Annotated in this window: 113 protein-coding genes, 2 tRNA genes and 1 other RNA gene (2 of these 116 only partly in view); 59 read left to right on the top strand and 57 right to left on the bottom strand. The window is 55.7% G+C overall.

Annotated features, from left to right (window positions below):
- On the top strand, positions 1 to 855 hold the 3' end of the coding sequence (locus tag AB8818_RS12185) for an NADPH-dependent 2,4-dienoyl-CoA reductase (protein ID WP_192983894.1). 1167 nt of this gene lie to the left of the window's left edge; the window shows 855 of its 2022 coding nt (coding positions 1168-2022); its start codon lies off the left edge, out of view; the stop codon is at positions 853 to 855.
- Here the strand turns inward: AB8818_RS12185 and rlmG are convergent.
- A complete protein-coding gene (gene rlmG, locus AB8818_RS12190; RefSeq protein WP_163329724.1) occupies positions 852 to 1988 on the bottom strand; it encodes a 23S rRNA (guanine(1835)-N(2))-methyltransferase RlmG in 1137 nt (378 codons plus the stop codon). The two genes, AB8818_RS12185 and rlmG, sit on opposite strands and share 4 nt — an antisense overlap.
- Before the next feature lie 83 nt (positions 1989 to 2071).
- On the opposite strand from rlmG, the gene AB8818_RS12195 reads away from it, so the two are divergent.
- From AB8818_RS12195 to sstT, 4 genes are all read left to right on the top strand, one after another.
- On the top strand, positions 2072 to 2575 hold the full coding sequence (locus tag AB8818_RS12195; protein WP_163329725.1) for a YgjP-like metallopeptidase domain-containing protein: 504 nt from the start codon (positions 2072 to 2074) through the stop codon (positions 2573 to 2575).
- Between the two features lie 70 nt (positions 2576 to 2645).
- Positions 2646 to 3644, top strand: a complete 999-nt coding sequence (locus tag AB8818_RS12200; RefSeq protein ID WP_192983892.1) for a Gfo/Idh/MocA family protein — start codon at positions 2646 to 2648, stop codon at positions 3642 to 3644.
- 251 nt (positions 3645 to 3895) lie between these two features.
- The gene (locus AB8818_RS12205) at positions 3896 to 4864 is read left to right on the top strand and encodes a TerC family protein (protein ID WP_116342180.1); all 969 of its coding nucleotides are present in this window, start codon (positions 3896 to 3898) and stop codon (positions 4862 to 4864) included.
- Between the two features lie 238 nt (positions 4865 to 5102).
- Positions 5103 to 6344: a serine/threonine transporter SstT gene (gene sstT, locus AB8818_RS12210; protein WP_116342182.1), complete on the top strand. Its 1242-nt coding sequence runs from the start codon at positions 5103 to 5105 to the stop codon at positions 6342 to 6344.
- A gap of 80 nt (positions 6345 to 6424) precedes the next feature.
- Here the strand turns inward: sstT and AB8818_RS12215 are convergent, their stop codons facing one another.
- Complete coding sequence (locus AB8818_RS12215) at positions 6425 to 7912, bottom strand: UxaA family hydrolase (protein WP_192983890.1); 1488 nt, start codon at positions 7910 to 7912, stop codon at positions 6425 to 6427.
- A 17-nt stretch (positions 7913 to 7929) separates the two neighbouring features.
- A complete protein-coding gene (gene uxaC / locus AB8818_RS12220) occupies positions 7930 to 9342 on the bottom strand; it encodes a glucuronate isomerase (protein WP_166712412.1) in 1413 nt (470 codons plus the stop codon).
- 476 nt (positions 9343 to 9818) lie between these two features.
- On the opposite strand from uxaC, the gene AB8818_RS12225 reads away from it, so the two are divergent.
- The 11 genes from AB8818_RS12225 (at position 9819) to AB8818_RS12275 (ending at position 17114) form a co-directional block, all read left to right on the top strand.
- Positions 9819 to 11117 carry an MFS transporter gene (locus AB8818_RS12225; protein ID WP_116342188.1) on the top strand — a complete coding sequence of 433 codons (1299 nt, stop codon included), beginning with the start codon at positions 9819 to 9821 and terminating at the stop codon, positions 11115 to 11117.
- A gap of 115 nt (positions 11118 to 11232) precedes the next feature.
- Positions 11233 to 12009: a transcriptional regulator ExuR gene (gene exuR / locus AB8818_RS12230; protein ID WP_028014506.1), complete on the top strand. Its 777-nt coding sequence runs from the start codon at positions 11233 to 11235 to the stop codon at positions 12007 to 12009.
- 343 nt (positions 12010 to 12352) lie between these two features.
- Entirely contained in the window at positions 12353 to 13015 is a 663-nt protein-coding gene (yqjA, locus tag AB8818_RS12235) for a DedA family general envelope maintenance protein YqjA (protein WP_008503144.1), read from the top strand.
- A gap of 2 nt (positions 13016 to 13017) precedes the next feature.
- Positions 13018 to 13401 carry an EnvZ/OmpR regulon moderator MzrA gene (gene mzrA / locus AB8818_RS12240; protein ID WP_116342191.1) on the top strand — a complete coding sequence of 128 codons (384 nt, stop codon included), beginning with the start codon at positions 13018 to 13020 and terminating at the stop codon, positions 13399 to 13401.
- A 143-nt stretch (positions 13402 to 13544) separates the two neighbouring features.
- Positions 13545 to 13913, top strand: coding sequence for a DUF1090 domain-containing protein (locus tag AB8818_RS12245; RefSeq protein WP_116342194.1), 369 nt, complete (start codon positions 13545 to 13547; stop codon positions 13911 to 13913).
- Between the two features lie 29 nt (positions 13914 to 13942).
- Positions 13943 to 14248 carry a YqjD family protein gene (locus AB8818_RS12250; RefSeq protein ID WP_008503141.1) on the top strand — a complete coding sequence of 102 codons (306 nt, stop codon included), beginning with the start codon at positions 13943 to 13945 and terminating at the stop codon, positions 14246 to 14248.
- Position 14249: 1 nt separating this feature from the next.
- On the top strand, positions 14250 to 14648 hold the full coding sequence (locus tag AB8818_RS12255) for a phage holin family protein (protein ID WP_014885329.1): 399 nt from the start codon (positions 14250 to 14252) through the stop codon (positions 14646 to 14648).
- On the top strand, positions 14645 to 14941 hold the full coding sequence (locus AB8818_RS12260) for a YqjK-like family protein (protein WP_014885330.1): 297 nt from the start codon (positions 14645 to 14647) through the stop codon (positions 14939 to 14941). The genes AB8818_RS12255 and AB8818_RS12260 overlap by 4 nt, the downstream gene beginning before the upstream one ends.
- A gap of 248 nt (positions 14942 to 15189) precedes the next feature.
- Entirely contained in the window at positions 15190 to 15582 is a 393-nt protein-coding gene (locus AB8818_RS12265) for a DoxX family protein (RefSeq protein WP_116342196.1), read from the top strand.
- 71 nt (positions 15583 to 15653) lie between these two features.
- Positions 15654 to 16640 (top strand): glutathione S-transferase family protein, encoded by a 987-nt coding sequence (locus tag AB8818_RS12270; RefSeq protein ID WP_116342199.1) that lies wholly within the window; start codon positions 15654 to 15656, stop codon positions 16638 to 16640.
- Positions 16641 to 16748: 108 nt separating this feature from the next.
- On the top strand, positions 16749 to 17114 hold the full coding sequence (locus AB8818_RS12275; RefSeq protein ID WP_061096989.1) for a DUF805 domain-containing protein: 366 nt from the start codon (positions 16749 to 16751) through the stop codon (positions 17112 to 17114).
- Between the two features lie 41 nt (positions 17115 to 17155).
- Here the strand turns inward: AB8818_RS12275 and yhaJ are convergent, their stop codons facing one another.
- Positions 17156 to 18058, bottom strand: a complete 903-nt coding sequence (yhaJ, locus tag AB8818_RS12280; protein ID WP_003862655.1) for a DNA-binding transcriptional regulator YhaJ — start codon at positions 18056 to 18058, stop codon at positions 17156 to 17158.
- A 104-nt stretch (positions 18059 to 18162) separates the two neighbouring features.
- On the opposite strand from yhaJ, the gene AB8818_RS12285 reads away from it, so the two are divergent.
- Entirely contained in the window at positions 18163 to 18864 is a 702-nt protein-coding gene (locus AB8818_RS12285; RefSeq protein ID WP_006812078.1) for a pirin family protein, read from the top strand.
- 61 nt (positions 18865 to 18925) lie between these two features.
- Here the strand turns inward: AB8818_RS12285 and AB8818_RS12290 are convergent, their stop codons facing one another.
- The 10 genes from AB8818_RS12290 to garL form a co-directional block, all read right to left on the bottom strand.
- The gene (locus AB8818_RS12290; RefSeq protein ID WP_192983887.1) at positions 18926 to 20227 is read right to left on the bottom strand and encodes a serine dehydratase subunit alpha family protein; all 1302 of its coding nucleotides are present in this window, start codon (positions 20225 to 20227) and stop codon (positions 18926 to 18928) included.
- A gap of 20 nt (positions 20228 to 20247) precedes the next feature.
- Complete coding sequence (locus tag AB8818_RS12295) at positions 20248 to 21579, bottom strand: amino acid permease (protein ID WP_192983884.1); 1332 nt, start codon at positions 21577 to 21579, stop codon at positions 20248 to 20250.
- Positions 21580 to 21852: 273 nt separating this feature from the next.
- Positions 21853 to 24147, bottom strand: coding sequence for a formate C-acetyltransferase (gene pflB, locus AB8818_RS12300; RefSeq protein ID WP_192983882.1), 2295 nt, complete (start codon positions 24145 to 24147; stop codon positions 21853 to 21855).
- 15 nt (positions 24148 to 24162) lie between these two features.
- Positions 24163 to 25371 (bottom strand): propionate kinase, encoded by a 1209-nt coding sequence (tdcD, locus tag AB8818_RS12305; RefSeq protein WP_192983910.1) that lies wholly within the window; start codon positions 25369 to 25371, stop codon positions 24163 to 24165.
- A 30-nt stretch (positions 25372 to 25401) separates the two neighbouring features.
- A complete protein-coding gene (tdcC, locus tag AB8818_RS12310) occupies positions 25402 to 26733 on the bottom strand; it encodes a threonine/serine transporter TdcC (RefSeq protein ID WP_116342210.1) in 1332 nt (443 codons plus the stop codon).
- A 9-nt stretch (positions 26734 to 26742) separates the two neighbouring features.
- Positions 26743 to 27732 carry a bifunctional threonine ammonia-lyase/L-serine ammonia-lyase TdcB gene (gene tdcB, locus AB8818_RS12315; protein WP_096217841.1) on the bottom strand — a complete coding sequence of 330 codons (990 nt, stop codon included), beginning with the start codon at positions 27730 to 27732 and terminating at the stop codon, positions 26743 to 26745.
- Positions 27733 to 27828: 96 nt separating this feature from the next.
- A complete protein-coding gene (gene tdcA, locus AB8818_RS12320) occupies positions 27829 to 28749 on the bottom strand; it encodes a transcriptional regulator TdcA (protein ID WP_163329732.1) in 921 nt (306 codons plus the stop codon).
- A 686-nt stretch (positions 28750 to 29435) separates the two neighbouring features.
- Positions 29436 to 29812, bottom strand: an RNA gene (rnpB, locus tag AB8818_RS12325) — RNase P RNA component class A.
- Positions 29813 to 29871: 59 nt separating this feature from the next.
- Entirely contained in the window at positions 29872 to 30762 is an 891-nt protein-coding gene (gene garR, locus AB8818_RS12330) for a 2-hydroxy-3-oxopropionate reductase (RefSeq protein ID WP_116342215.1), read from the bottom strand.
- Positions 30763 to 30783: 21 nt separating this feature from the next.
- Positions 30784 to 31554, bottom strand: a complete 771-nt coding sequence (gene garL / locus AB8818_RS12335; protein ID WP_116342217.1) for a 2-dehydro-3-deoxyglucarate aldolase — start codon at positions 31552 to 31554, stop codon at positions 30784 to 30786.
- 358 nt (positions 31555 to 31912) lie between these two features.
- Here garL and garD point away from each other — a divergent pair, with 358 nt between their 5' ends.
- The 8 genes from garD to AB8818_RS12375 all read left to right on the top strand — a co-directional run bounded on the left by garD (position 31913) and on the right by AB8818_RS12375 (position 39946).
- Positions 31913 to 33484, top strand: coding sequence for a galactarate dehydratase (garD, locus tag AB8818_RS12340; protein ID WP_163329734.1), 1572 nt, complete (start codon positions 31913 to 31915; stop codon positions 33482 to 33484).
- A gap of 175 nt (positions 33485 to 33659) precedes the next feature.
- Complete coding sequence (locus AB8818_RS12345; RefSeq protein WP_116342223.1) at positions 33660 to 34514, top strand: tagatose bisphosphate family class II aldolase; 855 nt, start codon at positions 33660 to 33662, stop codon at positions 34512 to 34514.
- 20 nt (positions 34515 to 34534) lie between these two features.
- On the top strand, positions 34535 to 35806 hold the full coding sequence (gene gatZ / locus AB8818_RS12350; protein WP_116342226.1) for a tagatose-bisphosphate aldolase subunit GatZ: 1272 nt from the start codon (positions 34535 to 34537) through the stop codon (positions 35804 to 35806).
- A 13-nt stretch (positions 35807 to 35819) separates the two neighbouring features.
- Complete coding sequence (gene gatA / locus AB8818_RS12355) at positions 35820 to 36287, top strand: PTS galactitol transporter subunit IIA (RefSeq protein ID WP_192983879.1); 468 nt, start codon at positions 35820 to 35822, stop codon at positions 36285 to 36287.
- A gap of 27 nt (positions 36288 to 36314) precedes the next feature.
- Positions 36315 to 36599 (top strand): PTS galactitol transporter subunit IIB, encoded by a 285-nt coding sequence (gene gatB / locus AB8818_RS12360; protein WP_163329737.1) that lies wholly within the window; start codon positions 36315 to 36317, stop codon positions 36597 to 36599.
- Between the two features lie 4 nt (positions 36600 to 36603).
- Complete coding sequence (locus AB8818_RS12365; protein ID WP_163329738.1) at positions 36604 to 37977, top strand: galactitol-specific PTS transporter subunit IIC; 1374 nt, start codon at positions 36604 to 36606, stop codon at positions 37975 to 37977.
- 41 nt (positions 37978 to 38018) lie between these two features.
- A complete protein-coding gene (gene gatD, locus AB8818_RS12370) occupies positions 38019 to 39062 on the top strand; it encodes a galactitol-1-phosphate 5-dehydrogenase (protein WP_163329739.1) in 1044 nt (347 codons plus the stop codon).
- Between the two features lie 110 nt (positions 39063 to 39172).
- Positions 39173 to 39946 (top strand): DeoR/GlpR family DNA-binding transcription regulator, encoded by a 774-nt coding sequence (locus AB8818_RS12375; RefSeq protein ID WP_163329740.1) that lies wholly within the window; start codon positions 39173 to 39175, stop codon positions 39944 to 39946.
- A gap of 132 nt (positions 39947 to 40078) precedes the next feature.
- Here AB8818_RS12375 and rsmI read toward each other — a convergent pair whose 3' ends face one another.
- Positions 40079 to 40942, bottom strand: a complete 864-nt coding sequence (gene rsmI / locus AB8818_RS12380) for a 16S rRNA (cytidine(1402)-2'-O)-methyltransferase (RefSeq protein ID WP_116342238.1) — start codon at positions 40940 to 40942, stop codon at positions 40079 to 40081.
- A 62-nt stretch (positions 40943 to 41004) separates the two neighbouring features.
- Between rsmI and AB8818_RS12385 the strand changes: the two genes are divergently transcribed.
- The 4 genes from AB8818_RS12385 to dolP are packed head-to-tail and all read left to right on the top strand — an operon-like array spanning position 41005 to position 44708.
- A complete protein-coding gene (locus AB8818_RS12385) occupies positions 41005 to 43158 on the top strand; it encodes a penicillin-binding protein activator (RefSeq protein WP_192983877.1) in 2154 nt (717 codons plus the stop codon).
- Positions 43116 to 43511, top strand: a complete 396-nt coding sequence (locus AB8818_RS12390; protein WP_028014533.1) for a YraN family protein — start codon at positions 43116 to 43118, stop codon at positions 43509 to 43511. Before AB8818_RS12385 ends, AB8818_RS12390 begins: the two co-directional genes overlap by 43 nt.
- Before the next feature lie 21 nt (positions 43512 to 43532).
- A complete protein-coding gene (gene diaA / locus AB8818_RS12395) occupies positions 43533 to 44123 on the top strand; it encodes a DnaA initiator-associating protein DiaA (protein ID WP_003861754.1) in 591 nt (196 codons plus the stop codon).
- Between the two features lie 9 nt (positions 44124 to 44132).
- On the top strand, positions 44133 to 44708 hold the full coding sequence (gene dolP / locus AB8818_RS12400) for a division/outer membrane stress-associated lipid-binding lipoprotein (protein WP_028014534.1): 576 nt from the start codon (positions 44133 to 44135) through the stop codon (positions 44706 to 44708).
- Between the two features lie 48 nt (positions 44709 to 44756).
- Here the strand turns inward: dolP and AB8818_RS12405 are convergent, their stop codons facing one another.
- Both AB8818_RS12405 and AB8818_RS12410 read right to left on the bottom strand, forming a co-directional pair.
- Positions 44757 to 45794 carry a permease gene (locus AB8818_RS12405; protein WP_192983874.1) on the bottom strand — a complete coding sequence of 346 codons (1038 nt, stop codon included), beginning with the start codon at positions 45792 to 45794 and terminating at the stop codon, positions 44757 to 44759.
- A 40-nt stretch (positions 45795 to 45834) separates the two neighbouring features.
- Entirely contained in the window at positions 45835 to 46479 is a 645-nt protein-coding gene (locus tag AB8818_RS12410) for an NAD(P)H-binding protein (protein ID WP_166712437.1), read from the bottom strand.
- Between the two features lie 128 nt (positions 46480 to 46607).
- On the opposite strand from AB8818_RS12410, the gene AB8818_RS12415 reads away from it, so the two are divergent.
- The gene (locus tag AB8818_RS12415; protein WP_116342248.1) at positions 46608 to 47126 is read left to right on the top strand and encodes a type 1 glutamine amidotransferase domain-containing protein; all 519 of its coding nucleotides are present in this window, start codon (positions 46608 to 46610) and stop codon (positions 47124 to 47126) included.
- Here the strand turns inward: AB8818_RS12415 and AB8818_RS12420 are convergent.
- Complete coding sequence (locus tag AB8818_RS12420; RefSeq protein ID WP_163329745.1) at positions 47106 to 47540, bottom strand: YhbP family protein; 435 nt, start codon at positions 47538 to 47540, stop codon at positions 47106 to 47108. The two genes, AB8818_RS12415 and AB8818_RS12420, sit on opposite strands and share 21 nt — an antisense overlap.
- A 14-nt stretch (positions 47541 to 47554) precedes the next feature.
- Between AB8818_RS12420 and AB8818_RS12425 the strand changes: the two genes are divergently transcribed.
- Positions 47555 to 47884 carry a GIY-YIG nuclease family protein gene (locus tag AB8818_RS12425; RefSeq protein WP_045260079.1) on the top strand — a complete coding sequence of 110 codons (330 nt, stop codon included), beginning with the start codon at positions 47555 to 47557 and terminating at the stop codon, positions 47882 to 47884.
- Here AB8818_RS12425 and AB8818_RS12430 read toward each other — a convergent pair.
- Positions 47871 to 48374, bottom strand: a complete 504-nt coding sequence (locus tag AB8818_RS12430; protein ID WP_028014540.1) for a GNAT family N-acetyltransferase — start codon at positions 48372 to 48374, stop codon at positions 47871 to 47873. The two genes, AB8818_RS12425 and AB8818_RS12430, sit on opposite strands and share 14 nt — an antisense overlap.
- Entirely contained in the window at positions 48368 to 48892 is a 525-nt protein-coding gene (locus AB8818_RS12435) for an SCP2 domain-containing protein (RefSeq protein WP_028014541.1), read from the bottom strand. Before AB8818_RS12435 ends, AB8818_RS12430 begins: the two co-directional genes overlap by 7 nt.
- A 211-nt stretch (positions 48893 to 49103) precedes the next feature.
- Here AB8818_RS12435 and AB8818_RS12440 point away from each other — a divergent pair, with 211 nt between their 5' ends.
- The 3 genes from AB8818_RS12440 (at position 49104) to AB8818_RS12450 (ending at position 52071) form a co-directional block, all read left to right on the top strand.
- Positions 49104 to 50099 (top strand): peptidase U32 family protein, encoded by a 996-nt coding sequence (locus AB8818_RS12440; protein ID WP_042715087.1) that lies wholly within the window; start codon positions 49104 to 49106, stop codon positions 50097 to 50099.
- A gap of 7 nt (positions 50100 to 50106) precedes the next feature.
- The gene (locus tag AB8818_RS12445; RefSeq protein WP_116342253.1) at positions 50107 to 50985 is read left to right on the top strand and encodes a U32 family peptidase; all 879 of its coding nucleotides are present in this window, start codon (positions 50107 to 50109) and stop codon (positions 50983 to 50985) included.
- Between the two features lie 78 nt (positions 50986 to 51063).
- Entirely contained in the window at positions 51064 to 52071 is a 1008-nt protein-coding gene (locus AB8818_RS12450) for a luciferase-like monooxygenase (RefSeq protein ID WP_116342255.1), read from the top strand.
- Positions 52072 to 52166: 95 nt separating this feature from the next.
- Here AB8818_RS12450 and mtr read toward each other — a convergent pair whose 3' ends face one another.
- The 12 genes from mtr to AB8818_RS12510 form a co-directional block, all read right to left on the bottom strand.
- On the bottom strand, positions 52167 to 53411 hold the full coding sequence (gene mtr, locus AB8818_RS12455; RefSeq protein ID WP_116342257.1) for a tryptophan permease: 1245 nt from the start codon (positions 53409 to 53411) through the stop codon (positions 52167 to 52169).
- Between the two features lie 141 nt (positions 53412 to 53552).
- Entirely contained in the window at positions 53553 to 55448 is a 1896-nt protein-coding gene (locus tag AB8818_RS12460; RefSeq protein ID WP_116342259.1) for a DEAD/DEAH family ATP-dependent RNA helicase, read from the bottom strand.
- A complete protein-coding gene (yrbN, locus tag AB8818_RS12465) occupies positions 55441 to 55521 on the bottom strand; it encodes a protein YrbN (protein WP_100122156.1) in 81 nt (26 codons plus the stop codon). The genes AB8818_RS12460 and yrbN overlap by 8 nt, the downstream gene beginning before the upstream one ends.
- Before the next feature lie 107 nt (positions 55522 to 55628).
- A complete protein-coding gene (gene nlpI, locus AB8818_RS12470; protein WP_061096959.1) occupies positions 55629 to 56513 on the bottom strand; it encodes a lipoprotein NlpI in 885 nt (294 codons plus the stop codon).
- 108 nt (positions 56514 to 56621) lie between these two features.
- On the bottom strand, positions 56622 to 58760 hold the full coding sequence (gene pnp / locus AB8818_RS12475) for a polyribonucleotide nucleotidyltransferase (RefSeq protein WP_116342261.1): 2139 nt from the start codon (positions 58758 to 58760) through the stop codon (positions 56622 to 56624).
- Positions 58761 to 59002: 242 nt separating this feature from the next.
- Positions 59003 to 59272 (bottom strand): 30S ribosomal protein S15, encoded by a 270-nt coding sequence (gene rpsO, locus AB8818_RS12480; protein ID WP_003861789.1) that lies wholly within the window; start codon positions 59270 to 59272, stop codon positions 59003 to 59005.
- 154 nt (positions 59273 to 59426) lie between these two features.
- The gene (gene truB, locus AB8818_RS12485) at positions 59427 to 60377 is read right to left on the bottom strand and encodes a tRNA pseudouridine(55) synthase TruB (RefSeq protein WP_116342263.1); all 951 of its coding nucleotides are present in this window, start codon (positions 60375 to 60377) and stop codon (positions 59427 to 59429) included.
- Entirely contained in the window at positions 60377 to 60781 is a 405-nt protein-coding gene (gene rbfA / locus AB8818_RS12490) for a 30S ribosome-binding factor RbfA (RefSeq protein ID WP_041907887.1), read from the bottom strand. The genes truB and rbfA overlap by 1 nt, the downstream gene beginning before the upstream one ends.
- Positions 60782 to 60883: 102 nt before the next feature.
- Complete coding sequence (gene infB, locus AB8818_RS12495) at positions 60884 to 63571, bottom strand: translation initiation factor IF-2 (protein ID WP_116342265.1); 2688 nt, start codon at positions 63569 to 63571, stop codon at positions 60884 to 60886.
- 24 nt (positions 63572 to 63595) lie between these two features.
- Positions 63596 to 65098: a transcription termination factor NusA gene (gene nusA, locus AB8818_RS12500; protein ID WP_014885374.1), complete on the bottom strand. Its 1503-nt coding sequence runs from the start codon at positions 65096 to 65098 to the stop codon at positions 63596 to 63598.
- 28 nt (positions 65099 to 65126) lie between these two features.
- Positions 65127 to 65579, bottom strand: coding sequence for a ribosome maturation factor RimP (gene rimP, locus AB8818_RS12505; protein ID WP_014833432.1), 453 nt, complete (start codon positions 65577 to 65579; stop codon positions 65127 to 65129).
- A gap of 207 nt (positions 65580 to 65786) precedes the next feature.
- Positions 65787 to 65863: transfer RNA gene (locus AB8818_RS12510), tRNA-Met, on the bottom strand.
- 287 nt (positions 65864 to 66150) lie between these two features.
- On the opposite strand from AB8818_RS12510, the gene argG reads away from it, so the two are divergent.
- The gene (gene argG, locus AB8818_RS12515) at positions 66151 to 67497 is read left to right on the top strand and encodes an argininosuccinate synthase (protein ID WP_023294661.1); all 1347 of its coding nucleotides are present in this window, start codon (positions 66151 to 66153) and stop codon (positions 67495 to 67497) included.
- Between the two features lie 179 nt (positions 67498 to 67676).
- Here argG and AB8818_RS12520 read toward each other — a convergent pair.
- The 6 genes from AB8818_RS12520 to rlmE all read right to left on the bottom strand — a co-directional run bounded on the left by AB8818_RS12520 (position 67677) and on the right by rlmE (position 73269).
- A tRNA-Leu gene (locus tag AB8818_RS12520) sits at positions 67677 to 67763 on the bottom strand.
- Positions 67764 to 67772: 9 nt separating this feature from the next.
- A complete protein-coding gene (gene secG, locus AB8818_RS12525) occupies positions 67773 to 68105 on the bottom strand; it encodes a preprotein translocase subunit SecG (protein WP_021242256.1) in 333 nt (110 codons plus the stop codon).
- A gap of 223 nt (positions 68106 to 68328) precedes the next feature.
- Complete coding sequence (glmM, locus tag AB8818_RS12530) at positions 68329 to 69666, bottom strand: phosphoglucosamine mutase (protein WP_116343504.1); 1338 nt, start codon at positions 69664 to 69666, stop codon at positions 68329 to 68331.
- Positions 69659 to 70507 (bottom strand): dihydropteroate synthase, encoded by an 849-nt coding sequence (gene folP / locus AB8818_RS12535; RefSeq protein ID WP_192983867.1) that lies wholly within the window; start codon positions 70505 to 70507, stop codon positions 69659 to 69661. Before folP ends, glmM begins: the two co-directional genes overlap by 8 nt.
- Before the next feature lie 98 nt (positions 70508 to 70605).
- Positions 70606 to 72540: an ATP-dependent zinc metalloprotease FtsH gene (gene ftsH / locus AB8818_RS12540; RefSeq protein WP_013098921.1), complete on the bottom strand. Its 1935-nt coding sequence runs from the start codon at positions 72538 to 72540 to the stop codon at positions 70606 to 70608.
- A 102-nt stretch (positions 72541 to 72642) separates the two neighbouring features.
- The gene (gene rlmE / locus AB8818_RS12545) at positions 72643 to 73269 is read right to left on the bottom strand and encodes a 23S rRNA (uridine(2552)-2'-O)-methyltransferase RlmE (RefSeq protein WP_003861812.1); all 627 of its coding nucleotides are present in this window, start codon (positions 73267 to 73269) and stop codon (positions 72643 to 72645) included.
- Between the two features lie 127 nt (positions 73270 to 73396).
- Between rlmE and yhbY the strand changes: the two genes are divergently transcribed.
- The gene (yhbY, locus tag AB8818_RS12550) at positions 73397 to 73690 is read left to right on the top strand and encodes a ribosome assembly RNA-binding protein YhbY (protein ID WP_003861814.1); all 294 of its coding nucleotides are present in this window, start codon (positions 73397 to 73399) and stop codon (positions 73688 to 73690) included.
- A 151-nt stretch (positions 73691 to 73841) separates the two neighbouring features.
- Here yhbY and greA read toward each other — a convergent pair whose 3' ends face one another.
- A complete protein-coding gene (gene greA, locus AB8818_RS12555) occupies positions 73842 to 74318 on the bottom strand; it encodes a transcription elongation factor GreA (RefSeq protein WP_006812122.1) in 477 nt (158 codons plus the stop codon).
- 228 nt (positions 74319 to 74546) lie between these two features.
- Between greA and dacB the strand changes: the two genes are divergently transcribed.
- The 3 genes from dacB to pmrB are packed head-to-tail and all read left to right on the top strand — an operon-like array spanning position 74547 to position 77685.
- Positions 74547 to 75980, top strand: coding sequence for a serine-type D-Ala-D-Ala carboxypeptidase (gene dacB / locus AB8818_RS12560; RefSeq protein ID WP_192983864.1), 1434 nt, complete (start codon positions 74547 to 74549; stop codon positions 75978 to 75980).
- Positions 75981 to 75982: 2 nt separating this feature from the next.
- Complete coding sequence (pmrA, locus tag AB8818_RS12565) at positions 75983 to 76645, top strand: two-component system response regulator PmrA (RefSeq protein WP_028014555.1); 663 nt, start codon at positions 75983 to 75985, stop codon at positions 76643 to 76645.
- Positions 76642 to 77685 (top strand): two-component system sensor histidine kinase PmrB, encoded by a 1044-nt coding sequence (gene pmrB, locus AB8818_RS12570; RefSeq protein ID WP_116343507.1) that lies wholly within the window; start codon positions 76642 to 76644, stop codon positions 77683 to 77685. The genes pmrA and pmrB overlap by 4 nt, the downstream gene beginning before the upstream one ends.
- A gap of 35 nt (positions 77686 to 77720) precedes the next feature.
- Here the strand turns inward: pmrB and cgtA are convergent, their stop codons facing one another.
- The 4 genes from cgtA to rplU all read right to left on the bottom strand — a co-directional run bounded on the left by cgtA (position 77721) and on the right by rplU (position 80558).
- Complete coding sequence (gene cgtA / locus AB8818_RS12575; protein ID WP_014885381.1) at positions 77721 to 78893, bottom strand: Obg family GTPase CgtA; 1173 nt, start codon at positions 78891 to 78893, stop codon at positions 77721 to 77723.
- Positions 78894 to 78908: 15 nt separating this feature from the next.
- Positions 78909 to 79874: a DMT family transporter gene (locus AB8818_RS12580; protein ID WP_116343508.1), complete on the bottom strand. Its 966-nt coding sequence runs from the start codon at positions 79872 to 79874 to the stop codon at positions 78909 to 78911.
- A gap of 95 nt (positions 79875 to 79969) precedes the next feature.
- Entirely contained in the window at positions 79970 to 80227 is a 258-nt protein-coding gene (gene rpmA, locus AB8818_RS12585; RefSeq protein WP_004385076.1) for a 50S ribosomal protein L27, read from the bottom strand.
- A 19-nt stretch (positions 80228 to 80246) separates the two neighbouring features.
- Positions 80247 to 80558, bottom strand: a complete 312-nt coding sequence (gene rplU / locus AB8818_RS12590; RefSeq protein ID WP_003025032.1) for a 50S ribosomal protein L21 — start codon at positions 80556 to 80558, stop codon at positions 80247 to 80249.
- A gap of 257 nt (positions 80559 to 80815) precedes the next feature.
- On the opposite strand from rplU, the gene ispB reads away from it, so the two are divergent.
- Together ispB and sfsB are read left to right on the top strand one after the other, a co-directional pair.
- Positions 80816 to 81787, top strand: a complete 972-nt coding sequence (gene ispB, locus AB8818_RS12595) for an octaprenyl diphosphate synthase (RefSeq protein WP_028014558.1) — start codon at positions 80816 to 80818, stop codon at positions 81785 to 81787.
- A gap of 229 nt (positions 81788 to 82016) precedes the next feature.
- A complete protein-coding gene (gene sfsB / locus AB8818_RS12600; RefSeq protein WP_061096952.1) occupies positions 82017 to 82304 on the top strand; it encodes a DNA-binding transcriptional regulator SfsB in 288 nt (95 codons plus the stop codon).
- 61 nt (positions 82305 to 82365) lie between these two features.
- Here sfsB and murA read toward each other — a convergent pair whose 3' ends face one another.
- The 7 genes from murA to mlaF form a co-directional block, all read right to left on the bottom strand.
- Positions 82366 to 83625: a UDP-N-acetylglucosamine 1-carboxyvinyltransferase gene (murA, locus tag AB8818_RS12605; RefSeq protein WP_028014560.1), complete on the bottom strand. Its 1260-nt coding sequence runs from the start codon at positions 83623 to 83625 to the stop codon at positions 82366 to 82368.
- A 50-nt stretch (positions 83626 to 83675) separates the two neighbouring features.
- The gene (gene ibaG / locus AB8818_RS12610) at positions 83676 to 83930 is read right to left on the bottom strand and encodes a BolA family iron metabolism protein IbaG (RefSeq protein WP_008501458.1); all 255 of its coding nucleotides are present in this window, start codon (positions 83928 to 83930) and stop codon (positions 83676 to 83678) included.
- Positions 83931 to 84056: 126 nt separating this feature from the next.
- Entirely contained in the window at positions 84057 to 84350 is a 294-nt protein-coding gene (mlaB, locus tag AB8818_RS12615) for a lipid asymmetry maintenance protein MlaB (RefSeq protein WP_116343510.1), read from the bottom strand.
- On the bottom strand, positions 84350 to 84985 hold the full coding sequence (gene mlaC / locus AB8818_RS12620; protein WP_061096951.1) for a phospholipid-binding protein MlaC: 636 nt from the start codon (positions 84983 to 84985) through the stop codon (positions 84350 to 84352). The genes mlaB and mlaC overlap by 1 nt, the downstream gene beginning before the upstream one ends.
- Before the next feature lie 17 nt (positions 84986 to 85002).
- A complete protein-coding gene (mlaD, locus tag AB8818_RS12625; protein ID WP_041911946.1) occupies positions 85003 to 85551 on the bottom strand; it encodes an outer membrane lipid asymmetry maintenance protein MlaD in 549 nt (182 codons plus the stop codon).
- Positions 85552 to 85555: 4 nt separating this feature from the next.
- Positions 85556 to 86338 carry a lipid asymmetry maintenance ABC transporter permease subunit MlaE gene (mlaE, locus tag AB8818_RS12630; protein WP_028014564.1) on the bottom strand — a complete coding sequence of 261 codons (783 nt, stop codon included), beginning with the start codon at positions 86336 to 86338 and terminating at the stop codon, positions 85556 to 85558.
- A 7-nt stretch (positions 86339 to 86345) separates the two neighbouring features.
- Entirely contained in the window at positions 86346 to 87158 is an 813-nt protein-coding gene (gene mlaF, locus AB8818_RS12635; protein ID WP_116343511.1) for a phospholipid ABC transporter ATP-binding protein MlaF, read from the bottom strand.
- Between the two features lie 227 nt (positions 87159 to 87385).
- On the opposite strand from mlaF, the gene AB8818_RS12640 reads away from it, so the two are divergent.
- From AB8818_RS12640 to npr, 11 genes are all read left to right on the top strand, one after another.
- On the top strand, positions 87386 to 88363 hold the full coding sequence (locus AB8818_RS12640; protein ID WP_192983862.1) for a calcium/sodium antiporter: 978 nt from the start codon (positions 87386 to 87388) through the stop codon (positions 88361 to 88363).
- A gap of 13 nt (positions 88364 to 88376) precedes the next feature.
- Positions 88377 to 89363, top strand: coding sequence for an arabinose-5-phosphate isomerase KdsD (kdsD, locus tag AB8818_RS12645; protein ID WP_014885391.1), 987 nt, complete (start codon positions 88377 to 88379; stop codon positions 89361 to 89363).
- A gap of 14 nt (positions 89364 to 89377) precedes the next feature.
- Positions 89378 to 89944 (top strand): 3-deoxy-manno-octulosonate-8-phosphatase KdsC, encoded by a 567-nt coding sequence (gene kdsC, locus AB8818_RS12650; RefSeq protein ID WP_116343514.1) that lies wholly within the window; start codon positions 89378 to 89380, stop codon positions 89942 to 89944.
- Complete coding sequence (lptC, locus tag AB8818_RS12655; RefSeq protein WP_028014568.1) at positions 89941 to 90516, top strand: LPS export ABC transporter periplasmic protein LptC; 576 nt, start codon at positions 89941 to 89943, stop codon at positions 90514 to 90516. Before kdsC ends, lptC begins: the two co-directional genes overlap by 4 nt.
- The gene (gene lptA, locus AB8818_RS12660) at positions 90485 to 91039 is read left to right on the top strand and encodes a lipopolysaccharide ABC transporter substrate-binding protein LptA (RefSeq protein ID WP_028014569.1); all 555 of its coding nucleotides are present in this window, start codon (positions 90485 to 90487) and stop codon (positions 91037 to 91039) included. The genes lptC and lptA overlap by 32 nt, the downstream gene beginning before the upstream one ends.
- A 6-nt stretch (positions 91040 to 91045) precedes the next feature.
- A complete protein-coding gene (lptB, locus tag AB8818_RS12665) occupies positions 91046 to 91771 on the top strand; it encodes an LPS export ABC transporter ATP-binding protein (protein WP_028014570.1) in 726 nt (241 codons plus the stop codon).
- 47 nt (positions 91772 to 91818) lie between these two features.
- On the top strand, positions 91819 to 93252 hold the full coding sequence (rpoN, locus tag AB8818_RS12670; protein ID WP_028014571.1) for an RNA polymerase factor sigma-54: 1434 nt from the start codon (positions 91819 to 91821) through the stop codon (positions 93250 to 93252).
- Positions 93253 to 93274: 22 nt separating this feature from the next.
- On the top strand, positions 93275 to 93562 hold the full coding sequence (gene hpf / locus AB8818_RS12675) for a ribosome hibernation promoting factor (RefSeq protein WP_014171818.1): 288 nt from the start codon (positions 93275 to 93277) through the stop codon (positions 93560 to 93562).
- 82 nt (positions 93563 to 93644) lie between these two features.
- Entirely contained in the window at positions 93645 to 94136 is a 492-nt protein-coding gene (gene ptsN, locus AB8818_RS12680) for a PTS IIA-like nitrogen regulatory protein PtsN (RefSeq protein ID WP_116343515.1), read from the top strand.
- Positions 94137 to 94181: 45 nt separating this feature from the next.
- Positions 94182 to 95036, top strand: a complete 855-nt coding sequence (rapZ, locus tag AB8818_RS12685) for an RNase adapter RapZ (RefSeq protein WP_014885397.1) — start codon at positions 94182 to 94184, stop codon at positions 95034 to 95036.
- Positions 95033 to 95305, top strand: a complete 273-nt coding sequence (gene npr, locus AB8818_RS12690; protein ID WP_003861872.1) for a PTS phosphocarrier protein NPr — start codon at positions 95033 to 95035, stop codon at positions 95303 to 95305. Before rapZ ends, npr begins: the two co-directional genes overlap by 4 nt.
- A 38-nt stretch (positions 95306 to 95343) precedes the next feature.
- Here npr and mtgA read toward each other — a convergent pair whose 3' ends face one another.
- The 5 genes from mtgA to lptF all read right to left on the bottom strand — a co-directional run bounded on the left by mtgA (position 95344) and on the right by lptF (position 101603).
- Positions 95344 to 96069 carry a monofunctional biosynthetic peptidoglycan transglycosylase gene (gene mtgA, locus AB8818_RS12695; RefSeq protein WP_192983859.1) on the bottom strand — a complete coding sequence of 242 codons (726 nt, stop codon included), beginning with the start codon at positions 96067 to 96069 and terminating at the stop codon, positions 95344 to 95346.
- Positions 96066 to 96719: an isoprenoid biosynthesis glyoxalase ElbB gene (elbB, locus tag AB8818_RS12700; RefSeq protein ID WP_116343517.1), complete on the bottom strand. Its 654-nt coding sequence runs from the start codon at positions 96717 to 96719 to the stop codon at positions 96066 to 96068. The genes mtgA and elbB overlap by 4 nt, the downstream gene beginning before the upstream one ends.
- 232 nt (positions 96720 to 96951) lie before the next feature.
- Positions 96952 to 99285: an aerobic respiration two-component sensor histidine kinase ArcB gene (gene arcB, locus AB8818_RS12705; protein ID WP_192983856.1), complete on the bottom strand. Its 2334-nt coding sequence runs from the start codon at positions 99283 to 99285 to the stop codon at positions 96952 to 96954.
- A 135-nt stretch (positions 99286 to 99420) separates the two neighbouring features.
- Entirely contained in the window at positions 99421 to 100503 is a 1083-nt protein-coding gene (gene lptG, locus AB8818_RS12710) for an LPS export ABC transporter permease LptG (RefSeq protein WP_116343519.1), read from the bottom strand.
- Positions 100503 to 101603 carry an LPS export ABC transporter permease LptF gene (lptF, locus tag AB8818_RS12715; RefSeq protein ID WP_024906345.1) on the bottom strand — a complete coding sequence of 367 codons (1101 nt, stop codon included), beginning with the start codon at positions 101601 to 101603 and terminating at the stop codon, positions 100503 to 100505. The genes lptG and lptF overlap by 1 nt, the downstream gene beginning before the upstream one ends.
- Positions 101604 to 101869: 266 nt before the next feature.
- Here lptF and pepA point away from each other — a divergent pair, with 266 nt between their 5' ends.
- The 5 genes from pepA to AB8818_RS12740 all read left to right on the top strand — a co-directional run bounded on the left by pepA (position 101870) and on the right by AB8818_RS12740 (position 108495).
- Complete coding sequence (gene pepA / locus AB8818_RS12720; RefSeq protein ID WP_116343520.1) at positions 101870 to 103381, top strand: leucyl aminopeptidase; 1512 nt, start codon at positions 101870 to 101872, stop codon at positions 103379 to 103381.
- Between the two features lie 86 nt (positions 103382 to 103467).
- Positions 103468 to 103911 carry a DNA polymerase III subunit chi gene (gene holC, locus AB8818_RS12725; RefSeq protein WP_003861884.1) on the top strand — a complete coding sequence of 148 codons (444 nt, stop codon included), beginning with the start codon at positions 103468 to 103470 and terminating at the stop codon, positions 103909 to 103911.
- Positions 103911 to 106766, top strand: a complete 2856-nt coding sequence (locus AB8818_RS12730; RefSeq protein WP_116343522.1) for a valine--tRNA ligase — start codon at positions 103911 to 103913, stop codon at positions 106764 to 106766. Before holC ends, AB8818_RS12730 begins: the two co-directional genes overlap by 1 nt.
- Before the next feature lie 122 nt (positions 106767 to 106888).
- Positions 106889 to 107392 (top strand): GNAT family N-acetyltransferase, encoded by a 504-nt coding sequence (locus AB8818_RS12735; RefSeq protein ID WP_116343523.1) that lies wholly within the window; start codon positions 106889 to 106891, stop codon positions 107390 to 107392.
- 83 nt (positions 107393 to 107475) lie between these two features.
- A complete protein-coding gene (locus AB8818_RS12740; RefSeq protein ID WP_371199897.1) occupies positions 107476 to 108495 on the top strand; it encodes an NAD(P)-dependent alcohol dehydrogenase in 1020 nt (339 codons plus the stop codon).
- A 92-nt stretch (positions 108496 to 108587) separates the two neighbouring features.
- Here the strand turns inward: AB8818_RS12740 and AB8818_RS12745 are convergent, their stop codons facing one another.
- Positions 108588 to 110234: a dihydroxyacetone kinase subunit DhaK gene (locus tag AB8818_RS12745; protein ID WP_316387454.1), complete on the bottom strand. Its 1647-nt coding sequence runs from the start codon at positions 110232 to 110234 to the stop codon at positions 108588 to 108590.
- Between the two features lie 137 nt (positions 110235 to 110371).
- Here AB8818_RS12745 and AB8818_RS12750 point away from each other — a divergent pair, with 137 nt between their 5' ends.
- The gene (locus AB8818_RS12750) at positions 110372 to 111874 is read left to right on the top strand and encodes a helicase HerA-like C-terminal domain-containing protein (protein WP_371199898.1); all 1503 of its coding nucleotides are present in this window, start codon (positions 110372 to 110374) and stop codon (positions 111872 to 111874) included.
- On the opposite strand, the gene AB8818_RS12755 is transcribed toward AB8818_RS12750, so the two are convergent.
- Positions 111854 to 112795, bottom strand: a complete 942-nt coding sequence (locus tag AB8818_RS12755; RefSeq protein WP_163329785.1) for a TIGR01212 family radical SAM protein — start codon at positions 112793 to 112795, stop codon at positions 111854 to 111856. The genes AB8818_RS12750 and AB8818_RS12755 overlap by 21 nt on opposite strands.
- Before the next feature lie 687 nt (positions 112796 to 113482).
- Here AB8818_RS12755 and gltB point away from each other — a divergent pair.
- Positions 113483 to 113848, top strand: the 5' portion of a protein-coding gene (gltB, locus tag AB8818_RS12760; protein ID WP_163329761.1) for a glutamate synthase large subunit. Its footprint extends 4095 nt past the window's final position; only the first 366 of its 4461 coding nucleotides appear in the window; the start codon lies at positions 113483 to 113485; its stop codon lies off the right edge, out of view.

Below are 113848 nucleotides of genomic sequence, written 5' to 3' on the forward strand. Positions count from 1 at the left end.
TTTGCGGTGAACGCCGCCTCGCGCGGGCACAGCGTGACGCTGTTTGATGCGCTGGCGGAGATTGGCGGTCAGTTTAATATCGCCAAACAGATCCCCGGCAAAGAAGAGTTCTATGAAACGCTGCGCTACTACCGCCGGATGATTGAGCTGACAGGCGTCGAGCTGCGGCTTAACCAGTTTGTAAATGCGGCGGATCTGATCGGTTTCGATGAGGTGATCCTGGCGAGCGGGATCGTGCCGCGAACGCCTGCGATCGAAGGTATCGATCATCCGAAGGTGTTGAGCTATCTGGATGTATTGCGAGACAAAACGCCGGTTGGCGAGAAGGTGGCGATTATCGGCTGCGGCGGGATCGGCTTTGATACCGCCATGTATTTAAGCCAGCCGGGCGAGGCCACCAGCCAGAACATTGCCGAGTTTTGCGTAGAATGGGGCATTGATACCAGCCTGAGCCAGTCCGGCGGATTACGCCCGGAAGGGCCGCAGCTGCCGAAAAGCCCGCGCCAGATCGTGATGCTCCAGCGTAAGGCCAGCAAGCCGGGCGAAGGGCTGGGCAAAACCACGGGCTGGATCCACCGCGCCACCCTGCTCTCGCGCGGGGTGAAAATGATCCCGGCGGTGAGCTACCAGAAGATCGACGACAAGGGTCTGCACGTCACGATCGGCGGCGAGCCGCAGCTGCTGCGCGTGGATCATGTCATTTTGTGCGCCGGGCAGGAGCCAAAGCGGGATCTGGCCGATCCGCTGCGCGAGGCGGGTAAAACGGTGCATTTGATCGGCGGGTGCGACGTGGCGATGGAGCTGGATGCGCGGCGGGCAATTGCGCAGGGCACCCAGCTTGCGCTGGTTATTTAGCGACGACGTCCCAGCTTCACCGACTTCAGCACCACGAATTTGTTATTGGTGGCAATGGTGACGCAGTTGCCGAAAATCTTCTTCAGCTTGTGGAAGTAGTCCAGGTGGCGGTTCGCCACGATGTACAGCTCGCCGTTGATTTTCAGGCAGCGGCGCGCGTGGTGGAACATCTCCCAGGCGACGTTATCCGTCAGGGCGTGCTTCTGGTGGAACGGCGGGTTGCAGAACACCGCATTAAAGCGGAAAGGCTCTACGCCGGAGAGCGCGTTGTTGATCATAAACTCGCAGCGATCCACCGCTTCCGGCATGTTGGTTTCCACGTTCAGACGGCTGGAGGCCACCGCCATCGGCGACTCGTCGCTGAACACCACGCTGGCTTCCGGGTTTTTCGCCAGCAGCGTCAGGCCAATTACGCCGTTGCCGCAGCCCAGATCGACGATCTCCCCTTCCAGGTTTTCTGGCAGGTGCTCCATAAAGAAACGCGCCCCGATATCCAGACCGGTGCGGGAGAAAACGTTCGCAAGGTTGTGGATGGTCCAGTCGGTCCCTTCCAGCTTCCAGCTCAGGGTCTCCGGCGCGTCGGCCAGCTCCGGCGCGCTGAACGTGCAGTTGATCAGGCGCGCTTTTTTCCAGGCCAGCGTCGTGGTGGTCGGGCCAAGGACCTTCTCGAACAGCTCCAGCGTCGAGGTGTGAATATCGCGCGCTTTGGCACCCGCGATGATGCGGGTTTCCGGCGTCACGACCTTACGCAGCGCGCGCAGCTGCTGCTCCAGCAGCGCCATGGTTTTTGGCACTTTAATCAGAACCACGCCCGGTGCCTGCGGGTAGTCCGCGGTGCTGTCGAGGAACTTCACGCTGGACTCGTCGAGGTCGTTATGGCGCAGGTTTTCACGCGTCGCCAGCTCGCTTAAGTAGGAATCGCCGATGCTGTAAGGCGTGTGCTCCGCAAGGGCGCAGCCGAGCGCGCCAAACGCGTCATTCAGGATCAAAACCGGGCCGCGGATTTCAGTCTCATCCAACTGCTGCAGCAGATATTCATCCGCCGCTTCCCACGCCTGAAGCGGGTTAACGTCGTCCGTTTCCGGGAAACGTTTAAGGTTGAGTGAACGGAAACCGTTGTCTAAGTGGCTCATCGGCCCTCCTGAATGGTAAAATTTGGCGTATCCCTGAAAAGGGTGCGTGAGTATACCCGTTTTATTGTCGATTTGGGGCGTTGATGAACCAACTAACTTATCTCCAGGGCTACCCGGAGCATTTACTTTCTCAGGTTCTCACCCTGATTGCCGAGCAAAAGCTCGGCGCGGTACTGGAAAAACGCTATCCCGGCACGCACGATTTCGCGACCGATAAGGCCCTCTGGCAGTATACGCAGGATCTGAAAAACCGGTATCTGAAGAGCGCGCCGCCGATTAACAAGGTGATGTACGACAATAAGATCCACGTGCTGAAAAACGCGCTCGGCCTGCACACTGCGATTTCCCGCGTGCAGGGCGGCAAGCTGAAGGCGAAGGCCGAAATCCGCGTCGCGACGGTTTTCCGTAACGCGCCGGAAGCCTTTCTGCGGATGATCGTGGTCCATGAGCTGGCGCATCTGAAAGAGAAAGAGCACGACAAAGCGTTCTATTCCCTGTGCTGCCACATGGAGCCGCAGTACCATCAGCTGGAGTTTGACACCCGTTTGTGGCTTACGCATTTATCGTTAAATGGTAATGCGGAATAGCGCACTGGTTTTGCAATAATCCCGTGCTAAAGTGGCTTAAGGTTCCCCGCTACGGAGTACGTAAACGTTTATGATACGTTTCGCTGTCATTGGTACGAACTGGATCACGCGCCAGTTCGTCGACGCCGCCCACGAAACCGGCAAACTTAAACTCACCGCAGTTTACTCCCGCAGCCTGGAGCAGGCGCAGAGTTTTGCTAACGACTACCTCGTCGAACATCTCTTTACCTCCCTTGATGAGATGGCGCAAAGCGACGCCATTGACGCGATCTATATCGCCAGCCCGAACTCCCTGCACTTCCCGCAAACGGCGCTGTTTCTCAGCCATAAAAAGCATGTGATCTGCGAGAAGCCGCTGGCCTCGAATATTGAGGAAGTGGAAGCGGCCATTGCGCTTGCCCGCGAAAATCAGGTGGTGCTGTTCGAAGCATTCAAAACCGCAAGCCTGCCGAATTTCCTGCTGCTGCAGCAGTCCCTGCCGAAAATTGGCAAAGTGCGCAAAGCCTTTATCAACTACTGCCAGTATTCGTCGCGCTATCAGCGCTATCTCGACGGCGAAAACCCGAATACCTTTAATCCGGCCTTCTCAAACGGCTCCATCATGGACATTGGTTTTTACTGCCTGGCCTCTGCGGTCGCGCTGTGGGGCGAGCCGCACGGCGTCACGGCCACCGCCAGCCTGCTGGAGAGCGGCGTGGATGCGCACGGTTTAGTGGTGCTGGACTACGGCGATTTTAGCGTCACGCTGCAGCACTCCAAGGTGAGCGATTCCGTGCTGCCGAGCGAAATTCAGGGCGAAACCGGGTCGCTGGTCATCGAGAAAATCTCCGAATGCCAGAAGGTGAGCTTTGTGCCGCGCGGCGGGAAAGCGCAGGAGCTGACGCAGCCTCAGCATATTAACACTATGCTCTATGAGGCAGAGGTCTTCGCCCGTCTGGTGGAAGACAACGAAGTGAATCACCCTGGCCTCGCGGTTAGCCGCACCACGGCGAAGCTGCAAACGGAGATCCGCCGCCAGACCGGCGTAGTTTTCCCGGCAGACGGCGTGAGCGCGGAAGCTATCGCGTAAAGGTGTGTAATGAAACGGCGCAGACCATTGACGAAACCAATGGTCTGACATATTTTGTTACCTGCAAAGGGGAGTAACTTCTTCGCCGGTGGATCGTCATTACGATGCGTGCAAAACCGCATCCGGTCGCCGGGCAACCTTCGTGGTTGTAAGTGAGACCTTGCCGGGAGGCGAGGTCTATGCATAAAAAGCTAACGGCTATCGTCTTCTGACCATAGCCGTTTTTGTTTTTTATGTGTAAGGAAAATAGTATGCATTCTGTCGGCACTCCAATGCTGTGGGGCGGATTCGCGGTTGTCGTGCTCATCATGCTGGCGATCGACCTCTTTTTGCAGGGTCGTCGCGGCGAGCACGGCATGAGCGTCAAGCAGGCCGCCGTCTGGTCGCTGGTGTGGGTTAGCCTCTCACTCCTTTTCTGCGCCGCCTTCTGGTGGTATCTGGCCTCGACCGAAGGCCGTGCGGTGGCCGATCCTCAGGCGCTCGCCTTCCTCACCGGCTATCTGATTGAAAAAGCCCTGGCGGTTGATAACGTCTTCGTCTGGCTGATGCTGTTCAGCTACTTTGCCGTGCCTGCGGCCCTGCAGCGCCGCGTGCTGGTATACGGCGTGCTGGGTGCCATTGTCCTGCGTACCATCATGATCTTCGCCGGCAGCTGGCTGATTACCCAGTTCGAATGGCTGCTGTACGTGTTCGGCGCGTTCCTGCTGTTCACCGGAGTCAAAATGGCGCTGGCGAAAGAAGACGATACCGGTATCGGCGATAAGCCGCTGGTGAAGTGGATCCGCGGCCATCTGCGCATGACCGACAAGATCGAGAGCGAGCACTTCTTCGTGCGTAAGAACGGCCTGCTGTTTGCTACCCCGCTGCTGCTGGTGCTGATTCTGGTCGAGCTGAGCGACGTGATTTTCGCCGTAGACAGCATCCCGGCAATCTTCGCGGTGACCACCGACCCGTTCATCGTGCTGACCTCTAACCTGTTTGCGATCCTCGGTCTGCGTGCCATGTACTTCCTGCTGGCAGGCGCGGCGGAGCGCTTCTCGATGCTGAAGTACGGCCTGTCGGTGATCCTGGTGTTTATCGGTATCAAGATGCTGATCGTCGATTTCTACCACATCCCAATCGCTATCTCGCTTGGCGTGGTGTTCGGCATTCTGCTGGTGACGCTGCTTATCAATACCTGGGTTAACCGCCAGCACGATAAGAAGCAGCAGGTGGAGTAAAACGTTCGGTGCGGGCTGATGCCCTCACCCCGCCCCTCTCCCACAGGGAGAGGGTGAACACACTTTTGTAACTCAACAGTTAAAAAATATGATGCAACACGTAAAATCCAGCATTTTACGCTTCCGCCTTTCGCTCCTTTCCCTGATACTCAACCAGGCAAACAAATACTTACATCCGGACACAAATGTGACTTAGAGCACATCCAGGATGGAACGCAATTTCACTCAGGAATAACGTATGAGCACACAATCACGCGGTCTGTTCGCGCGCCTGGCGCAGGGCAGCCTTGTAAAACAAATTCTGGTCGGGTTGGTACTGGGTATTCTGCTGGCGATGGTGTCAAAACCTGCCGCGGAAGCCACGGGGCTTCTCGGCACCCTTTTCGTTGGCGCGCTGAAGGCCGTCGCACCGGTACTGGTGCTGATGCTGGTGATGGCGTCGATTGCCAACCACCAGCACGGACAAAAAACCAACATTCGCCCAATTCTGTTCCTGTATCTTCTGGGAACCTTCTCTGCGGCCTTAACGGCCGTTGTGTTTAGCTTCCTGTTCCCGTCCACACTGCACCTGACCAGCGCGGCCGGTGATATCACGCCGCCGTCCGGCATTGTCGAAGTCCTTCGCGGCCTGCTGATGAGCATGGTTTCTAACCCCATCACCGCGCTGATGAGCGGAAACTACATTGGTATTCTGGTCTGGGCGATTGGACTGGGCTTCGCGCTGCGTCACGGCAACGAGACCACGAAAAACCTGGTGAATGATATGTCGAACGCCGTCACCTTTATGGTGAAACTGGTGATTCGCTTTGCGCCAGTCGGTATTTTCGGGCTGGTCTCTTCCACGCTGGCGACCACCGGTTTCGACGCGCTGTGGGGCTACGCGCAGCTGCTGGTTGTTCTGGTCGGCTGTATGCTGCTGGTGGCGCTGGTGATCAACCCGCTGCTGGTGTTCTGGCAGATCCGCCGTAACCCGTATCCGCTGGTGCTGACCTGCCTGCGCGAGAGCGGCGTGTATGCCTTCTTCACCCGCAGCTCTGCGGCGAACATTCCCGTGAACATGGCGCTGGCGGAGAAGCTGAACCTGGACCGCGATACCTACTCCGTGTCGATCCCGCTGGGCGCAACCGTGAACATGGCGGGAGCGGCGATCACCATCACCGTGCTGACGCTGGCGGCGGTGCATACGCTGGGTATTCCTGTTGATCTGCCAACGGCGCTGCTGTTGAGCGTGGTGGCGTCGCTGTGTGCCTGCGGCGCATCCGGCGTGGCGGGCGGTTCGCTGCTGCTGATCCCGCTGGCGTGCAATATGTTTGGCATCCCGAACGAGATTGCGATGCAGGTTGTTGCCGTCGGCTTTATCATCGGCGTGCTGCAGGACTCCTGTGAAACCGCGCTGAACTCCTCTACCGACGTGCTGTTCACCGCAGCGGCCTGTCAGGCGGAAGACGCGCGTTTAGCGAAGAATGCCCTGCGAGGTTAATAGCAAAACGGCAACCCTGAGGTTGCCGTTTTTAGTGTTTGTACCCTCTCCCCGTGGGAGAGGGCATCAGCCCGCACCGATTAAAGCGTCACACCACTCTTAAAGATCGCCAGCTCGCGGAAGTCGTTCTTCTCATTGCAGGTCTGCCTGCCGTTAGCAAACTCCACGATAGTGTCCACGAACTCCGTCAGCAGCTGCGGCATCGCTTTGCCGCGGATCAGCTGGCCCGCATCAAAGTCGATCCAGTGTTTTTTCTTCGCCGCCAGCTCGCTGTTGGTGGCGATTTTGACCGTCGGCACAAAACCGCCGTATGGCGTACCGCGACCGGTGCTGAACAGCACCATATGACAGCCCGCCCCTGCCAGCGCGCTGGTGGCGACCGCATCGTTACCCGGTGCGCTCAGCAGGTTCAGACCGTGGGTTTTCAGGCGTTCGCCGTAGCGCAGAACATCCACCACCTGGCTGGCGCCCGCTTTCTGGGTGCAGCCGAGGGATTTCTCCTCCAGCGTGGTGATCCCACCCGCCTTATTACCCGGCGACGGGTTTTCATAAATCGGCTGATTGTGGGCGATGAAGTACTGTTTGAAGTCATTCACCATGGTAACGGTCTTCTCAAACGTCTCTTCGTCGCGGCAGTGGCTCATCAGAATGCGCTCCGCGCCGAACATTTCCGGCACTTCGGTCAGCACCGTCGTACCGCCGTTGGCGATCACGTAATCCGAGAAGCGGCCCAGCATCGGGTTGGCGGTGATCCCGGAAAGGCCGTCAGACCCACCGCACTCCAGCCCAAACTTCAGCTCGCTCAGCCTGCCCGGCTCGCGCCTGTCGTGGCGCATCACCTCATAAAGCTGGTGCAGCAGCTCAACGCCCGCCTCCACTTCGTCGTCCTGATGCTGGCACACCATGAAGTGCACGCGCTCAGGAGCGAATTCGCCCAGCGTGTCGCGGAAGGCATCCACCTGGTTGTTTTCGCAGCCGAGGCCGATCACCAGCACCGCGCCCGCGTTCGGGTGGCGCACCATGTTTTGCAGCATGGTGCGGGTGTTGATGTGGTCATCGCCCAGCTGCGAGCAGCCGTAGGTGTGGCTGAACAGATGCACGCCGTCGGTGCCTTCGGCATTGTTGGTCTCTTTCAGGAAACGCGTCTGAATTTGACGCGCAATCCCGTTCACGCAGCCGACGGTCGGCAGGATCCACAGCTCGTTGCGGATCCCCACCTCACCGTTAGCGCGGCGGTAGATCTGCACTTCACGATCCGCCGCCTGCACATTTTCTTCGGGTAAATCAGGTTGATAGCTGTACTCGTCCAGATCGCTCAGATTCGTGCGCGCGTTGTGGGAATGAATATATTCACCCGGCGCAATATCCGCCAGCGCATGTCCGATGGGCAAACCGTACTTCACCACGTTCTCCCCCTTTGCAATGGGGAACAAGGCAAACTTGTGTCCACGTCCAATGGCCTGGCGTAACGTGACCAACTGGTTGTCAAAGGTCACTTCCGTGCCTTCGGTTAAATCAGCCAGCGCGACGGCCACGTTATCCAGCGAATGGATTTTGATGTATTGCATATCAACCTCAGAAGGCCTTAGTTCAGTTCAATGGCGAAGTAGTCACGCGCATTGTTAAAGCAGATGTTTCTCACCATGTCGCCCAGCAGCTGGAGATCCGCTGGCGCTTCACCCGCATGCACCCAGCGGCCAATCATCTGGCACAGAATGCGGCGGAAGTATTCGTGGCGCGTGTAAGAGAGGAAGCTGCGGCTGTCGGTCAGCATGCCGACAAAGCGGCTCAGCAGGCCCAGCTGCGCCAGTTGCGTCATCTGCCGCTCCATGCCGTCTTTCTGATCGTTGAACCACCAGCCGGAGCCGAACTGCATCTTGCCCGGCATCCCTTCGCCCTGGAAGTTGCCGACCATGGTGCCCAGCACTTCGTTATCGCGCGGGTTCAGGCAGTACAGAATGGTTTTCGGCAGCAGGTTCTGTTCGTTCTGTTTGCTCAGCAGTCTGGACAGCTCTTCCGCCAGCGGACGGTCGTTGATGGAGTCGAAGCCCACGTCCGCGCCCAGCAGTTTGAACTGGCGCTGGTTGTTATTGCGCAGCGCGCCGATGTGGTACTGCTGTACCCAGCCGCGACGCGCGTATTCCGCACCGAGGAATACCAGCACCGCCGTTTTGAACTGCGCCACTTCATGCTCGCTTAAGCCTTCGCCGGAGAGACGACGCGCCAGGATGCTGTCCAGTTCGGCTTCGTTTGATTCCGCAAAGAGCACCACGTCCAGCGCGTGGTCAGACACTTTACAGCCGTGCGCCGCGAAGTGATCCAGGCGTTTAGTCAGCGCGGTTTGCAGGTCAGCGAAACGACGAATATCGGTATCGGACACTTCCGCCAGCTTCGCCATGTAGTCGTTGAAGGTGGCCTGTTCGATGTTGAAGGCTTTGTCCGGGCGCCAGCTTGGCAGCACTTTGATGTCAAAAGAGGTGTCTTTGGCGACAACGGCATGATGTTCCAGGGAGTCAATCGGATCGTCGGTGGTGCCCACCATCTTCACGTTCATCTGCTTCATGATGCCGCGCGCGGAGAAGTTATCCTGCGCCAGCAGCGCATTGCACTGGTCCCAGATCTCATCCGCCGTCGCGGGAGAAAGCAGCTTGCCGGTGATGCCAAACGGACGGCGCAGTTCGAGGTGCGTCCAGTGGTAAAGCGGGTTACCGATGGTGTGCGGAACGGTCGCTGCCCAGGCATCAAACTTCTCGCGATCGGTCGCGTCGCCGGTACACAGGCGCTCAGCCACACCGTTGGTACGCATCGCACGCCATTTATAGTGGTCACCCTTCAGCCAGATGTCATACAGGTTTTTGAAACGGTAATTTTCGGCAACCTGCTGCGGCGGTAAGTGGCAGTGGTAGTCGAAAATCGGCTGGTCTTTTGCGTAGTCGTGGTACAGGCGGCGAGCAAATTCGGTATCTAAGAGAAAATCTTCGGTCATAAACGGCGTCATTATCGTCTTCCTCATTACGGGAGCGTCAGAAAGCGTATGTTCATATGCTGCAAAGTTATCACACCAATTTCCACCCGCCGACGTTTTTTTCGTGAGTGAGATCAATAAACGTCGACAAATAAATTACCCAAATTGGGGTAAATCACTCTACAGGCCGCGTCGATACTGGCTTCACCCGCAACGAATAATGACCCTACAAAGGATCATACATTTGTGATGTCACTCACCTTTTAAAGTTGTATGACAAGTTATCTTTTCGCCGTCGCAAACATTCAGCCGACGGAATGCATTACCGGTGTGAGAAACATCGGGTTTAACGGTACGGATACCAACTTATGCACGCTTACTTATGGCAAGGTTCGGGCCGTTCCGGGACATTCTCCCGGTTATGCCCCTCCCGTTACACAGCTGCTCCCGGAAACGGTTGAGAGGTTGCCGTGCTCTGGCGCGGAAATAACATAACGATGAGGTTTTAGATGCGTAAAATTAAAGGGTTACGTTGGTATATGATCGCGCTGGTGACGCTGGGCACCGTGCTGGGCTACCTGACGCGTAACACCGTGGCAGCCGCGGCGCCGACGTTGATGGAAGAGCTGCATATCTCCACGCAGCAATACTCTTACATCATTGCCGCCTATTCCGCGGCATACACCATCATGCAGCCAGTCGCTGGCTATGTTCTGGATATTCTCGGTACCAAAATCGGCTATGCCTTCTTCGCCATCGCCTGGGCGGTGTTCTGCGGCGCAACCGCGCTGGCAGGCAGCTGGGGCGGTCTGGCGCTGGCCCGTGGCGCGGTAGGGGCAGCGGAAGCGGCGATGATCCCGGCGGGGCTGAAAGCCAGCTCCGAGTGGTTCCCGGCAAAAGAGCGTTCTATTGCGGTCGGCTACTTCAACGTAGGCTCGTCCATCGGCGCGATGATTGCGCCGCCGCTGGTGGTGTGGGCTATCGTGATGCACAGCTGGCAGATGGCGTTCATCATCTCTGGCGTGCTGAGCTTTGCGTGGGCAATGGCGTGGCTGGTTTTCTATAAACACCCGCGCGATCAGAAAAAGCTCTCCGAAGAAGAACGCGAATACATCATTGGTGGTCAGGAAGCGCAGCATCAGACCAACAATGGTAAGAAGATGTCCGTCTGGCAGATCCTGGGCACCCGTCAGTTCTGGGGTATCGCCCTGCCGCGCTTCCTGGCTGAACCGGCCTGGGGGACCTTCAACGCCTGGATCCCGCTGTTCATGTTCAAGGTCTATGGCTTTAACCTGAAAGAGATCGCGATGTTCGCCTGGATGCCGATGCTGTTCGCTGACCTGGGCTGTATCGTGGGCGGCTACCTGCCGCCGCTGTTCCAGCGCTGGTTTGGGGTGAACCTGATTGTTTCCCGTAAGATGGTGGTGACCATGGGTGCACTGCTGATGATTGGCCCGGGCATGATTGGCCTGTTCACCAGCCCCTACGTCGCTATCGCGCTGCTGTGCATCGGTGGTTTTGCGCACCAGTCGCTGTCCGGCGCGCTGATTACGCTCTCCTCTGACGTCTTTGGTCGTAACGAAGTGGCAACCGCCAACGGCCTGACCGGGATGGCCGCGTGGACCGCAAGTACCATGTTCGCGCTGGTCGTCGGCGCGCTGGCGGATACCATCGGCTTCAGCCCACTGTTCGCGGTGCTGGCAATCTTTGACCTGATGGGTGCGGTGGTTATCTGGACGGTGCTGAAAAGTAAATCCGCAGAGGAGCTGGCGAAAGAGTCCCTCGGGAAACCGGCTACGCAGAGTTAGCGAAAATACGTTTCACCGAAGCCGCCCGCGGGCGGCTTTTTTAATGGCAAAATCTGGAGAGTATTCCGTGAAAGTGGTATAACAAATCATCTGCCGTACCCTGCCTGGAGCGCATATGGAAATCACCGAACCACGTCGTTTATATCAACAACTTGCTGCTGAGCTGAAAGATCGCATCGAGCAAGGGGTCTATCTTGTCGGTGATAAACTTCCCGCCGAGCGCTTTATCGCGGATGAAAAAAGCGTGAGCCGCACCGTAGTGCGCGAAGCGATTATCATGCTGGAAGTGGAAGGCTACGTCGAGGTACGCAAAGGTTCCGGCATTCACGTTATTTCTAATCAGCCTAAGCACTCTCCGGTGGCGGATGAAAGTCTGGAATTCGCCAGCTACGGTCCGTTTGAGCTGCTCCAGGCTCGCCAGCTGATCGAAAGCAATATTGCCGAATTTGCCGCCACGCAGGTGACCAAGCAGGACATCATGAAGCTGATGGAGATTCAGGAAAACGCCCGCAAGGAAAAATGTTTCCGTGATTCCGAGTGGGACCTGCAGTTTCACGTTCAGGTTGCCCTGGCCACCCAGAATACGGCGCTGGCGGCAATCGTTGAGAAAATGTGGACTCAGCGCGTTCACAACCCCTACTGGAAAAAACTGCACGATCACATCGATTCCCGCACGGTCGACAACTGGTGTGACGATCACGACCAGATCCTTAAGGCGCTGATTCGTAAAGATCCCCATGCAGCGAAACTGGCCATGTGGCAGCACCTGGAAAACACCAAGCAGATGCTGTTCAATGAAACCAGCGACGACTTCGAATTTAACGCCGACCGCTATCTTTTTGCTGATAATCCTGTCGTTCACCTCGATACGGCCCCGAGCGGCGCAAAATAGGTGACCTTTCTGCCGGCAGGCGCTTCGCTGCGCCTTCCCGCCTGAGTGGGTAAGCAAAACATATATAGTGTCAGCCTTTGTAAAATCCCTCGCTCACTTTCAGGGCTTACGCCAAAATCACCTCACCCTGCAAATTCTGTGACGCAGAACGTCGGGCTTTGTTACAATTGGATTCACTTCGTTATTTTGAAAGTTAGTGCTTGCTAACCAGCCAATTAACAGGGAACAGTGTTGGCCACAACTCAATGTGTCCGCGAGCGACCATAATGAAATCACAACAATGTCGCCGTGCTGTTTGTCCCGGATAACAGGCGAGACGTTAACCGATTTCCAGGAACACTGAATGGAACTTTTGACCCAACTGCTGCATGCCCTTTGGGCGCAGGATTTTGAAACGCTGGCCAACCCTTCCATGATTGGCATGCTCTATTTTGTCTTGTTTATGATCCTGTTCCTTGAGAATGGTTTGCTGCCTGCGGCCTTCTTACCGGGTGACAGTTTGCTGGTGCTTGTCGGCGTGCTGTGTGCCAAAGGCGCAATGGCGTTCCCGCAGACCATCTTATTACTGACCGTCGCGGCCAGCCTTGGCTGCTGGGTGAGTTATATCCAGGGAAGATGGCTGGGCAATACCCGAATAGTACAGAACTGGCTTTCCCATCTGCCTGCGCACTATCACCAGCGGGCACACCACCTGTTTCATAAGCATGGGCTTTCCGCGCTGCTGATTGGCCGCTTTATCGCCTTTGTACGCACCCTGCTGCCCACCATTGCCGGGCTGTCCGGGTTGAGCAGCGCACGCTTCCAGTTCTTCAACTGGATGAGCGGCCTGTTATGGGTTCTGATCCTGACGACGCTGGGCTATGCGCTGGGTAAAACGCCGGTCTTCATGAAATATGAAGATCAGCTGATGTCCTGCCTGATGCTGCTGCCTGTTGTTCTGCTGGTCTTCGGCCTGATTGGCTCGCTGGTTGTCCTGTGGAAGAAAAAATACGGAGCGCGAGGTTAACGATGGTTATCTCACCGCTCGCCATGCGCCGCTTTGCCTGCGCCTTTATTGCACTGGTGATGCTCAGCGCTATACTGCTGGCCTGGAACACGCTTTCACATCAGGACGCTACGCTGGCCATTCGTCCGGTAAACCAGGGGGGCGGTGTGCCTGACGGTTTTTCTGTCTGGCATCATCTGGATGCAAACGGCATCCGTTTTAAAAGCATCACCCCGCAGGACGATGTTTTACTGATTAAGTTTGATTCCCGTGCGCAGAGCGCCGCCGCGAAAGCCGTTCTTGACCGTACGCTGCCGCACGGATATATCATTGCCCAGCAGGAAGACGACAACTCGCCGGCCGCATGGCTGTCGTTGATTCGCGATACGTCGCATCGGTTCGGATAACTTCCAGGATTCCGAATCTTTTCACTCACTTTGGTGAATCCCCCGTTTACTTACTATGCTTAAGTACGCGGAGCACCCCTCGAATGTACTCCGCATAATTTTGGATAGCGGCTAACCCCGCAACACAATGGAAGGTTTCGATAATGAAATTCCGCATTACCCTGGCTCTGGCCCTTTTATCTTTAAGCACAGCGACCTTCGCAAACTCTCTCTGTCAGGAGAAAGAACAGGATATTCAGCGTGAGATCGGTTATGCCGAAAAGCATAACAATCAGCACCGTGTTGATGGTCTTAAAAAAGCGCTGAGCGAAGTGAAAGCGAACTGTTCAGACAGCAAGCTGCGTGCCGATCACCAGAAGAAAATCGCTGAACAAAAGGACGAGATAGCCGAGCGCCGTCAAGACCTGCAGGAAGCGAAAGAGAAAGGGGATGCGGAAAAAATTGCTAAGCGCGAGAAGAAGTTGAAAGAGGCGCAGGACGACCTGAAAGCGCTGGAAGCTCGCGATTATTGAGTTAACGGAAATCTCAACAGGAGAGAATCATGTCAAAAGATACGACGTCTGAACATCTGCGCGCTGAACTGAAATCCCTGGCCGATACCCTTGAAGAGGTGCTGAACTCCTCTGCCGATAAGTCGAAAGAAGAAGTGAGCAAGCTGCGCAGCAAAGCGGAGCAGGCGCTGAAAGAGAGCCGCTACCGCCTGGGTGAAACCGGGGATGCGCTGGCGAAGCAGACCCGCGAAGCGGCTGCGCGTGCGGACGAATATGTACGTGATAATCCATGGACGGGTGTTGGAATTGGTGCCGCAGTAGGTGTGGTACTGGGTGTCCTGCTGACGCGTCGTTGATATGGAAGATCCTCGTCACGCACAAGGGCCTGCTAATAACGTCCTCGGCATCGGCCAGCGTATTTTAACGACGCTGGTCGGGATTGCCGAAACGCGCGTCCGGCTGGCAGTGGTCGAACTGGAAGAGGAGAAAGCGAACCTCTTCCAGATGCTGCTGATGCTCGGACTGACCATGCTCTTCGCCGCGTTTGGTCTGATGAGCCTGATGGTGTTAATCATCTGGGCCATTGACCCGCAGTATCGACTCAACGCGATGATTGCCACGACCGTCGTTCTGCTGGTCGCGGCGTTGATTGGCGGCATATGGACACTGCGTAAAGCACGCAAGTCCACTTTCCTGCGCCACACGCGCCAGGAGCTGGCTAACGATCGCGCCCTGCTGGAGGATGACAAGCCGTGAGCGATAAAGCGGAACGTCAGAAGCGAAAAGCGTACCTGTTAAGTCAGATCCAGCAGCAACGGCTGGATCTGTCTGCCAGCCGCCGTGACTGGATCGACGCGACGCGACGGTTTGACCGTGGCTGGAATACCTTCCTGAGCCTGCGTTCATGGGCGCTGGTCGGCAGCAGCGTGATGGCTATCTGGACGGTTCGTCATCCGAATATGCTCATCCGCTGGGCCCGACGCGGTTTTGGTGCCTGGAGCGCCTGGCGTCTGGTGAAAGCGACGTTGCGACAACAGCAGCTGCGGTGATAAACGCAAAACGGTAACCCTGGTTACCGTTTTTTTTCGCCCTCTCCCCGTGGAAGAGGGTTGGGGTGAGGGAACCAGCGCGCACCTGGCCTTACTCAATATCTTTGAAGAAGATTGACAGTTTTCCTTGCTAACAATTGCCACCCGCCCCGTTTATTATCCTCTCCATCGACAGCAGAGCCGCGGTATCTACCCGGAATTGCAGACAAATAATGTTCAGCCGCTGATGTGGTTTCCTGGAGAGTAAAATGAAAAAATTAGAAGATGTTGGTGTACTGGTCGCACGTATTCTGATGCCAATTCTGTTCATCGTGGCAGGCTGGGGCAAAATCACCGGATATGCGGGTACTCAGCAATATATGGAATCCATGGGCGTTCCGGGGTTCCTGTTGCCACTGACTATTCTGCTTGAGTTCGGCGGCGGCCTGGCGGTTCTGTTCGGCTTCCTGACTCGCACCACTGCGCTGTTTACCGCAGGCTTTACCCTGCTGACCGCGTTCCTGTTCCACAGCAACTTTGCGGAAGGCGTGAACTCACTGATGTTCATGAAAAACCTGACCATCGCGGGTGGCTTCCTGCTGCTGGCTATCACAGGTCCAGGCGCATACAGCATCGACCGCCTTCTGAATAAGAAGTGGTAAGCACGCTATACTGATTGAATCCAAAGCGAGGAGATATCTCCTCGCTTTTGCTATCTGACGGAGGAGAAAAAATGGGACAACTCGTAGACGGCGTCTGGCAGGATGTCTGGTATGACACTAAATCCACCGGAGGACGCTTTAAGCGCTCTGTTTCGGCCTTCCGTAACTGGCTGACCGCCGACGGCGCGCCTGGCCCAAGCGGCGAAGGCGGCTTCGCGGCGGAGAAAGATCGTTATCATCTGTACGTTTCTCTCGCCTGCCCGTGGGCACACCGCACGCTGATTGTGCGCAAGCTTAAAGGGCTCGAATCTTTGATTCCGGTTTCGGTGGTCAACCCGCTGATGCTGGAAAACGGCTGGACGTTCGACAGCGATTTCCCCGCCGCGACCGGTGATGACCTGTATCACCACGATTTCCTTTACCAGCTCTACCTGCGCGCCGATCCGCACTACACCGGACGCGTTACGGTGCCGGTGCTCTGGGACAAGAAAAACCAGACGATCGTCAGCAATGAGTCCGCGGAAATCATCCGCATGTTTAACACCGCGTTTGACGCGCACGGTGCCCGCGCCGGAGATTATTACCCGGTCGAGCTGCGGGATAAAATTGACGAGCTGAACGGCTGGATTTATGACAACGTTAACAACGGCGTCTACAAGGCCGGTTTCGCCACCAGCCAGGAAGCCTACGACGAAGCGGTCGGGAAAGTCTTTGAATCCCTGGAACGGCTGGAGCAGATCCTCGGCCAGCACCGCTATTTAACGGGCGATCGCCTGACGGAAGCGGATATCCGCCTGTGGACCACGCTTATCCGCTTCGATCCGGTTTACGTCACCCACTTCAAGTGCGATAAACACCGCATCAGCGATTACATGAACCTGCACGGTTTCCTGCGCGACATCTACCAGATGCCAGGGATCGCGGAGACGGTCGATTTTGACCATATTCGCACCCACTACTTCCGCAGCCACAAAACCATCAACCCAACGGGCATTATTTCCGTTGGCCCGTGGCAGGACCTGGATGAACCGCACGGGCGCGACGTTCGTTTTGGATAAATACGGAGGGCATCAACAGATGCCCTTTTTTAATTCACAATCTCCATCTATCCTTATCTCGATCGCTTAAAAAACAAGTGATTGACCGATTATTGAGGCAAGGAAAAAATGGACTGGTATTTAAAAGTACTGCGCAACTACATTGGATTTGGTGGCCGCGCCCGCCGCAAAGAGTACTGGATGTTTGTTCTGGTGAACTTCGTCCTGATTATGGTGCTGGGCATCGTGGATAAAATTCTCGGATGGGAGCGCGCCGGCGGTGAAGGCGTACTCACCACGATCTATGGTTTATTGGTTCTGCTGCCTTCATGGGCCGTGCTGTTTCGTCGTCTCCACGACACCGACCGTTCGGCATGGTGGCTGCTGTTGCTGTTGATCCCGCTTGTCGGCTGGATCGTGATTTTGATTTTCAACTGTCAGAGCGGGACGCCGGGCGAAAACCGCTTTGGTCCGGATCCTAAGATCGGCGCGTAAATTCCTGCCCGGTGGCGCTTACGCTTACCGGGCCTGTACGCTTATTTGTTGTGATGCGCAAAGAGCTTAGGTATTTCTCGCAAACACCACGATTTGGCTTCGCCCATGCTGTCGCGGCGCCACGCCATAATAATGTCCACTTCGCTGGTATACTCCGGGCTCACAACCCGCAGTCGCCCTTCCGCAATATCTTTCTCCACAAACGGATACGGCATCGTCGCCACGCCCAAACCGGCCAGCAGCGCCTGCCTTTTGTCTTCCAGTGACGTGACCGTCAGACGAGGCTGTTTATCCAGCAGCTGAACCGTCAGCACCGGACGCTCACGCGCGGTATCCGCCACCGCCACGCCGCGATACTTCACGCGCGTGACCTCAGAAAGCGGTTCCGGCTCCTGATGAATCGGGTGATCCGGCGCGGCAACGTAGACGTTCATGACGCTGTAAAGCTTGCGGGAGTTGATTTCCGAGGATGAGCGGAAGTGCATATCTGGCGCAATGACGATATCCGCCCTGCCCGTCTCCAGACGCTCCCACGCCCCGGCCAGCACCTCGGTGATGATCGACAGTTGCGTGTTGGCCTTCGCCGCCAGGCGGTCCACCAGTGGGAACAGCGCTTCAGTGGGCACCAGCGCTTCGGTGACTAACGTCAGATGGGTTTCCCAGCCGCGCGCCAGCGCTTCGGCGTCCGTGGTGAGCTTGTCTGCTGCTTCCAGCAGCACGCGGCCGCGCTCCAGCAGCATTCGGCCCACGTTGGTGAATTTTGTTCGATGACCGGAGCGATCAAAGAGCACGACGTCCAGCTCTTCCTCCAGTTTTTGCATGGTGTAGCTCAGCGCAGACGGAACGCGCCCCAGTTCATCTGCCGCCGCGGCAAAACTGCCCCGCCGGTCAATCGCGTCCATGACGCGCAGCGCCTCAAGCGTCAATGCTCTCTCTTTAGCCATCTCGTTCTCATTCAGGAAATTTGAACATACCGGGCAGAATATCTGGCTAACAATGCAGCGTCCATACCTTTACCATTGTTTTAGTGTAAAGAGAGGTCAAGTTTATGATTACGACAAGAACAGCTAAACAGTGCGGACAAGCCGATTTTGGCTGGCTGCAGGCCCGCTACACCTTTTCCTTTGGACACTATTTTGACCCGAAACTCCTCGGTTACGCTTCACTGCGCGTATTGAATCAGGAAGTGCTCGCCCCGGGCGCGTCCTTCCAGCCGCGTACGTACCCGAAAGTCGATATCCTGAACCTGATCCTGGAAGGCGAGGCAGAATACCGCGACAGCGAGGGCAATCATGTCCAGGCAAAGGCTGGCGAAGCATTGTTGATTTCCACGCAGCCGGGCATCAGCTACAGCGAGCATAACCTCAGCAAAGACAAAACGCTGACCCGCATGCAGCTGTGGCTGGACGCCTGCCCTGAGCGGGAAAACCCGCTTGTGCAGAAAATAGATCTGAAGGGCGATAAACAGCAGCTGATTGCGTCACCTGACGGCAGCAAAGGCAGTTTACAGCTACGTCAGCAGGTGTGGCTGCACCATATCGAGCTGAAAAAAGGTGAACAGGCGAGCTTCCAGCTGCACGGTCCGCGCGCCTATTTGCAGTCCATTCACGGTACGGTGCACGCGGTGACGCACACGGAAGAGAAAGAAGCGCTGACCTGCGGCGACGGGGCGTTTATTCGTGATGAAGCGAATATTACCCTGGTGGCGGATACGCCGCTGCGCGCGCTACTGATTGATTTGCCGGTTTAAAGAACGCCCTCACCCTAACCCTCTCCCACAGGGAGAGGGAACCGATAGAGCCCTGAACTCGCTACACCTTACTCGCCATAATCTCAATAATCTGCCGGTCCGTGGCCTGCATTGCGCGGCACGCCAGCGCGCACAGGTTGGCGATCGACTGCTCCACGTCGTGCGCCACAATGCCCTCGTTGCCCGTCACGGCAGTATCATCCAGTGCCATCATCACGGCTTTCCAGGCGCTGCTGACGCTGGTTGAAACCTTCATGGCGCAGCTGTTAGACGCCCCATCGCAGATCGTCCCGCTGACGTCACCGATCATACTGCCGATCGCCATAGAAATGGTCTGGTAAGAACCGCCCATCAGCCACGCCATCCCCGCCGCAGCGCCCATCGCTGCCGTTGTCGCCGCACAGAGTGCGGACAGGCGCGGAAGCTGATAATGAATATAGATCGCCGACAGATGCGAGAGCATCAGCGCCCGCGCCAGCCGTTCATCACCAGCCTGAACGTGCTCAGCGACTACCACAACCGGCATGGTGGCGGCGATCCCCTGATTCCCTGAGCCAGAATTGCTCATCGCTGGCAGCGTCGCGCCCCCCATACGGGCGTCCGAGGCCGCGCTGGTGCGGATAACAATGTCTGAACCCAGATCCTGCCCCATCCATCCGCGTGAGCGCTGTTTACTGAGCGTCGCGCCAATGTGCAGACCCCAGCTGCCGCTTAAACCTTCACGGGAGAGCGCATCGTTCAGACGCCCCGCATCGAGAATGAAGCGGATCGCCTCGAATGGCACCTGCTCCACAAACTCAAGGATCTGCGAGAGCGTGGTATTTGACAGAACAGCCAGCGGATCGTTACTTACCTCGGCCTGCCGATCGTCAAGCCTGAAGCGCGTTTCGCCCTGACAGACCACCTCCACCACGCGGGTATGCCCACCCGCGATGGTCACCATGGCCGAAGCCTCTCCGGCGTAAACGCAGGCACGCGAGTAGAGGATCTCCTCGCACGGCTCCTGCAATTTCACCTGCACCAGACCAGCGTTAAGCATTGCTTTGGCGCGCGCCAGCGCATCGGCGGTGACATCTTTCAGCACCTCCAGCCCCGCCTGCGCATTGCCCCCCATCGCGCCCAGCGCAGCTGCAATGGGCAACCCGACCATGCCGGTGCCCGGCACCGTTACGCCAAGCCCGTTCTTCATCAGATTCGGCGATACCCACGCCTCAATCTTCGTGACGTCGCCAGGCAGTTGCTCTGCGGCAATCGCACAGGCCAGCGCCAGAGAAACGGGCTCGGTGCACCCCAGCGCAGGCTTAACTTCTTCCTGCACTACGCGAATAAATTGATTCCATAAAGGATGAGTTTGCTTAGACATCGTTACGACCTTAATTACCCTCAGGAGAATGCGAGGAAAGGAGAAACACAAAGCAGCAGTCCGGTGATGACGATTATCACCAGCGATACGCCTTTATACTTATGCAGGGCCGGGACCTTGTAGACCAGCCATGCAGGGATCAGGCAGCCCACCATGCCAAAGATAGGGCTACAGATGGAGGTGAAGCTCAGCACCGGCGCGTTTAACACGATCGCGCTCCAGGCCAGCAGGATAGCGAACAGCATAATCCCGCGCTGGACGGCATTTTCATTGATTTTCTCTGCCGGCATTTTGCGGCGCAGGATGTTCATGACGATCCCCTGCGTGGCCTCGCGGAAGCCGAGGTAGACGCCGAAAAACGCGGTCATCACAGCAAAAATATTGAGGATCACGCTGACGATTTTGACCCAGCCCGCGCCGTCACCGCTGATAAACTGCGCCGCAATCGCCAGAGCCGAAATGTTCTGCTCGTAGGCTTTGACCGCCTCGTCATGCCCCATCGCTAGCGTAAAGGAGACGGCGTAGAAAAAGACCGTCACAAACAGCACGCCAAAGGCAATATTCATCGCCCGCAGCGCTTTATGGCGCGCCACCTCAACGGACTTTTCCCGTGAACGATACGAAATCACCATCGGGCTTAAGGTCTGAATAAACAGAATGGAAGTTAAGGTAAACGGCAGCGTGATGATGGCGTTTTTAATCAGCAGCCCCATCGGCGGCAGCATGCCCACGTTGGCTAAATGCCAGAGTCCAATCATCGTAAGACCCAGCGCGGCAACCACGAATAATTTGGTCAGCACCATCAGGCTGGAAACTTTAAACAGCAGCTTTTCACCGCGCGACGAAATAGCGACCAGAATGCAGATCAGGAATAAGCCGTAAAACGGGTTTTCCGAGAGCAAACCGTCGGTCACGCCGAAGGTATGCAAATACGAGGCGCTGTCGTTGGTGATAGCCGTGGAATAGACGAACATCCAGATCACCAGCATCACGAAATAGAGCGCGCCTAATAAGATGCCCCAGTTTTTACCTAAATAACCGCTAATCACGCTCGGGTAGTCTTTACATTCCGGGGATTCCGCCAGCGTATTAATAAATAATCGCTGGAAGAGGTACATGGCCGGATAACCAATAATCGACGAAAGTAAAAAGACCCACAGCCCCATTAATCCCACCTGAACCGGGAGAAAAACAATCCCCGCGCCGATAGCCATCCCGATACTCATGATGACCCAGCCCGTGTCGGTGCTGTCGAATTTAATCGCCTCTCGCCACTCGCTTTCGCTCATTCCCGCCCGCCTTGCCGCAGGGGAATCACTCACAATCACACTGCTGTTTGTTGCCATATTCATGGGGCACTCGCTTATTTTGTAGGGTAAACAGTTGTTTTTATTAGGTTCCGATCGCCAGCGATTGCGATTCAGAGAGCAGCAGGTGTTTATATTTGGTGTGAGAAAATCATAGCCGGAGCGAGGGAGAAAAAAGTCACAACTTTAATATGGATTTTCTGACGCTGGAGGAAAAGTTGCTACCTGAGGATTAAAAGAGAAGGGTATTTTCTAAATGTGACGACATTCACGAAATTAAAAGCCTCCCCAAAGGAGGAGGCACAATGGCAATCTGAATTACATAGCCTGCGTAAACGTTCGCGAAATCACATCCTGCTGCTGCTCCCGCGTCAGGGCGTTAAACCGCACCGCATACCCTGAAACGCGGATCGTCAGGTTCGGGTAATTCTCAGGATGCGCAATGGCATCGAGGAGCATTTCCCGGTTCATGACGTTGACGTTCAGATGCTGCCCGCCCTCAATGGACGCTTCGTGATGGAAATACCCGTCCAGCAGCCCGACCAGGTTGGTTTTACGCACCAGCTCATCCTTGCCCAGCGCCTGCGGCACGATGGAGAAGGTGTAGGAGATCCCATCTTTTGCATAGGTGAACGGCAGTTTGGCCACCGACGTTAGCGAGGCCACCGCCCCTTTTCTGTCGCGACCGTGCATCGGGTTCGCGCCAGGCGCAAACGGCGTGCCGCCGCGGCGTCCGTCCGGCGTGTTGCCGGTCTTCTGGCCGTAGACCACGTTGGAGGTGATGGTCAGGATCGACTGGGTCGGCACCGCGTTACGGTAGGTTGGCAGCGTCTGAATTTTCTTCATAAAGCGCTCCACCAGGTCGCAGGCGATGCTGTCCACGCGATCGTCGTTGTTGCCATACTGCGGATAGTCCCCTTCTATCACGAAATCGACCGCCAGACCGGTGTGGTCGCGCACCGGCTTCACCGTGGCGTATTTAATGGCCGAGAGAGAATCCGCCGCCACCGACAGCCCGGCAATGCCGCAGGCCATGGTGCGATAGACGTCCCGGTCGTGCAGCGCCATCAGCGAGGCTTCGTAACTGTACTTGTCGTGCATGTAGTGAATGAGATTCAGGGCGCTGATGTACTGCACCGCCAGCCAGTCCATAAAGTGATCGAGGCTCGCCATCACGGTGTCGTAATCCAGCACGTCGTCCAGCAGCGGCTCGGTTTTCGGGCCGACCTGAATCTTCAGTTTTTCGTCCACCCCACCGTTGATCGCGTAAAGCAGCGTTTTGGCGAGGTTGGCGCGCGCGCCAAAGAACTGCATCTGCTTGCCGATCACCATCGGGCTGACGCAGCAGGCAATGGCGTAGTCGTCGCTGTTGAAGTCCGCACGCATCAGATCGTCGTTCTCGTACTGCAGCGAAGAGGTGACGATCGACACCTGCGCGGCGTATTTCTTGAACGCGATCGGCAGCTGTTCTGACCAGAGGATCGTCAGGTTCGGCTCCGGCGCAGGCCCCATGGTGTGGAGCGTGTGCAGGTAGCGGAAGCTGTTTTTGGTCACCAGCGTGCGTCCGTCCAACCCCATGCCGCCGATCACTTCCGTCGCCCAGATCGGATCGCCGGAGAAGAGCGTGTCGAACTCCGGCGTGCGCAGGAAGCGCACCATGCGGATCTTCATGATGAAGTGGTCGATAAGCTCCTGGGCCTGGACTTCATTCAGCCGCCCTGCCTGCATATCGCGTTCGATGTAGATATCGAGGAACGAGGCCGTGCGCCCCAGCGACATCGCCCCACCGTTCTGGGATTTTACTGCGGCAAGGTAGGCAAAATAGACCCACTGCACCGCTTCCTGGGCGTTCATCGCCGGACGTGAGATATCAAAGCCGTAGTTCGCCGCCATCTGCTGGATCTGCAGCAGCGCGCGCTTGTGCTCCGCCAGCTCTTCACGCAGGCGGATCGTCGCCTCCAGATCTTCACCGCGCTCCAGCCTGCCCTGCAGATCGGCAAACTGCAGCTCACGCTCGCGCACCAGATAAGCGATCCCGTACAGCGCCACGCGACGATAGTCGCCGATGATGCGTCCGCGCCCGTAGCCGTCCGGCAGACCGGTCAGCACGCCGGATTTACGGCAGCGCATCATCTCCGGCGAATAGACGTCAAATACGCCCTGGTTGTGGGTTTTGCGCAGGTCGGTAAACAGGTACTCGAACTGCGGATCCATCTCCCGACCGTAGGCTTCGAACGAGCTGCGGATCATATTGATCCCACCGTAAGGGTGCAGCGCACGCTTAAGCGGCTTATCGGTTTGCAGGCCGACGATCGTCTCCAGATCCTGGTCGATATAGCCAGGCCCGTGGGCCGTAATGGTGGTGGCAATGTTGGTGTCAAAATCCACCGGGGCATGGGTGGCGTTCTCCTGGCGAATGCCGACCATTACCTTCTGCCACAGCGCCGTCGTTGCTGGCGTCGCCTGCGCGAGAAAAGCTTCATCGCCTTCATAAGGGGTGTAGTTATGCTGAATAAAATCGCGGACGTTAACGGCGTTTTTCCATTCTTCACCGCGAAACCCGGCCCATGCGTCGCTGTAGGGCGCGACGCCCGTATCGATAGTTACTTTCATGTGATTCTCGCTTTATCAGGCGTAAGCCGCGGCCGGAGTAACCTTCCCAAGACGGAGGGCGTCCAGCGCGATCATTTTTTCTTCGTTGGTAGGGACAACCGCGCAGACCACGCGGGAGGTATCGGTGCTGATGATGCGCTCACCCGCGCTGCCCGGCAGGGCGTTTTTGGCGTCGTCGAGGTGGATGCCGAACACTTTCAAATGTTCCGCCACCAGCTCACGGACGAGCGTCGAGTTTTCGCCAATGCCGCCGGTAAAGATCAACCCATCCAGACGGTGCAGCGACGCGGCGTGACCGGCAATATGCCGCGCAATGCGGTGAACAAAGGTGTTTATTGCCAGCTTCGCCCGCTCATTGCCTTCGTGCCAGGCTTTCTCCAGTGCGCGTAGATCAGAGGAGATGCCGGATATACCCAGCAATCCGGACTCTTTGTTGACCACGCGCTCCAGGTCCTCTAAGGACTGGCCGGTCTGCTGGGCAATCCACGCCATCGCGCCGAAGTCAACGTCGCCGCAGCGCGTACCCATCACCAGCCCTTCCAGCGGCGTCATACCCATTGAGGTATCGACGCTTTCGCCGTTGCGCACCGCGCAGATAGACGCCCCGTTGCCGAGATGGGCGATCACCAGGCCGCTGTCATCGGGGGACAGCCCGAGAAGCGTATGCGCCTGCGCGGCCACGTAGCGGTGAGAGGTGCCGTGAAAGCCGTAACGGCGCACGCCCAGCTCTTCAAAATAGCGGTACGGCAATCCGTACAGATACGCCTGCGGCGGCAGCGTCTGGTGGAAGCTGGTGTCAAACACTGCCACCTGCTGCACGCCGGGGAACAGGCGCTCTGCGGCTTCCACGCCGCTCAGGTTGGCGTAGTTATGCAGTGGCGCCAGCGGGGAGACCTGGCGGATCTGCGCGACCACCTCTTCCGTGATCAGGGTCGACTCGCTGAAGAGGTCACCGCCGTGGGCAATGCGGTGGCCAATCAAGGCCACGCTGCTCATCAGGTCGCGTTTCTCCAGCTCCAGGGCGATGGCAGCCAGCGCCCCTTCGTAGTCCTGGTGAGCCAGTCTGGCCGGCTCCCCCCCGTTCACGGAAATAAAGGCCTTCCCGGTGTTGATCCCATCTGCAATGCCCGTCATCAGGGCATCGCAGCTTGCTGCATCCAGCACCGAAAACTTAACAGAGGACGATCCGCAGTTAATAACCAGTACTACCGGAAACTCAATCATCATATGACTCCGCTCTTCCTGAGCTTTGGGTTAGAACAGTTTGTAAACGATATTCAGAATGGTCAGCAGGCCCACAACCGTGACGAAGATGTTCTCGGGTTTGCCCTTATATTTCGCCATGGCTGGCGCTTTGCGGATGGCGTACATCGGCAGCAGGCACAACAGAGAGGCGATGATTGGCGCCCCCATGGCTTCAATAAGGTCCAGAATGTTCGGGTTGGCGTATGCCACAACCCAGGTGGAGCCCATGATGAAGACCATGCTGATGGTGTTCAGCTTGCCAACAGAGACTTTCTTCTTATCGCCCTTGTAGCCAAACTTGAGGATCAGGCCGTTCAGCCCTTCCAGGGTGCCCAGGTAGTGGCCGAAGAAAGATTTGAAGATCGCGACCAGCGCGATGATGGAGGCACCGTATTCCAGTACCGTCGCGAACGTCGATTTGGTTCCGGACATCGAGGCAAAATGGTTCGCCAGGTAGGAGAGCACCGGAATGTTCTGCGCCTTGGCGTCCGCCATGTTCTGCGGAGAGAGCGTAAACAGGCAGCTAAAGGCGAAGAACATCACCACGGCCACCATCAGCAGGCTGGCGCGACCGATGATTCTGGAACATTTCTGCTCGGTGAACTCTTTACCGAACTCAGGTTCGTACTCTTCGCGCTTGGAGACCACGAACGAGGAGACGATAGGCGAGAAGTTAAAGGAGAAGACCATGATGGAGATACCCAGCCACACCGTGACCAGAATGCCGTCATGACCGGTGAAGGCGATATCGCTCAGGTTGACCTGGTCGATCACCGCCGAGTTCCAGTACGGGATCAGCGACAGGGAAATCAGCACCAGGCTGGCGATAAACGGGAACACCAGGAAGCTCATGACCTTCACCATCAGGTCTTTACCAAACCAGATAACAAAGGCCATCAGCAGCAGCAGGAACAGCGCGACAAAGCCACGGTTCAGCGCGGGCAGCTGGAGCTGGTTTTCCCAGAAGGTCATAAAGGTGTTGGTAATGGTGACGCCGTAAATCCACAGCAGCGGGCAAATGGCGAAGAAGTAGAGGAAAGTGATCACCACCCCGCCGGTCTTCCCAAAGTGCTCTTCCACCGTTTCGGTGATGTTGCCGGAAACGTTGCTGCCGGACAGACACAAACGCGCCAGCGCGCGGTGGCAGTAAAACGCAATCGGGAACGCGAGAACCAGCATCAGCAGGATAGGGATCAATCCACCAAAGCCTGCGCGAATGGGGAAGAACAGCACGCCCGCGCCAATGGCGGTACCAAACAGGCCAAGCGTCCAGGTAGTATCAGACTTACGCCAGGAGGACGTTTTGGACTGGCCAACGATAATGCTTTCTGTGTTGCTCATAGGTCACCTTTATGCGTCAACGAAGCCGGTAATTTGGGAAACGCGGGAGAGATCGATATTGCCGCCGGAAATAATGCAGACGGTTTTACGGCCCTGAATATAGTGGTCAAGCTTGCCGCTTAATAATGCCGCGCAGGCCAGCGCACCGGCGCCTTCCGTCACCACTTTATTTCGCTGAATAAGGGCAATCATGCTGTTGCGAATATCGTCTTCGCTCACCAGTACAATGTCGTCGACCAGTTCACGAACAATTTCGAAGGTTAATTTACCCGGACGAGACACATCGCAGCCGTCAGCTAACGTGCCGGTAACGCGATGGTTGGTTATTTCTCCGGCCTGATACGATGCGGCCATTCCGTGAACGTTTTCAGACTGTACGCCGATAATATTAATGGTCGGGTTGATGGATTTAATCGCCGTGGCAATCCCGGCAATTAATCCGCCGCCGCCGATAGGGACAATCACGTTATCCACGTCGTACAAATCTTCGAGAATTTCCAGGCCGATGGTGCCCTGGCCGGCGATCACTTTCGGATCGTCATAAGGCGGGATAAAAATGCGCCCTTCCATCTCGACGATTTCGCTCACTTTGGCGATGGTGTCGTTGAAGTTTTCGCCGTGCAGCACCACCTCTGCCGAGTAGTCGCGCGTCGCGGCGACTTTGGATTTCGGTGCGCCCATTGGCATCACCACTTTGCCGTCGATACCGAGCATCGCACAGGAGAGCGACACTCCCTGCGCGTGGTTTCCTGCGGAGCAGGCGACGACGCCTTTGCGTTTTTCAGCATCGGTCAGCGAGCTTAATTTATTAAACGCACCGCGAATTTTAAACGAGCCGGTACGCTGCATGTTTTCAAACTTGAGGAATATCTCACCTTTACACCGTTCGCTGAGATAATTTGAGCGCGGCATGCCGGTTTTATAGATTTTTCCTGCCAGTCGCTTTCTGGCATCCTGTATATCTTCAATGGTTACCGGGAGATCGTAAGTAATGTGCATAATGTCCTCGTTATAATAATTCATTGTTTTCAGGCAAAGTCAGGGTATCAGAGCGTTAAAAAGCGGCGCCCCGGGTGTTTTAAAGCGTGATTATTTTTATCGTCGTCTTTCGATATTCATCGAAGAATATTGTTTTGCCAGTTCGACTAAAACTGATGCCGATTTTTTAATCCTGTAATTTTTTGACCATACGGCGGCATAACGCGCCACGGGTAATTCATCTTCCACTGGCAGCACAATAAACTGGTCCGAGCCGAAAGGCGCAATCATATCGCGCGGAATCACCGTGAGATAATCGGCATTCAGGACAAGGTTATAAATGGTGACGACGGAATCGGTCTGGACGATGTTTTCAATGCTGATGTGGTTGTCTTGCAGGGTGGTCAGGAGTTCTTTGTAGTAGCCCATATCGGTTTGCGGCATCACCCACTGCTCGTGCGTGAGCGATGCCAATGTCGTCGGGCCGGTGCACGTTCGTGATTTACTGGCGACCAGCACAAACTCGGACTCGAACAGCGGCTCGACGTGCAGATCCTGCAACAGCATTTCATCACTCAGCGTGCCGATGGCAAAATCCAGCCGACCGTCGCGAATGGCCGGAAGAAAAGAGGAGAGCTGGGCTTCATACATGGATACGCGTGCTTTCGGGAACACTTCCCTGAATTTTTTGATCATCCCGGACAGGAAGGTGAAACCAATCAGCGACGGATAGCCAAAGGAGACGTCCATGACGGTGCTAAAACTGAGGCTGTTAATCTCGCTCACCATGTTTTTCATCTCGCGGGTGATCGACTCAGAGTACGAGAGCAGAACCTGGCCCGCGGCAGTGAGTTTTACGCCGGTGTTTTTACGTACCATCACTTCCACGCCGAAGTAGGACTCAATATCGCTGATGATTTTGCTGACGGCGGGCTGCGTCAGGCCCAGCTGTCTTGCGGCAGAACCTATGGAGCCACTTTTAATGACTTCCTGAAATACCACGAGGTGCTGTGTTTTCGGTAGAATAATAGTGTTCATAATATTCTGCGCTTATTTCCCTATGACGGGGTGGATTCTACTCAATAATGTTTCAAGGGGTATGTGCTGTTACTCACAATTTGCTTTTTCACACTATTCACATGAATAATCAAAACCCTAAAAAGACTTTACTAACAATGAGATGAATGCATCAAGGCAGACCATTACGCTGATATTGATCAACAAAAACAGGAGTAATAAATTTATTTTATGGCAATAACCTTGATAAATTTTCCTGCATTAAAAAAATCAATAAAGACGATCTTTCAGGCAATTAAAGGCCAATAAATAACCGTTATTCAGTTGAAACATTCTTTCAAATTATCAAATTCTGCAGAGGCTTTTTGGCCAGCTTTTGATAAAGAGTGGAACAGGTCACACATTCACAGCCTGAATGTTTTTGATTTCAATATATCCATATCAACCAGGAAAACATTCAGGATCATACAGATAACAATCATAACAAATTGACAATACTGTAAATTCACTGTTTTTCAGCGTGAAATTTTGTGATGGAGATCGTCTGCAGATTCAGGATAGACATTGAAGGGATAAAAACAGTGAAATGTGCTTAATGTCGCAAATATGAGAATTGATGTCGTTTGTCCGGTGCCGGTTGCCGCTTCGCTTACCCTGACCTACAATCACAGAAAGCAAAAACCCCGCCGAAGCGGGGTTTCCTGAGAAGTTGAAGCTGACCGATAAGCCGGGTTCTGTCGTGGACAGTCATTCATCTAGGCCAGCAATCGCTCACTGGCTCAAGCAGCCTACCCGGGTTCAGTACGGGCCGTACCATGTGAACCCCTATTTGGCCTTGCTCCGGGTGGAGTTTACCGTGCCACGGACTGTTACCAGCCGCGCGGTGCGCTCTTACCGCACCCTTTCACCCTTACCTGATCCCGCTTGCGCGGGCCATCGGCGGTTTGCTCTCTGTTGCACTGGTCGTGGGTTTCCCCCCCAGGCGTTACCTGGCACCCTGCCCTGTGGAGCCCGGACTTTCCTCCCCTCCGCCCGTCTCCCCCGAAAGGGACGACGACGAAGCGGCGACTGTCTGGTCAGCTTCGGCGCGCAGTATAGAGGGTTTGCGCGCCGCTGTCACCCTCAGGTGCGGGTAAGATGCTATTAACGCGCCACTTCCACCTTCGCCAGTTTTTCGTAGTAGCACGCAATCGCGCTGTGATCGGCCGTGCCCAGGCCATCGGCACGCAGCGCCTGCATCATCTCCATGACCGCAGCGGTCAGCGGCAGCTGCGCACCCACGCCGTGAGAGGTGTCCAGGGCGTTCGCCAGATCTTTAATGTGCAGGTCGATGCGGAATCCCGGCTTGAAGTTACGGTCCATCACCATCGGCGCTTTGGCATCCAGCACGGTACTGCCCGCCAGGCCGCCGCGAATAGCCTGATAGACCAGATCCGGATTGACGCCCGCTTTGGTTGCCAACGTCAGCGCTTCAGACATGGCGGCAATGTTCAGCGCCACAATCACCTGGTTCGCCAGCTTGGTGACGTTGCCCGCACCAATATCTCCGGTATGCACCACGGATCCCGCCATCGCTTTCATCAGGTCATAGTATTTGTCGAACACGGCTTTATCGCCGCCCACCATCACCGACAGGGTGCCGTCGATGGCTTTCGGCTCGCCGCCGCTGACGGGCGCATCCAGCATGTCGACGCCCTTCGCTTTTAACGCCTCGCTGATTTCACGGCTGGCAAGCGGGGCGATAGAGCTCATATCAATCAGCACCAGGCCGGGCTTCGCCCCCTCGATGATGCCGTTCTCCCCCAGCGCAACCTCTTTGACGTGCGGGGAGTTTGGCAGCATGGTGATGATGACATCGCACTGCTCGGCAATGGCTTTAGCGGTGGTGGCCGTTTCCGCACCCGCCGCCATCACCTCCGCCACAGACTGCGAATTATGATCGGATACCACCAGTGAGTAACCCGCTTTGATGAGGTTCTTACTCATTGGTTTACCCATGATCCCAAGACCAATAAAACCCACTTTCAGCGTCATAATCTGTTTCCTCAATGATGGTTATTTTTTAAAAGCGTCCGCTAATTTCTGCGTCGCTGAGCGGAACACGCCGAGGTCGCTGCCGACGGCAACAAAGGTGGCCCCCCACTCCAGGTAGCGACGGGCATCTGCCTCAACCGGCGCCAGAATGCCGCACGGTTTACCGTGCGCTTTGGCGCGGGCAAAGATGTGCTGGATTGCGCGCTGCACGTCAGGATGGCTGGCGTTACCCAGATGACCAAAGGCGGCAGCCAGATCGCTTGGGCCGACAAAGATACCGTCCACGCCGTTTGTGGCTGCAATCGCGTCGAGGTTATCAACGCCCTGCTGGCTCTCGATCTGAACCAGAATGGTGATGTTGTTATTGGACTGAGCGAAGTAGTCCTTAACGGTGCCAAACATGTTGGCGCGGTGCGAAACGGAGACGCCGCGGATCCCTTCCGGCGGATAGCGCGTTGAGGCCACGGCCAGCGCCGCCTGTTCTTCGGTTTCCACAAACGGGATCAGGAAATTGTAGAAACCGATATCCAGCAGACGCTTGATAATCACCGGATCGTTAGTGGGCACACGCACTACCGGGGCGCTGGGGCTGCCTTTCAGCGCCATCAGCTGCGGAATAAAGGTGCTGATATCGTTCGGCGCATGTTCGCCGTCCAGCACCAGCCAGTCGAACCCGGCCAGGCCCAGCACTTCGGTGCTGATAGGGTTTGCCAGCGCGGACCAGCAGCCAATCTGAATCTGGTGCGCCGCAAGAGCCGCTTTAAACGTATTCGGGAAGATATCGTTATTCATCTCATATACCTTTTTAATTCCGCAGTTTTAGCCCGTATTATTCATTTCGAAACAGATTCTTTTTATATTTATTTCTCTGACTGAATGTTGGCGCAATAAAATCGTCATTCAGTATAATCGGCTCTGTGTGACATCACATTGTCTTAATGCTCAAGTATCACGCTGCATCTCAACGCTATTTTGAGCATACGCACAAAGCAGTGGGCGCTAATGCACAGAATCAAGGATTAGTCCGCCTGAAACGATCGCGATCACATTTTCACTTTTCCCGTCCTGACATGCTTTATTTCTTCGATAAGAAAACGATTATCCAGGAGCTATATTTCATAGCTGAAACTTTGCCGGAGAAAAGTGAATAATGGCCGATATTGCAATTAGAGAGGCATCGCCGACGGCGTTTTATATTAAGGTTCACGATACGGATAACGTGGCGATTATTGTCAACGACAATGGCTTAAAAGCAGGCACCCGCTTCCCGGACGGGCTTGAGCTGATTGAGCACATTCCGCAGGGACACAAGGTCGCGCTGGTCGATATTCCTGCCCACGGTGCAATCGTCCGTTACGGTGAAGTCATAGGCTATGCGGTACGCGCTATCCCGCAGGGTAGCTGGATTGAGGAGTCGCTGGTTGAACTGCCCAAAGCACCGCCGCTGAATACCTTGCCGCTGGCTACCCGTGTTCCTGAACCGCTTCCTCCGCTGGAGGGCTATACCTTCGAAGGATACCGCAACGCGGACGGCAGCGTGGGAACCAAAAACCTGCTCGGCATTACCACCAGCGTGCACTGCGTGGCGGGCGTGGTGGATTACGTAGTGAAAATCATTGAGCGCGATCTGCTGCCGAAGTACCCGAACGTCGACGGCGTGGTGGGTCTTAACCACCTGTACGGCTGCGGTGTGGCGATCAACGCGCCAGCGGCGGTCGTGCCGATCCGTACCATTCACAATATCGCCCTTAACCCGAACTTTGGCGGCGAGGTGATGGTGATTGGTCTCGGGTGTGAAAAATTGCAGCCAGAGCGCCTGCTGCAGGGCACCGAAGATGTCAAAGCCATCCCGGCTGACGAGGCCAGCATCGTGCGCCTGCAGGACGAACGCCACGTTGGCTTCCGTTCGATGGTCGACGATATTCTTCAGGTGGCGGAGCGTCATCTGGACAAACTCAACCGCCGCCAGCGCGAAACGTGCCCGGCATCGGAACTGGTGGTGGGCACTCAGTGTGGCGGCAGCGATGCCTTCTCTGGCGTGACGGCTAACCCGGCGGTGGGCTATGCGTCCGATCTGCTGGTGCGCTGCGGCGCCACGGTGATGTTCTCCGAAGTCACCGAAGTGCGTGACGCCATCCATCTCCTTACGCCGCGCGCCGTTAATGAAGAGGTGGGGAAACGCCTGCTCGAGGAGATGGCCTGGTACGATAGCTATCTCGATATGGGCAAAACCGACCGCAGCGCCAACCCCTCTCCGGGCAACAAGAAAGGCGGTCTGGCAAACGTGGTGGAAAAAGCCCTCGGTTCGATAGCTAAATCCGGCCAGAGCGCGATTGTGGAAGTGCTCTCTCCGGGCCAGCGGCCAACCAGGCGCGGTCTGATCTATGCGGCTACGCCTGCCAGCGATTTTGTTTGCGGCACCCAGCAGGTGGCGTCCGGCATTACGGTACAGGTCTTTACCACCGGGCGCGGTACGCCGTACGGCCTGATGGCGGTCCCGGTGATCAAGATGGCGACCCGCACCGAGCTGGCAAACCGCTGGTATGACTTAATGGACATCAACGCGGGCACCATTGCCACCGGGGAAGAGAGTATTGAAGACGTGGGCTGGAAACTGTTCCACTTTATTCTGGACGTTGCAAGCGGGCGGAAGAAAACGTTCTCGGACCAGTGGGGGCTGCATAATCAGCTGGCGGTGTTTAACCCGGCACCGGTGACGTGAGTTTGCTGTAAACCTCGCTTAGCATGGCTTCGGCCATGCTTTTTTTTCTTTCATTTCTTTCGCATTCTTACCTTTCGTTTCGATTCTTTCATTTTTAAGATACCAATCACAAAATAACATTCCGAAACCCTATACTCTCTTTCGCATAAACAAAACGAAAGGTTTCGGAGGAAAGATGTTCATCATCTCGTCGAAAGCGATGCTGTTAAAAGCACAGCGCGAAGGGTACGCCGTACCGGCATTCAATATTCATAATCTCGAAACGCTGCAGGTGGTCGTTGAAACGGCCTCTGAGATGCGCTCCCCTCTGATCGTCGCGGGTACGCCAGGTACGTTTAGCTATGCCGGAACCGGGAACGTGGTCGCCATCGCCAGCGATCTGGCCAAAACGTATAACCAGCCACTGGCGATCCACCTCGATCATCACGAAGATTTCGACGATATCGCGCAGAAAGTACAGAGAGGGGTCCGCTCTGCAATGATCGACGGCTCTCATCATCCGTTCACTGAAAACGTGGCGCTGGTGAAGAGAGTGACAGACTACTGCCACCGCTACGACGTTAGCGTGGAGGCTGAACTTGGCCGTCTTGGCGGTCAGGAGGATGACCTGGTCGTCGACAGCAAAGACGCGCTTTACACCAACCCGCAACAGGCACGCGAATTTGTTGAATTAACGGGTATCGACTCATTGGCCGTCGCCATCGGTACCGCGCACGGCCTCTACACTGCCACGCCGAAACTTGATTTTGAACGTCTGGCAGAGATCCGCAATCAGGTCGATATCCCGCTGGTGCTGCACGGCGCTTCAGGTTTATCTACGGCCGATATCCGTCAGGCCATTCGCCTCGGTATCTGCAAGGTCAACGTTGCCACAGAACTCAAAATCGCCTTCTCGAATGCGCTGAAAACCTATCTCGCTTCACATCCCGAAACCAGTGACCCGCGACATTACATGGTGCCCGCCAAACGTGCCATGAAAGAGGTGGTGCGCAAAGTCATTAACGATTGTGGTTGTGAAGGAAAACTCTAAAGTCCTGACCCGGAGGAAATGTGAAAGATATTATTGCCCGCCATAAGGCGGGAGAGCATCTCGGTATTTGTTCTGTCTGTTCAGCGCACCCGCTGGTTATCGAAGCCGCATTACGGTTCGATCTGCATACCGACAACAAGGTACTGATTGAGGCCACCTCAAATCAGGTGAACCAGTTCGGCGGGTACACCGGTATGAAACCCGCTGATTTCCGTAATTTCGTTCTGAAGATTGCTAAAGAGGTGGGCTTTCCGCATGAACGTTTGATCCTGGGTGGCGATCATCTGGGGCCAAACTGTTGGCAAAACGAACCGGCAGACGCGGCGATGGAGAAATCCATCGCATTGATCAAAGCCTATGTCGCGGCAGGGTTTAGCAAGATCCACCTGGACGCCTCCATGTCCTGCGCCGACGATCCTGTTCCACTCCCGCCAGGGGTGGTGGCACAGCGTGCTGCCCGACTGTGTAAAGCGGCAGAAGAGACGGCCACTGAAGAACAAAAAGCGGCGCTGACCTACGTGATTGGTACTGAGGTTCCCGTTCCAGGCGGTGAGGCCAGCAGTATTAGCAGCGTGCATGTTACCCGTGTGGAAGATGCCGCGCAGACGCTGGAAACGCATCGTGAGGCCTTTGCCGCGCTCGGTCTGGACGAGGCGATGACGCGCGTGATTGCGATAGTCGTGCAACCCGGCGTGGAGTTCGACCATACGCAAATTATTCACTACCAGCCGCACGCGGCAGAGGCGCTTTCCGGCTGGATCCGCCAGACCCCCATGGTCTATGAGGCGCACTCCACCGACTACCAGACTCGTCAGGCCTATCGCGCTTTGGTTCGCGATCACTTCGCGATCCTGAAAGTCGGTCCGGCGCTTACCTTTGCCCTGCGAGAAGCCATTTTTGCCCTCGCGCAAATGGAGAAGGCCCTCATCGCCCCTGAGCAACGCAGCCATGTGCTTGATGTGATCGACGAAGTCATGCTGAACGAGCCGGATTACTGGAAGAAGTATTACCGCCCCACCTGGAGCCAGGCAATGGTGGATATTCACTTTAGCCTGTCCGATCGCATTCGCTACTACTGGCCGCACCCGCGCATTCGCCAGAGCGTTGAGAAGTTAATTGCTAATCTGAACGCAACCTCCTTGCCTCTGGGGCTGATCAGCCAGTTTATGCCCGTCCAGTTCGAACGATTGTCGATGAATGAGATCGCCGCAACACCGCAAAATCTCATCATCGACAAAATACAGGATGTATTACGCGCCTATCGATTTGGCTGCACCCCTGAACCCGTCTGATGCCGGAGAATGTATGAGTCACGTTTTTGTCCGTACCGGAATTGAGTTTGAAACCTGCCAGCAGGCGCTGGCGCATATTGGCGAGGAGATGCTGGCTAACGGTGTTGTACACGCCACCTACCCTGCCGCCCTTATGGAAAGGGAGATGAACTACCCCACCGGCATTGCTCTTGAACGCCATGCGGTCGCTATTCCGCACTGCGAAGCCATACATGCGAAACGCCCCGCGATTTACCTGATTCGCCCGGACAAACCGGTGCATTTTCAGCAGGCTGACGATGATGGCGAGGTCGCCGTCTCACTCATCATCGCGTTAATCGTTGAAAACCCTGCGGCGCAAATGAAATTGCTGCGCCGCCTTTTCAGTGAGCTACAAAACCCGGACACGCTGGACATGCTGCTGGCGGTGCCCGCAGAGCGCCTGGCCGATCGTTTCCGGGAGACGATCCTTGAGCCTGTCGCCTGTGCCCAGGTTTCATAACATACTGATAATAAAAAGGAGTACCCTATGAAACGCAAAGTTATTGTTGCTTGCGGCGGTGCTGTCGCCACCTCAACCATGGCAGCAGAAGAGATCAAAGAGCTGTGTGAAGCCCACCACATTGAACTGGATCTGGTCCAGTGCCGGGTGACTGAAATCGAAACCTATATGGACGGCGCAGATCTAATTTGTACCACGGCGAAAGTTGACAGAGCCTTTGGCGACATCCCGGTGGTGCACGGCATGCCGTTTGTATCCGGCGTCGGCGTCGAAGCCCTGCAGCAAAAAATTCTGACCATCCTCGAGGGGTAAGATCATGTTTACCGAAATCATGCGGTATATTCTCGACCTCGGTCCCACCGTCATGCTGCCCATAGTCATCATCATCTTCTCGAAGCTTCTGGGGATGAAGCTGGGCGATTGCTTTAAATCCGGCCTGCATATTGGCATCGGCTTCGTCGGGATCGGGCTGGTTATCGGCCTGATGCTTGACTCCATCGGCCCGGCGGCCAAAGCGATGGCTGAGCAGTTCCAGATTAACCTGCACGTGGTGGACGTCGGCTGGCCGGGTTCATCCCCAATGACCTGGGCATCACAGATTGCACTTATTGCTATCCCTGTTGCCATTGGCGTTAACGTTGTCATGCTGGTGACGCGGATGACCCGGGTAGTAAACGTCGATATCTGGAACATCTGGCACATGACCTTCACCGGTGCGATGCTGCACCTGGCAACCGGCTCTTACTGGCTGGGGATCCTGGGCGTTGTGGTGCACGCAGCCTTTGTTTACAAGCTTGGAGACTGGTTTGCTAAGGACACCCGGGACTTTTTCGGTCTGGAAGGGATCGCCATCCCTCACGGCTCGTCAGCTTACCTTGGCCCGATCGCCGTTCTGGTCGATACGATTATCGACAAAATCCCAGGCGTGAAGCGTATTCATTTTAGCGCAGACGACGTGCAAAAACGTTTTGGCCCGTTTGGCGAACCGGTCACGGTTGGGTTTGTGATGGGACTGGCTATTGGCCTGCTGGCTGGCTACGACGCTAAATCGGTTCTCCAGCTGGCCGTTAAAACCGCCGCCGTGATGCTGCTGATGCCGCGCGTCATCAAACCCATCATGGATGGCCTGACGCCGATTGCTAAACATGCCCGTAAACGTCTGCAGGCGAAGTTTGGTGGGCAGGAGTTCTTGATCGGTCTCGATCCGGCGCTGCTGCTGGGCCATACGTCCGTCGTCTCCGCCAGCCTGATTTTCATCCCACTAACCATTTTGATTGCGGTTCTGGTGCCGGGCAACCAGGTGCTGCCGTTCGGTGACCTTGCCACCATCGGCTTCTTTGTGGCGATGGCGGTCGCGGTGCATCAGGGCAACTTGTTCCGCACGCTTATCTCTGGCGTCATCATCATGGGCATTACGCTGTGGATTGCGACCCAGACCATCGGCCTGCATACCCAGCTTGCGCAAAATGCTGGCGCGTTGAAAGCAGGCGGACTGGTGGCCTCCATGGACCAAGGCGGTTCACCCGTCACCTGGCTGCTCATCCAATTGTTCACCTGGCAAAACGTGGTGGGGTTCATCGTGATTGGCGCGATTTACTTCACCGGCGTCCTGCTCACCTGGCGACGCGCCCGCGTATTTAACGCGGCAGAAAAGAACGTCGCTAACCCGCAAAGCCAGACGATGTCTTGATATCCGGGGAGCCAAGCTCCCCCTCTTTTTCTGGAGTGAATATGAAATCAGTGGTAATTCACGCTGAGGGCAACGTGCGTGTTGAAGAACGTCCAATCCCTCAGATTCAGGCTGCGGATGATGTGCAGGTGCGCATTGCCTGCTCAGGATTATGTGGCTCCGATATCCCGCGAATTTTTGCCGGAGGGGCGCATTATTATCCCATCACCCTGGGACATGAATTTAGCGGTTATGTCGAAGCCTGTGGTACCGAAGTGCACGATCTCAAAGCAGGCGATCCGGTTGCCTGCGTGCCATTACTGCCCTGCTTTTCCTGTCCGGCATGTGAAAAAGGCTATTACTCGCTCTGCAAGCAGTATCAGTTTGTCGGATCTCGTAGCGAAGGCGGCAACGCGGAATATATCGTGGTGAAGCGCGCAAACCTGTTCCGCCTACCAGCAGAGATGGCAATTGAGGATGGCGCTTTTATTGAACCCATAACCGTAGGGCTACACGCGTTTCATCTCGCTTCCGGCTGCGAGGGTAAGAACGTCATAATTGTCGGCGCAGGGACGATTGGCCTGCTGGCGATGCAGTGTGCGCTGGCATTGGGCGCCAACAGCGTAAGCGCGATCGATATCAACGACGATAAGCTCGCGCAGGCAACAGCGCTGGGGGCAACTCAGGTGTTTAATAGCCGAGCTCTGGGCGCAGACGACATCCTCAACGCCTTGAGCGACAACCCGTTTGATCAGTTGGTTCTGGAGACTGCTGGCACACCGCAAACCGTCACGCTCGCCATTGATATCGCCGGGCCGCGCGCCCAGGTCGCTCTGGTGGGTACGCTGCATCACGACCTGAACTTACCTGCGGCGACATTTGGGAAGATACTGCGTAAGGAGTTGACGCTTCTGGGAAGTTGGATGAATTATTCGGCCCCGTGGCCGGGTGAAGAATGGGAAACCGCAGCCCGCCTGCTCACAGAGAAAAAACTGCAGCTAAAGCCCCTTATTGCTCATACCGGCGATAGCGACAGCTTTGCTCAGGCCGTGCAAGGACTAAACGGTGCGCCTATGCAGGGCAAAATCATGCTGCGCTTCGCGTAGTGCTTCGAGCCAGCAACCTGAGCTGGCTCACATTTGCTTTCGAATATTGTCATACACCTTTCGCATCCCTTCGATTAGAATAGAGGCAGTTAATTATCAGGCAATTCAATATGAACTCATTTGAGCGACGCAATAAAATCGTTGACCTCGTCAACGCTCAGGGCAGTGTCATGGTGCTGGATCTGTCAAATATGTTTGGCATTTCAGAAGTAACGATTCGAACAGATCTCCGCCTGCTGGAAGAAAAAGGATTGGTCACGCGTTTTCACGGTGGCGCAGCAAGACCCGGCAGCAGCCTGGCGGAAAGCGAAAATCAGGAAGTGGTACTGGAGGATCGTTATCAGCTGGCGAGCGACCCGAAAAAGCGGATCGCACAGGCTGCAGCATCCATGATTGAAGAAGGGATGACGATCATTCTCGATAGCGGTAGCACCACCATGCTCATCGCCGAAGCACTCACCAAAAAAGCCAACATCACCGTCATCACCAACAGCCTGCCTGCCGCGTTTGCCCTCTCGGAAAATAAAGATATTACGCTCGTGGTCTGTGGCGGTACCGTGCGCCATAAAACCCACTCTATGCATGGCACCATCGCCGAGCGCTCTCTGACCGGGATAAGCGCGGATCTGATGTTTGTCGGCGCGGACGGTATTGATGCCACCAACGGCATTACAACGTTCAATGAAGGCTATTCGATTAGCAGCGTGATGGCTGCCGCAGCGCATAAGGTGATTGCCGTGCTGGACGCCAGCAAGTTCAACCGCCGCGGGTTCAACCAGGTGTTGCCGATGGAAAAAATCGACTGTGTGATAACGGATGATGGGATCGGAAAGCACGAAAAAGAACTGTTGGGTAAAACGGGCACCGAGATCATTACGGTTTAGCGAAAGACGCAGATCGGCGGATGACCTGCGCAATTTTCTTTTCCGACATTTATTACGACATTTATTCCGACACTCTAGATTTTGTAGGCCGGGCAAGCGCAGCGCCGCCCGGCAAAAAAGGCGGAGTATGGATCACTCCCCCTGCTGCTCCAGCGCATGCTTATACAGCGCATTTTTCTTCACGCCGTGGATCTCCGCCGCTAATGCCGCCGCTTTCTTCAGCGGCAGTTCCGCCTGCAGCAGCGCCAGCGTGCGCAGCGCGTCGGCTGGCAGCGCGTCTTCCTGCGCCTTATGTCCTTCGACAATCAGCACCATTTCACCCTTGCGGCGGTTTTCGTCTTCCTTCACCCACGCCAGCAGTTCACCCACCGGCGCACCGTGAATGGTTTCCCAGGTTTTGGTCAGCTCGCGCGCCAGCACCACGTAGCGACTCTCGCCCCAGACGGTGACCATATCTTCCAGGCTTTCCAGCAGACGGTGAGTGGATTCGTAGAAAATCAGGGTACGCGGCTCGGCCTCCAGTTCCTTTAACACATCGCGGCGGCCTTTGGATTTGGCGGGCAGGAAACCTTCATAGCAGAAGCGATCGGACGGCAGACCCGCCGCGCTCAAAGCAGCAATGGCGGCGCACGGCCCCGGCAGTGGCACAACGCGAATACCGGCTTCACGGCAGGTACGCACCAGATGATAGCCAGGGTCGTTAATCAGCGGCGTACCGGCATCGGAGACCAGCGCAATGTTCTGCCCCTCTTTCAGCTTCGCCACCAGCGTTTCGGCTTTTTGTTGCTCATTGTGATCGTGCAGAGCAAACAATCGGGCGTTAATCGCGAAATGTTGCAGCAGCAGGCCGGTGTGTCGGGTGTCTTCAGCCGCAATTAAATCAACAGTTTGCAATACAGTGAGGGCACGTTGGGTAATATCAGACAAATTCCCGATAGGAGTAGGTACAATATAAAGCTGGCCTTGAGAATTATCTGCCGTTTCGTGTTGTTTCATTGTTTCGTCCGTATTGCCGATTTAATATTGAGCATTGCGTAAAAAAAATCACTGGATACAGTATGGTACCGTTAACGTTTCTTCGAAAAAAAGCCACGCGCAGCGTGCCGCTTCTGCTCGCAGCACTGATATTTGCAGGCTGTGGCACCCAGGCACCTGACCAGAGCACCGCCCATCTTCAGGGCTCCGCTCAGGCTGATTCTGGCTTTTATCTGCAACAAATGTCGCAGAGTACAAATGATACCAGGATCAACTGGCAATTACTCGCCATTCGTGCACTGCTGAAAGAGGGGAAAACCCAGCAGGCTGCCGAGCTGTTCGGCCAACTGCCGAAAGAGCTTAACGATACCCAGCGTCTTGAGCAGAGCCTGCTCTCTGCCGAGCTGAAGGTCGCGCAGAAAGACTATGAGAGCGCGAAAAAGATCCTGGGGAGCATCGACCTGAGCGCGCTGGATAAAAACCAGCAGGCGCGCTTCTGGCAGGCGGGCATCACCGCTGAACAGGGTCGTCCTTCCCTGACCCTGCTGCGCGCCTTGATTGCCCAGGAGCCGCTGCTCGCCGGGGCCGACAAGCAGAAAAACATTGATGCCACCTGGCAGGCACTTGCCTCGATGACCCAGGATCAGGCAAAGGCGCTGGTCATCAACGCGGACGAAAACGTGCTCCAGGGCTGGCTGGATCTGCAGCAGATGTGGTTTAACAACCGCAGCGATCCAAAGATGCTGAAGGCCGGTATTACGGACTGGCAGACGCGCTACCCGCAAAACCCGGGTGCGAAAATGCTGCCAACCCAGCTGGTAAACGTGCAGAACTTTAAGCCAGCGTCCACCAGCAAAATCGCCCTGCTTCTGCCGCTCAACGGCCAGGCGGCAGTGTTTGGCCGCACCATTCAGCAGGGCTTTGAAGCAGCGAAAAACGGCACGACGTCGGTAACCGGCAGTGCGGTTCCCGCGCAGGCGGCTCAGGCGGCTAACGTGAATGACGTTGTCAGCCCGTCCGCCGCAGAGACCAGCGACCTGACCACGGCGCAAGCGCCGGCGCAGGGTACGATGCAAAACCCTGTGACGGCTCCGACGACGCCTCCGGCTTCACCTGCACCGGCTACTACAGCACCTGCTACTCAGGCTCCGGCCGAGACGCCAGCGCCTGACGCAACAGCAGAACAGCCTCAACCGCAGCCTGCACAACCCGCAGCCCAATCTGCTGCGCAGCCGCAGGCCGTGGCAACCACCAGCGCCAACCCGGGCGCTGAGTTGAAAATCTACGACACCAGCTCGCAGCCGCTTGACCAGGTTCTGGCGCAGGTTCAACAGGACGGGGCGAGCATCGTTGTCGGTCCGCTGCTGAAAAACAACGTGGAAGAGCTGATGAAGAGCAATACCACGCTGAACGTACTGGCGCTCAACCAGCCCGAGCAGGTTCAGAACCGGGCCAATATTTGCTATTTCGCGCTTTCCCCTGAAGATGAAGCCCGCGATGCGGCGCGCCATATTCACGAGCAGGGCAAACAGGCTCCGCTGCTGCTCATCCCACGCAGCGCGCTGGGCGATCGCGTGGCCAATGCCTTTGCCGATGAGTGGCAGAAGCTCGGCGGCGGCGTGGTGCTGCAGCAGAAATTCGGTTCCGTCTCTGAACTGCGCGCGGGCGTAAACGGTGGAGCGGGTATCGCGCTTAACGGCAGTCCTGTCACCGCGAGCCTGCCACAGCAGCAGAGCGTGACGATTGGCGGCCTGACGATCCCTGCCCCACCTACCGACGCGCAGATTAGCGGTGGCGGTAAAGTGGATGCAGCCTATATCGTTGCCACGCCGCAGGAGATCGCCTTTATCAAACCGATGATTGCGATGCGTAACGGCAGCCAGAGCGGCGCAACGCTCTACGCCAGCTCCCGCAGCGCGCAAGGTACTGCGGGCCCGGATTTCCGTCTGGAAATGGACGGCCTGCAGTACAGTGAAATTCCAATGCTGGCGGGCAGCAACCCGGCGCTGATGCAGCAGGCGCTAAGCTCCGTACGTAACGACTACTCTCTGGCGCGTCTGTATGCGATGGGCGTCGATGCATGGGCGCTGGCGAACCACTTCACCCAGATGCGTCAGGTGCCGGGCTTTGAGCTTAACGGCAACACCGGCGATCTGACCGCGACGCAGGACTGCGTGATTAACAGGAAGTTATCATGGCTCAAATACCAGCAGGGGCAAATCGTCCCGGCCAGTTAAGCCGTAAAGAGACCGGCGATGCGTGGGAGTTAAAAGCGCGTCGCTGGCTTGAAGGCAAAGGACTGCGCTTTATCGCCGCTAACGTCCGCGGGCGCGGCGGCGAAATTGATCTGATCATGAAAGACGGTCAGGTGATTGTGTTTGTAGAAGTCCGCTTTCGACAGTCTTCCCGTTTTGGCGGTGCTGCCGCCAGCGTGACGCTCGCCAAACAACATAAATTATTACAGACTGCCCACTTGTGGCTTGCCCGCCATAATGGGAGCTTTGATACTGTGGATTGCCGTTTCGATGTGATAGCCTTCACCGGAAATGAGATCGAATGGCTTAAAAACGCTTTTGGCGAAGACGCATAATTAAGATTTAAAAGGGATAACGTGCTCGAAAGAATTAAAGTGTGCTTCACAGAAAGCATCCAGACTCAGATTGCCGCGGCGGAAGCCCTTCCGGACGCGATCTCTCGCGCTGCAATGACGCTGGTGCAATCCCTGCTTAACGGCAACAAAATCCTCTGTTGTGGCAACGGAACCTCAGCCGCCAACGCACAGCATTTTGCTGCCAGCATGATCAATCGCTTTGAAACAGAACGCCCGAGTTTACCTGCCATTGCACTTAATACCGATAATGTGGTCTTAACAGCGATTGCTAACGATCGTCTGCATGACGAAATTTACGCGAAGCAGGTGCGCGCCCTGGGGCACGCCGGCGATGTGCTGCTGGCCATCTCCACGCGCGGCAACAGCCGGGACATCGTCAAAGCCGTTGAAGCCGCCGTTACCCGCGACATGACCATCGTCGCCTTAACCGGCTACGACGGCGGTGAGCTGGCGGGTCTGCTCGGGCCGCAGGATGTGGAAATCCGCATTCCGTCTCACCGGAGCGCACGTATTCAGGAGATGCATATGCTCACGGTGAACTGCTTATGCGATTTGATCGATAACACGCTTTTCCCTCACCAGGATGATTAAGGAGTTTTTATGAAGGCTTTATCGACCCTCGCAGTCCTTATGTCTGCATTACTGCTTCAGGGATGTATTGCTGCGGCCGTTGTGGGTACCGCTGCAGTGGGCACCAAAGCGGCGACCGATCCGCGCTCTGTGGGCACACAGGTGGATGACGGTACGCTGGAGCTGCGGGTCAACAGCGCGCTGTCGAAAGACGAACAAATCAAGAAAGAAGCGCGTATCAACGTGACGGCTTATCAGGGCAAAGTCCTGCTGACCGGCCAGGCACCGAATACCGAGCTCTCCAGCCGCGCTAAGCAGATCGCAATGGGCGTTGAGGGCACCACGGAAGTCTTCAATGAAATCCGTCAGGGTCAGCCAATCAGCCTGGGGACCGCGTCGTCTGACACATGGATCACCACCAAAGTCCGCTCCCAGTTGCTGGGCTCAGACCAGGTGAAATCCTCAAACGTGAAGGTAACGACCGAAAACGGTGAAGTGTTCCTGCTGGGTCTGGTGACCGACCGTGAAGGGAAAGCGGCGGCGGATATCGCCAGCCGGGTGAGCGGCGTGAAGCACGTCACCACCGCGTTTACCTACATTAAGTAATCCACACCTGACTGAAGGCCCGGTGAGCGCGAGCGCCACCGGGCTTTTTTACATCAACGCAATACCCCCGACAATCACCCCGCTCAGCGCCACCAGCCCCGCCGTCAACCACAGCGCTTTCGCCGGGAAAGATTTACGCAGCATGATGAGCGACGGCAGGCTGATTGCCGGCAATGTGATAAGCAGCGCCAGCGCCGGTGCGGTGCCCATTCCGGCCAGCATCATGGTCTGGACAATCGGGATCTCCGCCGCTGTGGGGATCACAAACAGGCAGCCTGCAACGGCCATCGCAATCACCCACATCAGCGTGTTGTCGATCGCGCCATCCGCATGCGGGAAGAGCCAGACGCGCGCCGCACCCAGAACCAGGACAGCCAGGATATAGACCGGAATGGTGCTCCAGAAAAGCTGCCACAGCGCCTTACCCCAACGAGTAAAGAAACCGCCCTGCGGTTCGCTGACGTCCAGCCCAACGGCTGCGGGTTCGACGGCAGTATCCTTCACCAGCTTTTGCACCAGCGTCGCCACCACCAGCACCGTCAGCAGCCCGGCAACCAGACGGATAGCGGCAAAATGCCAGCCGAGCACAAAGCCCATAAACACCAGCGTCGCCGGATTAAGAAGCGGGTTCCCCATCCAGAACGCCAGCGCACCGCCCATGGATACGCGCTGGCGGCGCATACCCGCCGCAACTGGTGCGGCACAGCAGGAGCACATCATGCCCGGCAGGGAGAAAATCGTGCCCAGCAGCGTGCCCTGAAAGCGCGGTTGACCGAGAGTTTTCACCAGCCAGTTACGCGGGATAAGCACCTGAATCAGCGATCCCAGGATCACCCCTAAGACGGCAGCTTTCCACACCGCGAGGAAGTAGACCATGGCATAATCCCACGCCGCCTTCAGCGGGCTGGCATCAGCCTGAACGAGAATAGATTTACCGATGCTGTGCGTTTCGGCGGCGGTGAAGGCTTTGCCGTAGTACGGCTGCCATTTCACATACCAGAGGCCAATGATGACCACGAGAAAGAAGAGTGCGGGCTTCCACCATTGGACAGGTGTTGCCGCCTGAGATGAAGACTGACCAGTCATACCATTCCCCGGAGAGTGTTATTTAATAAGCCGGAGAAGTTTACGCCTCGCCCTGCGCGATTTCACGCAGTTTTGCCGAAGGGATGATATTGACGCCCTCCTGCGACGGTGCCAGCGCCTCTTTCAGCATCGCCTGCGCGACGTCCCGCGCCTCAATGGACTTCCAGTTACCCGGTAGGATGCGAAACAGCGGGGCGAAAAAGGATTCGTTAAAACGCCGTTCGTCGCGGTGCCCCATCAGCATCGAAGGCCGCACGATTGTCAGACGCTCCCACTTTTGGGCAATCAGCGCCTCTTCCATTTTGCCCTTCACCTGATTGTAAAAAAACGGAGAGCCGGTGCTGGCACCGTGCGAGCTGACCACCAGGAAATGTTTTGCCCCCAGCTTTTTCGCCGTCAGGGCTGTGTCCACTACCAGCGTGTAGTCCGCATGAACAAAGGCTTCTTTACTGCCCGCCTCACGCCGCGTCGTGCCCAGGCAGCAAAAGGCGATATCTATCGGGTCCTGCACCTGCGCCAGCGCGTCGGTGAGCTGGGGGTCATGCGGGTTAAAGACGCCGGAGATGTCCAACAGCGGGCGACGCGTCGGTGCGGCGATGTAGTTAATATGGCGGTCCTGGATCAGCAGCCGCAGCAGATGCCCGCCCACCAGCCCGGTTGCGCCTGTAATCAGTACCTGACTCATCTTATCCCCTTTACAGAATTGTCCGTTTGCGAACTCAGCGTGGTCGACCACACTTAGAAGTCTGTTACAGGTAAGTATTTACCACAAGCGGAGAAAAATCAGTCTGAAGCCAAAACAACGGAGGAAGCATGGGCAAGAAAATCGCAGTCTTGATTACCGACGAGTTTGAAGATTCAGAATTCACCTCTCCTGCAGAGGCGTTCCGCAAGGCGGGACACGAGGTTATTACCATTGAGAAAGAGGCGGGCAAAACGGTGAAAGGCCATAAGGGCGAAGCGACCGTGACCATCGATGAAACCATCGATAACGTTAGCCCCTCAGATTTCGACGCCCTGCTGCTGCCAGGCGGCCATTCACCGGATTCACTGCGCGGGGACGAGCGCTTCGTGACTTTTACCCGGGACTTTGTCTCTACCGGCAAACCGGTCTTTGCCATCTGTCACGGCCCGCAGCTGCTCATCAGCGCGGAGGTTGTTCGCGGGCGTAAGCTTACCGCCGTGAAACCGATCGTTATCGATCTGAAAAATGCAGGGGCCGAGTTTTACGATCAGGAGGTGGTCAATGACAACGACCAGCTGATCACCAGCCGGACCCCGGACGATCTTCCGGCGTTTAACCGCGAAGCGCTACGCCTGCTCGGCGCGTAACCAGTGCAGCTTCTTGCCAAAGCCCAGGGTGTTGTCGGTAAATTTCAGCTCATCGAGGCGGATTTCCCACACCGGGGCTTTTAGCGCAGCGGCAACCGGGAAGCGGCGCGTGTAGTGCTTACGACGCGCGTCGCTCTCTTCTCCGTCCAGGCGACGGATTTCCCCTTTAAACTGTACCCCACGGATCAGCGCGACCGTTTTCGGCTGGCCATTTACCGTGCCCGCGACTTTTGCCTGCTGACCGGTCATCTGCGCATGACGCGTTTTGTCTTCGCTCATGACGTAAAAAGCGACGCGCTCCGGATCGTAGTAGTAAAACGCGTTTGCGCACCACATCTCACCCTCGTTGTAGACGCACCAGGTGACAACATGCTGCTTCGTCAGCCAGCGGTTAATGGCGGCCAGTGTTTCCATTTTCGTTCTCTCTCATGCTATGGTGCGTTCACCTTAACATACTGAATCTGTTTACCGTGTGCTGGTTTCTCTATCTTGTCCGAACCGCTGATAACGCCCTCTACACCGGGATCACAACCGATGTGGCGCGGCGTTTTTTACAACATCAAACGGGAAAAGGGGCAAAGGCGCTGCGGGGGAAAGGGGAATTACAGCTCGCCTTCTCAGCGGCAGTCGGCGACCGTTCGCTGGCGCTCAGGCTGGAATACCGCATCAAGCAGCTGACGAAGCGCCAGAAAGAGCGCCTCGTGACCGGAGACGGCTCCTTTGAGGCGCTACGCGAGAGCCTGATTAAAAGCGATTGAAATGATCGTGGTAGTCCACCAGACCATTTACGCCGTTCAGGGCATCATCCGCCAGGCGATGCACCTGGAAGGCGGATTCGGTACCCGGCCAGCGGCAGCGCAGATCGTAATGCGCGGCCTGCTCGAAGCCTAAACGGCCATAGAATGCCGGATCGCCCAGCGTGACCACGGCGGCATAGCCAAACTCATTAAGCGAGTCCAGCCCTTCATAGACCAGCTGGCGCGCCAGGCCCTGCCCGCGGTAGTTTTCATCTACCGCCAGCGGTGCCATGCCCACCCACTGAAGATCTTCACCCTGAACGATCACCGGGCTGAAGGCCACATAGCCGACAACCTGACCTTCGTCATCGGTGGCAACCAGCCCCAGCGTAATCAGGCCGTCTTCACGGAGATCGTGGACCAGTTGGGCTTCCGCATCGCTCTCAAAAGCGCGGCGTAATAACGCATCGATACCCGGTGCATCAATCCCAATTTCGACTCGAATCAGCATGGCTCACCTACTGAAGTGTGTTTACTGTCCGGCGGGGATTTCAGCCCCGCCTCAACGAAATCTGCCATTTGCATCAACATCACGCGCAGCGCTTTCGGCATCTGCTCCAGCTCAATGGCATCCATTAAATTCTTAACGTACAGGCCAAGCTCCGTGTCGCCCTCAATCACCAGACGGCGCTGGAAGAAGAGCGTATCCGGATCCTGCTTGCGCGCGGCAATCATCAGCAGGTCGCTGGCGTTGGCGCTAAAGCTCACATCCGCCTCGGCGGACTCACGAACGATCAGCTGGTCGTTCTCAACCGAAGTAAACCAGCGCAGCCCGATGTCACGAACCTCAATGCTTAACCAGCGGCCTTCCAGAAACTCCAGTTCACCGTCCTGCAGCGCCTGACGGAACTGCCAGCTCAGGACCTGCTCCAGTACCTGCCGTTTAAGCGCGAACGGCGCCAGCCTGACCGGCACGCTCAGCATTGATGGACCGAATTGTACGAGACGTGAACGCAGTTTATCCAGCACGAGCTTTACTCCCTGATAGCTATAGTCCCGCTATTTTGCCATATCCGAAGCGCAACATAGCGGCGTAAATCAACAAACTGTCGTCCGACGTACCTCATTATTGGTGCCATCAATACGCCATTAGCTGCCTTAAATCAAAAATTGTCGCGTATGGGTTAATTAAAATCCCAGCTCGTTAACAATTTTGCTATCGACTACATCAGGATAATTTATGGAGCTGCTCTGCCCTGCCGGAAACCTTCCGGCGCTTAAGGCGGCCATCGAAAATGGGGCCGATGCGGTCTATATCGGGCTGAAAGATGACACCAACGCCCGCCATTTTGCTGGCCTCAACTTTACGGAGAAAAAGCTTCAGGAAGCCGTTAACTTCGTTCATCAGCACCGCCGCAAGCTGCATATTGCCATCAATACGTTTGCCCATCCTGACGGTTACGCCCGCTGGCAGCGCGCGGTGGATATGGCAGCACAGCTGGGTGCCGATGCGTTAATCCTGGCCGACCTCGCCATGCTTGAGTATGCGGCAGAACGCTATCCGCATATTGAGCGCCACGTCTCTGTTCAGGCATCTGCCACAAACGAAGAGGCGGTGCGTTTTTACCATCAAAACTTTGACGTAGCCCGCGTGGTGCTGCCGCGCGTGCTCTCTATTCATCAGGTTAAGCAACTCGCTCGCGTCACGCCAGTACCGCTGGAAGTATTTGCCTTTGGTAGCCTGTGCATCATGGCAGAAGGCCGTTGCTATCTTTCTTCTTACTTAACCGGTGAATCGCCGAATACCGTCGGGGCCTGCTCCCCTGCCCGCTTCGTTCGCTGGCAGCAGACCCCTCAGGGACTGGAGTCTCGTCTGAATGAAGTGCTGATCGACCGCTATCAGGACGGTGAAAACGCGGGCTACCCGACGCTTTGCAAAGGCCGCTACCTGGTCGACGGCGAGCGCTACCACGCGCTGGAAGAGCCCACCAGCCTTAACACGCTGGAGCTGCTGCCGGAGCTGCTGGCCGCCAATATTGCCTCGGTGAAAATTGAAGGTCGCCAGCGCAGCCCGGCCTACGTGAGCCAGGTGGCGAAAGTGTGGCGTCAGGCCATCGACCGCTGCATGGCGGACCCGCAGAACTATGCCCCGCAAGCGGCGTGGATGGAGACGCTCGGTTCGATGTCCGAAGGCACGCAAACCACGCTGGGCGCGTATCACCGTAAATGGCAGTGAGATAACCATGAAATATTCATTAGGGCCGGTGCTCTACTACTGGCCAAAAGAGACGCTGGAAGATTTTTACCAACAGGCCGCCACCAGCAGCGCCGATGTGATTTACCTCGGTGAGGCGGTGTGCAGCAAACGCCGCGCCACCAAAGTGGGCGACTGGCTGGATATGGCGAAAAGCCTGGCCGGCAGCGGCAAACAGGTGGTGCTTTCAACGCTCGCGCTGGTGCAGGCCTCGTCCGAACTGGGAGAGCTGAAGCGCTACGTCGAAAACGGCGAGTTTCTGCTGGAAGCGAGCGATCTGGGCGTGGTGAACATGTGCGCCGAACGCAGGCTGCCGTTTGTCGCGGGCCATGCGCTGAACTGCTATAACGCCGTCACCCTGCGTCTGCTGCTCAAACAGGGAATGACACGCTGGTGTATGCCGGTGGAGCTCTCCCGCGACTGGCTGGCAAACCTGCTGAACCAGTGCGACGAGCTGGGCATTCGCCATCAGTTTGAAGTGGAAGTGCTGAGCTACGGCCATCTGCCGCTGGCCTACTCCGCTCGCTGCTTTACCGCGCGCTCGGAAGACCGCCCGAAAGACGAATGTGAAACCTGCTGTATCAAATACCCGAACGGGCGCAGCATGCTGTCGCAGGAAAATCAGCAGGTATTTGTTCTGAACGGCATTCAGACCATGAGCGGCTATGTCTATAACCTCGGTAACGAACTTGCGTCGATGGACGGGCTGGTGGACATGGTGCGCCTGTCGCCGCTGGATACCAGCGTGTTCGCGATGCTGGACGCCTTCCGCGCCAACGAAAACGGCGCGTCGCCGCTGCCGCTGACGGCAAACAGCGACTGCAACGGTTACTGGAAACGTCTGGCCGGGCTGGAACTTCAGGCCTAAAAAAGGCTCACTTTGTTAACAACGGTTATCATTTTTTAATGCAGTATTAAAGATTGACCGTCGACAAAGTGAGCTGTTATGACTGACAAAACCATTCCGTTTTCGGTGCTGGATCTGGCGCCGATCCCACAAGGCTCCTCCGCGCGAGAAGCCTTTTCGCACTCTCTCGATCTGGCTCAGCTCGCCGAAAAGCGTGGCTATCACCGCTACTGGCTGGCCGAGCACCACAATATGGTGGGCATCGCCAGCGCCGCTACCTCTGTACTGATTGGCTATCTGGCAGCAAATACCACCACCCTGCACCTGGGCTCCGGTGGCGTAATGCTGCCGAACCACGCCCCGCTGGTGATTGCCGAGCAGTTTGGCACCCTGAATACCCTCTATCCGGGGCGTATTGATTTGGGTCTTGGCCGTGCGCCGGGCAGCGATCAGCCGACCATGCGCGCCCTGCGCCGCCATATGAGCGGCGATATCGACAACTTCCCGCGCGATGTGGCCGAGCTGGTGGACTGGTTCGACGCACGCGATCCGAACCCGCACGTGCGCCCGGTACCGGGCTACGGCGAGAAGATCCCGGTGTGGCTGTTAGGCTCAAGCCTCTACAGTGCACAGCTCGCCGCACAGCTGGGGCTGCCGTTTGCGTTCGCCTCCCACTTCGCGCCGGATATGCTGCATCAGGCGCTGCATCTCTATCGCACGAACTTCAAACCGTCCGAGCGTCTTGAGAAGCCGTACGCGATGGTGTGCATCAACATCATTGCCGCCGACAGCAACCGCGACGCGGAATTCCTGTTTACCTCAATGCAACAGGCGTTTGTGAAGCTGCGTCGCGGTGAGACGGGCCAGCTTCCGCCGCCGGTGGAGAATATGCATCAGCGGTGGTCCGCCTCCGAGCAGTACGGCGTGCAGCAGGCGCTGAGCATGTCGCTGGTGGGCGATAAGGCAAAAGTGCGTCACGGTCTGGAAGCGGTGCTGCGTGAAACGCAGGCGGATGAAATTATGGTTAACGGCCAGATTTTCGATCACCAGGCGCGCTTGCACTCGTTTGATTTGGCGATGCAGGTGAAAGAGGAGTTGGTGGGGTAGTTTTTTGCCGGATGGCGGCTTCGCCTTATCCTGCCTACGGTTTTCTCCCTCTCCCTTCGGGAGAGGGTCGGGGTGAGGGGATCAGGCCGCACGATTTACTGATACACAGGCAACAGATTAAAGCTCGACAGCACGTGGACCACCGCGTTACCTACCCCAAACACCAGGATCAGGGCAATCATCGGCTTTCCACCCCAGACGCGGAATTTTGGACTGCCGAAGCGTTGACGTGATTTACGCGCCAGCAGCGCCGGCACAATCGCAGCCCAGATGGTTGCCGCCAGTCCTGCATAGCCGATGGCGTACAGGAAGCCGTTCGGCCACAGCAAACCGCCCACAATCGGCGGCAGGAAGGTCAGCAGCGCGGTCTTGAAGCGCCCAAGCGCGGAATCATCAAAGCCGAACAGATCCGCCAGGTAGTCAAACAGGCCCAGCGTAACGCCCAGGAAAGAACTCGCCACCGCAAAGTTGGAGAAGACCACCAGCAGCAGATCCAGGCTCCGGCTGTTCAGCACGCCGCTCAGGGCCTGCACCAGCACGTCGATGTTACCGCCCTTCTGCGCAATGCCGATAAATTCCGGACGCGGGATGTTACCCATCGTCCCCAGCAGCCAAATCACATACAGCCCCAGCGCCAGCAGTGTGCCGTAGACGAGGCATTTCACGATGGTGCGCGGATCCTTGCCGTAGTACTTCATCAGGCTCGGCACGTTACCGTGGTAGCCAAACGATGCCAGACAGAACGGCAGCGTCATCAGCAGGTACGGCGTGTAGGAGGTGTTCACTTCCGCGACGTTAAACAGCGTGGCGGGCGTGACGTGCCCCAGCAGGCTGCCGAAGGTCAGGAAGAAAGTGATGACCTTAGCGCCCAGCACGATGGCCGTCATGCGGCTCACCGCTTTGGTACTCATCCAGACGATAAACGCCACGCCCAGGGCAAAGCACAGTCCGGCCAGACGCGCCGGAACGTTCAGCGACATTTCAGCAAAGGTATGATGAAGAATCGAGCCGCTCGCCGAAATATACGCGTAGGTCAGAATGTAGAGCACAAACGCGATGGAAAGGCCGTTCACCAGGTTCCAGCCTTTGCCCAGCAGATCTTTGGTGATGGTGTCGAAGCTGGAGCCAATGCGGTAATTCAGGTTTGCTTCAAGGATCATCAGCCCGGAATGAAGCATGCAGAACCAGGTAAAGACCAGCGCCGCCAGCGACCAGAAGAACCACGCACCGGACATGACCACGGGCAGGGAGAACATCCCGGCACCGATAATGGTTCCGCCGATAATCACCACGCCGCCAAGCAGCGAAGGTGACGTTTGGGTGGTGGTTAGTGTCGCCATACAGCCTTGTCTCCAGTTAATCATGCGGTTCTGCATTTTAGTGTGACGCACTGTACCAGTACAAGAGTACAAAGGGAATAAAAAAAGCCCCGATAGCGTGTATCGGGGCTGTATATTTTACTTTACGTCGGTGCGTAAGACTTACGCGTCACCGAAACGACGACGGCTGGTGCCTTCTTCACGGCGCGGGCCACGGTTTTCGCGGCGTTCGCCGGAGAAACGACGACCTTCGCCACCGCGACCTTCGCTGCGGCCGCCTTCACGACGCTCGCCGCCGAAACCGCGACCACCGCCACGACGTTCACCGCCGCGGTCAGGACGTGGCTGTGCATCGCCCAACAGCTGCATGTTCATCGGCTTGTTCAGGATGCGGGTGCGAGTAAAGTGCTGCAGTACTTCGCCCGGCATGCCTTTTGGCAGCTCGATGGTAGAGTGGGATGCGAACAGCTTGATGTTACCAATGTAACGGCTGCTGATGTCGCCTTCGTTAGCAATCGCGCCAACGATGTGACGAACTTCAACGCCATCATCACGGCCCACTTCAATGCGGTACAGTTCCATATCGCCCGCGTCACGACGTTCACGACGTGGACGGTCTTCACCGCCACGCTCTGGACGATCGCCGCGTGGACCGCGATCGTTGCGGTCGCCACGACGTTCGAAACGATCGTCACGGTCACGGAACTCGCGCTTAGGACGCATCGGTGCATCTGGTGGCACGATCAGGCTACGTTCGCCCTGAGCCATTTTCAGCAGTGCTGCTGCCAGGGTTTCCATGTCCAGCTCTTCGCCTTCAGCGGTAGGCTGGATCTGCGACAGCAGCGCACGGTACTGATCCAGATCGCTGCTTTCCAGCTGCTGCTGGACTTTTGCGGCGAATTTTTCCAGACGGCGTTTGCCCAGCAGGTCTGCGTTTGGCAGGTCTGCTTCTGGAATGGTCAGCTTCATGGTGCGTTCAATGTTGCGCAGCAGACGACGCTCGCGGTTCTCAACGAACAGCAGCGCACGGCCAGCACGACCCGCACGACCGGTACGACCGATACGGTGAACGTAAGACTCGGAATCCATCGGAATGTCGTAGTTTACAACCAGGCTGATACGTTCAACGTCCAGACCACGTGCTGCCACGTCGGTTGCAATCAGGATATCCAGACGACCGTCTTTCAGACGCTCCAGCGTCTGCTCACGCAGGGCCTGGTTCATGTCGCCGTTCAGCGCTGCGCTGTTATAGCCGCTACGCTCCAGGGCTTCAGCCACTTCCAGGGTCGCGTTTTTGGTACGCACGAAGATAATCGCCGCATCAAAATCTTCCGCTTCCAGGAAACGCACCAGCGCTTCGTTTTTGCGCATGCCGTAGACAGACCAGTAGCTCTGGCTAATGTCCGGGCGAGTGGTCACGCTGGACTGAATACGCACTTCCTGCGGCTCTTTCATGAAGCGGCGGGTAATGCGACGGATCGCTTCTGGCATGGTTGCAGAGAACAGAGCGGTCTGGTGACCTTCCGGGATCTGCGCCATGATGGTTTCTACGTCTTCGATGAAGCCCATACGCAGCATTTCATCTGCTTCATCCAGTACCAGGCCGCTCAGTTTAGAGAGGTCCAGAGTACCGCGCTTCAGGTGATCCAGCAGACGGCCCGGCGTACCGACGACAATCTGTGGGCCCTGGCGCAGGGCGCGTAACTGCACGTCATAACGCTGGCCGCCGTACAGGGCTACCACGTTTACGCCGCGCATATGTTTAGAGAATTCCGTCATTGCTTCAGCAACCTGAACAGCCAGTTCACGGGTTGGAGCCAGGACGAGGATCTGCGGTGCACGCAGGTCCGGATCGATGTTGTTCAGCAGCGGCAGCGAGAACGCTGCGGTTTTACCGCTACCAGTCTGGGCCATGCCCAGCACGTCACGACCAGAGAGCAGATGCGGGATACATTCTGCCTGGATCGGAGATGGTTTTTCGTAACCCAGATCGTTAAGGGCTTCAAGGATAGGAGCCTTCAGGCCCAGATCTGCAAAAGTGGTTTCGAATTCAGCCATGTAGTACGAGTGCCTCAATGTCAATGGCGGCCAGTCTACTTAGCTCATCGTGAAAATGATTAGCAATTTTCATTGAAAAGTGTGAACCGGCTCAAAGTAGGTGTATTGACGAACAACAACGCCCTCACCAGTGAAGGTGATGGCAATCAAAAGATTACGGGCTGATGTTTATGTCGTCAGCTATTGCTGGTCCGATTCTGCCAGGTCGTCTTGCTCCTGGCCCAAGAGCGATAATTCCAACAATGCATAACGGTGCTCAACGAAGTTATGTACGTTGTTAGCAACCGCTAATTTGAACAGTGCCGTAGCGCTGTCCATATCCCCCAGACTTAGGTAGTACTTACCTAAATAGAAGTTGGTTTCACTGAGATGCTCAGCGAGCGAGGTGTTATCCGTTGCGTCCGCCTTGAGGCGTTCCATCAGCGTTGCTTCGCTAATGTTGCCCAGGTAGAACTCGACAATGTTCCATCCCCACTGTTCCTTATCCGATTTATCGAAGCGCTGTTTCAGGGCTTCTTTTGCCTGCTTCTCATCGAGCTTCCGCTCAACGATGTAAAGCCACAGGCTACGGAAAGGATCATTAGGATCGTCTTGATAAAACGCCAGCAGATCATCTTGCGCTAACTTATCACGACCGCCGTAATATAATGCGATACCGCGATTCAAGTGCGCGTAGTTGTAAGTTGGATCAAGCTCAAGTACAGAATCAAACGCTTCATAGGCAGCATCAAAATTGCCTGCCTGCGTTAAATAAATGCCTAAGTAATTGAATACTTCAGGCATATCAGGTCGGATAGCCAGCGCTTGTGAAAAATCATTTCGCGCTAATGCCCTCAGACCGAGACTATCATACAACACTCCGCGCTCATATAAAAGCTGTGCGCGTTCGTCATCGGTTAAAGCCCGACTGGCAAGTATTTGTTCCATGCGTGCCAGAATCACTTCCTGTTGCAAAGTCGGTTGCAATGGCACTGCGAGGACTTCGCTCTTACGCCAGGCAGAGTTGCTGCATCCTGCCAGCGTTAAAGCTGTCGCAACGAAACACCAGCGCAAAAAAGGCTTCATTTCCCACTCCCGAAGACAACTATTGGATGAACGTCCTGTCCCCCGGCGGCTTAACAAGGCGTCCTGCCTGATAACAGGCCCTCCGCGAAGCGGAGGGCAAATGGCAACTTACTCGCCTTGCTGTTCAGCAGCCGGAGCTTCCGGCGCCGCAGCAGGCTGAGACTGCTCGGTTGCTTCTTTAATGCTCAGACGGATACGGCCCTGGCGGTCAACTTCCAGAACTTTAACCGGTACTTCCTGGCCCATCTGCAGGTAATCGGTCACTTTCTCAACGCGCTTGTCAGCGATCTGAGAGATGTGAACCAGACCTTCTTTACCGCCACCGATGGCAACGAACGCGCCAAAGTCAACGATACGGGTCACTTTACCTGCGTAGACGCGGCCCACTTCGATTTCTGCAGTGATTTCTTCGATGCGACGGATCGCGAATTTCGCTTTCTCGCCGTCGGTTGCTGCGATCTTCACAGTACCGTCGTCTTCGATTTCGATGGTGGTGCCCGTCTCTTCGGTCAGCGCACGGATTACGGAACCGCCCTTACCGATAACATCTTTGATCTTGTCTGGATTGATCTTGATGGTGTGAATACGCGGAGCGAATTCAGAGATATCACCGCGTGGCGCGTTGATAGCCTGTTCCATCACGCCCAGGATGTGCAGACGCGCACCTTTAGCCTGGTTCAGAGCAACCTGCATGATCTCTTTGGTGATACCTTCAATTTTGATATCCATCTGCAGCGCAGAGATACCGTCGCGGGAACCCGCCACTTTGAAGTCCATATCGCCCAGGTGGTCTTCGTCACCCAGAATGTCAGACAGAACAACGAAGTTGTCGCCTTCTTTCACCAGGCCCATTGCGATACCCGCAACGGCGGCTTTGATTGGCACGCCTGCATCCATCAGCGCCAGAGAGGCACCACACACGGAAGCCATGGAAGAAGAACCGTTGGATTCGGTGATTTCAGACACCACACGTACGGTGTACGGGAATTTGTCTGCTTCTGGCATTACTGCCAGCACGCCGCGCTTCGCCAGACGACCGTGACCAATTTCACGACGCTTCGGCGAGCCAACCATACCGGTTTCGCCTACGGAGTACGGAGGGAAGTTGTAGTGGAACAGGAAGCTGTCAGTGCGCTCGCCCATCAGTTCGTCGATGATCTGCGCGTCACGTGCGGTACCCAGGGTCGCGGTTACCAGCGCCTGCGTTTCACCACGGGTGAACAGCGCAGAACCGTGAGTACGTGGCAGTACGCCAGTACGCACGTCCAGACCACGGATCATGTCTTTTTCACGGCCATCGATACGCGGCTCGCCTGCCAGTACGCGGCTACGAACAACGTTTTTCTCGATAGCGTGCAGAATTTCGCTCAGCTCGTTAGCGTCCAGCGTTTCGTCTTCAGCGATCAGGGTGGCGATGGTTTCGTCTTTGATCGCGTCAACCTGAGCATAACGCTCCTGTTTGTCGGTGATGCGGTAAGCGTCACTCAGACGAGATTCTGCCAGTGCTGCAACGCGTGCGTTCAGCGCGTCGTTTGCCGCTTCTGGCTGCCAGTCCCAACGTGGTTTACCGGCTTCTTTCACCAGGTCGTTGATGTTCTGGATAACAATCTGCTGCTGCTCGTGACCGAACACCACAGCGCCCAGCATCTGGTCTTCGCTCAGCAGTTCAGCTTCGGATTCCACCATCAGCACAGCCGCTTCGGTACCGGCAACCACCAGGTCCAGCTTACTCTCTTTCAGCTCTTCCTGAGTTGGGTTCAGCACGTACTGGTCGTTGATGTAACCGACGCGCGCGGCACCGATTGGACCATTGAATGGAATACCAGACAGTGACAGGGCAGCGGAGGCACCGATCATGGCAACGATGTCCGGGTTAACCTGTGGGTTAACGGAAACAACGGTTGCGATAACCTGCACTTCGTTAACGAAGCCTTCCGGGAACAGCGGACGAACCGGGCGGTCAATCAGACGCGCGATCAGGGTTTCGCCTTCGCTTGGACGGCCTTCACGACGGAAGAAGCCACCCGGGATTTTACCGGCAGCGTAGGTACGCTCCTGGTAGTTAACGGTCAGGGGGAAAAAGTCCTGACCTGGTTTAGCTTTTTTCTGGCCAACAACGGTAACGAATACCGCGGTGTCATCCATGCTTACCATAACGGCAGCAGTCGCCTGACGTGCCATCATGCCGGTTTCCAGCGTCACGGTATGTTGACCGTACTGGAATTTACGAACGATCGGATTCAGCAAAATTCTGTCCTTTCTTAAATGTATGACAGCACACCACCGGCGTGCTGTCGATTTAACCCGACCTTCTTCGCATCCTCGCGACTAATGACAACCGACACCCCCATGGGTGAAGCCTCTCATTAGCCGCGCGAACCTCTGCAATGAAGATCATTTATAGCAACAATACAATAGTTTCCATTGAATTGCTGCCGTCTGGTTGAAAAAAGGGGCCATCAGGCCCCCTTTTCTGAAACTCGCAAGACTTAGCGACGCAGACCCAGACGCTCGATCAGCGCGGTGTAGCGTGCAACATCTTTACGCTTCAGGTAGTCGAGCAGTTTACGACGCTGAGAAACCATGCGCAGCAGACCACGACGGCTGTGGTGATCTTTTTTGTGCTCTGCAAAGTGACCCTGCAGGTGGTTAATCTGTGCAGTCAGCAGTGCAACCTGAACTTCGGTAGAACCGCTGTCGTTAGTACCACGACCAAACTCAGAAACGATTTTAGCTTTAGCTTCAACGCTTAGAGACATTTTCAAACTCCAAAGTATAAAGAATGTAAGGGTGCCGATCTCTAATTCAGCGACCCCATGTACGCCCTGCAGATTGTTAAACAATTTACCGGACGTTAAGCGGCGATATTCTACTCGTCTCCCCTGCTTATCGCAAGGTGAGCCGTTATCGCCGTCACGCGTCGACCGGATATTCGACGACCAGACGACGCGGCGCAACGCGCCCTTCACCGTCCATTTCGCCCATACCGATGAATTTTCCTTCCTCACCTTCCGTCACGCGCACAAGCCCTTCCAGCGGTGCATCCGCCGTGCGAACCGGATTGCCGTTCTTAAAGTAAACGGACGATGTTAAAGGAAGATTAACTACCGGGAAGTCCGCAGCCGGACTGTCCATTGGCATCAGCAAAGGATCTAACAAATCTGCCGGCGCGATCCCCTGCGCTTCCGCCTGTTCAACCAGCGCGCGCAGCTGCTCAAGCGTCACCATGCGTTCCACCGGATACTTGCTGACCGCCAGACGACGCAGGTAGATCACATGCGCGCCGCAGCCCAGCTTTTCACCCAGGTCGTCGATGATGGTGCGAATATAGGTCCCTTTCGAACAGTGCACTTCCAGCTCAAGCTCATCGCCTTCGTGGCGAATGAACAGCAGCTCATACACGGTAATCGGACGGGCTTCACGCGGAACCTCGATGCCCTGGCGTGCATATTCGTAGAGTTTCTTACCCTGGTATTTCAGCGCCGAATACATCGACGGCACCTGCATCGTGTCCCCGCGGAAGCTCTCCAGCGCCGCATCAAGCTGTTCAGCGCTGAAGGTCACCGGGCGCTCTTCCACCACCTGACCATCCGCGTCGGAGGTATCCGTACGCTGGCCTAGCTTCGCGATAACGCGATAACGCTTATCCGAGTCGAGCAGGTACTGGGAAAACTTTGTCGCCTCCCCCAGACAGACCGGCAGCATACCGGTCGCCAGCGGATCGAGCGCGCCGGTGTGGCCCGCACGGTTGGCATTAAAAATACGCTTCACTTTTTGCAGCACGTCGTTGCTGGATGCACCCTGCGGTTTATCCAGCAGCAGCACGCCATGCACGTCACGACCGCGACGACGAGGACGACTCATCAGTCCTCCTTGCTGTCGTCCGTCGGGTTAACACGACGTTCGTCGTCATGTTTCACCACGCTGGTCACCAGGTTGGACATGCGCATACCTTCAACCAGCGAGTTGTCGTAGAAGAAGGTCAGCTCTGGCACGATACGCAAGCGCATCGCTTTGCCGAGCAGAGAGCGGATAAACCCGGAGGCTTCCTGCAGTGCTTTAATGCCGTTTTTCACCGCCGCTTCGTCCTGATCGTTCAGGAAGGTCACGAACACTTTGGCATAGGCCAGGTCACGAGACATTTCCACGCCAGAGACGGTGGTCATCATACCGATACGCGGGTCTTTAATTTCGCGTTGCAGGATGAGTGCGATCTCTTTTTGCATTTCCTGCGCCACGCGCTGTGGGCGACCAAATTCTTTCGCCATAATAAATTCTCCAGACAAAAAAGGGGCTAAAAGCCCCTTTTAAAATTATTGCCGGGTGGCACGAGGCAATCCCGGCCTACATATGGACTGATCCCGACGGGATTAGTCGATGCTGCGTTGGATCTCGATGATTTCGAACACTTCGATCATATCGCCAACGCGAACGTCGTTGTAGTTCTTCACGCCGATACCACATTCCATGCCGTTACGGACTTCGTTAACGTCATCTTTGAAGCGGCGCAGGGATTCCAGCTCGCCTTCGTAGATAACCACGTTGTCACGCAGTACGCGGATTGGGTTGTGACGTTTGATGGTACCTTCGGTAACCATACAGCCCGCGATCGCGCCGAATTTCGGTGATTTGAATACGTCACGCACTTCAGCCAGACCGATGATCTGCTGTTTCAGCTCAGGAGACAGCATACCGCTCATCGCCGCTTTCACTTCGTCAATCAGGTTATAGATGACGGAGTAGTAGCGCAGATCCAGGCTTTCCGCTTCGATCACGCGGCGAGCAGATGCATCAGCACGCACGTTGAAGCCAACCAGGATGGCGTTAGATGCTGCAGCCAGGGTCGCGTCGGTTTCGGTGATACCACCTACGCCAGAACCGATGATCTTCACTTTCACTTCGTCAGTAGACAGTTTCAGCAAGGAGTCGGAAATCGCTTCCACAGAGCCCTGAACGTCGGCTTTCAGTACAACGTTCACTTCGTGCACTTCGCCTTCGGTCATGTTCGCGAACATGTTCTCGAGTTTAGATTTCTGCTGACGAGCCAGCTTAACTTCACGGAATTTACCCTGACGATACAGAGCAACTTCACGCGCTTTCTTCTCGTCACGCACTACGGTCACTTCGTCACCCGCAGCCGGAACACCGGACAGACCCAGGATTTCCACTGGAATGGACGGACCCGCTTCCAGCACTTCCTGGCCCAGTTCGTTACGCATCGCACGAACGCGGCCGTATTCGAAGCCACACAGAACGATGTCGCCCTTGTTCAGGGTACCTTCACGAACCAGAACGGTAGCAACCGGACCACGACCTTTATCAAGGAAGGATTCGATTACCGCGCCGCTCGCCATACCATTGCGAATCGCTTTCAGCTCCAGAACTTCAGCCTGCAGCAGGATAGCGTTCAGCAGGTCGTCAATACCGGTACCCGCTTTAGCAGATACTGGGATGAACTGCGCTTCGCCGCCCCACTCTTCCGGCATAACACCGTACTGAGACAGTTCGTTCTTCACGCGGTCCAGATCGGCTTCTGGCTTATCGATTTTGTTGACTGCAACAACCAAAGGCACCTGCGCCGCTTTTGCGTGCTGGATAGCTTCAATGGTCTGTGGCATGACGCCATCGTCTGCTGCAACAACCAGTACAACGATATCCGTTGCCTGAGCACCACGAGCACGCATTGAGGTGAACGCTGCGTGGCCTGGGGTATCCAGGAAGGTGATCATGCCGTTTTCAGTTTCTACGTGGTAAGCACCGATGTGCTGGGTAATACCACCCGCTTCGCCGGAGGCAACCTTCGTAGAACGAATGTAGTCGAGCAGAGAGGTTTTACCGTGGTCAACGTGACCCATGATGGTCACAACCGGTGCACGCGGTTCAGCCGCAGCGCCAGTGTCACGGTCGCTCATTACTGCTTCTTCCAGCTCGTTTTCACGACGCAGGATAACTTTGTGGCCCATCTCTTCGGCAACCAGCTGTGCGGTTTCCTGGTCGATAACCTGGTTGATGGTCGCCATTGCGCCCAGCTTCATCATCGCTTTGATGACCTGAGAGCCTTTAACCGCCATCTTGTTCGCCAGATCGCCAACGGTGATGGTTTCACCAATCACAACGTCACGGTTAACCGCCTGAGCTGGCTTCTGGAAGCCCTGCTGCAGAGAAGAACCTTTACGCTTACCGCCTTTACCACCACGAACCGCTGCACGTGCTTCTTCGCGATCAGCTTTAGATTCAGCGTGTTTGTTGCCTTTCTTCGCCGGACGCGCGGCTTTTGCATTACGACCACGGCCACGACCGCCTTCTACTTCACGGTCGTTATCATCTTCAGCCTGACGCGCATGCTGAGAAGTGGTCACGTGATAGTCGCTGGTATCTTCAGTCAGTTCAGCGGTATTCACGCCATTCTTCTCGTTTTCTTCTGCCATACGGCGCGCTTCTTCAGCGACGCGGCGAGCTTCTTCTTCCAGCTTACGGCGGGCTTCTTCTTCCGCTTTACGCTTCAGCTCGGCAGCTTCATTTTCACGGCGGGCTTTTTCAGCCTGGGCGGTTTTGGTCATTTCGTCTGTCTGTTGATTGCTCACTTTGTCTTTTTCCGCAGCGTCACGCTTCACTTTATCACTGGCGTCGCGTTTCGCTTTTTCTGCGGCCTCACGTTCAGCTTTTAATTCTGCTTCACGTTTGGCGGCTGCTTCCGCCTCACGCTGAGCTTGTTCTTCCGCTTCACGCTGTGCCTGCTCTTCCGCGGCAAGGCGCTCTGCCTCTTGCGGATCACGTTTTACAAAGGTGCGCGTCTTGCGGACTTCAATTTGTACCGATTTACTTTTGCCACCGGTACCAGGGATGTTTAACGTGCTGCGCGTTTTGCGCTGCAGCGTTAACTTGTCAGGCGTAGAACCGTGTTCACGGTTCAGATGCGTTAACAAGGTTTGTTTTTCTTGCGCGGTCACCGAGTCATCAGCGGACTTCGGGATCCCTGCATCAGCAAATTGCTGTACCAGGCGGTCCACGGAGGTCTGAATCTCAGCAGCCAGCGATTTTACAGTTACATCAGTCATGCTGTTCCTTCCTGCTACAGTTTATTACGCTTCGTCGCCGAACCAGCAAATATTACGTGCGGCCATGATGAGTTCGCCGGCTTTCTCGTCGGTTAAACCTTCGATATCGGCCAGGTCATCAACGCCTTGCTCAGCGAGATCTTCCAGCGTACAAACACCACGGGCAGCCAGCTTGAACGCAATCGCACGATCAAGACCTTCCAGATTCAGCAGGTCATCAGCCGGCTTCTTATCGCCAAGGCTTTCTTCCTGAGCCAGTGCCAGGGTGGTCAGTGCGTTTTTAGCGCGTTCACGCAGGGCTTCAACGGTTGGTTCATCCAGACCGTCAATTTCCAGCAGCTCTTTCATTGGCACATAGGCCAGTTCTTCCAGCGTAGAGAAACCTTCTTCTACCAGAACAGTGGCGAAGTCTTCGTCAATGTCGAGGTATTTGGTGAAGGTATCGATCGCTGCATGGGCTTCAGCCTGATGCTTAGCCTGCAGGTCATCAACGGTCATGACGTTGAGTTCCCAGCCGCTCAGCTGTGACGCCAGACGTACGTTCTGACCGTTACGGCCAATCGCCTGCGCCAGGTTGCCCGCTTCAACAGCGATATCCATGGTGTGTTTGTCTTCGTCAACAACGATAGACGCCACATCGGCCGGAGCCATTGCGTTGATCACAAACTGCGCCGGGTTGTCGTCCCACAGAACGATATCAATACGCTCGCCGCCCAGTTCAGTAGAAACCGCCTGAACGCGCGCACCGCGCATGCCGACGCAAGCCCCGACCGGATCGATACGCTTGTCGTTGGTTTTCACCGCAATTTTCGCACGGGAGCCCGGATCGCGAGCTGCTGCTTTGATCTCAATGACTTCTTCGCCGATTTCCGGCACTTCGATGCGGAACAGTTCAACCAGCATTTCTGGTTTAGAACGGGTCACGAACAGCTGCGCACCACGCGCTTCAGGGCGCACGGCGTACAGAACACCACGAATACGGTCGCCCGGGCGGAAGTTTTCACGCGGCAGCATATCTTCACGCAGGATCACGGCTTCAGCGTTACCTGGCATCCCTTCGGATTTAATTTCCAGAGAGATGTTGTCGCGGTTCACTTTCTTCACCACACCGGTGATGATTTCGCCTTCCTGATCGCGGAACTGATCGACAACCAGCGCGCGCTCGGCTTCGCGCACTTTCTGCACGATAACCTGCTTAGCGGTCTGGGTGGTGATACGGTCGAAGGTGACAGATTCAATCTGATCTTCAACGTAGTCACCCACGTTCAGACTTTCGTCTTCAAAACGTGCGGCTTCCAGGGTGATCTCTTTGGTCGGCTGGGTCACTTCTTCAACGATTACCCAACGACGGAATGTATCGAAGTCACCGCTTTTACGATCGATTTCTACGCGAACATCGATCTCTTGTTCGTATTTTTTCTTGGTTGCTGTAGCCAGTGCACTTTCCAGCGCTTCGAAAATTTTCTCGCGCGGCAGTGATTTCTCGTTGGAGACGGCTTCAACAACAGCCAAAATTTCTTTGTTCATCGCGGGCTTTTCACCTCAATCCAGACTGTTAAAAGTGGGGAACCAGGTTCGCCTTCTGGATATTACTCAGCGCGAACACTTCATCTTTGCCTTCGACTGTCACCGTGATCATTTCACCATCAACGGCTTTGATAATTCCCTGCCATTTACGGCGGTTCTGTACGGCCATACGCAGAACGAGAGCCACTTCTTCACCGGTAAAGCGCACATAGTGCTCGGCCGTGAACATCGGGCGATCCAGGCCAGGTGAGGAAACTTCCAGGTTGTACGCAACGGTAATTGGGTCTTCAACATCAAGAACCGCACTCACCTGGTGGCTGACATCAGCACAATCATCAACATTGATGCCATCTTCACTATCAATATAGATGCGCAGCGTCGATGTACGGCCGCGAACGAATTCGATGCCGACCAGTTCGTAGCCCAGTGCTTCGACCGGTGCAGTAATCATCTCTGTTAATTTTTGCTCTAATGTGGACAAGCCCACCCCCAAGACATAAAAAAAGGGCGTAAAGCCCAGTTATTCTGTAGTCAGATAACAAAAAACCCCGATAAATCGGGGCTTTAGATAACTGAACCCTATAGCCACAACTGTGGCCTGGAGCACTCTCCGAAAGAATTTTTTCAAATCCAGCTACGAAGGCTCTAAGTCTTCACAGTATATTTGAAAAAGAACTTTATGGGAAAGTGGTTGCGGGGGCCGGATTTGAACCGACGACCTTCGGGTTATGAGCCCGACGAGCTACCAGGCTGCTCCACCCCGCGCCTGAAACGTGGCAAATTCTACGCGTTTTGGACAGAATTTGCAAATAATGCTGGGATTTGGTACCGAAGACGGGACGTAAAATCGGCGTTTAGTATATTGATAGTTGACCCCACCTGTCAAGGCGACTTCCGCCAGACAGAACAGACCAAAATTTTTACAAAAAACGCACGAGTCTCTTCCGGTATTCGATAAAAGATGATTAAATGAATACTCACTTATTTTGCATAAAAATGCACAAGAGAACGAAAGCGGTCTCTAATCAGTCAATCAAGCAGGGTTTTATTCTATGACGACGATTCTCAAGCATCTTCCGGTAGGACAACGTATTGGCATCGCTTTCTCAGGCGGCCTGGATACCAGCGCTGCACTGCTGTGGATGCGCCAGAAGGGAGCGGTTCCGTATGCATATACTGCGAACCTGGGTCAGCCGGATGAGGACGACTATGATGCTATTCCTCGTCGCGCTAAAGAGTATGGTGCAGAAAACGCACGACTGATTGACTGCCGTAAGCAACTGGTTGCAGAAGGTATCGCGGCTATTCAGTGCGGTGCGTTCCATAACACTACCGGCGGCCTGACCTATTTTAACACCACCCCGCTGGGCCGTGCCGTCACTGGCACCATGCTGGTTGCCGCCATGAAAGAAGATGGCGTGAACATCTGGGGTGACGGCAGCACCTATAAAGGTAACGATATAGAACGTTTCTATCGTTATGGCCTGCTGACCAACGCAGAACTGCAGATCTACAAGCCGTGGCTGGACACCGACTTCATCGACGAACTGGGCGGCCGCCATGAGATGTCCGAGTTTATGATTGCCTGCGGTTTTGACTATAAGATGTCCGTCGAGAAAGCCTACTCCACCGACTCCAACATGCTGGGTGCGACGCACGAAGCGAAAGACCTGGAGTTCCTGAATTCCAGTGTGAAGATCGTTAACCCGATCATGGGCGTGAAGTTCTGGGACGAGAACGTGAAGATTCCGGCAGAAGAAGTGACCGTACGTTTCGAACGCGGCCATCCGGTTGCGCTGAACGGCAAGACCTTCTCTGACGATGTGGAACTGATGCTGGAAGCAAACCGCATCGGCGGTCGTCACGGTCTGGGCATGAGCGATCAGATTGAAAACCGTATCATCGAAGCGAAAAGCCGCGGCATCTATGAGGCTCCGGGGATGGCGCTGCTGCACATCGCGTACGAGCGTCTGCTGACCGGCATTCACAACGAAGACACCATTGAGCAGTATCACTCTCATGGCCGTCAGCTGGGCAAACTGCTGTATCAGGGTCGCTGGTTCGATCCACAGGCGCTGATGCTGCGTGATGCGCTGCAGCGTTGGGTGGCAAGCGCGATCACCGGTGAAGTGACGCTGGAACTGCGTCGCGGTAACGACTACTCCATCCTGAACACCGTGTCGGACAACCTGACCTATAAAGCAGAGCGTCTGACCATGGAGAAAGGTGAGTCTGTGTTTTCTCCGGACGACCGTATTGGTCAGTTGACCATGCGTAACCTGGACATCACCGATACCCGGGAGAAGCTGTTCAACTACGTTGAGAATGGTCTGCTCTCCGCGAATTCCGGTAACGGCCTGCCGCAGGTTGAAAACCTGGAACACAGCGATAAGAAGTAATCGCTGATGTAACATGCAAAAGGCGCCCACAGGGCGCCTTTTTGTTTGGCTTTTGTAGGGCGGGTAAGCGCAGCGCCACCCGCCATTTTGCCCGGTGGCGCTGCGCTTACCGGGCCTACGAACGGCAAACGCTACAGACGAAAAAAAAGACGTCTTTCGACGTCTTTTTTCTGGAATATTGGTACCGAGGATGGGACTCGAACCCACAAGCCCGTTAGGGCACTACCACCTCAAGGTAGCGTGTCTACCAATTCCACCACCTCGGTACGGAATACTTACTGCGGGATATCGCTGGTTGGCTTAGCCGGTGCAGCTGGCTGAGTCTGCTCAGTTTTCGCTGGCGCGCTCAGATTTTCCCACTCACTTCCTTTACTGGTCTTGTTGCTATTGATATTGCCCAGCACCAGACTGATGATGAAGAACAGCGTAGCCAGAATCGCCGTTGTGCGGGTCATGAAGTTCGCAGAACCACTTGAACCAAACAGCGTACCGGAAGCGCCTGCTCCGAAGGAGGCTCCCATATCAGCGCCTTTACCTTGCTGCAGCATAATCAGCGCTACGAGAGCGATGGCTACAATAAGGAAAACAACTAAAAGAGCTTCGTACATAATCAACCTGTTCCTTGCGGATTTGCCGCATACCAATGCTTCGACCAATTAGCAGGATTTTTGTTTCCCACTGAAGCGGGTGTGAATACTAACCAAAGCGAATGGCCTTCGCAAGGGCATTTTCGAGGCATTGTATCAACTGCGGAAAAAAACAGCAAAAAGCCATTAATTGCTTAAAACAAAGGCGACAAAAGTCGCCTTTTTAAACACTTACTCAGAAAATTTATGCAGCTTTCACGGCATCCGCGATACGGTGCGCAAATTCAGTGACCTGCGCTTCGTCTTCACCTTCCACCATCACGCGGATCAGCGGCTCGGTACCTGACTTACGCAGCAGCACGCGCCCACGGCTGCCCAGAGCCGCTTCAACGTCAGCCATTACCGCTTTCACGTTGTCATTTTCCAGCGGATCGCCTTTACCGGCAGTGAAACGCACGTTCACCAGAATCTGCGGGAACATTTTCATCCCGCTGCACAGATCGTGCAGGCTCATATGGTTGCGCGCCATCGCGGCAACCACCTGCAGCGCGGCTACGATACCGTCGCCAGTAGTGGTTTTGTCGAGCAGGATCACGTGACCAGAGTTCTCGGCACCAATACGCCAGCCTTTCTCCTGCAGTTTTTCCAGCACGTAGCGGTCGCCCACTTTCGCACGGACAAATGGAATACCGAGCTGTTTCAGCGCCAGCTCCAGACCCATGTTGCTCATCAGCGTCCCAACCGCGCCACCGCGCAGCTGGCCCTGGCGCAGGCCTTCACGGGCAATGATGTAGAGGATCTGATCGCCGTCGACTTTATTACCTTCGTGGTCAACCATGATCACGCGGTCACCGTCGCCGTCCAGGGCAATGCCCAGATCGGCTTTTTCCGCCAGCACGCGCGCCTGCAGGGCACGCACGTCCGTCGCCCCGACTTCTTCGTTAATGTTCAGACCATTCGGCTCGCAGCCGATGGCGATGACTTTTGCACCCAGCTCGCGGAACACATTCGGAGCGATGTGATAGGTTGCGCCGTTTGCACAGTCCACCACAATTTTGAGGTGCGCCAGGCTCAGCTCATTCGGGAAGGTGCCTTTACAGAATTCGATATAACGGCCCGCCGCATCGACGATACGGTTCGCTTTACCCAGCTCAGCGGAATCAACACAGGTGATCTCTTTTTCCATTTCAGCTTCAATGGCCTCTTCCACTTCGTCCGGCAGCTTGGTGCCGTCAATGGAGAAGAACTTGATACCGTTGTCGTAGAACGGGTTATGAGACGCCGAGATCACAATCCCCGCTTCTGCACGGAAGGTGCGCGTAAGGTAGGCAACAGCAGGTGTTGGCATTGGGCCTGTAAAGGAAGCTGAAAGCCCTGCAGCCGCCAGACCTGCTTCCAGCGCAGATTCCAGCATATAGCCCGAAATACGGGTATCTTTACCAATAATGATCTTACGTGAACCATGACGCGCCAGTACCTTGCCAGCAGCCCAGCCGAGCTTCAGAACAAAATCAGGGGTGATTGGAGCATCGCCTACGCGCCCACGGATACCATCGGTACCAAAATATTTACGATTACTCATAGCGTTTGTTTTCCTTCGCTGCCAGTGTGGCTTCCACCACACGCATGGCTTCTACTGTTTCTTTGACGTCATGGACACGGATAATGTGCGCGCCTTGCATCGCCGCAATTACCGCGCAGGCCAGGCTGCCACTCAGGCGCTCCCCCGGTCCTACATTCAGCAATTGCCCAATCATCGATTTCCTCGACATCCCTACCAGCAGCGGCAGGTCAAAGTGATGAAATTCTGATAAGCGCGCAAGCAACGCATAATTGTGTGAGAGATTTTTACCGAAACCGAACCCCGGGTCGAGCAGCAATTTCTCTTTTGGGATGCCTGCACGCTCACAGCGTTCAATATGCTCAATAAAGAAGCGATTCACGTCGGCAAAGACATCATCATACTTCGGTGCTTCCTGCATGGTTTTCGGTTGCCCCTGCATGTGCATCAGGCATACCGGCAGGCCGGTTTCTGCAGCGGCCTCGATCGCTCCCGGTTCGGTCAGCGAGCGGATATCATTAATAATGTGAGCACCCACTCTCGCCACTTCACGGAACACTTCTGGTTTGGACGTATCGACGGAGATCCACACCTCGAAACGTTGCGCGATGGCCTCAACCACCGGCACCACGCGCGCCAGCTCTTCTTCCACCGAAACATCTGCCGCGCCGGGACGCGTCGATTCACCGCCAACGTCAATGATGGTGGCACCCGCGTTGATCATTAAATTTGCGTGCTTAACCGCGTCGATAAGCGTGTTGTGCGTGCCGCCGTCAGAGAAGGAGTCAGGGGTAACATTCAGGATCCCCATCACATGCGGATGTGAAAGATCGAGATGCGAGTCCTGGGCGAAGAGTTTCATGGTTAAATCCCTGGTTTTAGTATGGTTTAACGGAAAAGAAAAACCCCGGAGCAAGCTCCAGGGTTTGAGGTACAGACAAACGCTTCAACAGCAGTGACTTACTTGTCGCCCAACTGTTCTGACATGGTGTTGCCCGGGTTTGGCGTACGCGGTTCATCGACCGGACGCGGCGCACGCGGGGTGCCATTGTTGTCAGAATTGTTGGAAGCACCTGGGTCTTCCCAGCCTGCTGGCGGACGCACTTCGCGGCGAGCCATCAGGTCGTCAATCTGGGGTGCATCAATGGTCTCATATTTCATGAGCGCATCTTTCATCGAATGCAGGATGTCCATATTGTCGTTCAGGATCTGACGCGCGCGACCGTAGTTACGTTCAATCAGCGCTTTCACTTCCTGGTCGATGATACGTGCCGTCTCATCGGACATATGTTTCGCTTTCGCCACAGAGCGGCCCAGGAATACTTCACCCTCTTCCTCTGCATAAAGCAGCGGACCGAGTTTGTCGGAGAAGCCCCACTGAGTCACCATGTTACGCGCCAGGTTTGTCGCCACTTTAATATCGTTCGACGCACCGGTAGACACGTGTTCTGGCCCGTAGATGATCTCTTCTGCCAGACGACCGCCGTACAGGGTCGAAATCTGGCTTTCCAGCTTCTGACGGCTGGCGCTGATCGCGTCGCCTTCAGGCAGGAAGAAGGTCACACCCAGCGCACGGCCGCGTGGAATAATCGTCACTTTGTGCACCGGATCGTGTTCCGGCACCAGGCGACCGATAATCGCATGGCCCGCTTCGTGGTACGCGGTGGACTCTTTCTGCGCTTCCGTCATCACCATGGAGCGACGTTCCGCACCCATCATGATTTTGTCTTTCGCTTTCTCGAACTCCACCATGGAGACCACGCGCTTGTTACCGCGTGCGGCAAACAGTGCAGCTTCGTTGACCAGGTTAGCCAGGTCCGCACCGGAGAAGCCAGGGGTACCACGCGCAATGATTGCCGCGTCGATATCTGGCGCCAGCGGTACGCGACGCATATGGACTTTCAGAATCTGTTCACGACCGCGAACATCCGGCAGACCGACCACAACCTGACGGTCGAAACGGCCTGGACGCAGCAGCGCGGGGTCAAGTACGTCCGGACGGTTAGTTGCCGCGATAACGATGATACCTTCGTTACCTTCGAAGCCGTCCATCTCAACCAGCATCTGGTTCAGGGTCTGTTCACGCTCATCGTGACCACCGCCCAGGCCTGCGCCACGCTGGCGGCCTACGGCGTCGATTTCATCGATGAAGATGATGCACGGTGCCGCCTTCTTGGCCTGCTCGAACATGTCACGCACACGAGACGCACCGACACCCACGAACATTTCCACGAAGTCAGAACCTGAAATAGTAAAGAACGGCACCTTCGCTTCACCCGCGATGGCTTTCGCCAGCAGGGTTTTACCGGTACCCGGAGGGCCGACCATCAGAACGCCTTTCGGGATCTTGCCGCCCAGTTTCTGGAAACGGCTCGGCTCACGCAGGTATTCAACCAGCTCACCCACCTCTTCTTTCGCTTCGTCACAACCGGCGACGTCAGCAAACGTGGTCTTAATCTGGTCTTCCGTCAGCATACGCGCCTTGCTCTTACCGAACGACATGGCACCTTTGCCACCGCCGCCCTGCATCTGGCGCATAAAGAAGATCCAGACGCCGATAAGAAGCAGCATCGGGAACCAGGAAATGAAGATAGAAGCCAGCAGGCTTGGTTCTTCTGGCGGCTCGCCTACCACTTTGACGTTTTTGGTCAGAAGGTTATCAAGCAGCTTAGGATCGTTCACCGGGATGTAAGTCGTGTAACGGTTACTATCTTTCTTGGTAACGTTGATCTCACGTCCGTTGATACGCGCTTCGCGAACCTGGTCCTGATTGACCTCTTGCAGGAAGGTAGAATAATCCACCTTGCGGCCATTCGACTCGCTGGGCCCAAAGCTCTGGAATACTGACATCAGCACAACGGCAATGACCAGCCAGAGTATTAGGTTTTTCGCCATGTCACTCAAGGGATTAACCTCATATTACAACTGTGTTAAAAACAGCGTCAGGATACTCTATATCCAGTTTCATTCAAACTTTCGCCTGAAATCTACCGGTTATCATTTTCGCCCGGTCGCTACAATATACACTTCTCGGGAACGGGCCCGGGAAGAGTCCGGCTTACGAACTTTAACCTTCGCAAACAGGGAGCGAATTTCCTTAAGATACTCCTCGAAACCTTCGCCCTGAAACACCTTCACAACAAAACTACCACCAGGCGCTAGTACATCACGACACATTTCTAACGCTAGCTCCACCAGATACATGGCGCGGGGGATATCCACCGCCGGTGTTCCGCACATATTTGGTGCCATATCCGACATGACAACCTGGACCTTACTGTCACCAACACGATCAAGTAACGCTTTCAGCACTAATTCATCACGAAAGTCACCCTGAAGGAAGTCGACACCAACGATGGGATCCATTGGTAAAAGATCACACGCGATGATTCGGCCCGTTCCGCCGATCTGCGTTACCGCATACTGGGACCATCCGCCCGGTGCCGCACCGAGGTCAACAACCGTCATCCCCGGCTTAAAAAGTTTGTCACTTTGCTGTATTTCATCAAGTTTAAACCAGGCACGGGAACGTAACCCCTTTTTCTGTGCCTGTTGAACATATTTATCGCTAAAGTGTTCCTGAAGCCAGCGGCTGGAACTGGCAGAACGCTTTTTACCTGTCATTTAACATTTCCGTCCTGGTTCATCGTTGCTTGCCTGTGACGTAAATTTCTACGCAGCTATTTGGCGATATAAGGGAGATGGCGGTAGAATGAACCGTTTTCAATCCCAACGTAAGCAAAAATATACGATGAATCTGAGTACTAAACAAAAACAGCACCTTAAAGGTCTGGCACATCCGCTCAAGCCTGTAGTGATGCTTGGCAACAATGGTTTGACCGAAGGGGTGCTTGCCGAGATTGAACAAGCGCTGGAACACCACGAGCTGATCAAGGTGAAAATCGCCTCTGAAGACAGAGACACTAAAAACCTGATCGTGGAAGCCATCGTGCGCGAAACCGGCGCCTGTAATGTACAGGTCATCGGTAAAACGCTGGTGCTCTATCGCCCATCTAAAGAGCGTAAAATCTCGCTGCCACGCTAAGGATATCCTGAATCAATCACATTTTCTGTGTGAAACGAGGGATTTCTTTCAGCAGGCGAGCAAAATGCCATGCTCCTTGAGTTGATAAAAGGCCGCTACGCGGCCTTTTTCTTTTCTTTACAATGTATCAACATCTTAGTAGAGAAGCGAATTACAGGTATTCAACCTTAATAATTTCGTATTCCACTTCGCCGCCAGGGGTGCGGATGGTGACAACATCGTCCTGCTCTTTGCCAATCAGGCCACGAGCAATCGGTGAGTTCACCGAAATCAGGTTCTGTTTGAAGTCGGCTTCATCATCGCCCACGATGCGATAGGTCTGCTCTTCGTCGTTGTCCAGGTTCAGAACGCTGACGGTAGAACCAAAGATCACGCGGCCATTGTTAGGCATTTTGGTGATATCGATAACCTGCGCGTTAGACAGTTTCGCCTCGATATCCTTAATGCGCCCTTCACAGAAACCCTGCTGCTCGCGCGCCGCATGGTATTCAGCATTCTCTTTCAGGTCGCCATGCTCACGGGCTTCCGCGATAGCGGCGATGATTTCAGGGCGACGCACGGATTTCAGGAAATCCAGCTCTTCGCGCAGTTTTTCGGCACCACGTAAGGTCATCGGAATAGCTTGCATTTGTTATACCTCTTAAACATTCCTGTTGGGAGCAGTGTTCCCTGCTCCTGCCCCCCTAAGCGGGCAAGAAGCAAAAAGAAAACCGACCCGGGAGCGACGCCCCAGGTCAGCAGCAATTTTTCAATTTGATACGCATTTTACCGCGAAGTTCACTATGGGTCATCGTTTACTTTGCAGTGCTATGCACCGTAGTATGACGGTTTGTTTTCGGGTTGTTAGCGCGAGATTATGCGATTTTCCAGTTTTATCATCGGATTGACTACCAGTATAACGTTCACCGCCCAGGCCGCGAATGTTGATGAGTACATTAATCAGCTCCCCGCAGGCGCGAACCTTGCCCTGATGGTGCAGAAGGTTGGCGCACAGGCTCCCGAGATTGACTATCACAGTCAACAGATGGCGCTGCCTGCCAGTACCCAGAAGGTGATCACAGCCCTCGCCGCCCTGCTTCAGCTCGGGCCTGACTTCCGTTTTACCACCACGCTTGAAACCAAAGGTAATGTCGAGGGAGGCGAACTGAAAGGCGATCTTATCGCCCGTTTCGGTGGCGATCCCACCTTTAAGCGCCAGGATATCCGCAACATGGTGGCGGTGTTAAAAAAATCCGGCGTGACAAAAATCGATGGCAACGTGCTGATCGATACCTCCATTTTTGCCAGCCACGATAAAGCCCCAGGCTGGCCGTGGAACGACATGACGCAGTGCTTTAGCGCCCCGCCTGCGGCCGCGATTGTTGACCGCAACTGCTTCTCGATTTCCCTTTACAGCGCGCCAAAACCGGATGATTTAGCGTTTATTCGCGTGGCATCTTACTATCCGGTGACCATGTTTAGCCAGGTGCGTACGCTGGCTAAAGGCTCCCCGGATGCCCAGTACTGCGAACTGGACGTGGTGCCTGGCGATCTTAACCGCTACACCCTCACCGGCTGCCTGACGCAGCGCGCCGATCCGCTGCCGCTGGCCTTCGCGATTCAGGATGGCGCAGGCTATGCGGGTGCGATTCTCAAGGATGAACTGAAGCAAGCGGGAATAACCTACTCCGGCACGCTGCTACGCCAGACGCAGGTCAACCAGCCGGGCACGGTCATTGCCAGCAAACAGTCACCGCCGCTGCATGATTTATTGCGGATTATGCTGAAAAAGTCTGACAACATGATTGCCGACACCGTATTCCGCATGATTGGTCACGCGCGCTTCGGCGTGCCGGGAACCTGGCGCGCGGGCTCAGACGCTGTTCGACAGATCCTGCGCCAGCAGGCGGGGATCGATCTGGGTAACACTATCGCCGTCGATGGTTCCGGATTATCGCGCCATAACTTGATTGCCCCGGCCACCATGATGCAGGTGCTTCAGTACATTGCACAACATGACACTGAGCTAAACTTTATCTCAATGCTGCCGCTGGCAGGACACGACGGTTCGCTGCAGTATCGCGCTGGGCTTCACGCTGCGGGTGTGGATGGCAAAGTATCCGCTAAAACAGGTTCACTGCAGGGGGTGTATAACCTTGCAGGCTTCATCACGACCGCCAGCGGACAGCGCATGGCATTCGTGCAGTATCTTTCCGGCTATGCCGTCGAACCGACCGACCAGCGCAACCGTCGTATTCCACTGGTTCGCTTCGAGAGCAGGCTTTATAAGGACATCTACCAGAATAACTAACGATGAAACTACTCATAGTTGAAGACGATCTGTTATTACAGGAAGGACTGGCGCTGGGGCTGGCCAATGAAGGCTATGCCCTGGACTGTGCTGGCACCGCGGCAGAGGCGGATGCCCTGATCCAGAGCGGCGAATACAGCCTGGTGATCCTTGATTTAGGTTTGCCGGACAAAGACGGCGCGACGCTGCTCACCCAGTGGCGTCGCCGCGGCATCGCCAATCCGGTGTTGATCCTGACCGCACGCGACGCCATTGAAGATCGTATTACCGGCCTTGATGCTGGTGCCGATGATTATCTGGTGAAGCCCTTTGCGCTCGCAGAACTTCAGGCTCGGGTGCGAGCGTTAATACGCCGTTATCAGGGCCATAGTGATAACTTACTAACCGACGGGGACATTACCCTGAATCTGCAAACCCAGCAGGTCCTGCGCCAGTCCCAGCCCGTTGAAGTCACACCAAAAGAGTTCGCCTTGCTCACGCGTTTGATCATGCGAAGCGGACAAACGGTACACAGAGAAACCCTTCAGCAGGATATCTACTCCTGGCAGGACGATCCGGGGTCAAATACCCTCGAAGTCCACATCCATAACCTGCGGCGTAAGCTCGGCAAAGACCGGATTAAAACCGTCCGCGGCGTTGGCTACCGTCTGGAGAGCCAGAAATGAACAGCATGCGTCGGCGATTAATGGTGTTGCTGGCGGTCATTCTGTTATTTTTCCAGCTGATAAGCGTCATTTGGTTGTGGCACGAAAGCCGGGAGCAGATTGGCTTTCTGGTGAACGAAACGCTGTCGGCAAAATCACGTAACAACCACGTCGAGAAAGAGATCCGCGAAGCGATTGCCTCGCTGCTGGTTCCTTCTCTGGTGATGGTTGGCTTTACGCTGTTTTTCTCGTTCTGGGCGGTCACCTGGATAACCCGGCCGCTGAACAAACTGCGCGTGAGCCTGGCTAACCGTTCGGCGGATAACTTAACCCCGCTTCCTATGTATTCCGACATGGAAGAAATCGGCGCCGTGACCACCTCGCTCAATCAGCTGCTCGCCAGGCTGGACAGTACCATCCAGCAGGAGCGTCTCTTCACGGCGGACGCCGCCCACGAACTGCGAACGCCCCTTGCCGGAATCAGACTTCATCTGGAGCTGATGGCGCAGTCAGGCTCCCCGCAGGCCACGGCGTTAATCAGCCGTATCGACCAGCTGATGCACACCGTTGAGCAACTGCTGATGCTGGCCCGTGCCGGCCAGGCGATGGCGAGCGGCCACTATGAAACCATCAACTGGACGGACACGATCATCACGCCTCTTGGTCTTGAGCATGAAGCCAAAGCGCATACGGTGATATGGCCGGACAAAAGTGCGCTCACGGTACAGGGAGACGCGGTACTGCTGCGGCTGATGCTGCGCAACCTGCTGGAGAATGCCGGGCGTTACAGCCCAACAGGCACCACGATTACCGTAACGCTTACCGAGGTCGAAGGCGGTACGCAGCTCAGCGTTATCGATCAGGGGCCAGGTATCGACGAAGCGCACCGACAGTCGATCACGGAGCCGTTCCGTCGCCTCGATCAGCGTTACGGCGGCAGCGGCCTGGGCCTGAGTATCGTACAGCGCATCCTGCAGCTTCATCACGGTAAGCTGATGCTGGAGAATGGCGCTGAAGGCGGCCTGATAGCAAGCTGCTGGCTGCCCTCAACGCTGGAATGAAAAAAGCCCCCCTGGATGGGGGCTTCGGACAGATATTAGTGCTTGTAGATGAACTCGACGCCTTCTTCGTCATCTTCATCCCAGTCATCGTCCCAGTCGTCTTCCTCTTCCGCTTCCAGCTCTTCGAGCTGCTGGCGGTGGTAGTCATCCCACATGAATTCGACTTTTTCTGGCTGTTTCGCTTCTTCAGCCTGAACGACCGGGTTCTCGATGATGAAGGTCATCACATCCCAGCAGAGATCTTTCACGCCAACCTGGCTTGCCGCGGAGATAAGGTAGTATTTATCTTCCCAGCCCATCGCTTCAGCAATCGCTTTGGCTTTCGCTTCGGCTTCCGCTTTGTCCATCAGGTCGATCTTGTTGAAGACCAGCCAGCGTGGTTTACTCGCCAGTTTTTCGCTGTATTTTTCCAGCTCGCCGATGATAATGCGGGCGTTCTCAACCGGATCGGAACCGTCGATTGGATCGATATCAATGAGGTGCAGCAGGACGCGGCAGCGCTCAAGGTGCTTCAGGAAGCGAATACCCAAGCCAGCCCCTTCCGCAGCGCCTTCGATCAGGCCAGGGATATCAGCCACGACGAAGCTCTTTTCATTATCCATACGGACAACGCCAAGGCTTGGCACCAGCGTGGTAAACGGATAGTCCGCCACTTTTGGTTTCGCCGCAGAGACAGCACGAATAAACGTCGATTTACCGGCGTTTGGCATACCCAGCATGCCCACGTCTGCCAGAAGCATCAGCTCCAGCTGCAGATCGCGCTTATCGCCCGGTGTACCCATCGTTTTCTGACGCGGGGTACGGTTAACGGAAGATTTGAAACGGCTGTTGCCCAGACCGTGCCAGCCGCCTTTTGCGACCATCAGGCGCTGACCATGCTTGGTCATATCACCCATGGTTTCACCGGTGCCCTGATCGATAACGCGCGTACCGACCGGAACCTTAATGGTCACGTCTTTACCGCGTTTACCGGTACAGTCACGGCTCTGGCCGTTCTGGCCGCGTTCAGCGCGGAAGGATTTTTCGAAGCGGTAGTCGATCAGCGTGTTGAGGTTTTCATCCGCCTCCAGCCACACGTCACCACCATCTCCACCATCACCGCCGTCAGGGCCGCCACGAGGAATATATTTTTCACGGCGGAAGCTTACACAACCGTTACCGCCATCACCTGCCACGACCAGAATCGTCGCTTCATCAACAAACTTCATTTTACTCTCCGTAACTCATTCGCCTGAGCGGGGGACTACTACGACCGCTTCATTTTTGCGCCAACGTCCCCAAAGACGATGACCAATGGCGGAATACATCGCGCCCGCAACCACGACAAACGCACCGAGATAGCCCAACAGGTTGAGCATCGGTCTGACGAAGACATCGGGCCAGGCCATTGATAACAAATCTGAAAATAACAGCGTAAACAGCGGGGTAAGCGTGATCAACGCGCTCACCTGTGCTGCCTGCCAGCGCGCCATCGCTTCCGCCAGCGCGCCATAACCGACCAGCGTGTTAAGCCCACAAAAAATGAGGCACGCCAGTTGCCAGTCGCTCAGTTGGGCAATGACGCCCGGCTTCGCTAACGGCAATAATGCCACTGTACACAAAGTGTACAGCAAAAAAAGGATCTGCTGTGAAGCAAGGCGACGCAATAACACCTTTTGCGCGACGCCATAGCTCACCCAGACCGTTGCTGCTCCCACGCCGAAGATCACGCCCCAGGTGTAGTCCGTAAGCCGGGTAAAAATCTCGATCAGGCTGGTGTTGAAAAACATCACCAGACCACAAAGCAGCATGGTTGCCCCGATAATCTGCGTCCCGCGCATCTTCTCTTTGAGGATGAACACGCTGGCAACCATCATACCCACGGGTGAAAGCTGGCCAATCACCTGAGACGCCGTAGGGCTTAAATACTGCAGGGAAGAGCTGAACAGGATGAAGTTACCGAACAGACCGCCCGTCGCAATGGCCAGTAACACCAGCCAGCGAGGTTTACGGAAGAGTCGCAACGGTGGAAGCTTACCTTTAATTGCAAGGATGGTCCCGAGACCGATGCTTGCCATCAGAAAGCGATAAAAGACCACCGTAGGCGGCTCCATCACTTCCAGTACCTGCTTCATTGCAATTGGCAGCGCACCCCAGCACATTGCGGTCGTGAGCGCCAAAAGAATACCAATGCCGGCCTGCTGCTTCATGCCCGTTTTCCCTACAGAAAATTTTCCGGGTTTCCAATGTAAAAAGCCCCGCAACACGTTGCGGGGCTTTAATCCGTTACCGGACCGAGAAAACCTTACTCAGCAACGATGCTGATGTATTTACGGTTGTTCGGGCCTTTAACTTCAAATTTCACTTTACCGTCTGCTTTAGCAAACAGAGTGTGGTCACGACCGCAACCTACGTTGTTGCCAGCGTGGAATTTGGTACCACGTTGACGAACGATGATGCTACCCGCCAGAACGGATTCGCCACCGAAACGCTTAACGCCAAGGCGTTTAGCTTCTGAATCGCGACCGTTACGTGTGGAGCCGCCAGCCTTTTTATGTGCCATTTAAATCTCTCCTCAGGTCTTAGGCGCTGATGCCAGTAATTTTCACATCAGTGAACCACTGACGGTGGCCCTGCTGCTTACGGTAGTGTTTACGACGACGAAACTTAACGATTTTAACTTTCTCGCCACGACCGTGTGCAACAACTTCAGCTTTGATAACGCCGCCATCAACGAAAGGAACGCCGATTTTGACTTCTTCACCGTTTGCGATCATCAGAACTTCTGCGAACTCAACAGATTCGCCAGTTGCGATGTCCAGCTTTTCCAGGCGAACGGTCTGACCTTCGCTTACTCGGTGTTGTTTACCACCACTTTGGAAAACCGCGTACATATAAACTCCGCTTCCGCGCACGTCCTCGTATGAATCAGAGTGCGCTATAAATATTCACAATAGGGCGCGAATATTACGCAAAACGCGAGCCTTTGACAAGTGCTACCGTCAATACATGAAGAAAAAAAACACAACACGTACGGTAACGTTTATCTGAGCCGTTTTTTCAGTACAATCAGCACTACTATTGATAAACCGAAACCCTTCGTTACCCCATTGAAGATGGGATCAACAGGATAAAAAGCCCGGCTTTTGCGATGAATTTAGAAAAAATCAACGAGTTAACCGCGCAAGATATGGCGGGTGTAAATGCAGCAATCCTGGAGCAACTCAACTCTGACGTTCAGCTGATCAATCAGTTGGGCTATTACATTGTCAGCGGCGGCGGTAAACGCATTCGCCCGATGATTGCCATTCTGGCTGCCAGAGCCGTTGGCTATCAGGGAAATGCCCACGTGACGATCGCCGCGCTGATCGAATTTATTCACACCGCGACGCTTCTGCATGACGATGTTGTGGATGAATCCGATATGCGTCGTGGCAAAGCCACGGCAAACGCAGCCTTCGGGAACGCCGCCAGCGTTCTGGTCGGGGACTTTATCTATACCCGCGCCTTCCAGATGATGACCAGCCTCGGCTCTCTGAAAGTGCTGGAGGTAATGTCAGAAGCCGTCAACGTCATCGCTGAAGGCGAAGTGCTGCAGCTGATGAACGTCAATGACCCGGATATCACCGAAGAAAACTACATGCGCGTTATCTACAGCAAAACAGCGCGCCTGTTTGAAGCTGCCGCCCAGTGCTCGGGCATTCTGGCTGGCTGTTCCGAGGCGCAGGAAAAAGGATTGCAGGACTATGGACGCTATCTGGGCACGGCCTTCCAGCTGATTGATGATTTGCTGGACTACAGCGCGGACGGCGAAACGCTCGGCAAAAACGTTGGCGATGACCTGAACGAAGGCAAACCGACCCTGCCGCTCCTTCACGCGATGCGCAACGGAACAGCCGACCAGGCGAAAATGATCCGTGAGGCGATCGAACAGGGAAATGGTCGCCATCTTCTGGAACCTGTACTGGAAACCATGGCCATCTGCGGCTCACTGGAATGGACCCGTCAGCGTGCTGAAGAAGAGGCTGACAAAGCCATCGAAGCTCTCCAGGTTATTCCAGACAGCCCATGGCGCGACGCGCTGATCGGTCTTGCCCACATCGCTGTTCAGCGCGACCGTTAATCTTGCCCCACCTCCCCGCCCCCATCGCGGGGAGGTTCAAAAACGCACCAATAAATTCCGTATTCATGTAAATTCATCGGGTTAGAGCCCGCATGAATAAAGCCATGCCTTATTCTGAATATCCCTTCAAGTAACGCGAACTTTTTAGAACACGAATGTGAAATGGGTATAGTAAGCCAGTCGTTTCAGAAGAAACGGCGTAGGTGAATCCGAACTTAAGGACAGCGTTATGGATACGAAATTTATCGACTGGCATACGGCAGATATCATTGCGGCACTGCGCAAAAGAGGTACGTCACTTGCAGCAGAGTCCCGCCGCCATGGTCTGAGTTCTTCCACCCTGGCCAACGCCCTGACCCGCCCCTGGCCAAAGGGAGAATTAATTATCGCGACGGCGCTGGAAACGCACCCGTGGGTGATCTGGCCTTCACGCTATCACGATCCAGTTACTCATGAATTTATCGACAGAACGCGCATGATGCGCCAGAGAAAAGTAAAAACAGAACCGCAGGAATAACGGTTTTTGTGACAGGAATAGCAACCCCCCGGTCATTTCTGGCAGGGGGCTGCCGGAACGATTACTCGCCCTTCACACGCTCGATATTGGCACCCAGCGCGCGCAGTTTGTCTTCGATACGTTCATAGCCACGATCGATGTGATAAATACGATCCACCACCGTAGTGCCTTCCGCGATACAGCCCGCCAGCACTAGGCTTGCAGACGCACGCAGATCTGTTGCCATTACCTGAGCACCGGACAGTTTCTCAACACCGTGGCAAATCACGGTGTTACTTTCGATCTCAGCATGTGCACCCATACGGATCAGTTCCGGGACGTGCATAAAGCGGTTCTCGAAAATAGTCTCGGTGATCACACCGGTACCTTCCGCCACCAGGTTCAGCAGGGTGAACTGTGCCTGCATATCGGTCGGGAATGCCGGATGCGGCGCCGTACGCACGGTTACCGCTTTCGGACGCTTGCCGTGCATATCGAGGCTGATCCAGTCTTCACCGGTTTCAACATCGGCACCCGCTTCACGCAGTTTCGCCAGCACCGCATCCAGGGTATCTGGCTGCGCGTTGCGACATACAATTTTACCGCCAGAGATCGCCGCAGCCACCAAGAAGGTGCCGGTTTCGATACGGTCCGGCAGAACGCGATACACACCACCGCCCAGACGCTCAACGCCTTCGATGGTGATGCGGTCAGTACCCTGGCCGGAGATCTTCGCGCCCAGCGCCACGAGGAAGTTGGCGGTATCCACGATCTCCGGTTCACGCGCGGCGTTTTCGATGATGGTGGTACCTTCCGCCAGCGTCGCTGCAGACATAATGGTGACAGTAGCGCCAACGCTCACTTTGTCCATGACAATGTGCGCGCCTTTCAGACGGCCATTGACGGAGGCCTTAACGTAACCTTCTTCCAGCTTGATCTCTGCACCCAGTTTCTCCAGGCCAAAGATATGCAGGTCAACCGGACGCGCGCCGATAGCGCAGCCGCCCGGCAGAGAAACCTGACCCTGACCGAAACGCGCCACCAGCGGGCCAAGCGCCCAGATAGAAGCACGCATGGTTTTCACCAGATCGTAAGGCGCAGAGAAGTTGTTCACGTTGCTGGCGTCAATCCAGACGGAACCGTTGCGCTCAACTTTAGTGCCCAGTTGGGTGAGCAACTTCATAGTGGTGTCGATATCTTTCAGCTTCGGTACGTTCTGAATTTCTACCGGCTCTTCCGCGAGCAGCGCAGCAAAGAGGATTGGCAGCGCGGCGTTTTTCGCGCCAGAAATTGTGACTTCGCCCTGGAGACGCGTTGGCCCCTGTACACGAAATTTATCCATTGTGTGCTCTCTTATAAATTCAACCGTGCTGCGGGCCTGTCGCCCTCAGCTCAAAAACCGTTTAGTTTGCGATCGCGTGCCCACTCTTGCGGGGTGAACGCTTTAATCGACAGGGCGTGGATGCGGTTATCCGCAATATATTCCATCAGCGGCGCGTACACAGCCTGCTGCTTCTTCACACGGCTCATACCGTCGAACATCTCACCCACAGCAATAACCTGGAAGTGACTGCCATCGCCAGTGACGTGGGCTTCCTGAAGGGAGAGTGCATTCATCAGCACTGTCTGGATTTCATGATTTTCCATGGGCTCTTAATCATCTGATAGTGAAAACAAGCCCAACATCTTAGAGCAAAGTGGCGTCGTCTTAAACAAGCAAAAAGCCCCGACGATGAAACTGTCAGGGCTTTCGGAAGTAACGCACTGAAAATATTAACGAGGCAGTACGTCCTGAGGCAGATTGTAGAGTTGCGCAAGGGTAACGACATTATCGCTCGCGCCATGAAGCATGACGCTTGTTCCCTGCTTTTTCCCCACGGCAACCAGATGGGCAAGCAGCGCAACGCCTGCCGTATCCACCCGCGTGACGTCGGTTAAGTCGATAAGCGTCACGCCCTGCATCGCTTCATGACGTTTGTCCCACAGCGGGTTCAGCAGATCCTGGTCCAGCTCACCGGACAGCTTTAACGTCTCACCTTCACGTGACCAGCGGAGTTGCTGCGACATTACTTCTTCTCGTCCAGAGTAATTTTCTGACGAGAAATAGACTGCAGCTGTGCGGTCAGGCCATCAATGCCCTTGGTGCGTAGCAGGTCGCTCCACTCGTTCTGTTTAGTGGTGATCATGCTCACCCCTTCGGCGATCATGTCATACGCCTGCCAGTGGCCGGTCTGGCTATTTTTACGCCACTGGAAATCCAGACGCACCGGCGGACGGCCGTTAGGATCGTTGATCGTCACGCGGATAGGAATGATGGTGGCATCGCCCAGCGGCTGCTCTGGCGCAATCTGATAGGTCTGACCGTGGTACATCGCCAGCGCCTGGCCGTAGGCCTGTTTCAGGTATTCACGGAATGCAGCAAAGTAGGCTTCACGCTGCGCAGGCGTCGCATCTTTGTAATAACGCCCCAGCACCAGCGCTCCCGCATATTTGATCTGCACATACGGCAGCAGTTCCTGGTCAACCACGTCACGCAGATAATCAGGATTCGCGCGAATTTTTGGCTGTTCGTTTTTGAGACGGTCGAAGGTTTTCTTCGCAGCTTCGTCCATCAGTTTGTACGGGTTGCTCTGATCCGCAGCATGTGCCGCAGTGAGAGGGGCAATGACCAGCATGGCAACCATTAACAGTCGTTTAAACATGAATGACTTCTCCTGAATTAATTCGCAGCACCAGGGGTCGGCGCAACGTTGGTATGGTCTTCACTCTGCGCAGGGGCATCGTCAGACTTTTTATCATCCCCTTTACTGTTGTAAAGGAACTGACCAATCATATCCTCCAGCACCATCGCGGACTTCGTATCCTGGATAACGCTACCGTCTTTAAGGATAGTCGTTCCCAGCTCGGGGTCTTCAAAGCCCACGTTAAGTGCCAGATATTGTTCGCCCAGCAGGCCGGAAGTACGGATAGAAAGGGAGCTGGTGTCCGGAATGTGGTTGTAACGTTCTTCGATATCCATCGCGACGCGCGGCAGATACGTTTTTTCATCAAGCGTAATGTCAGATACGCGGCCTATCACCACACCGCCAATGCGGACCGGCGAGCGTGCCTTCAGCCCACCGATGTTGTCGAAGGTGGCATAGATACGATACGTCGGCTCAGTGCGTACTGAGGTGATATCTGCCGCTCGCAGGCAGATAAAGAGTGCCGCCAGCAGCGCCAGCAGCAGGAACACGCCGACCCAAATTTCATTTTTTCTCGTTTGCATGAACTCAATTCCCAAACATCAGTGCGGTGAGCACAAAATCCAGACCCAGTACGGCCAGCGACGAATGTACGACTGTACGTGTAGTTGCACGGCTAATGCCCGCCGACGTCGGGATGGCATCGTAACCATTGAACAATGCAATCCAGGTGACCGTAATGGCAAATACCACGCTTTTAATCAGACAGTTAACCAGATCCATGCGCAGATCGATGGCGTCCTGCATTGCGGACCAGAAGAAACCAGCATCAATACCTTTCCAGTGGACCCCAACCAGCGAACCGCCCCAGATCCCCACGGCGACAAACAGAATAGTCAGTAGCGGCAGCGAGATCACCCCCGCCCAGAAACGCGGCGAGATCACGCGACGCAGCGGATCGACCGCCATCATCTCCATGCTGGAGAGCTGCTCGGTGGCACGCATCAGGCCAATCTCAGCCGTTAATGCTGACCCTGCGCGCCCGGCGAACAGCAGCGCAGCCACAACCGGCCCCAGCTCGCGTAAAAGCGAGAGCGCCACCAGCATCCCGAGGCTGGTTTCCGCACTGTAGGTTGTCAGGACGAGGTAGCCCTGCAGCCCCAGCACCATGCCAATAAACAGACCGGAAACAATAATGATGAGCATCGACAGCACGCCGACATTATAAAGCTGACGCACCAGCAGAGGGGCGTGCTTGCTAAACTCCGGCTTGCCGACCAGCGCGTTGAATAACATCAATCCGGCACGCCCGAACGTCCTGATGGTTTTTATGCCACGGTGTCCGAGAGCGGCCAACGCATTTAACAGCATGAGTGGCTTAACTCCCTATTCCCAGTAAATCGTCACGATAGTCGCCCGCCGGGTAGCGGAACGGTACGGGTCCGTCAGCAATACCGTCAAGGAACTGCCGCACGCGCGGATCGCAATTTTCCTGCAGCGCCTGAGCGCTACCGTGTGCGACGATCTTTTTGTCCGCCACGATATAGGCGTAATCGGCAATGCTCAATACTTCCGGTACATCGTGAGACACAACGATACAGGTGACGCCGAGCGCGCTGTTCAATTCAGAGATGAGCTTTACCAGCACGCCCATCGTGATGGGATCCTGTCCGACAAACGGTTCGTCGAACATGATTAAATCGGGCTCTAATGCAATGGCTCGCGCCAGCGCGGCGCGGCGCGCCATCCCGCCGGACAGTTCCGAAGGCATCAGCTTCGCGGCCCCGCGCAACCCCACAGCTTCAAGCTTCATCATCACCGTGCTTTTCAGCAGTTCAGGCGGCAGGCTGGTATGCTCGCGCAGCGGATAGGCCACGTTATCAAAGACGTTCATGTCGGTGAACAACGCCCCCGACTGAAAGAGCATACTCATACGTTTGCGGACAGTATACAGGCGCGAGCGCGACATCTCCGGGACGTTTTCGCCATCGAAGAGGATTTCACCGCTATCCGGTGGGATCTGACCACCTATAAGGCGCAGGAGGGTCGTTTTACCAATCCCGGACGGCCCCATGATGGCGGTGATTTTGCCACGCGGTACGGTCAACGAAATATCATCGAATATCAGACGATTGCCACGTGAAAAACTCACACCGCGGACATCGACTAAATTCGCCATCGTTTGGCTCATTTATAGTTCCTTTCTTACCCTGCTCACGTTAAGGCGTACAGCCTGAATCAGCCCTTAACCCAGCATTTTTACAGAATATTAGCCGTTGAGGTTAGCGAAAGCTGGCATTTGTTTTACTTTTCCGGCGCATAAAGTCAAAATTAGGAATTCGTTACGCCTCAGACCGTATGCAGTCCAGCCATTCCCGCGCGATGGACCGACAAGTATACCTGAAGAAAGGACTTTTGATGCTTTTAGCAACAGCACTGTTAATTATTGGTTTACTGTTAGTGGTCTACAGTGCTGACCGTTTAGTCTTTGCTGCATCTATCCTGTGTCGCCTGATGGGAGTACCGCCTGTTGTCATCGGGATGACCGTGGTCAGCGTTGGCACATCACTTCCTGAAATCATCGTCTCCGTCTCGGCGTCGCTGCATGGTCAGTTAGACCTGGCAATTGGCACCGCGATTGGCTCTAACATCGTCAATATATTACTGATTTTAGGCCTTGCGGCACTTCTCCATCCATTTCGCGTGCATTCTGATGTTCTGCGCCGTGAATTGCCGCTAATGTTAGTCGTAAGCCTGCTGGCAGGGTGCGTATTTTATGACGGTGTACTGAGCTACAGCGACGGCATTTTCCTGCTGGCGCTGGCCGTCATCTGGCTGCTGTATAGTGTTAAAATTGCCCGCCAGGCGGAAAAGCAGGGTCAGGACAGCCTGACGCGTGAGCAGGTTGCCGAACTTCCGCGCGAAGGCACGCTGCCGGTCGCCCTGCTCTGGCTTGGCGTCGCGCTGATCATCATGCCAATGGCAACGCGCATGGTCGTGGATAACGCGACGGTGCTGGCAAACTATTTTGCCATGAGCGAGCTGACGATCGGCCTGACGGTTATTGCTATCGGCACCAGCCTGCCTGAGCTGGCCACCGCCATTGCGGGGGCGCGTAAAGGGGAAGATGACATCGCCATTGGTAATATCATCGGTTCCAACATTTTCAATATCGCCATTGTGATGGGCCTGCCGGCCCTGATTACGCCAGGGCCCTTTAATCCCCGGGCGTTCTCGCGCGACTACGGCGTGATGTTATTGGTCAGCGTGATATTTGCCCTGCTTTGCTGGCGGCGGAAACGACAGATCGGCAAAGGCGCAGGCGCGCTGCTGACGGGTGGATTTATCGTATGGATGGCGATGCTGTACTGGCTCTCGCCTCTTCTCTCTGGGTAAACGGAAACGCATTATGTCGCAAATAGAATTGCAGCCGGGTTTTGACTTTCAGAAAGCAGGCAAAGACGTTCTGGAGATTGAACGTGAAGGTCTGGCGCAGTTAGATCAGTACATTAATCAGGATTTTAGTCTGGCATGTGAGAAGATGTTCTACTGTGCCGGCAAAGTCGTGGTGATGGGGATGGGTAAGTCCGGCCACATTGGACGCAAAATGGCAGCAACATTTGCCAGCACCGGAACCTCGTCTTTCTTTGTACACCCTGGGGAAGCCGCGCACGGCGATCTGGGGATGGTCACGCCGCAGGATGTCGTTATTGCGCTGTCCAACTCCGGTGAATCCAATGAAATTCTGGCGCTGATCCCCGTACTGAAGCGACTGCAGGTGCCCCTGATTTGCATGACCAGCCGTCCGGAAAGTAGCATGGCGCGAGCGGCCGATATTCACCTGTGCGTTAAAGTACCGAAAGAGGCCTGTCCGCTGGGCCTGGCGCCGACGTCCAGCACAACTGCCGCGCTGGTCATGGGCGATGCCCTTGCCGTCGCGCTGCTCGAAGCCCGCGGTTTTACGCCGGAAGATTTCGCGCTTTCCCACCCGGGCGGCGCGCTGGGGCGCAAGCTGCTGCTGCGGGTAAACGATATTATGCACACCGGGGATGAGATCCCTCACGTCAGTAAAGAAGCCTCCCTGCGTGATGCGCTGTTGGAAATCACCCGCAAGAATCTGGGTATGACGGTCGTGTGCGACGATCTGATGAAAATTCAGGGGATCTTCACCGATGGCGACCTGCGTCGCGTGTTCGACATGGGTGTAGATGTCCGCACGCTTGGCATTGCCGACGTGATGACGCCCGGTGGCATCCGCGTGCGTCCGGGAACGCTGGCCGTGGATGTGCTGAACCTGATGCAGTCCCGCCATATCACCTCCGTTATGGTTGCCGATGGCGACCAGTTGCTGGGTGTGGTACATATGCATGATCTGCTGCGCGCTGGCGTAGTGTAATAAAGGATAAGACAATGAGTAATGCGGGTGCATCCCTTGCAACCTGTTATGGTCCGGTCAGTACCCAGATGATGGCAAAGGCGGAAAACATTCGTCTGCTCATTCTGGATGTGGATGGCGTACTTTCCGATGGCCTGATTTACATGGGCAATAATGGTGAAGAGCTGAAAGCGTTTAACGTTCGCGACGGCTACGGTATCCGCTGTGCGCTCACTTCGGGTATCGAGGTTGCTATCATCACCGGACGAAAAGCTAAACTGGTAGAAGACCGCTGTGAAACCTTAGGGATTACCCATCTTTACCAGGGTCAATCCGATAAGATGGCAGCGTTCAACGATTTACTGGGTAAACTGGCTATCGCACCGGAGAACGTGGCTTACGTCGGGGACGATCTGATTGACTGGCCGGTGATGGCTAAAGTCGGTCTCAGCATCGCGGTTGCTGATGCTCACCCGCTACTGATCCCGCGCGCTGACTACGTTACCTGCATCAACGGTGGCCGGGGTGCCGTCCGTGAAGTCTGCGATCTGCTTCTGCTGGCGCAGGGCAAGCTTGATGAAGCCAAAGGGCAATCGATATGAGTAAAACCAGACGTTGGGTTATCATTCTGCTTTCGCTTGTCGCACTGGTATTGATTGGCGTGAACCTTGCCGATCGCGACGATACGCAAACGGAAGTGGTCAACAATAACGATCCAACCTATAAAAGCGATCACAGCGACACCGTGGTCTATAGCCCGGAAGGTGCGCTGAACTATCGCCTGATTGCCCAGCATGTTGAATACTTTTCCGATGACGGCGTTTCGTGGTTTACCCAACCTGTCATGACCACATTCGATAAAGACAAAGTGCCGACGTGGTCAATTAAGTCAGATCGGGCCAAACTGACAAATGATCGTATGCTTTATCTGTATGGCCACGTTGAAGTCAACGCCCTGACCGCTGACTCGCAACTGCGAAAAATTACGACGGATAATGCCCAGATCAACCTGGTAACCCAGGACGTGACGTCGCAGGATCTGGTCACACTGTATGGCACAACATTTAATTCCAGCGGTTTAAGAATGCGCGGGAACTTACGCAGCAAGAACGCCGAGCTGATTGAAAAGGTTAGAACCTCCTATGAAATTCAAAACAAACAAACTCAGCCTTAAAGTAATTATCGCCAGCGCGATGCTGGCGGCCAGTCTCCCCGCGCTTGCTGTAACGGGCGATACCGACCAGCCGATCCATATCGAGTCCGACACCCAGTCTCTCGATATGCAGGGTAACGTCGTTACCTTCACGGGTAACGTCGTCATGACGCAGGGCACCATCAAAATTAATGCCGATAAGGTGGTCGTTACCCGTCCGGGCGGCGAGCAGGGCAAAGAGATTATTGATGGCTACGGCAACCCGGCCACCTTCTACCAGATGCAGGACAACGGCAAGCCGGTGAAGGGCCACGCCTCGCATATGCACTATGAGCTGGCGAAGGATCTGGTCATCCTGACCGGAAACGCCTATCTGGAACAGCTGGACAGCAATATTACCGGTGACCAGATTACCTATCTGGTGAAAGAGCAAAAAATGCAGGCCTCCAGCGAGAAAGGCAAACGCGTGACCACCGTGCTGGTTCCGTCGCAGCTGCAGGACAAAGGCAAGGGCCAGGCCCCGGCACAGAAGAAGAGTAACTAATTCGCTATGGCAACATTAACTGCAAAAAATCTCGCGAAGGCTTACAAAGGCCGCCGTGTCGTAGAAGATGTCAGTCTGACCGTCAACTCCGGCGAAATTGTGGGCCTGCTTGGCCCGAACGGTGCGGGTAAAACCACCACCTTCTACATGGTGGTTGGTATTGTGCCGCGCGATGCCGGCAACATTATTATTGACGATGAAGACATCAGCCTGCTGCCGCTGCACGCGCGCGCGCGCCGTGGCATCGGCTATCTGCCGCAGGAAGCCTCTATTTTCCGTCGTCTGAGCGTCTTTGATAACCTGATGGCGGTCCTGCAAATTCGCGACGACCTGACCAACGAACAGCGTCAGGATCGCGCCAACGAGCTGATGGAAGAGTTTCACATCGAGCACCTGCGCGACAGCCTGGGCCAGGCATTGTCCGGGGGGGAACGCCGTCGTGTTGAGATTGCGCGCGCGCTGGCCGCCAATCCGAAGTTTATCCTTCTGGATGAACCGTTTGCGGGCGTTGACCCAATCTCCGTTATCGACATTAAACGCATTATCGAGCATCTGCGTGACAGCGGGCTTGGCGTGCTGATCACCGACCACAACGTTCGTGAAACGCTGGCGGTATGTGAACGCGCGTATATCGTGAGCCAGGGCAATCTGATCGCCCACGGTACGCCGCAGCAGATCCTCGAAGACGATCATGTTAAGCGCGTCTATCTTGGGGAAGACTTCAGACTCTGATAGGGTAGAGGTAACGTAACGCCGAACCGGAGAAAAATGCTCTGAACATGAAGCAAGGTTTGCAATTAAGGCTCAGCCAACAGCTGGCGATGACGCCGCAGCTACAGCAGGCAATTCGCCTGTTGCAGCTGTCCACGTTAGAACTTCAGCAGGAGCTCCAGCAGGCGCTGGACAGCAATCCCCTGCTGGAGCAAGCCGATCTTCATGACGAGGTAGATACCCAGCAGTCACAGGATACAGAAGCGCTCGACACCGCGGATGCCCTCGAACAAAAAGAGATGCCGGACGAGCTTCCGCTGGATGCCAGCTGGGATGAAATCTATACCGCCGGGACCCCTTCCGGCACGCGTGCAGACTACCAGGACGACGAGCTACCGGTCTACCAGGGCGAAACCACCCAGTCGCTGCAGGATTACCTGATGTGGCAGGTAGAGCTTACCCCCTTCTCCGATACCGACCGCGCCATTGCCACGTCGATTGTCGACGCCGTTGATGACACCGGTTATTTGACCGTCACGCTGGACGACATTCTGGAAAGCATGGGCGATGAAGAGATTGAGATTGAGGAGATTGAAGCGGTACTGAAACGCATTCAGCGCTTCGATCCGGTCGGGGTGGCCGCGAAAGACCTGCGCGACTGCCTGCTGATCCAGCTTTCTCAGTTCAGCAAAGAGACGCCGTGGCTCGACGAAGCGCGCTTAATCATCAGCGATCATCTGGATCTTCTGGCTAACCACGATTTCCGCACCCTGATGCGCGTGACGCGCCTGAAGGAAGAGGTGCTGAAAGAGGCGGTAAATCTGATCCAGTCTCTCGATCCGCGTCCCGGTCAGTCGATCCAGACCAGCGAACCCGAGTACGTTATCCCGGACGTGCTGGTCAGAAAACACAATGACCGCTGGGTCGTTGAACTGAACTCTGACAGCATCCCTCGCCTGCAAATCAACCAGCAGTACGCCTCTATGTGCACCAGCGCGCGCAACGACTCCGACAATCAATATATTCGCAGCAATCTTCAGGAAGCGCGATGGTTGATCAAGAGCCTGGAGAGCCGGAATGATACCCTGCTGCGCGTGAGCCGCTGCATCGTCGAACAGCAGCAGGCATTCTTTGAGCAGGGCGAAGAGTATATGAAACCGATGGTACTGGCGGATATCGCCCAGGCCGTCGAGATGCATGAATCCACCATTTCCCGCGTCACCACGCAGAAGTATCTGCACAGTCCGCGCGGTATTTTTGAGCTTAAGTATTTCTTCTCCAGCCATGTGAACACCGAGGGCGGCGGCGAAGCGTCATCAACGGCGATTCGCGCACTGGTGAAGAAGTTGATCGCCGCGGAGAACCCCGCGAAGCCACTAAGTGACAGTAAGTTGACCACCATGCTGTCCGATCAGGGTATTATGGTGGCACGTCGTACTGTTGCGAAGTATCGAGAGTCTTTATCCATTCCGCCGTCTAACCAGCGTAAACAGCTGGTCTGACACAACCGATAAGGAAGACACTATGCAGCTCAATATCACAGGACACAACGTCGAGATTACTGAGGCCTTACGTGACTTCGTGAACGCTAAGTTCGCGAAACTTGAACAGTATTTCGAAAGGATCAACCAGGTCTACGTTGTGTTAAAAGTGGAGAAAGTGACTCATATCTCGGATGCGACCCTGCATGTAAACGGGGGTGAGCTCCATGCCAGTGCGGAAGGGCAGGACATGTACGCGGCTATCGACGGCTTGATTGACAAGCTTGCGCGACAGCTCAATAAACATAAAGATAAACTGAAACAACACTAATTGTCCGGGCAGTTAACGGGTGCAGGACGGCCTGTTGTGAAACACAACAGGCCATTTGTACAGTTAGCGCTTAGGTGAAATTATGATAAACAACGATTCCGCTCTTCAACTGAGCAATGTCCTTAACCAGGAATGTACCCGCAGTGCCGTTCACTGCCAGAGCAAAAAACGTGCGCTGGAGATCATCAGTGAATTGGCTGCAAAACAGCTGGGCCTGCCGCCGCAGGTGGTGTTCGAAGCGATTCTGACCCGTGAAAAGATGGGCAGTACCGGTATCGGCAACGGTATCGCGATCCCGCACGGCAAGCTGGAAGAGGACACCCTGCGTGCCGTCGGTGTGTTTGTGCAGCTGGAAACGCCAATCGCTTTTGACGCCATTGATAACCAGCCCGTCGATCTCCTCTTCGCGCTGCTGGTGCCTGCCGACCAGACCAAGACCCATCTGCATACGCTTTCGCTGGTTGCTAAACGTCTGGCGGATAAAACCATCTGCCGTCGACTGCGCTCGGCCCAAAGTGATGAAGAGCTTTATCAAATTATCACTGAAGCAGAAGGCAATCAGGATGACGCATAACCAGGTGATGGCCTTCACATCTGTTGTCCTGAGGAGAAACGGAACATGGTGCTGATGATTGTCAGCGGTCGTTCAGGGTCGGGAAAATCCGTTGCCCTGCGTGCGCTGGAAGACATGGGTTTTTACTGCGTCGATAACCTGCCGGTCGTGTTATTGCCCGATCTGGCACGCACGCTAGCGGAGAGACAAACCTCCGCCGCCGTCAGTATCGACGTGCGTAACATGCCCGAATCCCCGGAGATCTTCGAACAGGCAATGAGTAACCTGCCTGACGCGTTCTCGCCTCAGCTGCTGTTCCTTGATGCCGACCGCAATACCCTGATCCGCCGCTACAGTGATACCCGTCGTTTGCACCCGCTATCCAGCAAGAATCTCTCGCTGGAGAGCGCAATCGATGAAGAGAGCGATCTGCTGGAGCCGCTGCGCTCCCGAGCCGATCTGATAGTCGACACCTCAGAGATGTCCGTTCACGAGCTGGCGGAAATGCTGCGTACCCGCCTGCTGGGCAAACGCGAGCGTGAACTGACGATGGTGTTCGAATCCTTCGGCTTTAAGCACGGTATTCCGATTGATGCGGACTATGTTTTCGACGTGCGCTTCCTGCCGAACCCGCACTGGGATCCCAAACTGCGTCCAATGACCGGCCTGGATAAACCCGTCGCGGCGTTCCTCGACCGGCACACAGAAGTTCACAATTTTATCTACCAGACGCGAAGCTACCTTGAGCTATGGTTACCTATGCTGGAGACAAACAATCGTAGCTACCTGACAGTGGCGATTGGCTGTACCGGCGGTAAACATCGTTCGGTCTACATCGCCGAACAGCTGGCCGACTATTTCCGCTCGCGCGGTAAGAACGTTCAGTCCCGTCATCGCACGCTGGAAAAACGTAAAACATGACCGTAAAACAAACCGTTGAGATCACCAATAAGCTGGGCATGCATGCGCGCCCGGCGATGAAGCTGTTTGAGCTGATGCAGGGTTTCGATGCAGAAGTGCTGCTGCGTAATGACGAAGGCACCGAAGCGGAAGCCAACAGCGTGATTGCGCTGCTGATGCTGGACTCCGCCAAAGGGCGTCAGATTGAGGTAGAAGCCACCGGGCCTCAGGAAGAGGAAGCCCTGGCGGCGGTAATTGCGCTGTTTAACGCCGGGTTCGACGAAGACTAACGTTCCCCCCTCGGCGGGTGGCGCTGCGCTTACCCGCCCTACATAAGATTATTACGCTGCATAAACCCCTCTCCGCCCAGCTGATTCATCTGGCGCATGATCCACGCCTGACGGCTTCGCACGTACCCTGACGGGGCGCTGGCCTTAAAGCGGATAGGATTAGGCAGTACAGCCGCGAGCAGCGCTGCCTCCGACATGCTCAGCCTGCTGGCTGGTTTATTAAAATAGCGTTGTGATGCAGCTTCGACACCAAATACCCCCTCGCCAAACTCGGCGATATTTAGATAAACGGTCAGAATACGCTTTTTGCTCCAGACCGTTTCCATTCCCAGGGTGAGCCCCGCTTCCAGCCCTTTTCGCACCCAGCTTCGGCCATCCCACAGGAACAGGTTTTTTGCCGTCTGCTGCGACAGCGTTGATGCACCGCGCACGCGGTTTTCATGACGTTCATTGTGGGCCAGCGCCTTTTCAATCGCGGCCACATCGAACCCCCAGTGCTCCGGGAATTTCTGATCTTCCGCCGCGATAACCGCCAGCCCCATGAACGGAGAGATGTCCTCCATGCTCACCCAGTCAGAATGGGCAACATAGCCGAAATCACCGGAGAACCACGCGCTAAGCTGGCGCTCAACCATGACCGCTGAAAACGGTACCGGCAAAATGCTGAACACGGCCAGCCCGCCTCCCCAGAACACCGCCAGCACGAGAAAGGTGCGTAGAAGAAGGCGTTTCCCCCATGCGCCTGCGGAAAACTGACGCCTCATTCTGTCAGCACCAGCACCCGGGCTACCAGCTTTTCAATGCCCACGGCAGCTTCCGCAATATTCTGCGCCAGCATATACGCGGGCGTGGTGACAACCTTGTTGTCTTCATCCACCACAATGTCATCGACCGGGCACGGAACGTGTTCGCCTCCCATTTCCTCGACGATCTCTGCGGTATCAATATCTGTTCCGATCGTCAGCCGTAGCGGGAAATCGAAAATGTTTGGCAGCATGGCCGGTGCGATACAGATAAAGCCCAGCGGCTTGCCCGCCTCATGCATCGCCAGCGTCAGCGCTTTTAAATCAGGGTCCACCCTGCACGCGGCGCCTTCGGCGGCAAAGGTGCTGAGGTTTTTCGCGGCGCCGAAGCCGCCCGGAACAATGAGTGCATCCAGCTCAGCGGCCTCTGCCTGCGCCAGCGGATGAATCTCTCCCCGGGCAATACGCGCGGCTTCAATCAGCACGTTGCGCGTTTCAGCCATCGGCTCACCGGTCAGATGGTTAATCACATCTGCCTGATTTTTATCTGGCGCGAAACAAATAACCTCGGCTCCCTGTTTAGCCAGGGCCAGCAGCGTGATTACGGCTTCATGTATTTCTGAACCATCAAAAACACCGCATCCGCTGAGGACGACACCAATTTTTTTCATCTTGACGATCCTTCTTTGCAACTCGCTGAAGCGCATTAATAATTTTGATTAAAACGCTATGCTTCACACATTTCACTGATTCATGTAACAAACCATTTAAGATTTGCTATCTTATCTGCGTGCGGCCTAAATTTTTCCGGCGGCGCCCATTCGAAAATTACTTTAAAAAACAGGCGCAGCCACGATTTCCCTGGTGTTGGCGCAGTATTCGCGCACCCCGGTCTAGCCGGGGTCATTTTTTTCTGGCGTCCACCCAGGCTTTAAGCACCGCAACGTCGTTCTGCCACTCTTGTTTCATCTCTTCAACCCAATCACCCACGTTATCTTCCCATGCAGGTAAATCAGGCGACTGAATCTGTTGGCCCAGCTGCTGCAGGTGGCGTAATCCGACCGAGCCGGCCGCGCCTTTGATTTTATGCCCTTCATCGACAATGCCCTTCTGGTCACGCGCAGTCAGGTTTGACTCCAGCACGCTCAGATAGCCCGGCATCATTTTTTCAAACACCGCCAGACCGTCGGTAATCAGTTTCGGGCCCACCAGATCGATGTACTGCTCCAGCATCGCGGTATCGAGTATCGTTTGGGCTTTAGCGCTATCAACAGGCGTCATGGTGCTCTCCTCTTCATCGTGGGTATCCCAGAACTTCTTGATCATGGCGGTCAGAGCAGGCACCGCCAGAGGCTTGCTGAGTACATCGTCCATACCGGCGTCGAGATACTCTTTTTTATCTTTCAGTACGTTCGCCGTCAGCGCCACCAGCGGCGGCAGTTCGTCAGCCGCGTACTGACGCGTCAGCTCACGCGAGATATCCAGCCCGGTCATATCCGGCAACTGGATATCCAGCAGAACGAGGTCATATTCGCCCGGTGTAAACATCTCCAGCGCGGCCTTACCGGTCATCGCGACATCCACGCTGTTGCCCAGTTTTTCCAGCACCGAGCGCGCTACAATCACGTTAAGCTCAATATCCTCCACCAGCAGGACGTGCAGCGCAGGTAGCGGCATATCGTCGTTTTCAAAGGTATCCTCTACCTCTTCCGCAACCGCCGGCGCATGCACCGTCAGCGTGAAGGTTGACCCTTTGCCTGCCTGGCTGGCAACGGTGATGTCACCGCCCATGCTCTTCGCCAGCCGTTTAGACACAGCCAGGCCAATCCCGGTGCCGGTGGCCGGTTTTCCGCCGTTGCTGTCCTTCACCTGGTAGTACATCGCGAAAATTTTGTCCTGCTCCTCCTGCGGAATGCCAATCCCGGAATCCTCCACCTCGAAGTGCAGCATGTCACCTTCGTCATAGCGGATACGCACCGCCACCTGCCCCTTCTGGGTAAATTTCACCGCGTTGCTGATGAGGTTCCACAGGATCTGACGCAGCCGCGTGCCGTCGGTAACGACCTTATGCGGCAGCGGCAGGGTGGGCTCCATGACAAAATTCAGCCCCTTCTGCTGCGCCTGCAGACCAGACAAGTTTTCCAGATCGGCAAGGAAGCTGGTGAAATCAACCGGCTGGTTATCAAGCTGAACCTTACGGCGCTCCATTTTATCCATATCAATAATATCGTTGAAAATATTACCCAGCGTGACCGCCGAGACATGGATAGTCTTGAGGTATTTTTCCTGCTCTGCGGTCAGGTCGGTGTCGAGCAGAATGCGGCTCAGCCCCACAATGCCGTTGAGCGGCGTACGCAGCTCGTGGCTGATGGTGGAGATAAAGGTGGTCTTGTCTCGGCTGGCGCGCTCCAGCGCGTCCTGATAGCGCTTACGCTCGGTAATATCACGGCCGAAGCCCATCAGGCCGTGGCGCTTCCCGACGCGGTCATAGTACGGTACCTTGCGGATCTCAAAACAGGCTTTGCGCCCGTCCGGGTAATCCAGCCACTGTTCGTAGGTCAGTGAGACGTTATGGCGGAACACTTTTTCGTCCGTCTCCATGACCTTGGCGGCCGCCTCTTCGGAGTAAACGTCCTGCGGCTTCAGGTGAATAAGCTGCTTCTCGCTTTTCCCGGTCAGGAGCTCCATCGCCCGGTTACAGCCGGAAAACTCTTTATCTTCGTTACGGTAGAACACCAGGTCCGGCGACGCGTCCAGGAACGAACGCAGGAAGGAGGATTGTTGCTCAAGCTGGATCTGCGTCACCTCGCGCTCTTTCATTTCGATTTTCAGCTGTTCCAGCGTGGCCTGACGCTCGGCCTCCGCCTTCTCACGATCTGAAATTTCCTGATTCAGCTGCGCGATGTTGTCTTTAAGCTGAACGTTGAGCTTCAGGTCACGCTCGCGCATCTCCTCAAGCTTATCGACCAGTTTTGATAAGCGCTGACGGGACTCCTCCAGCTGTTCGACCACCACGGAAAGGAAATAGACCGCCCAGGGGGTAATGAGCAAGCCAAAGAAGATAGAGCGGATGACGTCGATACTCTCGACCTGGCCATGCAGAACCATGGTGACGGCCATTTGCACGACAATGGCCAGAACGACCAGCGCCAGCGCCAGCAGCATGGAGAAACGCACCAGCCCAAGCTTCATCATCAGGTCGACGTAGTACTGGGCAAGCATTCGAATTTGCTTCATAGAGGATCCCTTCACGACTTTATCGCTCAATAATACTCAAATTCGAGGCGGGACGTTGAGGGTTGTGAGAAAAAGTGCGGGGTGAAACAGGAGATTAGCCTCGCCTCCGGTTCAGCGGAGGCGAGGAGAGGTCAATCAGGAGCGTTTCAGCAGCAGCCAGAGGCTGATCAGGAGGAAACTGGCGCTCGGCAGCAGCGCACCAATAATCGGTGGGATGCCATAAACCAGCGTCAGCGGACCGAAGATCTGATCAAGAACGTAGAACACAAAGCCGAAGCTGATACCGGTCACGACGCGCACGCCCATCGGCACGCTACGCAGCGGGCCAAAGATAAACGACAGCGCCATCAGCATCATCACCGCCACGGACATCGGCTGGAAGATTTTGCTCCACATGTTGAGCTGATAGCGCCCGGCATCCTGCCCGCTCGACTTCAGGTACTTCACATAGTTGTGCAAGCCGCTGATAGAGAGCGCGTCAGGATCCAGCGCCACAACCCCGAGCTTATCCGGCGTGAGGTTGGTCTTCCAGGTGCCGGACACCGTCTGCGAACCGGTGATCTGCTTTGGATCGGTCAGGTCAGATTCATCAACCTGCGACAAACGCCACTGTTTATGTTCCGCGTCAAACTTGGCCGAAGAGGCGTGTCGGACAGACTCCAGACGGCGCTGGTCATTGAAAGCATAGATGCTCACCCCGCCCAGTTCATCATTACCCTTTACCCGTTCGATGTAGACGAAGTTTTTACCGTCTTTCGCCCATAACCCTTGCTGAGTCGAGAGCAGTGAACCGCCGTACATTGCCTGCGCACGATAGTTACGCGCCATCTGCTCACCCTGCGGTGCCACCCACTCGCCAATCGCCATGGTCAACAGCACCAGCGGGATTGCGGTTTTCATTACCGACAGCGCAACCTGCATGCGGGTAAAGCCCGAGGCCTGCATAACGACCAGCTCACTGCGCTGCGCCAGCATTCCCAGCCCCAGCAGTGCGCCCAGCAGGGCCGCCATCGGGAAGAAGATCTGCACATCTTTTGGCACGCTGAGCAGGGTGTACATCCCCGCCCCCATCGCGTCATAGCTACCCTGCCCGGCTTTTTTCAGCTGATCGACAAATTTGATAATGCCGGAAAGCGACACCAGCATGAACAACGTCATCATGATGGTGGTAAAAATGGTTTTACCGATATAGCGATCAAGAACGCCAAACGCCTGCATTAGATGGCTCCTTTACGCGAGAATCGGGCACGTATGCGGCGCACAGGCACCGTATCCCACAGGTTTAATCCCAGCGCCAGTAAGATGTACAGGCTGTTAACGAACCACGTCCAGACCATCGGATCCAACTTACCCTTCGCGCCGTTAGAGCGAATCGAGGTTTGCAGCAGGAAATAGATCAGGTAAAGCAGCATCGCTGGCAGCATAGAGAGCACACGGCCCTGGCGCGGGTTCACCACGCTCAGCGGAACGACAATCAATGCCATCATAAACACGGTGAATACGAGCGTAATACGCCAGTGGAATTCAGCACGCGCTCTGTCGGTATCGGTGTTCCACAGCGTACGCATATCCATTTGCTCGGTATCCGTTGGATCGAGCGCTACCGCCTGATGGCCGATAATAGCCTGATAGTTCTGGAAATCCGTAATACGGAAGTCGCGCAGCATCGCGGTGCCTTCGAAACGGGTGCCTTTGTTCAGCGTGACTATCTGAGAACCGTCTTTGCGCTGAGCGAGCTGGCCCGAGTCGGCAACCACCACTGACGGACGCGCGTTACCTTTGGGACGCAGCTGCGCCAGGAATACATCGTTGAATTTACTGCCGTCAACGCTCTCAATAAACAGCACGGAGTTTCCGTCAGTTGCCTGCTGGAACTGACCCTGCGCGAGCGCCGCCATGCCGGGGTTTGCTTTCGCCTCGGCCAGCACTTCGTCCTGATGACGGGAAGACATAGGACCCGCCCACATTACATTCACCGCCGCAACAATGCCCGTGAACAGCGCCAGTATCATCGCCGCTTTCACCAGTACGGCTTTACTCAGGCCGCAGGCATGCATCACCGTGATTTCACTCTCGGTATACAGCTTACCGAGCGTCATGAGCAGGCCGAGGAATAGGCTCAGCGGCAGAATAAGCTGCGCCATTTCCGGGATCCCCAGACCAAGCAGGGAAAGCACCAGATTCGTTGGAATTTCGCCGTCAACGGCCGCACCGAGGATCTTAACCAGCTTCTGACAGAAAAAAATCAGCAGCAGGATGAAGAGGATCGCCAGTTGGCTTTTGAGCGTCTCCCGCACCAGATATCTTATGATTATCACTTTAAATACGCCCGTAAAAACCCGTCTCTTTGCAGGAATTTCGCTTGTTTCATGGCTTAAACGTCATTTATTCTCTTGAGTCGTCGAAATCATCGCTAAGATTAAAACATCCAGCGGATTCACGCTTCAGGACTTTTTCTGACGTGTCGAAACCGTAGTAACGTAAGATTAACACGAAGTCACCACAACAGCGGACATGAGTTACGAAAGGTTTCAATTCTATCTGTAGCAGCCGCCGTTGTCTTTAAGATTCAGGAGCGTAGTGCATGGAGTTCAGTGTAAAAAGCGGTAGCCCGGAGAAACAGCGGAGTGCCTGCATCGTTGTGGGCGTCTTTGAACCGCGCCGACTCTCCCCGATCGCCGAGCAACTCGATAAAATCAGTGACGGCTATATCAGCGCCCTGCTGCGCCGTGGCGAACTGGAAGGCAAACCTGGGCAGACGCTGTTACTGCACCATGTTCCGAACGTCCTGTCAGAGCGTATTCTGCTGATTGGCTGCGGCAAAGAGCGCGAGCTGGATGAGCGCCAGTATAAACAGGTCATTCAGAAAACCATTAATACGCTGAATGATACCGGTTCAATGGAAGCCGTCTGCTTCCTGACCGAGCTGCACGTCAAAGGCCGTAACACCTACTGGAAAGTACGTCAGGCAGTCGAAACCGCAAAAGAGAGCCTGTACAGCTTCGATCAGCTTAAGACCAACAAAAGCGAGCCGCGTCGTCCGCTGCGCAAAATGGTCTTTAACGTGCCAACCCGTCGCGAACTGACCAGCGGAGAGCGCGCCATCCAGCATGGCCTGGCGATTGCCGCCGGCATTAAAGCGGCAAAAGATCTCGGCAACATGCCGCCAAACATCTGTAACGCCGCCTACCTCGCCTCTCAGGCGCGCCAGCTGGCTGATTCCTACAGCAAAAACGTCATCACCCGCGTTATCGGCGAACAGCAGATGAAAGAGCTGGGCATGCACTCGTATCTGGCGGTAGGTAACGGCTCGCAGAACGAATCCCTGATGTCTGTCATCGAATACAAAGGTAACCCGTCCGAAGATGCGCGCCCTATCGTTCTGGTTGGTAAAGGCCTGACCTTCGACTCCGGCGGTATCTCCATCAAGCCTGCCGAAGGCATGGACGAGATGAAGTACGACATGTGCGGCGCGGCGGCAGTTTACGGCGTGATGCGCATGGTCGCGGAACTTCAGCTACCGATTAACGTCACTGGCGTGCTGGCAGGCTGCGAAAACATGCCTGGCGGTCGCGCGTACCGTCCGGGTGACGTCCTGACCACCATGTCCGGGCAGACCGTTGAGGTGCTGAACACCGACGCCGAAGGCCGTCTGGTGCTGTGCGACGTACTGACCTACGTTGAGCGCTTCGAGCCTGAAGCGGTGATTGACGTGGCAACACTGACCGGTGCCTGCGTGATTGCCCTGGGCCACCACATCACCGGCCTGATGTCGAACCACAACCCGCTGGCGCACGAGCTTATCGGCGCGTCTGAGCAGGCTGGCGACCGCGCATGGCGCCTGCCGCTGGGTGACGAGTATCAGGAACAGCTGGAGTCTAACTTTGCGGATATGGCGAACATTGGCGGTCGTCCTGGCGGGGCTATCACCGCGGGCTGCTTCCTGGCGCGCTTCACCCGCAAGTACAACTGGGCGCACCTGGACATCGCCGGCACCGCATGGCGCTCCGGTAAAGCCAAAGGCGCAACCGGTCGTCCGGTGGCGCTGCTGTCGCAGTTCCTGCTGAACCGTGCGGGTTTTAACGGCGACGAGTAAGCCAAAACGGCAGTAAACCGTAGGCCGGGTAAGGCGAAGCCGCCACCCGGCTTAAGCATTTAAAGTGAGCACAAGAAGCCCCATATATGAAGAATGCAACGTTCTACCTTCTGGACAACGACACCCATCAGGATGGCCTCAGCGCCGTTGAACAGCTGGTGTGTGAAATTGCCGCAGAACGTTGGCGCGCAGGTAAACGCGTTCTGATTGCCTGTGAAGATGAACAGCAGGCGATTCGCCTGGATGAAGCGCTGTGGGCGCGCCCGCCGGAGAGCTTTGTGCCGCACAACCTGTCGGGCGAAGGTCCGCGAGGCGGGGCCCCGGTCGAAATAGCCTGGCCGCAAAAGCGCAACAGCAGCGCGCGCGATATTCTCATTAGCCTGCGGACAGACTTTGCAGATTTTGCCACTGCTTTCACAGAAGTGGTAGACTTTGTCCCTTACGAAGAATCCTTGAAACAACTGGCGCGCGAACGCTATAAAGCGTACCGCCTGGCTGGTTTTAACCTGAATACGGCAACCTGGAAATAATGGAAAAGACATATAACCCACGCGATATCGAACAGCCGCTTTACGAGCACTGGGAACAGCAGGGCTATTTCAAGCCTAACGGCGACGAAAGCAAAGAGTCCTTCTGCATCATGATCCCGCCGCCGAACGTCACCGGCAGTTTGCATATGGGGCATGCTTTCCAGCAGACCATCATGGACACCATGATCCGCTACCAGCGCATGCAGGGCAAAAACACCCTGTGGCAGGCGGGAACTGACCACGCGGGTATCGCGACCCAGATGGTGGTTGAGCGTAAAATTGCCGCTGAAGAAGGTAAAACCCGTCACGACTACGGTCGCGATGCGTTCATCGACAAAATCTGGCAGTGGAAGGCGGAATCCGGCGGCACCATTACCCGTCAGATGCGCCGTCTCGGCAACTCCGTGGACTGGGAGCGCGAGCGCTTCACCATGGACGAAGGCCTGTCCAACGCCGTGAAAGAAGTTTTCGTCCGTCTGTATAAAGAAGACCTGATTTACCGCGGCAAACGCCTGGTCAACTGGGATCCGAAACTGCGCACCGCCATCTCTGACCTGGAAGTGGAAAACCGCGAGTCCAAAGGCTCCATGTGGCACATCCGCTACCCGCTGGCCGACGGCGCAAAAACCGCAGACGGTAAAGATTACCTGGTGGTTGCCACCACTCGTCCGGAAACCCTGCTGGGCGATACCGGCGTGGCCGTTAACCCGGAAGATCCGCGTTATAAAGACCTGATCGGTAAATTCGTGGTGCTGCCGCTGGTAAACCGCCGTATTCCAATTGTGGGCGACGAACACGCCGACATGGAAAAAGGCACCGGCTGCGTAAAAATCACCCCTGCGCACGACTTTAACGACTATGAAGTCGGTCGTCGTCACGCCCTGCCGATGATCAACATTCTGACCTTTGACGGCGATATCCGCGAAAGCGCAGAAGTATATGACACCAAAGGCAACGAATCCGACGTCTACTCCAGCGAGATCCCGGCTGAGTTCCAGAAGCTGGAGCGCTTTGCCGCGCGTAAAGCGATTGTGGCTGCCGTCGACGCACTGGGCCTGCTGGAAGAGATCAAACCTCACGATCTGACCGTGCCGTACGGCGACCGTGGCGGCGTGGTTATCGAGCCTATGCTGACCGACCAGTGGTACGTGCGTGCCGACGTGCTGGCGAAACCGGCTGTTGAAGCGGTTGAGAACGGCAGCATCCAGTTCGTGCCGAAGCAGTACGAAAACATGTACTTCTCCTGGATGCGCGACATTCAGGACTGGTGTATCTCCCGTCAGCTGTGGTGGGGTCACCGTATCCCGGCATGGTACGACAACGAAGGCAACGTTTATGTTGGCCGTAGCGAAGACGAAGTGCGTCAGGAAAACAACCTGAGCGCGGACGTTGCCCTGCGTCAGGACGAAGACGTGCTGGACACCTGGTTTTCCTCCGCACTGTGGACCTTCTCCACCCTTGGCTGGCCTGAGAACACCGACGCGCTGCGTCAGTTCCACCCGACCAGCGTAATGGTCTCCGGCTTCGACATTATCTTCTTCTGGATTGCCCGCATGATCATGATGACCATGCACTTCATCAAAGACGAAGACGGCAAGCCGCAGGTTCCGTTCCATACCGTCTACATGACCGGTCTGATCCGCGACGACGAAGGCCAGAAGATGTCCAAATCCAAGGGTAACGTCATTGACCCACTGGATATGGTTGACGGTATTTCTCTGGAAGAGCTGCTGGAAAAACGCACCGGCAATATGATGCAGCCGCAGCTGGCGGAGAAAATCCGCAAGCGCACCGAGAAGCAGTTCCCGAACGGAATTGAGGCTCACGGTACAGACGCCCTGCGCTTCACCCTGGCGGCGCTGGCCTCGACCGGCCGCGACATCAACTGGGACATGAAGCGTCTGGAAGGTTACCGTAACTTCTGTAACAAGCTGTGGAACGCCAGCCGCTTCGTGCTGATGAACACCGAAGATCAGGACTGCGGCTTCAACGGCGGCGAAATGACCCTGTCTCTGGCGGACCGTTGGATCCTGGCGGAATTCAACCAGACGGTGAAAGCGTTCCGCGAGGCGCTGGACAGCTACCGCTTCGATATCGCGGCGGGCATCCTGTACGAATTCACCTGGAACCAGTTCTGCGACTGGTATCTTGAGCTGGCGAAGCCGGTAATGAACGGCGGCACTGAAGCGGAGCTGCGCGGCACGCGCAACACGCTGATTACCGTTCTGGAAGGTCTGCTGCGCCTGGCGCATCCGGTCATTCCATTCATCACCGAAACCATCTGGCAGCGCGTGAAGGTCATTGCGGGCATCAACGCCGATACCATCATGCTGCAGCCGTTCCCGGCATTCGATGTGGCTAAAGTTGATGAAGCGGCGTCTGCGGATACCGAGTGGCTGAAACAGGCGATCGTTGCGGTACGTAACATCCGTGCTGAAATGAACATTGCCCCGGGCAAACCGCTTGAGCTGCTGCTGCGCGGCTGCAGCGAGGCTGCCGTTCGTCGCGTCACCGAGAACAACACCTTCCTGAAAACCATGGCGCGTCTGGAAAGCATCACCGTGCTGCCTGCGGATGACAAAGGTCCGGTTTCCGTGACCAAAATCATCGACGGCGCCGAGCTGCTGATCCCGATGGCAGGTCTGATCGACAAAGACGCCGAGCTGGCGCGTCTGGCGAAAGAAGTGGCGAAAGTCGACGTGGAAATTGGCAAAATCGAAAGCAAGCTGGCGAACGAAGGCTTTGTCGCCCGCGCGCCGGAAGCGGTCATCGCCAAAGAGCGTGAGCGTCTGGTTGCCTTCGCCGATGCGAAGACCAAGCTGATCGAGCAGCAGGCGGTTATTGCAGCCCTGTAATGCTTTACCCCTTACGCTTCAGGGCGTAAGGGGTACCCTTCCTGAAAACTCCTCGCTTGCACTCCCTTTTCTGCGGTGCTATTAACAGCAACTGTGTGTCAACTTTTGTAATGAGTAATGCTATGAGCGTGATTACCCCCGTCGCGGCGACGATGCGTCGGATCACTGAGCAGGACAATCCGGCTATCGCCGCCGTTATCCGCACCGTTTCTGCAGAGTATGGGCTGACAGCGGATAAAGGTTATACCGTTGCGGACCCGAATCTTGATGAACTGTTTAAGCTGTACAGCCAGCCGGGTCACGCCTACTGGGTGATTGAGCAGGACGGCCAGGTTGTGGGCGGCGGTGGCGTTGCGCCACTGAGCTGCAGCGAGCCAGATATCTGCGAGCTGCAGAAAATGTATTTCCTGCCGTCGGTTCGCGGACAGGGTCTGGCGAAAAAGCTGGCGCTGGTCGCTCTGGAACACGCGCGCGCTCATGGGTTTAAACGCTGTTACCTCGAAACCACCGCCTTCCTCAAAGAGGCTATCGGCCTGTATGAACACCTCGGCTTTGAGCATATCGATGCGCCGCTGGGCTGTACCGGCCATGTTGACTGCGAAGTCAGGATGCTGAAAAGTCTGTAATTTTCGTTCCTGCCCTCTTCTGTTAAGCGGCTGTAAACTGAATGCTCTACACTCTCAGTTCACACCACAACGGGGGAAACACGATGTCGAAGATAAAAAGCTACGCCGCACCGCAGGCGGGTGCAGAACTTGAGCTGTACGAGTACGATGCGGGCGAACTAAAAGCAGAAGACGTCGAAGTACAGGTTGATTACTGCGGGGTCTGCCACTCGGATCTCTCGATGATCGACAACGAATGGGGCTTTTCCAGCTATCCGCTGGTTGCCGGGCACGAAGTCATTGGCCGCGTCGTGGCGCTCGGTAGCGCCGCGCAGGACAAAGGGCTGAAAGTGGGCCAGCGCGTAGGCATTGGCTGGACAGCACGCAGCTGTGGTCACTGCGATGCCTGTATCAGTGGCAACCAGATCAACTGCCTTGAGGGCGCGGTACCCACCATCCTGAATAAAGGCGGCTTCGCCGACAAGCTGCGCGCCGACTGGCAATGGGTCATCCCGCTGCCGGTCAGCATTGATATCGAATCCGCCGGTCCGCTGCTGTGTGGCGGCATCACCGTCTTTAAGCCCCTGCTGATGCACCATATCACCGCCACCAGCCGCGTGGGCGTGATTGGAATCGGCGGTCTGGGCCATATCGCCATCAAGCTGCTGCATGCGATGGGCTGTGAAGTCACGGCGTTCAGCTCGAACCCGGCAAAAGAGAAAGAGGTGCTGGCGATGGGCGCGGATAAAGTGGTAAACAGCCGCGATCCGGACGCGCTGAACGCGCTGGCGGGTCAGTTTGACCTGATCATCAACACCGTGAACGTCGATCTCGACTGGCAGCCGTACTTTGAAGCACTGGCCTACGGCGGTAACTTCCACACCGTAGGTGCTGTGATGAAGCCGCTGCCGGTTCCGGCCTTTACCCTGATCGGCGGGGATCGCAGCGTGTCAGGCTCCGCGACCGGTACACCGTACGAGCTGCGCAAGCTGATGAAGTTTGCCGGACGCACCAAAGTGGCCCCGACCACCGAACTGTATCCCATGTCGAAAATCAACGAAGCGATCCAGCACGTGCGTGACGGCAAAGCCCGCTACCGCGTGGTGTTGAAAGCGGATTTCTGATGTGACATTGCCAGGGAATCTGCGGCCTGATGCCCTCACCCCAACCCTCTCCCACTGGGAGAGGGCGCAAACACTAAAAACGGTAACGGTTGTTACCGTTTTGCTTCTACCATGGCCTTAAACACCTCTGCCACCGCGACCGCCCCTGGGTCCATTACCCCGTCCAGATTCTCTTTATTCACATACGATGAGCGCCCCGCACCGGCTTTCTGCATTTTCGCCGTTGCCTCTGCCCCCTTCTGTGCCGCCTGCGCCGCTGACTGAAGATCCTTTTTCTGCAATGCCTCCAGCGCCGGCTGCAGAGCGTCGATCAGGGTACGATCGCCGAGATCTGCCCCACCGTACTGCTTCATTTGCGCCAGCCCGCTGAGCAATGCCTCGGGTAGCGACTGACCATCGTGAAGCTTTTGCCCCGCCGCGGTAAAGAAGATCGACATCAGCACCCCGCTCGATCCGCCCATCACCGTGGCCAGCCGCTCGCCCACCAGCAGCAGAAGCTTAGGCACATCATTAAGCGGAAGCGCGTTCTCCTCCAGGCGCTGCGCAATATCCCGCGCCCCTTGCGCAAAGGTGGAGCCGGTATCGCCGTCGCCCACTTTGGCATCCAGCGCGTTCAGGCGATTTTCCAGCTGTATGAGCGTCTTCGTCACCTGTGAAACAGACTCCTTCACCTGCGGGTTTTCAGATGGGGTATATTCCACGCGATCGTGAATAGCGCTTTGCGGAACGGTACGCAGGGGGGCAAACGCCACGGGTTTTTGCCAGCCCAGCGTTTCCACCTCTTCATGCAGCGCTTTCTCGAACAGGTCGTTGAGCTTCAGCAGCGTCAGAGAAAAGCCCTTCATGTCCAGGGCGCTCACCAGCGGTGCCGGGCCAATAAGATAAGCAATGTTCTCTTTCAGCGCCGAGTGAGCCAGCTCTTTGGTCAGCAACGCCATTTCCAGCGCCGAGACGCCGCCGAGGTTGTTAATCAGCACCGCGAAACGCCCCTCACCCGCCTGCGCTTTGAGCGGGGTAACCAGCGTGTCGATAATCGCTTTGCTGTTTTGCGTATCAACTACCGAGGCCCCCGGCTCCCCGTGGATCCCCAGCCCCAGTTCGACATGGCCCTGCCTGATACGCCCCTCTTCATCGTCGCTGCCCGGCAGGTTACAGGTTTGCATCGCAACGCCCAGGCTCCAGAGGTTATCGCAGGCCTGCTTCGCAATATCCCGCACCTCGCTCAGGGATTTTCCGTGCTCCGCGGCATAGCCCGCAATCTTATGCACCAGCGCCGTACCGGCAATGCCGCGCGGCTGCTTGTTGTCGGGCAGCGCGATATCGTCCGCCACAATCACCATCTCGACCTTCAGGCCGTAGCGTTTGGCCTTTTCTGCCGCCAGACCAAAGTTCAGGCGATCGCCGGTGTAGTTTTTGACGATCAGCAGACAGCCGCGATCGCCCGTCACCGCCACAATGGCATTCAGTACCGCATCCACGCTCGGGGAGGCGAACAGATCGCCACAGACTGCCGCCGTCAGCATGCCTTTACCGACAAATCCGGCGTGTGCAGGTTCGTGCCCGGAGCCACCGCCGGAGATCACCGCCACGCGGCTTTTATCCCAGTCGCCGCGTGCCACTACGCGGATAGCCGGATCGATATCGAGCTTGACGAGATTCGCGTGTGGCGCAGAAAGGAGTATGCCTTCAATGGCATCGTTGACCAGCTGTTTGCGATCGTTAAAGAAGAATCTGGACATAGTTTCCCACTATTTTGTGAACCGTATGCAAAAGCATAGTCCGCGCTGGATAATGCGCCGCAAAGTCAGGAATTTACTTAACCAAATTGCTATCAGGTTGCCTATACTCCACCCAGGACTAAGAGAGGAAGCGCATCATGAGTACACCATTGTTAATTGCCCGGACGCTGGAAAAAGAGCTGTATTTACTGCCCGCGATGGCGAACCGCCACGGCCTGATCACCGGTGCGACCGGGACGGGGAAAACCGTGACCTTACAGAAGCTGGCGGAGTCGCTTTCAGAGATTGGCGTGCCGGTCTTTATGGCTGACGTGAAGGGCGATTTAACCGGCGTGGCTCAGGAGGGTACCGCTTCTGAAAAACTGCTTGAGAGGCTGAAGAATATTGGCATCACGAACTGGGCACCGCACGGCAACCCGGTGGTGGTCTGGGATATCTTTGGTGAGAAAGGCCACCCGGTGCGCGCCACCGTCTCCGATCTCGGCCCGCTGCTGCTGGCCCGCCTGCTCAACCTCAACGACGTGCAGTCCGGGGTGCTGAATATCATCTTCCGCATTGCCGACGATCAGGGGCTGCTGCTGCTTGACTTCAAGGATCTGCGAGCCATTACCCAGTATATCGGTGATAACGCCAAATCCTTCCAGAACCAGTACGGCAATATCAGCAGCGCCTCTGTCGGGGCCATTCAGCGTGGGCTTCTGACCCTGGAGCAACAGGGTGCCGAGCACTTCTTCGGCGAGCCGATGCTGGATATCAAAGACTGGATGCGTACCGACAGCAATGGCAAAGGCATCATCAACATTCTGAGCTCTGAGAAGCTCTACCAGATGCCGAAGCTTTACGCCGCCAGCCTGCTGTGGATGCTCTCCGAACTGTACGAGCAGCTACCGGAAGCGGGCGATCTGGAAAAACCAAAACTGGTCTTCTTCTTCGACGAAGCGCATCTGCTGTTTAACGACGCACCGCAGGTGCTGCTGGATAAAATTGAACAGGTCATTCGCCTGATCCGCTCCAAAGGGGTTGGCGTCTGGTTTGTGTCGCAAAACCCGTCGGATATCCCGGATAACGTGCTTGGCCAGCTCGGTAACCGCGTGCAGCACGCCCTGCGCGCCTTTACGCCGAAGGATCAGAAAGCGGTAAAAGCCGCGGCGCAAACCATGCGTGCCAATCCGGCCTTTGATACCGAAGCGGCGATTCAGGCGCTGGGCACCGGTGAAGCGCTGATCTCGTTCCTTGATGCGAAGGGCAGCCCCTCCATCGTGGAGCGCGCGATGGTGATCGCGCCCTGCTCGCGCATGGGGCCTGTTACTGACGATGAACGTAACGGCCTGATTAACCACTCCCCGGTTTACGGGAAGTACGAAGACGATGTGGATCGCGAGTCCGCGTTTGAGATGCTGCAAAAAGGGGTGCAGGCGACAACCGAATCGCAGGATGCGCCTGCCGCTAAAGGGCAGTCTGTCGCCGTGGATGACGGTATTCTCGGGGGGCTCAAAGACATCCTGTTCGGCAGTACCGGGCCGCGCGGCGGCAAGCGCGACGGCGTGGTACAGACCATGGCGAAAAGCGCGGCGCGGCAGGTTACCAATCAGATAGTGCGCGGCATGCTGGGAAGTCTGTTAGGCGGACGTCGCCGGTAGACGGGGGACCCAGGGGCGGCCAAGCGCCGCCCCCTGCACGCCGTTCTCCTGCAGATAGCGGTCGATTTCCACCATCCCCGTCCAGCGGTTCTCGCACCAGAGCGGTGCCAGAAGCGTTGGACGGCGGGCGCTGGCCGAGATGCGGTGGTAAACAATCTCCGGCGGTGTGTGACGAATCATCTCCCCCGCCGTCACCGTATATTCCTCAAGCTCAATACCGCTTAACCGCCCGGCCTCCCAGGCTTTCGCCATAATGCTTCCCGTAACGATATGCAGGGGATGCAGTTTGATGCCGTCCACGCCGGTTTCAACCACCTTTTCCAGCGTCTCCAGGCCGTGCTGTCGACCTTCACCAGGCAAGCCGACAATCAGATGCGAGCAGACTTTTAACCCGCGCTCGCGGGCCAGCCGCGCGGTGCGCTGGTAGCAGGCGAAATCATGTCCACGATTAATGCGGTGCAGGGTTTTGTCATGTGCAGTCTGCAGGCCCAGCTCCAGCCAGATCTCGTAGCCCTGCTCTTTGTACTCGCTGAGTAGATCCAGCACCGCGTCCGGCACGCAGTCCGGGCGCGTGCCAACGCATAGCCCGACAATATTGGCCTGCATGACCGCCTGCTGATACATGGAACGCAGCACCTGCACCTCCGCCCACGTGCTGGTGTAGGCCTGGAAATAGGCCAGATACTGCTTTGCACGGTTGACCAGGCTGGCCTGGTGCGCGAGTTGTTCCGCGATAGAGTGATGCTGCTGGGCCTCGTCAGCAAAGGACGCAACGTTACAGAAGGTACAGCCGCCGCGCCCGATGGTGCCGTCGCGATTCGGGCAGCTAAAGCCGCCGTGCAGCGTCAGCTTATGAACCTTTTGGCCGTATCGCTGCAAAAGATCCCCACCAAACATATTGACTAATTTCTGTAACTGCATAATCTGATAGACCGTCCCGAAGAAAGGGGACAAGCCTGCCATTTTTAGCCTCTGTCGGCGATGACCTGGATCAATCGCCCTGGACGGCCTTTATCTGTATGAATAAATACTCAGGATTACTGCAATTTCATTCACGCTATCTGTGATTACTTTTCCTTATGTTCTGACTGTTTTTTTCATTTATAGCGGCAACACTGAAAAACAGTGATTTTATGCGGGTTTGAATACGCCACCAGATTATTGTTCTGCTATAAATCAGCATTTCAGCACGCTGCATCAATAATACCGCTTTCATATAGTGAGTCAGATCACACTCCTTCACGGCTCCCCAGGCCTTTAGATGATTATAAAAATAGTTAAATAGCTTTTAAAAACAAACAGATGAACACCCCTTAGCACATATTTGTATAAATAAGATTGCCATTTGACCTGTGTACCAATTCCCGATAAGTTGGAAATCCGCTGGAAGCTTTCTGGATGAGCGGCCTGCTCATCATATTTATGCAGTAATTGAGATTCCCTCTGAAGCAAGTCCTCAAACTTGTTTACCTGCGCGAAAGGATGAAAAAGAGGGCGAATGCGAGGTCCGCGTATGAAACGCAAACCCCGTCGCCATGCTCTTTCTGCGCCTGTGCGCCACGGTAAAGTTCAGTGGGAAGCCCGACGAGCCTGGGGAGGTTCACTGATATGTTGTACGATAAATCCCTTGAGAAGGATAACTGTGGTTTCGGCCTGATCGCCCACATAGAAGGCGAACCTAGCCACAAGGTAGTGCGTACTGCTATTCACGCACTGGCCCGAATGCAGCACCGTGGCGCTATTCTTGCCGATGGTAAAACCGGCGACGGTTGCGGCCTGCTGCTGCAAAAACCGGATCGTTTCTTCCGCATCGTGGCGGAAGAGCGCGGCTGGCGTTTAGCCAAAAACTACGCTGTCGGTATGCTGTTCCTGAACCAGGATCCTGAAAAGGCTGCCGCTTCACGCCGCATCGTCGAAGAAGAACTTCAACGTGAAACCCTGTCGATTGTCGGCTGGCGCGATGTGCCAACCAAC

Origin of the sequence: Enterobacter sp. KB-280D8, assembly GCF_041399405.1 — a bacterium.
Classification (GTDB): domain Bacteria; phylum Pseudomonadota; class Gammaproteobacteria; order Enterobacterales; family Enterobacteriaceae; genus Enterobacter; species Enterobacter cloacae_N.

Excerpts from the sequence above, each read along its gene's own strand:
- AB8818_RS12290 (WP_192983887.1), bottom strand. The coding sequence starts at position 20,227 with ATGTCTAAGCAAACTCATCCTTTATGGAATCAATTTATTCGCGTAGTG.
- greA (WP_006812122.1), bottom strand. The coding sequence starts at position 74,318 with ATGCAAGCTATTCCGATGACCTTACGTGGTGCCGAAAAACTGCGCGAA.
- tdcB (WP_096217841.1), bottom strand. The coding sequence starts at position 27,732 with ATGCACATTACTTACGATCTCCCGGTAACCATTGAAGATATACAGGAT.
- AB8818_RS12215 (WP_192983890.1), bottom strand. The coding sequence starts at position 7,912 with ATGCAATACATCAAAATCCATTCGCTGGATAACGTGGCCGTCGCGCTG.
- rbfA (WP_041907887.1), bottom strand. The coding sequence starts at position 60,781 with ATGGCGAAAGAATTTGGTCGCCCACAGCGCGTGGCGCAGGAAATGCAA.
- tdcA (WP_163329732.1), bottom strand. The coding sequence starts at position 28,749 with ATGAACACTATTATTCTACCGAAAACACAGCACCTCGTGGTATTTCAG.
- AB8818_RS12405 (WP_192983874.1), bottom strand. The coding sequence starts at position 45,794 with ATGACTGGTCAGTCTTCATCTCAGGCGGCAACACCTGTCCAATGGTGG.
- AB8818_RS12430 (WP_028014540.1), bottom strand. The coding sequence starts at position 48,374 with ATGCTGATTCGAGTCGAAATTGGGATTGATGCACCGGGTATCGATGCG.
- gatD (WP_163329739.1), top strand. The coding sequence starts at position 38,019 with ATGAAATCAGTGGTAATTCACGCTGAGGGCAACGTGCGTGTTGAAGAA.
- dacB (WP_192983864.1), top strand. The coding sequence starts at position 74,547 with ATGCGATTTTCCAGTTTTATCATCGGATTGACTACCAGTATAACGTTC.
- rsmI (WP_116342238.1), bottom strand. The coding sequence starts at position 40,942 with ATGAAACAACACGAAACGGCAGATAATTCTCAAGGCCAGCTTTATATT.
- gatB (WP_163329737.1), top strand. The coding sequence starts at position 36,315 with ATGAAACGCAAAGTTATTGTTGCTTGCGGCGGTGCTGTCGCCACCTCA.
- AB8818_RS12270 (WP_116342199.1), top strand. The coding sequence starts at position 15,654 with ATGGGACAACTCGTAGACGGCGTCTGGCAGGATGTCTGGTATGACACT.
- garR (WP_116342215.1), bottom strand. The coding sequence starts at position 30,762 with ATGACGCTGAAAGTGGGTTTTATTGGTCTTGGGATCATGGGTAAACCA.
- mlaF (WP_116343511.1), bottom strand. The coding sequence starts at position 87,158 with ATGAGCCAAACGATGGCGAATTTAGTCGATGTCCGCGGTGTGAGTTTT.
- AB8818_RS12245 (WP_116342194.1), top strand. The coding sequence starts at position 13,545 with ATGAAATTCCGCATTACCCTGGCTCTGGCCCTTTTATCTTTAAGCACA.
- yhaJ (WP_003862655.1), bottom strand. The coding sequence starts at position 18,058 with ATGGCTAAAGAGAGAGCATTGACGCTTGAGGCGCTGCGCGTCATGGAC.
- lptB (WP_028014570.1), top strand. The coding sequence starts at position 91,046 with ATGGCAACATTAACTGCAAAAAATCTCGCGAAGGCTTACAAAGGCCGC.
- AB8818_RS12410 (WP_166712437.1), bottom strand. The coding sequence starts at position 46,479 with ATGAGTCAGGTACTGATTACAGGCGCAACCGGGCTGGTGGGCGGGCAT.
- yhbY (WP_003861814.1), top strand. The coding sequence starts at position 73,397 with ATGAATCTGAGTACTAAACAAAAACAGCACCTTAAAGGTCTGGCACAT.
- exuR (WP_028014506.1), top strand. The coding sequence starts at position 11,233 with ATGGAAATCACCGAACCACGTCGTTTATATCAACAACTTGCTGCTGAG.
- pmrB (WP_116343507.1), top strand. The coding sequence starts at position 76,642 with ATGAACAGCATGCGTCGGCGATTAATGGTGTTGCTGGCGGTCATTCTG.
- pepA (WP_116343520.1), top strand. The coding sequence starts at position 101,870 with ATGGAGTTCAGTGTAAAAAGCGGTAGCCCGGAGAAACAGCGGAGTGCC.
- AB8818_RS12420 (WP_163329745.1), bottom strand. The coding sequence starts at position 47,540 with ATGGAAACACTGGCCGCCATTAACCGCTGGCTGACGAAGCAGCATGTT.
- AB8818_RS12740 (WP_371199897.1), top strand. The coding sequence starts at position 107,476 with ATGTCGAAGATAAAAAGCTACGCCGCACCGCAGGCGGGTGCAGAACTT.
- AB8818_RS12640 (WP_192983862.1), top strand. The coding sequence starts at position 87,386 with ATGCTTTTAGCAACAGCACTGTTAATTATTGGTTTACTGTTAGTGGTC.
- sstT (WP_116342182.1), top strand. The coding sequence starts at position 5,103 with ATGAGCACACAATCACGCGGTCTGTTCGCGCGCCTGGCGCAGGGCAGC.
- rpsO (WP_003861789.1), bottom strand. The coding sequence starts at position 59,272 with ATGTCTCTAAGCGTTGAAGCTAAAGCTAAAATCGTTTCTGAGTTTGGT.
- arcB (WP_192983856.1), bottom strand. The coding sequence starts at position 99,285 with ATGAAGCAAATTCGAATGCTTGCCCAGTACTACGTCGACCTGATGATG.
- rplU (WP_003025032.1), bottom strand. The coding sequence starts at position 80,558 with ATGTACGCGGTTTTCCAAAGTGGTGGTAAACAACACCGAGTAAGCGAA.
- AB8818_RS12460 (WP_116342259.1), bottom strand. The coding sequence starts at position 55,448 with ATGGCTGAATTCGAAACCACTTTTGCAGATCTGGGCCTGAAGGCTCCT.
- AB8818_RS12375 (WP_163329740.1), top strand. The coding sequence starts at position 39,173 with ATGAACTCATTTGAGCGACGCAATAAAATCGTTGACCTCGTCAACGCT.
- dolP (WP_028014534.1), top strand. The coding sequence starts at position 44,133 with ATGAAGGCTTTATCGACCCTCGCAGTCCTTATGTCTGCATTACTGCTT.
- AB8818_RS12285 (WP_006812078.1), top strand. The coding sequence starts at position 18,163 with ATGATTACGACAAGAACAGCTAAACAGTGCGGACAAGCCGATTTTGGC.
- mtgA (WP_192983859.1), bottom strand. The coding sequence starts at position 96,069 with ATGAGGCGTCAGTTTTCCGCAGGCGCATGGGGGAAACGCCTTCTTCTA.
- elbB (WP_116343517.1), bottom strand. The coding sequence starts at position 96,719 with ATGAAAAAAATTGGTGTCGTCCTCAGCGGATGCGGTGTTTTTGATGGT.
- infB (WP_116342265.1), bottom strand. The coding sequence starts at position 63,571 with ATGACTGATGTAACTGTAAAATCGCTGGCTGCTGAGATTCAGACCTCC.
- mlaB (WP_116343510.1), bottom strand. The coding sequence starts at position 84,350 with ATGTCGCAGCAACTCCGCTGGTCACGTGAAGGTGAGACGTTAAAGCTG.
- folP (WP_192983867.1), bottom strand. The coding sequence starts at position 70,507 with ATGAAACTCTTCGCCCAGGACTCGCATCTCGATCTTTCACATCCGCAT.
- AB8818_RS12265 (WP_116342196.1), top strand. The coding sequence starts at position 15,190 with ATGAAAAAATTAGAAGATGTTGGTGTACTGGTCGCACGTATTCTGATG.
- AB8818_RS12450 (WP_116342255.1), top strand. The coding sequence starts at position 51,064 with ATGACTGACAAAACCATTCCGTTTTCGGTGCTGGATCTGGCGCCGATC.
- AB8818_RS12750 (WP_371199898.1), top strand. The coding sequence starts at position 110,372 with ATGAGTACACCATTGTTAATTGCCCGGACGCTGGAAAAAGAGCTGTAT.
- AB8818_RS12735 (WP_116343523.1), top strand. The coding sequence starts at position 106,889 with ATGAGCGTGATTACCCCCGTCGCGGCGACGATGCGTCGGATCACTGAG.
- AB8818_RS12205 (WP_116342180.1), top strand. The coding sequence starts at position 3,896 with ATGCATTCTGTCGGCACTCCAATGCTGTGGGGCGGATTCGCGGTTGTC.
- mlaC (WP_061096951.1), bottom strand. The coding sequence starts at position 84,985 with ATGTTTAAACGACTGTTAATGGTTGCCATGCTGGTCATTGCCCCTCTC.
- AB8818_RS12365 (WP_163329738.1), top strand. The coding sequence starts at position 36,604 with ATGTTTACCGAAATCATGCGGTATATTCTCGACCTCGGTCCCACCGTC.
- yqjA (WP_008503144.1), top strand. The coding sequence starts at position 12,353 with ATGGAACTTTTGACCCAACTGCTGCATGCCCTTTGGGCGCAGGATTTT.
- pflB (WP_192983882.1), bottom strand. The coding sequence starts at position 24,147 with ATGAAAGTAACTATCGATACGGGCGTCGCGCCCTACAGCGACGCATGG.
- mzrA (WP_116342191.1), top strand. The coding sequence starts at position 13,018 with ATGGTTATCTCACCGCTCGCCATGCGCCGCTTTGCCTGCGCCTTTATT.
- AB8818_RS12425 (WP_045260079.1), top strand. The coding sequence starts at position 47,555 with ATGCTATGGTGCGTTCACCTTAACATACTGAATCTGTTTACCGTGTGC.
- murA (WP_028014560.1), bottom strand. The coding sequence starts at position 83,625 with ATGGATAAATTTCGTGTACAGGGGCCAACGCGTCTCCAGGGCGAAGTC.
- AB8818_RS12440 (WP_042715087.1), top strand. The coding sequence starts at position 49,104 with ATGGAGCTGCTCTGCCCTGCCGGAAACCTTCCGGCGCTTAAGGCGGCC.
- tdcD (WP_192983910.1), bottom strand. The coding sequence starts at position 25,371 with ATGATTGAGTTTCCGGTAGTACTGGTTATTAACTGCGGATCGTCCTCT.
- holC (WP_003861884.1), top strand. The coding sequence starts at position 103,468 with ATGAAGAATGCAACGTTCTACCTTCTGGACAACGACACCCATCAGGAT.
- lptC (WP_028014568.1), top strand. The coding sequence starts at position 89,941 with ATGAGTAAAACCAGACGTTGGGTTATCATTCTGCTTTCGCTTGTCGCA.
- AB8818_RS12390 (WP_028014533.1), top strand. The coding sequence starts at position 43,116 with ATGGCTCAAATACCAGCAGGGGCAAATCGTCCCGGCCAGTTAAGCCGT.
- AB8818_RS12195 (WP_163329725.1), top strand. The coding sequence starts at position 2,072 with ATGAACCAACTAACTTATCTCCAGGGCTACCCGGAGCATTTACTTTCT.
- AB8818_RS12345 (WP_116342223.1), top strand. The coding sequence starts at position 33,660 with ATGTTCATCATCTCGTCGAAAGCGATGCTGTTAAAAGCACAGCGCGAA.
- yrbN (WP_100122156.1), bottom strand. The coding sequence starts at position 55,521 with ATGAAAATTGCTAATCATTTTCACGATGAGCTAAGTAGACTGGCCGCC.
- lptA (WP_028014569.1), top strand. The coding sequence starts at position 90,485 with ATGAAATTCAAAACAAACAAACTCAGCCTTAAAGTAATTATCGCCAGC.
- AB8818_RS12730 (WP_116343522.1), top strand. The coding sequence starts at position 103,911 with ATGGAAAAGACATATAACCCACGCGATATCGAACAGCCGCTTTACGAG.
- AB8818_RS12385 (WP_192983877.1), top strand. The coding sequence starts at position 41,005 with ATGGTACCGTTAACGTTTCTTCGAAAAAAAGCCACGCGCAGCGTGCCG.
- rpoN (WP_028014571.1), top strand. The coding sequence starts at position 91,819 with ATGAAGCAAGGTTTGCAATTAAGGCTCAGCCAACAGCTGGCGATGACG.
- mlaD (WP_041911946.1), bottom strand. The coding sequence starts at position 85,551 with ATGCAAACGAGAAAAAATGAAATTTGGGTCGGCGTGTTCCTGCTGCTG.
- AB8818_RS12200 (WP_192983892.1), top strand. The coding sequence starts at position 2,646 with ATGATACGTTTCGCTGTCATTGGTACGAACTGGATCACGCGCCAGTTC.
- rapZ (WP_014885397.1), top strand. The coding sequence starts at position 94,182 with ATGGTGCTGATGATTGTCAGCGGTCGTTCAGGGTCGGGAAAATCCGTT.
- truB (WP_116342263.1), bottom strand. The coding sequence starts at position 60,377 with ATGAGTCGTCCTCGTCGTCGCGGTCGTGACGTGCATGGCGTGCTGCTG.
- AB8818_RS12445 (WP_116342253.1), top strand. The coding sequence starts at position 50,107 with ATGAAATATTCATTAGGGCCGGTGCTCTACTACTGGCCAAAAGAGACG.
- rlmG (WP_163329724.1), bottom strand. The coding sequence starts at position 1,988 with ATGAGCCACTTAGACAACGGTTTCCGTTCACTCAACCTTAAACGTTTC.
- secG (WP_021242256.1), bottom strand. The coding sequence starts at position 68,105 with ATGTACGAAGCTCTTTTAGTTGTTTTCCTTATTGTAGCCATCGCTCTC.
- nlpI (WP_061096959.1), bottom strand. The coding sequence starts at position 56,513 with ATGAAGCCTTTTTTGCGCTGGTGTTTCGTTGCGACAGCTTTAACGCTG.
- rlmE (WP_003861812.1), bottom strand. The coding sequence starts at position 73,269 with ATGACAGGTAAAAAGCGTTCTGCCAGTTCCAGCCGCTGGCTTCAGGAA.
- npr (WP_003861872.1), top strand. The coding sequence starts at position 95,033 with ATGACCGTAAAACAAACCGTTGAGATCACCAATAAGCTGGGCATGCAT.
- AB8818_RS12755 (WP_163329785.1), bottom strand. The coding sequence starts at position 112,795 with ATGCAGTTACAGAAATTAGTCAATATGTTTGGTGGGGATCTTTTGCAG.
- ptsN (WP_116343515.1), top strand. The coding sequence starts at position 93,645 with ATGATAAACAACGATTCCGCTCTTCAACTGAGCAATGTCCTTAACCAG.
- garL (WP_116342217.1), bottom strand. The coding sequence starts at position 31,554 with ATGAATAACGATATCTTCCCGAATACGTTTAAAGCGGCTCTTGCGGCG.
- tdcC (WP_116342210.1), bottom strand. The coding sequence starts at position 26,733 with ATGAGCAACACAGAAAGCATTATCGTTGGCCAGTCCAAAACGTCCTCC.
- AB8818_RS12255 (WP_014885329.1), top strand. The coding sequence starts at position 14,250 with ATGGAAGATCCTCGTCACGCACAAGGGCCTGCTAATAACGTCCTCGGC.
- mtr (WP_116342257.1), bottom strand. The coding sequence starts at position 53,411 with ATGGCGACACTAACCACCACCCAAACGTCACCTTCGCTGCTTGGCGGC.
- kdsC (WP_116343514.1), top strand. The coding sequence starts at position 89,378 with ATGAGTAATGCGGGTGCATCCCTTGCAACCTGTTATGGTCCGGTCAGT.
- cgtA (WP_014885381.1), bottom strand. The coding sequence starts at position 78,893 with ATGAAGTTTGTTGATGAAGCGACGATTCTGGTCGTGGCAGGTGATGGC.
- glmM (WP_116343504.1), bottom strand. The coding sequence starts at position 69,666 with ATGAGTAATCGTAAATATTTTGGTACCGATGGTATCCGTGGGCGCGTA.
- sfsB (WP_061096952.1), top strand. The coding sequence starts at position 82,017 with ATGGATACGAAATTTATCGACTGGCATACGGCAGATATCATTGCGGCA.
- AB8818_RS12275 (WP_061096989.1), top strand. The coding sequence starts at position 16,749 with ATGGACTGGTATTTAAAAGTACTGCGCAACTACATTGGATTTGGTGGC.
- AB8818_RS12295 (WP_192983884.1), bottom strand. The coding sequence starts at position 21,579 with ATGAATATGGCAACAAACAGCAGTGTGATTGTGAGTGATTCCCCTGCG.
- AB8818_RS12745 (WP_316387454.1), bottom strand. The coding sequence starts at position 110,234 with ATGTCCAGATTCTTCTTTAACGATCGCAAACAGCTGGTCAACGATGCC.
- nusA (WP_014885374.1), bottom strand. The coding sequence starts at position 65,098 with ATGAACAAAGAAATTTTGGCTGTTGTTGAAGCCGTCTCCAACGAGAAA.
- ftsH (WP_013098921.1), bottom strand. The coding sequence starts at position 72,540 with ATGGCGAAAAACCTAATACTCTGGCTGGTCATTGCCGTTGTGCTGATG.
- kdsD (WP_014885391.1), top strand. The coding sequence starts at position 88,377 with ATGTCGCAAATAGAATTGCAGCCGGGTTTTGACTTTCAGAAAGCAGGC.
- garD (WP_163329734.1), top strand. The coding sequence starts at position 31,913 with ATGGCCGATATTGCAATTAGAGAGGCATCGCCGACGGCGTTTTATATT.
- lptG (WP_116343519.1), bottom strand. The coding sequence starts at position 100,503 with ATGCAGGCGTTTGGCGTTCTTGATCGCTATATCGGTAAAACCATTTTT.
- ibaG (WP_008501458.1), bottom strand. The coding sequence starts at position 83,930 with ATGGAAAATCATGAAATCCAGACAGTGCTGATGAATGCACTCTCCCTT.
- AB8818_RS12250 (WP_008503141.1), top strand. The coding sequence starts at position 13,943 with ATGTCAAAAGATACGACGTCTGAACATCTGCGCGCTGAACTGAAATCC.
- gatA (WP_192983879.1), top strand. The coding sequence starts at position 35,820 with ATGAGTCACGTTTTTGTCCGTACCGGAATTGAGTTTGAAACCTGCCAG.
- uxaC (WP_166712412.1), bottom strand. The coding sequence starts at position 9,342 with ATGACGCCGTTTATGACCGAAGATTTTCTCTTAGATACCGAATTTGCT.
- rpmA (WP_004385076.1), bottom strand. The coding sequence starts at position 80,227 with ATGGCACATAAAAAGGCTGGCGGCTCCACACGTAACGGTCGCGATTCA.
- argG (WP_023294661.1), top strand. The coding sequence starts at position 66,151 with ATGACGACGATTCTCAAGCATCTTCCGGTAGGACAACGTATTGGCATC.
- pmrA (WP_028014555.1), top strand. The coding sequence starts at position 75,983 with ATGAAACTACTCATAGTTGAAGACGATCTGTTATTACAGGAAGGACTG.
- AB8818_RS12415 (WP_116342248.1), top strand. The coding sequence starts at position 46,608 with ATGGGCAAGAAAATCGCAGTCTTGATTACCGACGAGTTTGAAGATTCA.
- AB8818_RS12225 (WP_116342188.1), top strand. The coding sequence starts at position 9,819 with ATGCGTAAAATTAAAGGGTTACGTTGGTATATGATCGCGCTGGTGACG.
- hpf (WP_014171818.1), top strand. The coding sequence starts at position 93,275 with ATGCAGCTCAATATCACAGGACACAACGTCGAGATTACTGAGGCCTTA.
- AB8818_RS12580 (WP_116343508.1), bottom strand. The coding sequence starts at position 79,874 with ATGAAGCAGCAGGCCGGCATTGGTATTCTTTTGGCGCTCACGACCGCA.
- mlaE (WP_028014564.1), bottom strand. The coding sequence starts at position 86,338 with ATGCTGTTAAATGCGTTGGCCGCTCTCGGACACCGTGGCATAAAAACC.
- ispB (WP_028014558.1), top strand. The coding sequence starts at position 80,816 with ATGAATTTAGAAAAAATCAACGAGTTAACCGCGCAAGATATGGCGGGT.